The organism is Pseudomonas sp. DCA-1 (assembly GCF_046523955.1).
GTDB classification, from domain to species: domain Bacteria; phylum Pseudomonadota; class Gammaproteobacteria; order Pseudomonadales; family Pseudomonadaceae; genus Aquipseudomonas; species Aquipseudomonas putida_Y.
In genome coordinates this window covers 2,897,158-3,010,665 of sequence record NZ_CP169881.1, presented here as the reverse complement: position 1 = coordinate 3,010,665, position 113,508 = coordinate 2,897,158, and the positions used below count along the sequence as shown (strand labels likewise).

100 protein-coding genes, 18 pseudogenes and 1 riboswitch (2 of these 119 cut by a window edge) are annotated in these 113,508 nt (G+C 59.1%); of the genes and pseudogenes, 90 read left to right on the top strand and 28 right to left on the bottom strand.

What is annotated here, in order from left to right:
* Positions 1-366, bottom strand: a pseudogene (locus ACE4QZ_RS14225) (IS66 family transposase) (its annotated part extends 186 nt beyond the left edge of the window); the annotation flags it as partial.
* 6 nt (positions 367-372) lie between these two features.
* Here ACE4QZ_RS14225 and ACE4QZ_RS14220 point away from each other — a divergent pair.
* The 6 genes and pseudogenes from ACE4QZ_RS14220 (at position 373) to ACE4QZ_RS14195 (ending at position 6,053) form a co-directional block, all read left to right on the top strand.
* Positions 373-849, top strand: a complete 477-nt coding sequence (locus tag ACE4QZ_RS14220; RefSeq protein ID WP_223271158.1) for a TMEM199/VMA12 family vacuolar ATPase assembly factor — start codon at positions 373-375, stop codon at positions 847-849.
* 99 nt (positions 850-948) lie between these two features.
* On the top strand, positions 949-1,644 hold the full coding sequence (locus tag ACE4QZ_RS14215) for a hypothetical protein (protein WP_021785008.1): 696 nt from the start codon (positions 949-951) through the stop codon (positions 1,642-1,644).
* Positions 1,645-1,993: 349 nt separating this feature from the next.
* Positions 1,994-3,214, top strand: a pseudogene (locus ACE4QZ_RS14210) (RHS repeat domain-containing protein); the annotation flags it as partial.
* 158 nt (positions 3,215-3,372) lie between these two features.
* Positions 3,373-4,038, top strand: a complete 666-nt coding sequence (locus ACE4QZ_RS14205; RefSeq protein ID WP_021785012.1) for a hypothetical protein — start codon at positions 3,373-3,375, stop codon at positions 4,036-4,038.
* A gap of 289 nt (positions 4,039-4,327) precedes the next feature.
* Positions 4,328-5,215, top strand: a pseudogene (locus tag ACE4QZ_RS14200) (RHS repeat domain-containing protein); the annotation flags it as partial.
* A gap of 289 nt (positions 5,216-5,504) precedes the next feature.
* Positions 5,505-6,053 carry a hypothetical protein gene (locus ACE4QZ_RS14195; protein WP_021785014.1) on the top strand — a complete coding sequence of 183 codons (549 nt, stop codon included), beginning with the start codon at positions 5,505-5,507 and terminating at the stop codon, positions 6,051-6,053.
* A gap of 137 nt (positions 6,054-6,190) precedes the next feature.
* Here ACE4QZ_RS14195 and ACE4QZ_RS14190 read toward each other — a convergent pair.
* Positions 6,191-6,586: pseudogene (locus ACE4QZ_RS14190) on the bottom strand (IS66 family transposase zinc-finger binding domain-containing protein); the annotation flags it as partial.
* A 217-nt stretch (positions 6,587-6,803) separates the two neighbouring features.
* Here ACE4QZ_RS14190 and ACE4QZ_RS14185 point away from each other — a divergent pair.
* The 4 genes and pseudogenes from ACE4QZ_RS14185 to ACE4QZ_RS14170 all read left to right on the top strand — a co-directional run.
* Positions 6,804-7,532 carry a hypothetical protein gene (locus ACE4QZ_RS14185; protein ID WP_021785016.1) on the top strand — a complete coding sequence of 243 codons (729 nt, stop codon included), beginning with the start codon at positions 6,804-6,806 and terminating at the stop codon, positions 7,530-7,532.
* Between the two features lie 57 nt (positions 7,533-7,589).
* Positions 7,590-7,984: pseudogene (locus ACE4QZ_RS14180) on the top strand (type IV secretion protein Rhs); the annotation flags it as partial.
* A gap of 353 nt (positions 7,985-8,337) precedes the next feature.
* Complete coding sequence (locus ACE4QZ_RS14175) at positions 8,338-8,763, top strand: hypothetical protein (RefSeq protein WP_028697105.1); 426 nt, start codon at positions 8,338-8,340, stop codon at positions 8,761-8,763.
* 76 nt (positions 8,764-8,839) lie between these two features.
* Positions 8,840-9,022: pseudogene (locus ACE4QZ_RS14170) on the top strand (IS5/IS1182 family transposase); the annotation flags it as partial.
* A 257-nt stretch (positions 9,023-9,279) separates the two neighbouring features.
* Here ACE4QZ_RS14170 and ACE4QZ_RS14165 read toward each other — a convergent pair.
* The 3 genes and pseudogenes from ACE4QZ_RS14165 to ACE4QZ_RS14155 all read right to left on the bottom strand — a co-directional run.
* Positions 9,280-9,597 (bottom strand): hypothetical protein, encoded by a 318-nt coding sequence (locus ACE4QZ_RS14165; protein WP_021785021.1) that lies wholly within the window; start codon positions 9,595-9,597, stop codon positions 9,280-9,282.
* An 89-nt stretch (positions 9,598-9,686) separates the two neighbouring features.
* On the bottom strand, positions 9,687-9,983 hold the full coding sequence (locus ACE4QZ_RS14160) for an immunity protein Tsi6 family protein (protein WP_021785022.1): 297 nt from the start codon (positions 9,981-9,983) through the stop codon (positions 9,687-9,689).
* Positions 9,980-11,038 (bottom strand): annotated as a pseudogene (locus tag ACE4QZ_RS14155) (polymorphic toxin type 46 domain-containing protein); the annotation flags it as partial. The gene ACE4QZ_RS14160 and the pseudogene ACE4QZ_RS14155, both read right to left, overlap by 4 nt.
* A 442-nt stretch (positions 11,039-11,480) precedes the next feature.
* On the opposite strand from ACE4QZ_RS14155, the gene ACE4QZ_RS14150 reads away from it, so the two are divergent.
* The 4 genes and pseudogenes from ACE4QZ_RS14150 to ACE4QZ_RS14135 form a co-directional block, all read left to right on the top strand.
* Positions 11,481-12,200: a PAAR domain-containing protein gene (locus tag ACE4QZ_RS14150; protein ID WP_410480083.1), complete on the top strand. Its 720-nt coding sequence runs from the start codon at positions 11,481-11,483 to the stop codon at positions 12,198-12,200.
* A 12-nt stretch (positions 12,201-12,212) separates the two neighbouring features.
* On the top strand, positions 12,213-12,887 hold the full coding sequence (locus tag ACE4QZ_RS14145; RefSeq protein WP_028696994.1) for an SMI1/KNR4 family protein: 675 nt from the start codon (positions 12,213-12,215) through the stop codon (positions 12,885-12,887).
* Positions 12,888-13,076: 189 nt separating this feature from the next.
* Complete coding sequence (locus ACE4QZ_RS14140; protein WP_050439905.1) at positions 13,077-13,811, top strand: hypothetical protein; 735 nt, start codon at positions 13,077-13,079, stop codon at positions 13,809-13,811.
* Positions 13,812-13,934: 123 nt separating this feature from the next.
* Positions 13,935-14,316, top strand: a pseudogene (locus ACE4QZ_RS14135) (phage late control D family protein); the annotation flags it as partial.
* Here the strand turns inward: ACE4QZ_RS14135 and ACE4QZ_RS14130 are convergent.
* Positions 14,302-14,499, bottom strand: a pseudogene (locus ACE4QZ_RS14130) (transposase); the annotation flags it as partial. The pseudogenes ACE4QZ_RS14135 and ACE4QZ_RS14130 overlap by 15 nt on opposite strands.
* A 317-nt stretch (positions 14,500-14,816) precedes the next feature.
* On the opposite strand from ACE4QZ_RS14130, the pseudogene ACE4QZ_RS14125 reads away from it, so the two are divergent.
* The 28 genes and pseudogenes from ACE4QZ_RS14125 to ACE4QZ_RS13990 form a co-directional block, all read left to right on the top strand.
* Positions 14,817-15,545 (top strand): annotated as a pseudogene (locus ACE4QZ_RS14125) (type VI secretion system Vgr family protein); the annotation flags it as partial.
* A 74-nt stretch (positions 15,546-15,619) separates the two neighbouring features.
* On the top strand, positions 15,620-16,102 hold the full coding sequence (locus ACE4QZ_RS14120) for a hypothetical protein (RefSeq protein ID WP_021785030.1): 483 nt from the start codon (positions 15,620-15,622) through the stop codon (positions 16,100-16,102).
* Positions 16,103-16,334: 232 nt separating this feature from the next.
* Entirely contained in the window at positions 16,335-16,505 is a 171-nt protein-coding gene (locus ACE4QZ_RS14115; protein ID WP_021785031.1) for a hypothetical protein, read from the top strand.
* Positions 16,506-16,687: 182 nt separating this feature from the next.
* Positions 16,688-17,290, top strand: a complete 603-nt coding sequence (locus tag ACE4QZ_RS14110; RefSeq protein WP_050439906.1) for a suppressor of fused domain protein — start codon at positions 16,688-16,690, stop codon at positions 17,288-17,290.
* 164 nt (positions 17,291-17,454) lie between these two features.
* Positions 17,455-17,732 (top strand): annotated as a pseudogene (locus ACE4QZ_RS14105) (hypothetical protein); the annotation flags it as partial.
* A gap of 34 nt (positions 17,733-17,766) precedes the next feature.
* Positions 17,767-18,093, top strand: a pseudogene (locus ACE4QZ_RS14100) (RHS repeat domain-containing protein); the annotation flags it as partial.
* A 50-nt stretch (positions 18,094-18,143) separates the two neighbouring features.
* Positions 18,144-18,494 carry a hypothetical protein gene (locus tag ACE4QZ_RS14095; protein WP_021785035.1) on the top strand — a complete coding sequence of 117 codons (351 nt, stop codon included), beginning with the start codon at positions 18,144-18,146 and terminating at the stop codon, positions 18,492-18,494.
* Between the two features lie 140 nt (positions 18,495-18,634).
* The gene (locus tag ACE4QZ_RS14090; protein WP_021785036.1) at positions 18,635-18,898 is read left to right on the top strand and encodes a hypothetical protein; all 264 of its coding nucleotides are present in this window, start codon (positions 18,635-18,637) and stop codon (positions 18,896-18,898) included.
* A gap of 3 nt (positions 18,899-18,901) precedes the next feature.
* Positions 18,902-19,339 (top strand): NTF2 fold immunity protein, encoded by a 438-nt coding sequence (locus ACE4QZ_RS14085; protein WP_053870394.1) that lies wholly within the window; start codon positions 18,902-18,904, stop codon positions 19,337-19,339.
* Positions 19,340-19,477: pseudogene (locus ACE4QZ_RS14080) on the top strand (RHS repeat-associated core domain-containing protein); the annotation flags it as partial.
* 179 nt (positions 19,478-19,656) lie between these two features.
* Positions 19,657-20,211 (top strand): hypothetical protein, encoded by a 555-nt coding sequence (locus tag ACE4QZ_RS14075; protein WP_028696999.1) that lies wholly within the window; start codon positions 19,657-19,659, stop codon positions 20,209-20,211.
* A 95-nt stretch (positions 20,212-20,306) separates the two neighbouring features.
* Positions 20,307-20,672, top strand: a complete 366-nt coding sequence (locus tag ACE4QZ_RS14070; RefSeq protein WP_143514759.1) for a hypothetical protein — start codon at positions 20,307-20,309, stop codon at positions 20,670-20,672.
* Positions 20,673-21,083, top strand: a complete 411-nt coding sequence (locus ACE4QZ_RS14065; protein WP_021785039.1) for an immunity 22 family protein — start codon at positions 20,673-20,675, stop codon at positions 21,081-21,083.
* 224 nt (positions 21,084-21,307) lie between these two features.
* A pseudogene (locus ACE4QZ_RS14060) lies at positions 21,308-21,892 on the top strand (RHS domain-containing protein); the annotation flags it as partial.
* A gap of 400 nt (positions 21,893-22,292) precedes the next feature.
* Positions 22,293-22,724 (top strand): NTF2 fold immunity protein, encoded by a 432-nt coding sequence (locus tag ACE4QZ_RS14055; protein ID WP_223271128.1) that lies wholly within the window; start codon positions 22,293-22,295, stop codon positions 22,722-22,724.
* 118 nt (positions 22,725-22,842) lie between these two features.
* Positions 22,843-23,022, top strand: a pseudogene (locus tag ACE4QZ_RS14050) (hypothetical protein); the annotation flags it as partial.
* A gap of 37 nt (positions 23,023-23,059) precedes the next feature.
* Positions 23,060-23,590, top strand: a complete 531-nt coding sequence (locus ACE4QZ_RS14045) for a DUF4303 domain-containing protein (RefSeq protein ID WP_021785042.1) — start codon at positions 23,060-23,062, stop codon at positions 23,588-23,590.
* A gap of 115 nt (positions 23,591-23,705) precedes the next feature.
* Positions 23,706-23,924, top strand: a complete 219-nt coding sequence (locus tag ACE4QZ_RS14040) for a hypothetical protein (RefSeq protein WP_021785043.1) — start codon at positions 23,706-23,708, stop codon at positions 23,922-23,924.
* Positions 23,864-24,340, top strand: a pseudogene (locus tag ACE4QZ_RS14035) (RHS repeat-associated core domain-containing protein); the annotation flags it as partial. The gene ACE4QZ_RS14040 and the pseudogene ACE4QZ_RS14035, both read left to right, overlap by 61 nt.
* 57 nt (positions 24,341-24,397) lie before the next feature.
* On the top strand, positions 24,398-24,820 hold the full coding sequence (locus ACE4QZ_RS14030; protein WP_274150043.1) for a hypothetical protein: 423 nt from the start codon (positions 24,398-24,400) through the stop codon (positions 24,818-24,820).
* A gap of 142 nt (positions 24,821-24,962) precedes the next feature.
* Entirely contained in the window at positions 24,963-25,040 is a 78-nt protein-coding gene (locus tag ACE4QZ_RS14025) for a hypothetical protein (protein ID WP_410480458.1), read from the top strand.
* Complete coding sequence (locus tag ACE4QZ_RS14020) at positions 25,027-25,128, top strand: hypothetical protein (RefSeq protein ID WP_371321084.1); 102 nt, start codon at positions 25,027-25,029, stop codon at positions 25,126-25,128. Before ACE4QZ_RS14025 ends, ACE4QZ_RS14020 begins: the two co-directional genes overlap by 14 nt.
* Positions 25,121-25,504, top strand: a complete 384-nt coding sequence (locus ACE4QZ_RS14015) for a hypothetical protein (protein WP_021785046.1) — start codon at positions 25,121-25,123, stop codon at positions 25,502-25,504. The genes ACE4QZ_RS14020 and ACE4QZ_RS14015 overlap by 8 nt, the downstream gene beginning before the upstream one ends.
* A gap of 63 nt (positions 25,505-25,567) precedes the next feature.
* The gene (locus ACE4QZ_RS14010; protein WP_143514760.1) at positions 25,568-25,783 is read left to right on the top strand and encodes a hypothetical protein; all 216 of its coding nucleotides are present in this window, start codon (positions 25,568-25,570) and stop codon (positions 25,781-25,783) included.
* A gap of 441 nt (positions 25,784-26,224) precedes the next feature.
* On the top strand, positions 26,225-26,692 hold the full coding sequence (locus ACE4QZ_RS14005; protein ID WP_028697001.1) for an Imm26 family immunity protein: 468 nt from the start codon (positions 26,225-26,227) through the stop codon (positions 26,690-26,692).
* 513 nt (positions 26,693-27,205) lie between these two features.
* A complete protein-coding gene (locus ACE4QZ_RS14000) occupies positions 27,206-27,811 on the top strand; it encodes a hypothetical protein (RefSeq protein ID WP_021785049.1) in 606 nt (201 codons plus the stop codon).
* Positions 27,812-27,857: 46 nt separating this feature from the next.
* Positions 27,858-28,054, top strand: a pseudogene (locus ACE4QZ_RS13995) (hypothetical protein); the annotation flags it as partial.
* Positions 28,049-28,126 (top strand): annotated as a pseudogene (locus ACE4QZ_RS13990) (IclR family transcriptional regulator); the annotation flags it as partial. The pseudogenes ACE4QZ_RS13995 and ACE4QZ_RS13990, both read left to right, overlap by 6 nt.
* 246 nt (positions 28,127-28,372) lie before the next feature.
* Here ACE4QZ_RS13990 and ACE4QZ_RS13985 read toward each other — a convergent pair.
* Complete coding sequence (locus ACE4QZ_RS13985; protein WP_021785052.1) at positions 28,373-29,029, bottom strand: HAD family hydrolase; 657 nt, start codon at positions 29,027-29,029, stop codon at positions 28,373-28,375.
* A 91-nt stretch (positions 29,030-29,120) separates the two neighbouring features.
* Between ACE4QZ_RS13985 and lexA the strand changes: the two genes are divergently transcribed.
* Genes lexA through ACE4QZ_RS13965 form a run of 4 tightly spaced genes read left to right on the top strand, consistent with a single transcriptional unit; the run spans position 29,121 to position 34,860 of the window.
* On the top strand, positions 29,121-29,738 hold the full coding sequence (lexA, locus tag ACE4QZ_RS13980) for a transcriptional repressor LexA (RefSeq protein ID WP_021785053.1): 618 nt from the start codon (positions 29,121-29,123) through the stop codon (positions 29,736-29,738).
* A complete protein-coding gene (gene imuA / locus ACE4QZ_RS13975; protein WP_021785054.1) occupies positions 29,738-30,358 on the top strand; it encodes a translesion DNA synthesis-associated protein ImuA in 621 nt (206 codons plus the stop codon). Before lexA ends, imuA begins: the two co-directional genes overlap by 1 nt.
* A 6-nt stretch (positions 30,359-30,364) precedes the next feature.
* A complete protein-coding gene (locus ACE4QZ_RS13970; RefSeq protein WP_021785055.1) occupies positions 30,365-31,783 on the top strand; it encodes a Y-family DNA polymerase in 1,419 nt (472 codons plus the stop codon).
* Positions 31,780-34,860, top strand: coding sequence for an error-prone DNA polymerase (locus tag ACE4QZ_RS13965; RefSeq protein ID WP_021785056.1), 3,081 nt, complete (start codon positions 31,780-31,782; stop codon positions 34,858-34,860). The genes ACE4QZ_RS13970 and ACE4QZ_RS13965 overlap by 4 nt, the downstream gene beginning before the upstream one ends.
* A gap of 339 nt (positions 34,861-35,199) precedes the next feature.
* Here ACE4QZ_RS13965 and ACE4QZ_RS13960 read toward each other — a convergent pair whose 3' ends face one another.
* Positions 35,200-36,021: an aldo/keto reductase gene (locus tag ACE4QZ_RS13960; protein WP_021785057.1), complete on the bottom strand. Its 822-nt coding sequence runs from the start codon at positions 36,019-36,021 to the stop codon at positions 35,200-35,202.
* Positions 36,009-36,914, bottom strand: coding sequence for a LysR family transcriptional regulator (locus ACE4QZ_RS13955; protein WP_021785058.1), 906 nt, complete (start codon positions 36,912-36,914; stop codon positions 36,009-36,011). The genes ACE4QZ_RS13960 and ACE4QZ_RS13955 overlap by 13 nt, the downstream gene beginning before the upstream one ends.
* 140 nt (positions 36,915-37,054) lie before the next feature.
* Here ACE4QZ_RS13955 and ACE4QZ_RS13950 point away from each other — a divergent pair, with 140 nt between their 5' ends.
* From ACE4QZ_RS13950 to ACE4QZ_RS13910, 9 genes are all read left to right on the top strand, one after another.
* Positions 37,055-37,753, top strand: coding sequence for a CoA transferase subunit A (locus ACE4QZ_RS13950; RefSeq protein ID WP_020192902.1), 699 nt, complete (start codon positions 37,055-37,057; stop codon positions 37,751-37,753).
* 35 nt (positions 37,754-37,788) lie between these two features.
* Positions 37,789-38,445: a CoA transferase subunit B gene (locus ACE4QZ_RS13945; RefSeq protein ID WP_021785059.1), complete on the top strand. Its 657-nt coding sequence runs from the start codon at positions 37,789-37,791 to the stop codon at positions 38,443-38,445.
* 153 nt (positions 38,446-38,598) lie between these two features.
* Positions 38,599-40,017 carry a short-chain fatty acid transporter gene (locus ACE4QZ_RS13940; RefSeq protein ID WP_021785060.1) on the top strand — a complete coding sequence of 473 codons (1,419 nt, stop codon included), beginning with the start codon at positions 38,599-38,601 and terminating at the stop codon, positions 40,015-40,017.
* 76 nt (positions 40,018-40,093) lie between these two features.
* Positions 40,094-40,636: a helix-turn-helix domain-containing protein gene (locus ACE4QZ_RS13935; RefSeq protein WP_021785061.1), complete on the top strand. Its 543-nt coding sequence runs from the start codon at positions 40,094-40,096 to the stop codon at positions 40,634-40,636.
* A gap of 248 nt (positions 40,637-40,884) precedes the next feature.
* Complete coding sequence (gene eppA, locus ACE4QZ_RS13930) at positions 40,885-41,061, top strand: EPS-associated small membrane protein EppA (protein WP_021785062.1); 177 nt, start codon at positions 40,885-40,887, stop codon at positions 41,059-41,061.
* Between the two features lie 266 nt (positions 41,062-41,327).
* Positions 41,328-41,885, top strand: coding sequence for a polysaccharide biosynthesis/export family protein (locus tag ACE4QZ_RS13925; RefSeq protein WP_021785063.1), 558 nt, complete (start codon positions 41,328-41,330; stop codon positions 41,883-41,885).
* A gap of 25 nt (positions 41,886-41,910) precedes the next feature.
* On the top strand, positions 41,911-43,026 hold the full coding sequence (locus ACE4QZ_RS13920) for a hypothetical protein (RefSeq protein WP_021785064.1): 1,116 nt from the start codon (positions 41,911-41,913) through the stop codon (positions 43,024-43,026).
* 19 nt (positions 43,027-43,045) lie between these two features.
* A complete protein-coding gene (locus ACE4QZ_RS13915) occupies positions 43,046-44,608 on the top strand; it encodes a GumC family protein (protein ID WP_021785065.1) in 1,563 nt (520 codons plus the stop codon).
* Positions 44,609-44,619: 11 nt separating this feature from the next.
* Complete coding sequence (locus ACE4QZ_RS13910; RefSeq protein ID WP_021785066.1) at positions 44,620-45,426, top strand: CpsD/CapB family tyrosine-protein kinase; 807 nt, start codon at positions 44,620-44,622, stop codon at positions 45,424-45,426.
* Between the two features lie 68 nt (positions 45,427-45,494).
* Here the strand turns inward: ACE4QZ_RS13910 and galE are convergent, their stop codons facing one another.
* The 3 genes from galE to ACE4QZ_RS13895 form a co-directional block, all read right to left on the bottom strand.
* A complete protein-coding gene (gene galE, locus ACE4QZ_RS13905; RefSeq protein ID WP_021785067.1) occupies positions 45,495-46,460 on the bottom strand; it encodes a UDP-glucose 4-epimerase GalE in 966 nt (321 codons plus the stop codon).
* 105 nt (positions 46,461-46,565) lie between these two features.
* Complete coding sequence (locus tag ACE4QZ_RS13900; RefSeq protein WP_031322738.1) at positions 46,566-49,166, bottom strand: glycosyl hydrolase family 5; 2,601 nt, start codon at positions 49,164-49,166, stop codon at positions 46,566-46,568.
* A gap of 5 nt (positions 49,167-49,171) precedes the next feature.
* A complete protein-coding gene (locus ACE4QZ_RS13895; protein WP_021785069.1) occupies positions 49,172-50,698 on the bottom strand; it encodes an O-antigen ligase family protein in 1,527 nt (508 codons plus the stop codon).
* A 95-nt stretch (positions 50,699-50,793) separates the two neighbouring features.
* Here ACE4QZ_RS13895 and ACE4QZ_RS13890 point away from each other — a divergent pair, with 95 nt between their 5' ends.
* The 11 genes from ACE4QZ_RS13890 (at position 50,794) to ACE4QZ_RS13840 (ending at position 62,860) form a co-directional block, all read left to right on the top strand.
* On the top strand, positions 50,794-52,170 hold the full coding sequence (locus tag ACE4QZ_RS13890; RefSeq protein WP_021785070.1) for an oligosaccharide flippase family protein: 1,377 nt from the start codon (positions 50,794-50,796) through the stop codon (positions 52,168-52,170).
* A 236-nt stretch (positions 52,171-52,406) separates the two neighbouring features.
* Positions 52,407-53,873: a GMC oxidoreductase gene (locus ACE4QZ_RS13885; protein WP_021785072.1), complete on the top strand. Its 1,467-nt coding sequence runs from the start codon at positions 52,407-52,409 to the stop codon at positions 53,871-53,873.
* A gap of 103 nt (positions 53,874-53,976) precedes the next feature.
* Complete coding sequence (locus tag ACE4QZ_RS13880) at positions 53,977-54,585, top strand: acyltransferase (protein WP_028697450.1); 609 nt, start codon at positions 53,977-53,979, stop codon at positions 54,583-54,585.
* 1 nt (position 54,586) lies between these two features.
* Positions 54,587-55,543: a glycosyltransferase family 2 protein gene (locus ACE4QZ_RS13875; RefSeq protein ID WP_021785073.1), complete on the top strand. Its 957-nt coding sequence runs from the start codon at positions 54,587-54,589 to the stop codon at positions 55,541-55,543.
* An 8-nt stretch (positions 55,544-55,551) separates the two neighbouring features.
* On the top strand, positions 55,552-56,076 hold the full coding sequence (locus ACE4QZ_RS13870; protein WP_021785074.1) for a serine O-acetyltransferase: 525 nt from the start codon (positions 55,552-55,554) through the stop codon (positions 56,074-56,076).
* A 5-nt stretch (positions 56,077-56,081) separates the two neighbouring features.
* Positions 56,082-57,059, top strand: a complete 978-nt coding sequence (locus ACE4QZ_RS13865; RefSeq protein ID WP_021785075.1) for a glycosyltransferase family 2 protein — start codon at positions 56,082-56,084, stop codon at positions 57,057-57,059.
* A 9-nt stretch (positions 57,060-57,068) separates the two neighbouring features.
* Positions 57,069-58,073: a VirK/YbjX family protein gene (locus ACE4QZ_RS13860; RefSeq protein ID WP_028697449.1), complete on the top strand. Its 1,005-nt coding sequence runs from the start codon at positions 57,069-57,071 to the stop codon at positions 58,071-58,073.
* A gap of 49 nt (positions 58,074-58,122) precedes the next feature.
* On the top strand, positions 58,123-59,325 hold the full coding sequence (locus tag ACE4QZ_RS13855) for a glycosyltransferase (protein ID WP_021785077.1): 1,203 nt from the start codon (positions 58,123-58,125) through the stop codon (positions 59,323-59,325).
* Positions 59,322-60,509, top strand: coding sequence for a glycosyltransferase family 2 protein (locus tag ACE4QZ_RS13850; protein WP_021785078.1), 1,188 nt, complete (start codon positions 59,322-59,324; stop codon positions 60,507-60,509). The genes ACE4QZ_RS13855 and ACE4QZ_RS13850 overlap by 4 nt, the downstream gene beginning before the upstream one ends.
* Entirely contained in the window at positions 60,509-61,261 is a 753-nt protein-coding gene (locus tag ACE4QZ_RS13845; protein WP_021785079.1) for a WecB/TagA/CpsF family glycosyltransferase, read from the top strand. Before ACE4QZ_RS13850 ends, ACE4QZ_RS13845 begins: the two co-directional genes overlap by 1 nt.
* Positions 61,262-61,438: 177 nt before the next feature.
* On the top strand, positions 61,439-62,860 hold the full coding sequence (locus tag ACE4QZ_RS13840; RefSeq protein ID WP_021785080.1) for an undecaprenyl-phosphate glucose phosphotransferase: 1,422 nt from the start codon (positions 61,439-61,441) through the stop codon (positions 62,858-62,860).
* Between the two features lie 34 nt (positions 62,861-62,894).
* Here ACE4QZ_RS13840 and ACE4QZ_RS13835 read toward each other — a convergent pair whose 3' ends face one another.
* The gene (locus tag ACE4QZ_RS13835; protein WP_021785081.1) at positions 62,895-63,836 is read right to left on the bottom strand and encodes a LysR substrate-binding domain-containing protein; all 942 of its coding nucleotides are present in this window, start codon (positions 63,834-63,836) and stop codon (positions 62,895-62,897) included.
* 146 nt (positions 63,837-63,982) lie between these two features.
* Between ACE4QZ_RS13835 and ACE4QZ_RS13830 the strand changes: the two genes are divergently transcribed.
* On the top strand, positions 63,983-65,359 hold the full coding sequence (locus ACE4QZ_RS13830) for an L-serine ammonia-lyase (RefSeq protein WP_021785082.1): 1,377 nt from the start codon (positions 63,983-63,985) through the stop codon (positions 65,357-65,359).
* 87 nt (positions 65,360-65,446) lie between these two features.
* On the opposite strand, the gene ACE4QZ_RS13825 is transcribed toward ACE4QZ_RS13830, so the two are convergent.
* From ACE4QZ_RS13825 to ACE4QZ_RS13810, 4 genes are all read right to left on the bottom strand, one after another.
* A complete protein-coding gene (locus tag ACE4QZ_RS13825) occupies positions 65,447-66,124 on the bottom strand; it encodes a DUF3313 domain-containing protein (RefSeq protein WP_021785083.1) in 678 nt (225 codons plus the stop codon).
* Between the two features lie 150 nt (positions 66,125-66,274).
* A complete protein-coding gene (locus ACE4QZ_RS13820) occupies positions 66,275-67,570 on the bottom strand; it encodes an NAD(P)/FAD-dependent oxidoreductase (RefSeq protein WP_021785084.1) in 1,296 nt (431 codons plus the stop codon).
* Positions 67,571-67,583: 13 nt separating this feature from the next.
* Positions 67,584-68,672: a polyamine ABC transporter substrate-binding protein gene (locus ACE4QZ_RS13815; RefSeq protein WP_028697446.1), complete on the bottom strand. Its 1,089-nt coding sequence runs from the start codon at positions 68,670-68,672 to the stop codon at positions 67,584-67,586.
* A gap of 80 nt (positions 68,673-68,752) precedes the next feature.
* Complete coding sequence (locus ACE4QZ_RS13810; protein ID WP_021785086.1) at positions 68,753-70,111, bottom strand: glutamine synthetase family protein; 1,359 nt, start codon at positions 70,109-70,111, stop codon at positions 68,753-68,755.
* A gap of 183 nt (positions 70,112-70,294) precedes the next feature.
* On the opposite strand from ACE4QZ_RS13810, the gene ACE4QZ_RS13805 reads away from it, so the two are divergent.
* Positions 70,295-71,194, top strand: a complete 900-nt coding sequence (locus tag ACE4QZ_RS13805) for a helix-turn-helix domain-containing protein (RefSeq protein ID WP_021785087.1) — start codon at positions 70,295-70,297, stop codon at positions 71,192-71,194.
* A 186-nt stretch (positions 71,195-71,380) separates the two neighbouring features.
* Positions 71,381-73,291 (top strand): AAA family ATPase, encoded by a 1,911-nt coding sequence (locus tag ACE4QZ_RS13800; protein ID WP_021785088.1) that lies wholly within the window; start codon positions 71,381-71,383, stop codon positions 73,289-73,291.
* Between the two features lie 37 nt (positions 73,292-73,328).
* Here the strand turns inward: ACE4QZ_RS13800 and ACE4QZ_RS13795 are convergent, their stop codons facing one another.
* The gene (locus ACE4QZ_RS13795) at positions 73,329-74,714 is read right to left on the bottom strand and encodes an aldehyde dehydrogenase family protein (protein WP_028697445.1); all 1,386 of its coding nucleotides are present in this window, start codon (positions 74,712-74,714) and stop codon (positions 73,329-73,331) included.
* A 107-nt stretch (positions 74,715-74,821) separates the two neighbouring features.
* On the opposite strand from ACE4QZ_RS13795, the gene ptrR reads away from it, so the two are divergent.
* The 3 genes from ptrR to ACE4QZ_RS13780 all read left to right on the top strand — a co-directional run bounded on the left by ptrR (position 74,822) and on the right by ACE4QZ_RS13780 (position 77,033).
* Positions 74,822-75,688 carry a putrescine utilization regulator PtrR gene (gene ptrR, locus ACE4QZ_RS13790; RefSeq protein ID WP_028697444.1) on the top strand — a complete coding sequence of 289 codons (867 nt, stop codon included), beginning with the start codon at positions 74,822-74,824 and terminating at the stop codon, positions 75,686-75,688.
* A gap of 126 nt (positions 75,689-75,814) precedes the next feature.
* The gene (locus ACE4QZ_RS13785; protein WP_021785091.1) at positions 75,815-76,258 is read left to right on the top strand and encodes a hypothetical protein; all 444 of its coding nucleotides are present in this window, start codon (positions 75,815-75,817) and stop codon (positions 76,256-76,258) included.
* A 253-nt stretch (positions 76,259-76,511) separates the two neighbouring features.
* Positions 76,512-77,033 (top strand): acyloxyacyl hydrolase, encoded by a 522-nt coding sequence (locus ACE4QZ_RS13780; protein WP_021785092.1) that lies wholly within the window; start codon positions 76,512-76,514, stop codon positions 77,031-77,033.
* A 31-nt stretch (positions 77,034-77,064) separates the two neighbouring features.
* On the opposite strand, the gene ACE4QZ_RS13775 is transcribed toward ACE4QZ_RS13780, so the two are convergent.
* Together ACE4QZ_RS13775 and ACE4QZ_RS13770 are read right to left on the bottom strand one after the other, a co-directional pair.
* Positions 77,065-79,191, bottom strand: a complete 2,127-nt coding sequence (locus tag ACE4QZ_RS13775; protein WP_021785093.1) for a TonB-dependent siderophore receptor — start codon at positions 79,189-79,191, stop codon at positions 77,065-77,067.
* Between the two features lie 256 nt (positions 79,192-79,447).
* Entirely contained in the window at positions 79,448-80,338 is an 891-nt protein-coding gene (locus ACE4QZ_RS13770) for a universal stress protein (protein WP_021785094.1), read from the bottom strand.
* 125 nt (positions 80,339-80,463) lie between these two features.
* On the opposite strand from ACE4QZ_RS13770, the gene hisN reads away from it, so the two are divergent.
* The 14 genes from hisN to ACE4QZ_RS13700 all read left to right on the top strand — a co-directional run bounded on the left by hisN (position 80,464) and on the right by ACE4QZ_RS13700 (position 95,666).
* The gene (gene hisN, locus ACE4QZ_RS13765) at positions 80,464-81,255 is read left to right on the top strand and encodes a histidinol-phosphatase (protein WP_021785095.1); all 792 of its coding nucleotides are present in this window, start codon (positions 80,464-80,466) and stop codon (positions 81,253-81,255) included.
* A gap of 188 nt (positions 81,256-81,443) precedes the next feature.
* On the top strand, positions 81,444-82,175 hold the full coding sequence (locus ACE4QZ_RS13760) for a hypothetical protein (protein ID WP_021785096.1): 732 nt from the start codon (positions 81,444-81,446) through the stop codon (positions 82,173-82,175).
* A 299-nt stretch (positions 82,176-82,474) separates the two neighbouring features.
* Complete coding sequence (locus tag ACE4QZ_RS13755; protein ID WP_021785097.1) at positions 82,475-83,431, top strand: helix-turn-helix transcriptional regulator; 957 nt, start codon at positions 82,475-82,477, stop codon at positions 83,429-83,431.
* Between the two features lie 159 nt (positions 83,432-83,590).
* Entirely contained in the window at positions 83,591-84,949 is a 1,359-nt protein-coding gene (gene benA, locus ACE4QZ_RS13750; RefSeq protein ID WP_021785098.1) for a benzoate 1,2-dioxygenase large subunit, read from the top strand.
* The gene (gene benB, locus ACE4QZ_RS13745; RefSeq protein WP_004374327.1) at positions 84,946-85,431 is read left to right on the top strand and encodes a benzoate 1,2-dioxygenase small subunit; all 486 of its coding nucleotides are present in this window, start codon (positions 84,946-84,948) and stop codon (positions 85,429-85,431) included. Before benA ends, benB begins: the two co-directional genes overlap by 4 nt.
* A gap of 72 nt (positions 85,432-85,503) precedes the next feature.
* Positions 85,504-86,514 carry a benzoate 1,2-dioxygenase electron transfer component BenC gene (benC, locus tag ACE4QZ_RS13740; RefSeq protein ID WP_021785099.1) on the top strand — a complete coding sequence of 337 codons (1,011 nt, stop codon included), beginning with the start codon at positions 85,504-85,506 and terminating at the stop codon, positions 86,512-86,514.
* 194 nt (positions 86,515-86,708) lie between these two features.
* The gene (locus ACE4QZ_RS13735) at positions 86,709-87,470 is read left to right on the top strand and encodes a 1,6-dihydroxycyclohexa-2,4-diene-1-carboxylate dehydrogenase (RefSeq protein ID WP_021785100.1); all 762 of its coding nucleotides are present in this window, start codon (positions 86,709-86,711) and stop codon (positions 87,468-87,470) included.
* Between the two features lie 57 nt (positions 87,471-87,527).
* Positions 87,528-88,856 carry an MFS transporter gene (locus ACE4QZ_RS13730; protein ID WP_021785101.1) on the top strand — a complete coding sequence of 443 codons (1,329 nt, stop codon included), beginning with the start codon at positions 87,528-87,530 and terminating at the stop codon, positions 88,854-88,856.
* A 29-nt stretch (positions 88,857-88,885) separates the two neighbouring features.
* Positions 88,886-89,800 carry a catechol 1,2-dioxygenase gene (catA, locus tag ACE4QZ_RS13725; protein ID WP_021785102.1) on the top strand — a complete coding sequence of 305 codons (915 nt, stop codon included), beginning with the start codon at positions 88,886-88,888 and terminating at the stop codon, positions 89,798-89,800.
* A gap of 146 nt (positions 89,801-89,946) precedes the next feature.
* The gene (locus ACE4QZ_RS13720) at positions 89,947-91,146 is read left to right on the top strand and encodes a benzoate/H(+) symporter BenE family transporter (RefSeq protein WP_021785103.1); all 1,200 of its coding nucleotides are present in this window, start codon (positions 89,947-89,949) and stop codon (positions 91,144-91,146) included.
* Positions 91,147-91,200: 54 nt separating this feature from the next.
* Positions 91,201-92,451, top strand: coding sequence for an OprD family porin (locus tag ACE4QZ_RS13715; RefSeq protein ID WP_021785104.1), 1,251 nt, complete (start codon positions 91,201-91,203; stop codon positions 92,449-92,451).
* 74 nt (positions 92,452-92,525) lie between these two features.
* A complete protein-coding gene (locus ACE4QZ_RS13710; protein ID WP_021785105.1) occupies positions 92,526-93,605 on the top strand; it encodes a metal-dependent hydrolase in 1,080 nt (359 codons plus the stop codon).
* Positions 93,606-93,673: 68 nt separating this feature from the next.
* Positions 93,674-94,585 carry a LysR family transcriptional regulator gene (locus ACE4QZ_RS13705; RefSeq protein WP_004374343.1) on the top strand — a complete coding sequence of 304 codons (912 nt, stop codon included), beginning with the start codon at positions 93,674-93,676 and terminating at the stop codon, positions 94,583-94,585.
* A gap of 100 nt (positions 94,586-94,685) precedes the next feature.
* Positions 94,686-95,666, top strand: a complete 981-nt coding sequence (locus ACE4QZ_RS13700) for an LLM class flavin-dependent oxidoreductase (protein ID WP_004374344.1) — start codon at positions 94,686-94,688, stop codon at positions 95,664-95,666.
* A 42-nt stretch (positions 95,667-95,708) separates the two neighbouring features.
* Here the strand turns inward: ACE4QZ_RS13700 and ACE4QZ_RS13695 are convergent, their stop codons facing one another.
* The 4 genes from ACE4QZ_RS13695 to ACE4QZ_RS13680 form a co-directional block, all read right to left on the bottom strand.
* Entirely contained in the window at positions 95,709-96,806 is a 1,098-nt protein-coding gene (locus tag ACE4QZ_RS13695; RefSeq protein ID WP_004374351.1) for an alkene reductase, read from the bottom strand.
* A gap of 95 nt (positions 96,807-96,901) precedes the next feature.
* Entirely contained in the window at positions 96,902-97,912 is a 1,011-nt protein-coding gene (locus ACE4QZ_RS13690) for an aldo/keto reductase (protein WP_021785107.1), read from the bottom strand.
* Between the two features lie 72 nt (positions 97,913-97,984).
* The gene (locus ACE4QZ_RS13685; protein ID WP_021785108.1) at positions 97,985-99,505 is read right to left on the bottom strand and encodes an FAD-dependent oxidoreductase; all 1,521 of its coding nucleotides are present in this window, start codon (positions 99,503-99,505) and stop codon (positions 97,985-97,987) included.
* A gap of 175 nt (positions 99,506-99,680) precedes the next feature.
* Positions 99,681-101,009: an MFS transporter gene (locus tag ACE4QZ_RS13680; RefSeq protein WP_084850265.1), complete on the bottom strand. Its 1,329-nt coding sequence runs from the start codon at positions 101,007-101,009 to the stop codon at positions 99,681-99,683.
* A 163-nt stretch (positions 101,010-101,172) separates the two neighbouring features.
* Between ACE4QZ_RS13680 and ACE4QZ_RS13675 the strand changes: the two genes are divergently transcribed.
* Positions 101,173-102,270 carry a sugar diacid recognition domain-containing protein gene (locus ACE4QZ_RS13675; RefSeq protein ID WP_021785109.1) on the top strand — a complete coding sequence of 366 codons (1,098 nt, stop codon included), beginning with the start codon at positions 101,173-101,175 and terminating at the stop codon, positions 102,268-102,270.
* A 141-nt stretch (positions 102,271-102,411) separates the two neighbouring features.
* Positions 102,412-103,551 (top strand): glycerate kinase, encoded by a 1,140-nt coding sequence (locus ACE4QZ_RS13670; RefSeq protein ID WP_410480454.1) that lies wholly within the window; start codon positions 102,412-102,414, stop codon positions 103,549-103,551.
* A gap of 19 nt (positions 103,552-103,570) precedes the next feature.
* Here ACE4QZ_RS13670 and ACE4QZ_RS13665 read toward each other — a convergent pair whose 3' ends face one another.
* The gene (locus tag ACE4QZ_RS13665) at positions 103,571-104,470 is read right to left on the bottom strand and encodes a LysR substrate-binding domain-containing protein (protein ID WP_014756680.1); all 900 of its coding nucleotides are present in this window, start codon (positions 104,468-104,470) and stop codon (positions 103,571-103,573) included.
* Positions 104,471-104,597: 127 nt separating this feature from the next.
* Here ACE4QZ_RS13665 and ACE4QZ_RS13660 point away from each other — a divergent pair, with 127 nt between their 5' ends.
* Positions 104,598-105,638 carry an SMP-30/gluconolactonase/LRE family protein gene (locus tag ACE4QZ_RS13660; RefSeq protein ID WP_021785111.1) on the top strand — a complete coding sequence of 347 codons (1,041 nt, stop codon included), beginning with the start codon at positions 104,598-104,600 and terminating at the stop codon, positions 105,636-105,638.
* Positions 105,639-105,762: 124 nt separating this feature from the next.
* Here ACE4QZ_RS13660 and ACE4QZ_RS13655 read toward each other — a convergent pair whose 3' ends face one another.
* From ACE4QZ_RS13655 to ACE4QZ_RS13645, 3 genes are all read right to left on the bottom strand, one after another.
* Positions 105,763-108,078 carry a putative bifunctional diguanylate cyclase/phosphodiesterase gene (locus ACE4QZ_RS13655; RefSeq protein WP_021785112.1) on the bottom strand — a complete coding sequence of 772 codons (2,316 nt, stop codon included), beginning with the start codon at positions 108,076-108,078 and terminating at the stop codon, positions 105,763-105,765.
* A gap of 81 nt (positions 108,079-108,159) precedes the next feature.
* The gene (locus ACE4QZ_RS13650; RefSeq protein WP_021785113.1) at positions 108,160-109,143 is read right to left on the bottom strand and encodes an SCO family protein; all 984 of its coding nucleotides are present in this window, start codon (positions 109,141-109,143) and stop codon (positions 108,160-108,162) included.
* 56 nt (positions 109,144-109,199) lie between these two features.
* Positions 109,200-112,595, bottom strand: coding sequence for an Ig-like domain-containing protein (locus ACE4QZ_RS13645; protein WP_031322741.1), 3,396 nt, complete (start codon positions 112,593-112,595; stop codon positions 109,200-109,202).
* 250 nt (positions 112,596-112,845) lie between these two features.
* Positions 112,846-112,960, top strand: a riboswitch (TPP riboswitch).
* A gap of 78 nt (positions 112,961-113,038) precedes the next feature.
* Here ACE4QZ_RS13645 and ACE4QZ_RS13640 point away from each other — a divergent pair.
* Positions 113,039-113,508, top strand: partial view of a TenA family protein gene (locus ACE4QZ_RS13640; RefSeq protein ID WP_021785115.1) — the 5' portion only. Its footprint extends 178 nt past the window's final position; only the first 470 of its 648 coding nucleotides appear in the window; its start codon is at positions 113,039-113,041; its stop codon lies beyond the right edge, outside the window.

The window sequence follows — 113,508 nt, the reverse complement described above, 5'->3', positions numbered from 1 at the left end:
GAACAACCAGTTCTTTCTCCCGATGACAAACGGGCGGATCGCACGCTCAGCCGCGTTGTTGTCCATCGGCAAGTAGCCGTACTCGACGTAGCGTTCCAATTTGCTCCAGTTGCTGGCCAAGTAACCGATGGCCTTGCCCAAGGCATTCTGCGTCGTGACCTGAGGTTGCGTTTTCTCTACCCAGTTTTTCAGCTGAGTCAGCAATGGCAGGCTGCGCTTCATGCGGGCAACCTTACGATCTTCGTCGTCACTGTCCTTCAAGTCGCGCTCGGCGCCATAGAGCTTATTGATCAGGTTCAATGCGATGTCAGCGCGTCCTGTTTTGCCCTTGGGTTGTACTTTCTGCGCTTCGACGAACTTGCGGCGCAGCTGATGGCGTTTGGTGGGGCTCTGTTAGGAGGTGGCCTAGGCGCGAAAGGCGGAAAAGCATTTGACGCCCGATATGAGATCCGGTCTCATGGTTTCGGTTCTAACCTCGGGAATATTAAAGTTGTTAGACGGGCTGCACCTCCACCTACACCTAAGAAAGGAATATCTCCACAGCTTTGCCAGAAGTTGCGAGCGAAGACGCCCAGCAAAGAAATCCAGGCGATGGTGAATAAGGATGTTGTATTACCCATGAAGGATCCAGCGCTGCCGGGGCTGGAAGTTACAAAGCCGCTGCATGCTGATCATATCGTCCCGATGAAGACGATTACAGAAATGAAAAGATTTGATAAATTGACATTTGAACAGCAAGGCGAGATATTGAATTACAAGCCTAGTTTTCATGGGTTGAGTGAGACTGCTAATACCTCGCGCGGCGCTAAAACTTACTCAGAATGGGCTCAGTATAAAAAGGTGGAGTAGATGTTGTTCCTGGTTTCAGAAGTAGTATGATGGGGCGAGCGATGAAATTGGAAGTTGAGTTGCGAGAAATGATATCTGGTGTTTTGTAGGAGAAATTAAATGATTACTCTTGATAATATTTTGCAAGATCTCAGTGTTGAGTTTTCTGGTCGTAAGTTGTGCTTTGATCTCAAAGACATCCCTCAAGATGTCGTCTTGCCCGCTAGTTGGGAGGGTTTCGGGCTTGGTCTTGATCTTGCGCCTGTATATCCTGAAGGTTGGGATTCATTTTTAAATGAGTTTCCAACAACGCTCGCGCTGTTCAAGGACTGCCTGCTGGGCACCGTATTATTGATAGATGCTGAGATTGAAATGGTGTATGTCTTTCATGATGGCACCAGTTTCTACTATTATGTAGGGGGGAGGCCTGTGGAAAGGGCTGAGGCTGAGGAATTCAAGCACCTTCCCAGTAGGCTTCAAGATTTTTATCGTGAAGTGCATGATGGGTACACTTTCTTTCCAGCGCGCTCAATGGGGCCGCAATGCCTTAGTGACCAGTCACGTGTTTCCGACTTAGTTGATGAGGAGGACGACTCTTTTGCTGATAAGTGGATTACGGTATTCTCGAATGGCGCCGGAGACTATGTCGCGGTAGAAGCCGACAAGCAAGATGATACGGAAGGCTTGATATGGTGGCATGAAGATCCTGTGACTCCAGAAATGGGGATTGATATTTTTGAAATTATGGATGCATGGATGGCGATATTCCTAGAGGATACTAAGTCTCGTAATGAGTTGATGGTTAAATTTCATTGATTATTGTTAATTATGGCGATGCTGAGGTGTTGATTGGACTACTGGCTTCGCCCCGTTTTCAATGTGCTGTGATTTTTCTTGCTTGCCGAAGCCAGAGTTGACATTGGCTACGGCTCGAACAGAGAGTACCGTAAGGCCGCAGTCTGTTCGCGCGCGCCACCATGGGTCGCTTGATTATCAAGCTCAATCTGGAAACCCATTAGCAATTCACCTACGACGATGGCTTCGTGCTGTTGTTTTGAAATAAGGTTTAATTGGTTCGTTTTCTGTGTGGTTTTGTTTTTTAAAAATTAGTAGTGTGTAATCGCTTGGGGAGAGCTATCATTTTCTTGCAAGTTCTTAGTTTTTACGTCATCTGACTAACTTAACTAATGCGCTGAACAAGACCACCACGCTGGCGCGCAAGCCCGACGGCGAAGTGCAGCGCATCAGCCACCCGGACGGCACCACGGAAACCTTTACCTACAACGTCTACGGTCAGGTGCTCAGCCACACCGACGGCAAGGGCCAGACCACTCGCCTGATGCGCACGGCCCGAGCGCCATACGCTGTTCGAGCGTGATGCCATTGGTCGCCTGATCACCAAACTGAATAGCGACGCACAACAGCGATTCACCTATGACGACGGTGACCGTTTGCTGAGCATCGAGCGGCTACCGACCGGGATCGGCAAGCAGCTTGGGATCACGGAAGAAAAGATTGAATACACCTACGACCTGCTCGGCCGTCTGACCCAAGAAATCACCCCTGACAGCACGCTCGGCTACGAGTACGACCCACTCAGCAACCTGACCACGCTGACCCTGCCGGATGGGCGCAAGGTCAATCGCCTGTACTACGGCAGCGGCCACCTGCACCAGCTGAACCTGGATGGTCAGGTGATCAGCGACATGGAGCGCGATGACCTGCACCGTGAGGTGTACCGGACCCAGGGCAAGCTCACCAGTTGCTTCAGTTATGACGCCATGGGGCGCAAGGGCTGGCAGAAGCCAACGGCCAGTTGCGCAGCCGCGATACCGGTTCGCTGATCGGGAGCGAGGAATTCCGCTACGACCCGTGGGGAAACCTGATCGAGAAGCGCTCGGGGCACAGCAAGCTGCAGAGCTTTAGCTATGACTGCGAGAACCGGCTGGTGCGGGCGGAGACGGTGGTCGATGGCAAGTTGGAAAGCCGAGGCGAGTGCCGGTACGACAGTCTTGGGCGGCGGGTGGCCAAGCAGGCGGAAATCAACGGCGAACTCGAACAGAAGCGCTTCCTCTGGCACGGGCTGAGGATGCTGCGTGAGGAGACGCCTGCGAAGAGCATCTTGTACCTGTACGAGCCGGGTAGCTATGCGCCGTTGGCGCGGGCTGATCAGGTTGAAGGGGAAGGTCAGAAGGTCTATTACTTCCATACGGACCAGATTGGTACGCCGCTGGAGCTGACGGACAGTGACGGCAAAATCGTTTGGCAGGCGACATATCGTTCGTGGGGAGCGTTAGAGCAACTGGTTATCGGTGAGGTCGAGCAGAACCTTCGGTACCAGGGCCAGTACTTGGATGAAGAATCGACTTTGCACTACAATATCTGACACCAATGGAGGTAATAAGATTAATTCGTACGACCATGAGAGGGAAATGAGATCCGCAACTCGCCAGCAGTACTTTGAAAATAGCTTCAATGAAAAACATCAACTCTCGGTAGAAAAAATTAATGTCGAGCTCCATAGCCTGCTGAGGAGTTTTAACGATGGGGTGGTGGAATGCACCGAACCAAACTGAATTGATTATTGGCGATATTCCCTTGGATCGGATTGGGAATCTTTTGGAGGAGCTGCAGGAAATATATCTCGAATCTTTGGGGCGGCGGCCGACGATTGATGAGTTACAGTATATGATTGAATTGTCTCTCAAAATTAATGGTCCCGGCTTGTTTCACGAACTGCAAATCAGTTCAGCTAATCATGAGGATTTTCTAGTGCGCAAAGATAAAGCTGTCAAGTACTCTGCAGGTGATGTTGTTGCATTCAAGATTGATGAGAAGTTATATGGGTTTGCGAGGCTGATAAAGAAGATTGAATTAGGTTATGTATCTGAAATTTACTCTGAAACAGCTGCTTCGCCCAGCGAAGGTCTATCTGTGATAAATAAAATAAAAAAATTCCCGGCCATATTGGATACTTTTTCGTTATTGGAAATGGGGGAGGGGGAGTGGTGTGTAGTTGGTAATGCGAAAGGGGAAAATGATGAGAAAGTGGAACGGCTGAGATTTGTGTTCGGAACTGCTCCATATGACTTGAAAAGCATAGATGTTAATGAGAATGAGCAAAAAATATCGGAAGACGATTCTACAGGGTTGCCTCCATACGAGCAGATGGGAGATGAAGACGTCAAGGAGCTCTTTGAAGACGATTGATATTTGAAAAGTAGTATTGATGCGTGCGTAGTGATTATAGTGTTTTTTTGCTTGCTTGGCATATGCGGGTGAATATAGGGTGCATGAATTTTAAGTTTTAGTTTCTGTTGTGTTGATGCATCTGGCGCTTATTTTTAGATGCGGGAATAGTGATTTTTTGGCAGGGGCTTTTGGTTCCCAGCGAGCGATCTTTAACATCATTGAAGCAGAAGCGGGTGCCGACTTTGTTCATTCGCTTTTTAAAGGGATGCTTCGCTTCTCGGGCGAAATCGACAGCCGCTAGTGTTTCCACAACGTCTACGGTCAGGTACTCAGCCACACCGATGGCAAGGACCAGACCAACCGCCTGATGCGCACGGCCCGTGGCCTGCCGAGCAGCCGCCAGGATGCCAAGGGCCAGCGGGTTCGCTACGAGTACGACAAGGCCATTCGCCTGACCGCGCTGGTCAACGAAAACAACGCCACGTACAGCTTTGCCTACGACGTGTCGGACCGGCAGAGCGAAGAAGTGCGGGTGGATAACCTGACCCGGCGTTTCAGCTACAACGTCGGTGGCCATCTCACACGACTGGATGAGCTACGCGGCGAGATCAAATACGAATACGAAGCCAACGGCCAGTTGCGCAGTCGTGAGACCGGCTCGCTGATCGGCAGCGAGGAGTTCCGCTACGACCCGTGGGGCAACCTGATCGAGAAGCGCTCGAAGCACAGCAAGCTGCAGCACTTCGCCTATGACTGTGAGAACCGGCTGGTTAAAGCTGAAACGTATGTCGGTGACAGACTGGAGAGCACCGGGCAGTACCGGTATGACAGCCTGGGACGGCGGGTGGCCAAGGGGCTGAAATCAATGGTGAGGTCGAGCAGAAGCGCTTTCTCTGGCAAGGCATTGAGAATGCTGCGCGAGGAGACGCCTGGGCAGAGCATCCTGTACCAGTGCGAGCCGGGTCGCTATGCGCCGTTGGCGCGGGTTGATCAGGTTGAAGGGGAAGGGCAGAAGGTCTATTACTTCCGTACGGATCAGATTGGCACGCTGTTGGAGCTGACGGACAGTGACGGGAAGATCGTTTGGCAGGCGACGTACCGTTCTTGGGGTGAGATAGAGCTACTGAAGATCAATCAAGTTGAGCAGAATTTACGATTTCAGGGACAGTACTTAGACTCGGAAACCGCCCTCCATCAGGGGCGCGGCACTCAGCGGAAGATGTATTACGGTATAGGTATCATAATACATCTGGGTCCGATCAGGCCCCTAAACCGATATTTTTTGGCGACGGCCAAGCTGGCAAAAATATTGACAGGGGGCTCGAGCAGCGAGTTTTTTAAGATCGCGGTGGGCTTGCGGAAACCTCGAGCTTACTAAGCCCAGTCGGAGCCAAAAATCCCAATGCGGCCACCTATCTCGCAGCTGCAGATGAATATAAAGTGAAAGCCAGCGCGGCTAAAGTTATTAAAACAGGAGCTTATGGATGTTGAAAAGAGTGAGGTGGGTTGAGAATTCGGTTTTGGTCGTGAAGTTAGATGATGCTCTCTTTACCTTGGCCCAAATGAGAGTTAATGGGTTGATGGAGTTTTTTGATGTTTTTAGCGATAATGATGATTGGCGAGGTTGTGATCTGAATATTGCTGACTTGCTGTTTTGTATTTTTGTTGCAGAGAAGCGGCTAAAGTCTTTGTTTGTGAGGGTTCTCGAAGAAGGCGAGGTGGTAGTAAATCACCGCCCCATTCCTAGGCAAATGCTTTCTTTTGAATGGGTTGCCGAGGATACTTATACTGCTGACCTTATCGAGTTAACTGACCGATACTCGAGCGTTGGGGCACGGGTGATTAAATCAAATCTTTCTGTTGACGCTGATTTGGATGTTATCAATTCGCATGATTTTTGTGGTGTCTTTGGTGGGCCGGATAAGCTCAAAAATAGACTTAAATTTTTTCATGATGCAGGCGTTAATTGGGATGAGCAAAAAAAATTCATATACCCAAGCTTGGAGCGGCCTGAAAATTTCCCCGTGACTTAGTAAGCCCTATATCGGCAGATTGGATTCGAATATGGAAATCCCTGATATTTTTTTGAGCCGATTGCAGTTTTCAGAAGATGGTGCGTATTGCTTAGCTGACTTATCACCTATGTTGAATCGATTGGTGGCTGATTTGATTGAGGCGCCTCGTTACCATGTCGGCTCAGCACCGTCTCGAAGCGGTGCACTGGCAGACTATCGACGTGCTTGGTGGTCTGCAACATGGCCAGCACTCTGGGGCTGACCATGCTCTTTTCGATCTATTTGGCCGGCATGTCAGCGATGACTGGAGCGGTTTCGCAACCACGGCAGCCATAGACTTTGCGCACGTGTTTGAGCACACGAATCTGCATCGGCACGATATCGCGTTGTTCGCTGGTTTTCTCGCCAATCACGTGGTTGCGGCAACCACAGGCGCAAGTCAGCTCGTGCTCGGGCAAGTCATGAATGACTTCAATGTGTGGCAGGTCAGCCGACAGTGGTATGCGTTTGCCACGCTGCTTGGATGGCGTTACGACTTCTTCTTCGGCATCAAGTCGGCGAGGATGATCTCGGTATAACTATCGAGCATAATAAGTCGATGGTTTGATATTGGGGTGGGCAGGGGGAATTCAAATGGGGCTGTAAGAAATGGTTTTTGTAATAATATGAGTCTAAATTACACTCGGCTGAACAATTCAGAGGGTGCTAAGATGGGCGCTTCTAGGATTGGGTGTCGGCAAGATTTTGGGCCGAATTACGTATAGGGTGATGAATTATATGATATCGAAAAGTGACTTGCTTGAAGAGTACGACAGTGTAAAAGTACTTGCTGGAGATATATATTTTTTTCAAGACAAAATGCGGGATTATACCTATAATTATTGGTTGAGGTCTTCCGGGCTTCAAGATTTGATTGTGGTTTGTCAGGATGAGCTAGTCGATCAGCTAGCGATTGATGTTATAAGCTCCGTCTCGTCAAATTTAAATTTATTCGCCCCAACGGTATTTGAGCTCAAGGGCGTTACAGCGACCTTCACGCACGTAATGGTGGTTCCGCCCATCTACCATGGCTATTTGAAAGACGTGGAAGGTGTCGATAGAAAAAATCTTTTTTTATGTCTGCCAATTTATAGATGTGAGTTTTCTGGTTGCGAGTCAGTAGATGATTTTAGGGAGTTGCGTTTGCACTATATTCCGGTCCTGAACTGGCACAGGGAAAAGCATCCTAAAATGCGCGTCTATTTTGATAATCCCAGGACGGGCGGTGGGACTGACGAGGCTGGCGCCTATTTTCAGTGGTCAACCCTGCTTAGAGAGATTGGTAATATCAATGGCGTTTCAGACGGATTTATTGAGCTTACAAACTGGTCCGGACAAGTCGTAGAGGTTATTTCTTCTAGTGCAGATGTGTATGTTTTGATAAAGGATCGGCGGGACGAGCAGGTACTTTCGCTGGATGATCTAATTTTTAAGATTAGAGCTTTCGTGTTTGCCTGATTGTATTTTCTGTATCTGTTGATCTTAAGTCTACAGGGGGCCACGAACAAATTTCGCGAGCGCTATCAGGACTGCTCGGGCAAGAGCACGTACTACCGCTATGGCGAGCGCCAGCACTTGGTCTCGGTAACGGACGCGCTGAACCAGACCACCACGCTGGAGCGCAAGCCCGACGGTGAAGTGCTGCGCATCACCCGGATGGCGCCACGGAAACCTTCAGCTACAACGTCTACGGTCAGGTGCTCAGCCACACCGACGGCAAGGGCCAGACCACCCGCCTGATACGCACGGCCCGTGGCCTGCCGAGCAGCCGCCAGGATGCCAAGGGCCAGCGGGTTCGCTACGAGTACGACAAGGCCATTCGCCTGACCGCGCTGGTCAACGAAAACAAGGCCACGTGCAACTTTGCCTACGACGCTTCGGATCGGCTGAGCGAAGAAGTGCGGGTGGAATTGGACGATTTATTTCTCATGACCCCATAAGCTTGCTGGGTGGTGATAATTTATACATTTTCGCACCTAGTACCACTGGATGGATTGATCCTTGGGGGCTAAGCTGTCGGCCAGAGTATCTGGGCAGAACGCCGGGCAAATTTAACAGGACCGGCCGAAAGCTAATTGGAATGATAGAGGTGGATTCTTTGGAGCTAAGTCTAAGGAGGTTATGAAGTGGATGCTGGATCCGAAGAACTATGATCTAGAGCATTATTCGTACAACAGGTCGGCAGGTGCAAAATTGAATCAGTTTTACCGGTCGCCAGATAATATTGTTGGTCCGCACGAAAGTTTTCAGTATTAAGGTGCTTATGAAAGATCTGTCGGAAGTGAACTTGCAGCTGTCTCAAAGAATAGTAGTGGTTGTGGAGTCTGGAAATGAATTACAAGAGAAAGGAGATTATCAGGCTGCTTTAGAAAAGTACAAAGAATCGTGGAGTATGCTTCCTGACCCAAAAGAGCAGTTGGATCTTTCCCATTGGATCGAAAAATGCAATTCCGAGGTCTATTTAAAGCAGCAAGATTATGAAAGTGCGAAGATATGGGCGCTCAAGGCGATTGAGTCGAAACCACCTCGAGAAACGTCCAGTTTTATTATTCTTGGTGCATGTTTTCTCGGGTTGGGTGAGGAGAGACATGCATTTGACGAAATGAAAAAAGCTTTCGAAATGGGCGGCGAGAGAGCATTCAAGGGATTTGATAAAAAGTATCTCGCCTTCTGGTTGAAGGCCATATGATCCTGCAACTGCTGAGTTAGAAGTTTTGGATGGGGATGAGAAAACGCTGACGATTCAAGTGCAGCAAACTAACTGCAAAGCTCGGACACGTGCCAAGGTCGAGCATCCGGTTCGGGGGATCAAGCGCCATTTCGGTTTCGTGAAAGTGCGTTTTTGTGGGCTGATGAAAAACACGGCTCAGTTGACCACACTGTTCGCCGTGTCGAACCTGAGGATGGCTGGAAAACAGCTGATGGGTATGGGTGAACTGCGCGCTTAAAAGGGAAATCTGGGCGAAAAGCCTCTGAAAACATGACGCATTGAGCGCTTTTTCGATAGATAGCTCTGCGTGATGGGGAAATATCAACTTACCGCCCCGCACGGCAAGTTGATCGGCGCTTCCTTAGATGCGCTTTGTTTCTGCATGTTGATTATGTGCTTTCTGGTCAAGACGCTTAGATTAGGCACAATTGGCGCTCTGTGTCTGATTGATCAAATGGATTGAACTCATGAAAAGATGGCAAGGCTGCCCGCCCATCATCCCTGGGAGGGTTTCTCCCCCATGCGCGCCTTGAGCTTGTGCAGGGTAGGGGACTCGCCCCCGGACAGCTCGATACGAAACTCGGCGAAGGCGTGCTCGAGATCGGCATACTGCTGCAGCCCTTCTTCGGTGAACAGATAGCTTCCGGGGATGTCACGCCATTCCATCGGGGTGCGGATCCGCTGCTGCTTTGCCGCGTTCAACAAGAGCGTCAGTTCTACACTCAACTTCATGGCGGCCGGGTCGTGTGACTTCAGCCGGTCAATGATGACACGCAGCGCTATCGATTTTTGCCGGAGTGCGTAAATGTCCATCGTGGCTCAGCCTGCTGGGTGTAGGGTTTATAGCTTTCGTCAGTGACTGCGCTCGATGTTCAGTGGCGGGCCTGATCGAACGTCGGCAATCAATCGGGCAGTTGAATTTTGAGGCCACGAGCCGACTGGATGGCTACGTAATAGGCGTCTTTCAGTGCTCTGGCCAACTCGGGGTCATTTTCTTCGAATTCTTTCGAGGCAATGGCACCGATACTGAGTTGGTGGAGTTTCGATTTATCTTGCTCACGCCCTTCGAACACGGCTTTCACATAGTCAAGTTGGTTTAGTAGCATCCCATAAATGGGGTAAGCGGGACAGGCCTTGTTCCGCTGCGCGGTCATGTCGATAGCCTTCTGTACATAGCCGAGGGGGGTTGTGGGTTTCATAATGCACCTGGTGTTATCAGTTTGAAGAGCTCGCGTTGGCCAGAGGTGATCTGCCGAGCACCGCCAATGGCGTTATAGGGTGGGGAAGGAACGGACCAGGTATCCAGCACCGGTGCCGAGGTGCTCCTCAGCAGCGTGACCTTCTCAGTGCTCTGGTAGACGTTCCCGATCTTGAGCACGATGTTTTCCGTTTTGTAGATCTGGCCAAGCGGGTTGATCCCCAGTTGCCCTGGCACCACGTCAGGGGTAGGAGAGTACCACATGCCTTGCCGGCCGCCGGGCACCTGGAATTGCCAAAGTGTCTTGCTCCGGTTGACTGTTTCCGTGAAGACTGGTTGAGTGAAGTCCAAGCCGTTCATGTAGCTTCGTAGTCGGCAGGCTTAGAGCCCTGTGACTTGAAGAAGTTTACAGCAGTTTCCTGGTTGCCTCGTATGTTGATGTCCTGTGCCAAGTTACCCGTTCGAGCGAACTTCTTGTTCAGGTACTCCCTACGGGAAACTTCCATTAAGCCTGGCTTATCCGGTGCCTGAGCAATGGGTGGTCGATCGGGTAGTGGTCGCAATGGCTCCGGTTGCGCTTTTGCACGAGAGATCGGTGTGGCCTCTTTGGGCTGCAACTCCGGCTGCGCCAACAGCTTCTGCTCATTCTTCGCCAACCAGGCCGCCAGCTGCTTGTTGGAGATCTCGGCCTGCAGCCGAGCGCTCCGGGCGGCAACGCTTTCCATGCTGCTCATGACGCCGCCTTCAGCTGCCCCCGAGTAAGGTAGGTGACGATGGCTGTCAGTAACAGCAGCACCAACTGCTCCTGCCCGCGAGCAAGCTGGCGTGCAGCGCGCTCGACACGCTCCTGGGCCTGCGCCGCGGAACCGCCGCTCGGGTCCAGGCCAGCGGGCTTGAGGCCATCCTCGGCGAACCAGGCCTTGCTGAAGGGTCGACAGGCCGGCAGGACCTGATAAAAATACTCGGCGATGGCGGACAGCCCAGGCCCATGAGGATCAGGTTGCCGACCTGCAGGCCAATGCCGGCGCCAAAGGCGAACGCCCCGGCCACAGTCCCAAAGGCATGACGGCGGAGGAGCGTAGTGCTTTCGATACGTTGGTTGAAAGTCTTCAACTGCGCTATCTGCCCGCGAACGAGGGGATGCTGAACAGGCCGAATCAGCATGACTGCGGCTGCTGCGAGATTAGATGATCCAATCGAGCACTCCAGCGCTTTAGGTAGATTGCTTGCTGGCTTAGCAATTGGTGCAGGCGCGGCACTCATAGGTATTGCCGTTATCGGGACCGGCGGGCTTGCGGCTGTAGCGCTAGCCGCGATGGTTGGCGCGGGAGCAGCTACCGGCGCTGGATCGGTCAACTGATTGGTAGCCTATCTTTCGCTTGTAGTGAAACAGGGTAAATACGATCAGGCTCAAGTAACGTTTATATAAATGGAAGCCTGCTGCGAGGGCTCATCTGGATAATGCCGAGTATTCGGATCATCCAGGGGGGCTAAGATATTGGCCCAGGGTAGTGACTCGGTTTATATCAATGGTCAGCCTGCGGATCGAGTCGGTGACCGGACAGTTTGTGATGCAAAAATAAGTACTGGCTCCCCCAATGTGTGTATAGAAGGGGGAACAGCGACGACTGATGCAATTGCCCCGGAAGTTCCTGTTTGGCTTGAGCGTTCGGTGATGGCGTTGGGGCTGGCTAGCGCTTTTGCACTGGCAAGTCCAGTGTTGGTGATGGCGGGGTTGGCAGGTGGTATTGCGGGGCATTGGGCTGGCGGTGAGCTATTTGGTGAAGGCTCTGATGGCCAGAAACTGATGGCATTTGGTGGTGCTCTACTTGGGGGCGGTATTGGGGCCAAAGGTGGGAAAGCTTTCGATGCGCGATATGAGTTTAAGTCTCAGAGATTTGGCTCTAACCTTGATAACGTCAAGCTTGTAAAAAAACCGGTTCTCCTTGTTCCCATGAAGAAAATTACAGAAATGGAGATCTTTTCCCGGTTGACTTTCGAGGGTCAAGTAAAGGTGCTAAAGTACGAGCCGAACCTCCAAGGGTTGAGTGAAGTGGCAAATACGTCAAAAGGAGCAAAGTCTTTCACTGAGTGGGAGCTGTACAAGAAGGGGGGTATTTCTGTTGGTCCGGCGTTTCGTTCTGCCATGATAGATAAGGCCGCTAAATTGGAGCCGGAATTACAGCAGTATATCAATGGTTTGCTTTTGGGGTATTGAGGTGATATGAAGATGAATTGGTCTGATTCTTTAAGGCTGCGTATTACAGGCGAGCTAAAGGGTTATGATGTGTATTTTTCAGCTGACGATGTTCCTCTTGAAGTAGACTTTCCCAAGCAGTGGCTTGGGTTTGGTTTTCTCGATAGTGAAAAAAAACATATTCCTGTGGAGTGGGCTGATTTTTCTGAGTTTTTGCCTTGGGTAAGCGCGTGGCTCGACAAATGTGTGTTAGGAACTGTTTTGGCAGTGAGTGATAGGCCGTATCTCATGTATGTATATGGCGAGGGTGGTGATTTGTATTTCTATATGGGGGGGGCTCCGCTAGGCGTTGAAGGGTCAGATCTCGATAGTTATCCCTGCCTTCCTGCGAGCTTCAGGCAGTTCTATTCAAGGTTGCATAATGGCTTTGGGTTCTATATTGGTTGTACTATGGGGCCATCAAGGTTGGAAGATTTTGTTCCAATCAAGGATTTGTGCGATGAAGATTATCCGACGCTTCCTGATATGCTAGGAGTTTTTTCTAGCGGTGCTGGTGATTATTTGGCTTTAGGTGATGACCCATTCAAAGACGAGGCTTTTATCTGGTGGCATGAAAAGCCAGAAAGTCCCACAGAAGGAATCGATTTATGGAATGTGATGGACTCATGGATGTCAATTTTTTTGGAGAACTCTGACTCTAACGAGTGATGTTAGGTATGAATGTTTGCGATAAGATTGAATATAGGCAGTGCATGCCGTAAGCCAGCGAGCCCAGGGGAAGTGGCTTTGCGCGAAACTTTCAGGCTAGGTGATGATTCGAAGACTATTTCTCGACTAGCAGTTTTCAGTCGATTTCGTTTTTGCGACCTGATCGCCAGAGGGCATGAGGGCGAGACGATGAGTGAGGTTGGTATGTTCTCTAAAGGTGACTTATTGCAGTCCTTTGCTTGCGTGGATGAATACGCCGGTTGCTATTTTTTTCAGCACAAGCTTCCCAAAGTAGTTTATGAATATTGTTTGAAAAGTGCAGATAGGAGAGACCTGCTGGTTATATCTGAGGGCGTAAGTGACAGGGAGTTTTCTTTGGTGGTTGTTGAGCAGGCGCCTGAGTCCTTGAGCCAGGATAAGAGTATAATATTTGATATTGCTCCGAATAAGTATGAGTTTACTCATGTGTTGGTTGTGCCCAATAGTTATCACGGCAGCTTGAAAGGACGGCTGGAGGCTAAACGAGAGAACTTGCATCTTTGTATTCCTATACATCGGTGTGAGTTTTCGGGAGGCGAATCTGAGGGTGAATTTAAAGAAATGATTCAGCGTATGATTCCTGTCTTTCGTTGGAGTAGGAAGGTTTGTCCTAAAATTAAAGTGTATTTTGATAATCCAGGGACTGAAACCGGCACCGATGAGGCTGGCGTGTTGATGAAGTATCCTACACTATTATCGGAGATAGAGAATCTCGGTGGTGTGATTAATGGATTTATTGAGATTACAAACTATAAGGGCGAAGTGGTGGAAGTCCTGTCTCCAAAAAAAGAGGTGTTTACTCTAGTTCGTAACCGGAAAGATGAAGAAGTACTCACGTATTCTCAATTGGTCGAGGCTTTGAACGGTTTTGTTTTTGCTGGATGATGGGGTTTACTAGGCAGAAGTTACTGGGATTGGCGGTCTTTAAAATGCAAATTTTAGGTGACGACCGCTGGCTTTGAGGCGGTCGGATGTTTTACTTTCTATTTTAACACTGGCCCTGGCGAGATTGCCGAAGACTCCGGCGTACCGCTGAAGTCGATGCCGGGCCAGCACGTCAGTATCCGAATCGAGCTGGCCGAAGGTGGCGCTCAGTACATAACCGGCTACCTCACACGCTTTGCCAGCATCGGCAGCGACGGCGGCATGGCACGCTATTCCGCTAACCTCAACCCGTGGTTCTCGATGCTGAAGAACCGCGTCGACACGCGGATCTTCTAGGGCAACACGGTCGAGGAAGTGGTTACCGAGGTGTTCGCCCTGTGCCCGGCGTTCTCTCGTCACGAGTTCCGCCTGACCCGCCCTCAGAAGCGCTACACCTACGTCACTCCAGTACCGTGAAACCGACTTCAACTTCGTCCAGCGCCAGCTGGAGGAGCTTGCGAAGTTCGGCCTGCTGTTCGTCGTCTTGCTGACGCTGCTCTTGGGGCTTGCTGTAGACCTTGATCCAGGCGTAGAGGCTGTGCACGGACATGCCCAAGCGCTGGGCGACATCGGCGACAGGTTTACCTTTCTCGGTCACTTGCTTGACCGCTTCGATCTTTAATTCTTCGGGGTAACGCTGACGACTCATGGCACCTCCTATTTGGGCCTCATTATGAGGCTTGGAGGTGTCTATGAAACCAGGGGCGATTCAGGTTGATCCCCAGCAGCGTGTTGACAGGGTAGTTTTTGCCGGTGTTTCCTTTGGGCAGTTCTGCCTGCCCGGCATTCGGGAATGTGAACCAGGTCGCATCAAGTTCGATGCATGGTGGCACTTTTCCTGGAGCAGGCAGTCGCATGATCCCGTACAGCTTGCGCGACACGCGCGTCTGCAGGATACGCCCGCACCATCAGAGTTGTAGCTGAGCACCGCGTTAGCGTGCTGGCCGTGTTTTCAAGGAGATTCGCATGATCATGGACCTCGCCTCCGCGCTGCTGTCGCCGCAGAACCGCCTGTTCAAGGTCCACAACCTGGCCAATCCCGAGCAGCAACTGCTGCTAGAAACCTTCAAGGGCGTCGAGGGCCTGTCGCGGGCGTTCAACTACGAACTGCTGCTGGTCTGCGAAGACTCCGGCGTACCACTCAAATCCATGATGGGGCAGCACGTCAGCATCGAAATCGAGTTGTCCGAAGGCGACCCGCGCTACATCACCGGTTACCTCACACGCATCGCCAGCGACGGCGGCATGGCGCGCTACACCGCTACCCTCGACCCGTGGTTCTCGATGCTCGAGAACCGCTTCGACACGCGGATCTTCCAGGGCAACACGGTCGAGGAGGTGGTCACCGAAGTATTCGCCCTGTGCCCGGCGTTCTTCTGTCATGAGTTCCGCCTGACCCGCCCGCAGAAGCGCTATACCTACATCACCCAGTACCGCGAGACCGACTTCAACTTCGTCCAGCGACTGCTGGAGGAAGAGGGGATGTTCTACTACTTCGAGCACACCGCCGAAGGCCACACCATGATCATCTGCGATGACTCCAGCACGCTGGTGGATATCCCCGAGCAGCCGCAAATCCGCTTCCACAGCGCCTCGGTCACCGAGACCGCCGACTCCATCACCCAGGGGAGCGGCAACCGCCAACTGCAGTCCGGCAAGATGGCTACGCAGACCTTCGATTACCGCCAGCCCAGCATGGGAACATGAGGCTGTCGACCAGTTTAGGCATGTAGGGTCTGACTTGATTAGAGTAATTAAAGGAGTTGATTATGGTAATCACTAGCGGTTCATTGGCGGCGAATCTGGTTGGGTCGTCTGCTTATAGGGAGTTACTTGCGGAGCTAGTCGACGCTACAGGTATTGAGGTTGAGCCGGAATATGAAGAAGTATTCGCTCGTCTCGACTCTGCTAAGATTGTCAAGGCAAAGGTTGATATTGATGACTTGATGTCCATCTTGACAAATAAAATGGATCTTATAAAGCAGTATTCTCTTTCTAAGTTTCAAGCACTTTCAGATGAAGAGGATGAGGAAGAGTATCCCGTTGGTGCAGAGCCTTCTGGCGACGAAAGAAGTAAAACTCTTTCGATTGAGAAATATTCACAAGGTTTTTTGTTGACCAATCTTATTGAGTTTTCATTGGCGATGTCTGGTCGTGAATGTCTGCTGGTATATATTAAGTTGTGTAGAATCCCACATGCCAAAAAATATACTGATCAAATAATCAAGTTGACAGGTCTTGGGTGGCGCTGACTGTCGCTATGGTTGGTTTTGTTTGAATTCGCTAATGTTGTATTTTTGCGGGCGCCCGTAGCTCTTTAATAACATGTTAGGTAATATTTCGGGGCGAAAGCCCCGATGTCTCTATAAATCGTCAATTCAGAAATTGCGTCATTCATAGGAAGGGCGCCACCTCTTTGGCAGCACTGCCACAGGACTGCACCGAAGGTAGCCACTACCGCTGGGAAACCCTCAGCGGCACACGTTGTTCGAGCGCGATGCCATTGGCCGTTTGGTCGCCAAGATCAACAGCAATGCAACGCAGACATTTGCTTATGACGATGGCGACCGGTTGTTGAGTATCGAGCGGCAACCAACCGGGACTGGCAAGCAGCTCGGGATCACGGAAGAAAAGCTCGAGTACACTAATGAATAAAAGCGAACCTTGGGATATGGGCCATGAGCCAGGTTACGTGCATTGAAACATGTTAGAATCACCGAAGAACGAGGCCTTCCCAGGAAAGAGTTTCTTGACGAGTTCAATCAAGGCAGTCACTATGGGCAAGAGTTCCCTTTTTTTGGGGGGGAATTAAATCTGAACTCTATTTTGGTCCATACATGACTATTCCGAGCGAGCAGTGTAAGGCAGTAGCTAGGCACGCCCTGAAAATTTTTGGGGGCGAACTTAAGGTTCAAGCTTATTATGATGATTCTAAAAGTATTTCGGTAGATTTGCTTACTACGCTTGACTCTTTGCATGTGGGTGTTAAGTCTATAGGTACGATAGGGCTGTCAGAAGTTCCACTATTTAGAAGCAGTGGCGAGGAATTTCCTACTCGTATAGAGCTCTGTGCCGGGGCGTTGACTGAAGAGGTTTTCTGGGAAAATGCTTTGGCTTCTGCTGCTTTTTCCATTATAAAACTTCAAGGCTCGGTAATGCCAGGGGATGTGATCGTTGATGTTTTCAATGATTATATTAAATCGCCAAAAATGCCTCATGTTTATTTGACGGTCCCTTTTATGTGGAACGATGCTTACTTTCCGCAGCTTGAATTTGCTTCGCTTAAAGTGAATTGGTTGCAGTGTGTCGCCATTTATGAAGAAGAGCGTGCCTTCGTCGAAAAGTTCGGCGGAGATGCATTCGATGATTTATTGTCGGATCAAGAAATAAATACGCTTGATTATGATCGGTTGCCTGTTAATTTGACCCGATTTAAATGATTTTAAGCAGCGTAAGACTAGTAAGCTTGCTATGCGAGATATTGACTTCGACGCCTGGCATCAGCCGGGAAATCGGCATGCTTGGCCGCGCGCTTTACGAGTAGGGCAACATTGTTGGCTTGGATTTGGGCTCGCCTGGCAGTAAACGACTCAACGGCTAAGCTGGCCTGCGGGTCACCATTATCGACGCGACCTACAAGTCCAAGTACCTGTGGTGGAACGCCCTGGCCCAGGTGGAGCGATACCGGACTGCTCGGGCAAGAGCACGTATTACCGCTATGACGAGCGCCAGCAACTGGTCGCGGTAACGGACGCGCTGAACCAGACCGCCACGCTGGAGCGCAAGCCCGACGGCGAGGTGCAGCGCATTAGTCACCCGGACGGTATCCCGGAAACCTTCACCTACAACGTCTACGGTCGGGTACTCAGCCACACCGACGGCGTATCGCTACGATCCTTGGGGCAACCTGATCGAGCCGCCACTGGCGCAGGTCGATCAGGCTGAAGGGCAGGAGCAAAAGTTTTATTACTTCCATACCGATCAGATCGGTACGCCGCTCGAGCTGACCAATAGCGAGGGCGAGATCGTTTGGCAGGCGACTTATCAGTCTTGGGGAACGATTGAGCAGCTGGCGGTCAATGAAGTCGAGCAGAATCTGAGGTTTTAGTGGCAATACTTTGACGACGAGACCGGGCTGCACTACAACACGGTTCGGTAATACGATCCTGAGGTGGGGCGGTTTTTATCACAGGACCCGATTAGATTATTTGGAGGAAATAATCTTTACCAGTACGCGCCTAATATCTCTTAATAAATCCATGTGCCCAGAAGTGCACTGATAAGGAGTAAGGTATGACGCCGGATAAAAAATTTGTGTTTGCTGTGTTTGATGAGTTGTTTGGGAGTAACTTCGAGAGGTATAAGACGTCTCTAAGTAAACCAGTGAATGATGATGTGGACCCTTATGCGAGGGCGAGAAATTCTTTGGCTGTTTTGAGTGATGCTCAGAGGGCCGATGTGTTTGATTTTTTTAAAATTATTATCGCAGATAGTGCTTCGGTGGTGTTGGGTGCTCTCGACGGGGTGCACTTTCCAAATGATTTAGAGGGGGAGTTTGTTGTTACCTGTGATGGGGAGGAGATCCAAGGTGATTTTATGGATATTTTTATTGAGAAGGCTCAAGAAGAAAATATTTACGGCTAAATTTTTGAGCGATTTCCTCTTTTTCTAGCCTGTGTGAGCACTTTGCGGTACGTCTCTGCTTAGGTCGAGCTTCCCGCGACTGTTCGGGTAAATCACGGTCTAACACAACTAGCGTCAGCATCTGGTGGCGGGACCGATGGGTGGATAACCTGCCCCGGCGTTTCAGCTACAACGAGGGCGGGCATCTGACCTGCGTTGATGAAATCGGTTATGGCGCAAATGGCGAGCAGCCGCTACGCGAGACGCTGTTCGAGCGCGATGCGGTTGGTCGACTGATTGCCGAGCTCAACCGCGGTTTGTTTAGAGATTTTGAAAAACAAATTGCAAAAGATGTGTTGGAAACTGGGCCAGCGGGACAAGGCCCACTAAGGCTCTCTATAATGTTTTTAAAAAGGGTGATCTAGTTGATGGAGAAATATTTAGCAACTAACTTGCGTGGTGGCTTTCGAGATGCGTTGTTAGGTTTTATGGCCGCCATGTGCGAGTGGGAGACGTTGGGCTACAAAAAAAGTTTGGAAGCTTTTTCGGACGATTCATTAGGAGAAGCCCTTGATCGAAGCATGAAAAGTGATCTTTTGAAAATTTTTAAAAAATATGTCGTAGACGAAGGTCGCAACTATGATCGCGTGGAAAATATAGTGTGTGGCAGATATCCTGAATATGATTTAGTTAATGATGAGGTTGAGGTGTGTGAGAGCAATGGAAGTACAGTGTCTGTTATTATCAGGAAGAAAACAGGGCTGTGTGCTTCCTTTAGGTTAACTTTTATCATGGACGGTGAGACATGCAAGGTCAGCAGGCGAGATCTGCAAAATGGGGAGAAGTGGCAGAGAACTTATGTTTAGTGGGGTGTGATAGCGTATCTGACTGTCGGCGAGGTGGAACAGAACCTTCGATTCCAGGGCCAGTACTTGGATAACGAAACGGAACTGCGCTATAACAAGTTTGGCTACTACGATCCGAAAGTCGGTAGATACATAAGTTGTCCAATCATGCAGCAATGCGGGCAGGGGAAGTGAATATTCATACACGAATACGGCAAAAAACGACTGGTCCAAAGCGGATTACCAAAAGGCTATCCACGGAGTCATGGTTGATGAGAGAAAGGGTCTGTGCGCAGGTTAAACGATGCTGAATAAAGGTTCTGTTAGAGGGTCAGATTGTGGCTAAAAACTTTATACTTTCCATTTCAGATGATTATCCTGAGAGTTATTGGCTGGAGATAAAGATGTTGTCAGGTGAAGAATCTGGGGTTTTTAAAGATGGCGTGGCTGTTAGCAAGGATATAAAAGTCTGCTTCGAGGGATCAAAAAGGGTCAGTGTCTCCAAACTACTGAGCTATGATTTTTTTTACAGTGATGGGCCCAATTTGATTTCGCCACGGCTCTACGAATTAATGAAGGCAGAAAATATTTCTGGTGTTCAGTTTGTGAATGCGAATCTACTGATAGGTGAGGTTTCCTATGCTGGTTACAAAGTGTTAAATGTGACTGATAAGTCTCCAGTTTTTAACTTGAAAGAGTCCGTTAGCGAACCCTTGTTTAGCTATCTTCCAGATGGTCCTAGATGGTTCAGCAAGATAGTTTTGGATGATGAGACAATACTTTCTAGTGATGTCGTTAGGGCTGAAGAGGAAAGCCCCGTAATTGTGGTGACTGCTCGCGTCAAGTCTATTTTTGAAAATGCCTCGGTTCGCGGAGTGCAGTTTAAGGATTAGATATCTTGTCTTCGAGTTTTTCGAGAACTACTTTCTGCACAAATTTTGTTGTAAGCGTTTGGTGGCATAATCTTTAACGGTGAAGGATGGTTTTGATGGCGGGGTTTAATAGCGCTTCAGTTCAAGATATTGTTGATAATAAAAGCTGTAGAAATTGCCCTTCGGAACCAGGAGGTAAACATGGAACGTTTCCTGTCTCTATAGCGTCGAAGGCAAAAGAATTTGGTTTTACCGCTAAAGAAATTAAGGGGGCGACGGCGCCGACTAGATATGTTACTTTTGTTGGTGTGACAGACAAACATGGTAGTCCTGTACCGGACGACCTGCACCATGATAGTAGAGCGGGAAGGCTGCTCCATAATAATTTAATTAAAGAATTGAATGGCGTGCAAAGCAAGGCCCAAGCGCTTAGCGTAATCGATCCAGATCACAGCAAGTCCATGAAGCCAGGAGCATGCTAAATGAATTCTTATGATATTGAGCGGTATGAAAAAATTCATGTTTGGGTGGGTGTAAATTTCTCTTCGGAGGATGACTACCTAAAGTATTTCGAGTTGGACTATTCTGTGGATTTGGATGATCCGGCATACAAGGTTTGTGGGTTTTGCAGAGATATTGGTGTGAGATGGTATGACGAGGATTTCATCGGGATCATCCCAAGGAAAGCGGAGGAGGTGAGTTTAGATGAAATCTTGATTGAATCTGCGGTTGACTCCAGTTGTATTGAGGATTTAAAGGCAGAGTGCTTGAGGCTTGGTGTTGCTAAGGCTAATGCAATTTTTTGGTACTCCGATGGCGGTACGAATATTTCCAAGCCCCTAAAGTCGAATTATAATGGTTTGAAGTATGTGGGATTATATGAAGGTGAATGATAAGCTCGACATAGGTGCCGAGGTGCCGAGGTGCCGAGGTGCCTGGGGTTGGCGTTCTGTGTCAGCATTTTTAGTGTTCGGATCTGATTTTGGATGTGCAGGTGTGTGTTATTGATTTAAAACCTCTGTTGCAGATATTAAGATGCTAAAGATGTAATCTTTAATAACTAATGGGTTAGTTGACTCTGCCGCGGTATAGGTAGAGGCAATGTTTTTCTTCTACTGCATATGACCGTGAGAATCGGCTGGTTAAAGCTGAAATGTATGTCAGTGGCAGACTGGAGGGCACCGGGCGGTACCGGTATGACAGCCTGGGACGGCGGGTGGCCAAGCGGGCTGAAATCAATGGTGAGGTTGAGCAGAAGCGCTTTCTCTGGCAAGGCATTGCGAATGCTGCACGCAGAGACGCCTGGGCAGAACACCTGTACCTGTACGAGCCGGGTAGCTATGGCCGTTGGCGCGGGTTGATCAGGCTGAAGGGTAAGAACAGAAGGTCTATTACTTCCATACGGATCAGATTGGTACGCCGTTGGAGTTGACGGACAGCAACGGCAAGATCGTTTGGCAGGCAACGTATCGGTCTTGGGGCGCGATAGAAACTTTGTCGATCAAACAGGTCAGACCAGAATCTGAGTTAACCAAGGCAGTACAATGAGGATGAATCCTGACTACATTATAATACCTTTCGGGACTATGACCCCGAGGTGGCGCTATTCATTACGCAAGATCCAATAGGCTTACTAGGTAGTTCAGACCTTTACAATAATGCGCCCAGTTCCTCGGGCTGGCTTGACCCATTAGGTTCGTGTGTCAGGACTAATGGTGTGACAGGGCCGGCAGGTCAACGCCTAAAAGCAACCGCAATCATCACTTTAAACGATGTGAATCAAGGTGGTGGAGCAACTAACGCCACGTCCAGAGCGTGGGCTCGAATGATGTGGAACTCTGATGATGATACAGTGCATTTAATTGGCAGGCTTTTAGATGGGGGAGTGGTAATGACGGCGTGCACCCTCTGTTAAAGGGGGCTAATCGTAGCCAATCTAAAGTATTTGAAGCGCAAATTGCTAATGTCATTAAGAAAAAATGGCGTTGTGGATGTAGAGCTAAACTTCGTGTATGGTAATGGTGGCAAGCGATCGACTTTCATAACCTATGACGCACATCGTCAAGGTGAGAATATCCTTGAAGGTGTTTTAGGGAATTAACATGACCAAGGAAAATGTAGTGATGACCCCTCCTGGTGAACTGATAGCTTTCATGAGGGAAATGAACTGCTGGGAGATTGAGTTTTTTGATCAGCGTAAAAAAAATCTGGCTCAGGGAGTAGAAGATCTTGAGCTAAAAGATAAATACGCAAGAAAGCTTGAAGAAATACTTGATAGATATTCAGTCAAGGATAAATTTAACTACGGGCGCCTCATGGATCTTGGGTGCACTAAGCCTGCCACTTATGATCCTGCGACTGATGAGTTAGAGCTTCTGGGTGGTGATGAAAAAATGCTGACAGTTCAAGTGCAGCAAACTAAAGGTGCTGAAACGTGCTCCAAGATGTATTTAGTGTCTAAAGGTGGCTACTGGAAAATAAAGAAAAAAGAAGTTTTAAGCTTTGATGATAGATGGCGTCGTTCTCCGCTGTAAGGATTCGTGCTTTTGGTTTGAAAGAAGTTTTAATTGGTTTGTTTGTTATGTGGTTTCGTTTATGTAATCGCCTGGGGAGAGCTATCATCTTCTTGCAAATTCTTATTTTGTATGTGATCTGACTAGCGTAACTAATGCGCGTAATCAGACCACCCACGCTGGAGCGCAAGCCCGACGGCGAAGTGCAGCGCATCAGCCACCCGGACGACACCACGGAAACCTCTACCTGCAGCGTCTACAGAGTCGCTACGAGTACGACAGGGCCATTCGCCTGACCGCGTTGTTCAACGAGAACAATTGGTTGTCGATGATGTCGAACTGAACAGGAGAGTGCAATGAATTGGCAGGCATTAGAGAGCACGGCTTTAACCTTGGTGACAAAAGCTCTGCAAGATTTGAGTGTGGAACATCCGGATGAGCAGTTCTACGCTTGCGCGCTTTATACGGATAGTAGCGCTATGACCATGGCGGTTGCGGTTAATTCCGTTGAGGCACTCGAGGAGAAACTTAAGGGGGAAGGTGAAGAAGAGCGTGAAGAGTTGATGCCCTACTATAAGTGGGCTTCTTCAGAATGGAAATACGAGGGGTGGAAGGGGGAGTATTTCAAAGATATTTGTAAGGACCTGAGAGAGGCAAGTGCCCGAAGCGATATCTTACGTTTTAAAGAAAGGCTGCTCTCGCTCATGGTTAATGTTTTAAGCTCTCTGCGTAGGGAAGGTTTCTTTTCATCCTTTAAGATTCAGGAGCCGATGCTATTTGTCACTGTTACGGATGATGATGGTGCAGAAGAGCTTGAAAATAAAACAGCTGAACTGCTCAACTATTCGGAAGAATATAACTATTTTATCAGAAGATTTGATGGGTGAGCGCTGTTGCTGGGGCGCTTAATGGCGGGCGGGCTACACAAAATCGCGAGCATAGTATCGGGCATCAACATTCGGCTTTGTATTTGGTGAGAGCGCTCACGGCCGGCTGAGCGCGGTGATCAACCGCAACGGCGACCCCGTGCGCAGCTTCAGCAACGCCGAGGGCCTGATGGCGACCCACAACGCCCTGGACCTGGGCTGGCATTATCGCTGGGAAACCCAAGGCGGAAATGCCGAGCGGCCGGAGCTCCACACGCTGTGCGAGCGTGGAACCTGCCGGATGGGCGCAAGGTCAATCAGCCGTACTATGGCAGCGGTCACTTGCACCAGCTGAACCTGGATGGGCAGGTGACCAGTGACATGGAGCGCGACGACCTGCACCGGGAGGTGTACCTGTCCGAGCCGGGTAGCTATGCGCCGTTGGCGCGGGTTGATCAGGTTGAAGGGGGAAGGGCAGAAGGTCTATTACTTCCATACGGACCAGGTTGGTACGCCGCTGGAACTGACGGACAGAGACGGCACAATCGTTAAGGGCAGTATTTTGATAGTGAAATCAATCTTAACTATAATACTCTTCTTTATTATGGTCCTGAAACTGAGATGTTCATTACTTAGGAACCAATTGGGCTTGAAGGCGGTAGTAATTTTTATAAATATGGGCCGGAACCCACTGGGTGTGTTGATCCGCTAGGGCTGGTAAGCTGCAGGAAAGCCTTGCTGCCGCGCGCCATGACAGATTTGAGGGTTTAAAATGCTGGATTTTCAAAACCTGATTGATGAAATTGGGCGTGCGAACTTTTTTCTAAGATGGGGGAGGTGGCTGATAAATTTGAAAATGTTATATATATAGAGAGCGTGTTTAAGGTCTTTGTTGAACCGGTAGAGGCTGAATTTCTTGGTGCTTATGAAGACCTTGAGTGGTTACCGACCACTCCCACTCAAGATGATCCGTTCAAGTTTTTTCCGAAGCCGCCTAAGGATTTGCTTGATCTTAGGCTTGGAGTAAGTAAAGCTGTACTGAAGTCGGTAAGGAATGTCCCCAAAGATAAGTTCTTGTCGGGTGCGCATGACTTTAGTGTGGCTGCTAGAAACGCGGCTTGTTTTGCGTTTCGCCAGTATGTCTCTGAGTGCTACTATGGGGAAGACAGTGTCTGGTTGAGGGTGGTTGAGTTATATTGTTCTGGCAGATGGCCCGTTGGATATTCAAAGGATAAATTGATTGTTATCTAGATTGGTTTTTGGAGCGGGCGTTTGTAATGGGGGCTTTAGGGTGCTGGTGTTGGGGTGGGGAACGTTTTCAATAGATACATCCAAGTGTCTATGTTGACCCGCTGGGCTTTCATTTGGATCCGGCAAGGGAACACATAATGCGATTGCAACTTTGTACGACAGCAGCGGCAATGTGAAAGGCGACTGGTGTTTGGCAACGTGGAAATATGACGCCAGATGAGGCAGCAGTAGGGGTTTCAAAGAACACCCTCGCTACTCATGCAGTATCTGGTTCTGGGGCGGTTAGGGATGTAGGGTTCTATGAATAATTTCGTCGCGTCAAGCATCGAGTGCTATGAAGAAAACGATGTTTTAGTGGTTGCCATTGGTGAGGGCGGTGTTGATCCTGTAAATTATCTGATAATGACTCGCTTAGATGATGAAGATAATTTGAGTGTTGATGATGGTATTGGGTTGCAAGTTTCGGGCGTAACCTATGAAATGGCGGGCGCTATAAAAAAATTAGTCTTGGAGGAAAGTGGTCTTAGGGTTGAGGTCAAGCCGCCGTTCATTGATAGCTTGGGTGGTTCAAGCATCCTTGTGAAATTTGATGAAGGAGTTTTAGAGCTGGCAGGGCGGATTTCTTCCTTGCGAGAAGCGTTGCAGGAACTTTTTAATGGTAGCGCAGTTAAGTTGGTTGTTTAGAATGGTTTGTCTTATGTGTTGAGCAACTAAATAGCGGTAAAATTTTGCTGTTAGGAGGTGGTCGTGATTCCTGATAAATTTAAGGATTTGCTTGGGATTTTAAAATCTAAGCTTGATATGGGGCTTTCTGAAAGTACAGGCATGCAGCGCATAACAAGCGAAGAAGTAAAATGGTCTAAGGGGCCAAGCCTTTCTATATTGCCTTATGGGTTGGAACTGGCTGGGGTGACTCCGTCTCCCATGCTAAGCGCTGAGCCAAAGAATAAAAAATTGCTTTAAGTTCTATTATTCTGAGCAGCATGGCCTTTATAAGTCTGATATATATGGTGTGAACTCTACAGCAATAGAGACTGAGATATATCAGGTGGAGGGGCAGTCGACCTATTCAGTCCGCTTTGACGATGAAGGAAAGGCTATTAGGGCGTCTGGGGTCATATTTGAGAATCGAGTCCCAGATATATCATGCCGCCTGGAGGACGATGGTGAATATTGGTGCTATGAATATAGGTGTGAAGCAGCACGGATAGTATCAATGCTTGCTTATGCAAGCAATAGTGCTCCTGGTACAGAAATATTCATTGAGCGAGATGGCGAAAGCGTGGTTGGCTTGTATTTTTACGACAAAAATTCAAAAGTGCACCTTTACAAAGTCTAGCTGTCGAATTTATGCGTGATTGTTTGTTGTGTCTCAGGTGTAGAAGTGCCATGAAGAGGTTGCGGATGACGTCGCTTAAGGTTTATGAGTGGGAAGAAAGAATAAAAACAAGTTATAAAAAAATAAAAAGCGGGGATATATTTTGCTTCGCATTAGGCTCCAAAAAATATGGGGTTGGTCGCATTATGACCCCAAATAGCCTTGGCCATGTAGTGGAGATTTTTGACAAGGTTCTTACTGTTCCTGTGGTTGATTCAGTTTCTTTCGAGCGCTTGGGTGACCCTGTCATATTAGATTCTTATTCGCTTTTTGATCGTAAGGCTGAGGGTGACTGGAGAATTGTTGCTTACGAATCGGATTATAGGCCGTCAAATCAAGAGTCGGTGAGGTATGTGTACGGCGTGGCTGATAATGTGAGGCTTGTTGATATTTTTGATAATGAGACCTCTTTGACGGGAAGTAAGCGTGACTACCCGTCCTATTCCCCTATGGGCGACAAAGACGTGAAAGAAATGTTTCGGTATTTTGGCTGAAAATTTAAGTTAATCTTTAATGGTGTGTTTTCTTCTGACTCTGCTGCCTTTAAGTGGGCCCAGCAAAAGCGTTTAATTAAGTCTGTTGAGGGCGCCGTTGTAGGCTTTGTACGAAAATAGATTCTCCAGAATTTCCCTAATGGTATTTTCGAATGAATAATACTAAGCAACAAGTGCCATCCCGGTTGTTCGCTTGAATTGAACAGCGGTAAACTCTCCAACTGCCTCGGCGTTAACGTCGCTGCTGGTAGTCTATGCTTACGATTCGATCCATCGTCGTCACCAGTACGACCCGACGGATAATCGCAACCTCAACTACTTGTAATACGGCTGCGGGCATCTGCACCAGTTGAACCTGGGTGAACATCGTCCTACCCAATCATGCAAGCATTCACACCAATGCTTATAAGTAGATCGTCTGGACGATATAAATAAGAGTGGTGACTTCTTGAGCGTGTTGGATATGATCGATTCTGAAATTGCCCATGGAATATATTCTGGATTGGACAAAGCATGAATAACTTGAAAGATCTTGAAGGAAAATATTTAGAGATTGAATCTCGAGCAGAGGAGGTCCTGTCTTCTTGTTTGTCTGAGGCTTTATCCAGAGCGAGAAAAATAGTGATAAGCAAGGGGGCGTTATATAACGTCAGCCCATATGAGATCGAGCGGGCGGGCTTTAAGAAAGGGAAAGTTTTAAAAAAAATTCCAGTTCATATTAAAAATACTCATCTGTATCATTTGGATGAGTATGACAAGGTGATCTTTGTTGAGATTTATGGGCAGTCTGAAAATATCATCAATAAGGAGTTCTATCGCTATAGTGGCGGATGTATTGAGCGGATCTGTTTTGCCAGTAGCGGAAAGCTCAGGAATGTTTCGACTTCATTGCTTGAAGAGGGCGCGGTGGTGAAAAGCATGAATTGGGGCCAGTACGGATGTAGTGAGTCAAATTATGTCTACGTTGATTCTCGCCTAGAAAAAATACATGTTCGGCAAAAAGAGCATGTTGAATCTGTATTTAGTGACTTCGACGTGAATTTCAAATATGAGTCCGGCGAGTTGGTGAGTATAATAAATGTCTTTCCTAATGGTTATGAAGAACAGCGATTTCCTTGATATAAATGCAAGGCCCAGACCTCACAGTTGCAGTGTACTTCGCGTGAGCAGCCGCCAGAACGCCAAGGGCCAGCGGCTTCGCTACGAGTACGACAAGGCCTTGCGCCTGGCCGCACTGGTCAACGAGAACAACGCCACGTACAGCCTTGCCTACGACGCTTCGACCAGCTGAGCGAAGAAGTGCCGGTGGATAACCTGACCCGGCGTTTCAGTTTCAACGTCGGTGGACATCTCGCGCGGCTGTGTGCGCGACGCCTGTTCGGTGACCGCCAGTTGCGTTTCAAGCGACGCCTGGTGGAAAGCGCAGCGCCTTTGGATCAGGCGCCGGTGGAGGGGGTGTCGAGCTTGCACCTGAGCAGCTTGGCGACCACTGTGAGTGAAGTGCAGCGGGCCTTGGCACCATGAGTGCTTCTGCACGGGCCTTTTAACAGCACGAGGCTGCTCCAGACATGGCCACTCTTGGCGCTCGGCAGGGGGGCGAGAGGTACGACCTGGAGTTCGTGTTTGTGTCGAGACCGGGCGCCGCCCCTGCGGCACTCAGTCTCAAACACATCCCACATCTCAAGCCATACGCTCGATCAGCGCCCACAACGCCGCATCATTGAAATCATCGACAACCAGCCTGGCTCCCGCTGCCAGCAACCGCTCCGGCGTCTGCGTCGTGGCCACGCCCACGGTAAAGATCCCCGCGCTACTGGCCGCGGCCGTCCCCGGCAATGAGTCCTCGAAGGCCAGCGCTTGCCCGGCCTCGGCACCCAGCCGCTGCAGGCCGGTGAGGTAGGGCAGCGGGTCAGGTTTGGGCCGTGCCAGCTCTTCGGCCACCAGCACATGTTCAAAGTGCTGGCCAAGGCCCATGGCGTTCAGCATGTGCTCGGCGTTCAGCCGCGGTGCGTTGGTCACCACACACATGCCGATGTCATGGGCCTGGGCATGCTCCAGCAGGCGCAACAGGCCCGGCATCGGTTCAAGCGACGGCGACATTGCGCGGAACAGCGCTTCCTTGCGGTCGGCCAACGCCTGGCACTGTTCGACACTGGCGCCGCTGAACAGCTCGGCGAACAGCTCGCCGTTGGCGCGGCCGCTGACCTGGGCATCGAACTGCGCCTGGCTCAGCTCGCGGCCATCGTGTTCACGCAGCAGTTGGCGAAAGGCCTGCAGGTGCAGGGTGTCAGTGTCGGTGAGGGTACCGTCAAGGTCGAACAGCAGGGCGGTCAGCATGGGATATCCAGATGAAAAAACACAAGCCAAGGGATCATAACCAAAGCTGACGACGAAGGGGGCTGTTCAGCGTGCTCCGAAAAGAGTACAAATGTGCTCCATGGACACTCTTACCCCCAAACGCCGCGCCATTTTCGAATTCATCCGTGAGCGCATTGCCGAGCATGGTCAGCCGCCGAGCCTGGCGGATATCGCCACGCGCTTCGGTTTTGCCTCGCGCAGCGTTGCACGCAAGCACATCACCGCCCTGTGCCAGGCCGGTTACATCGATGTCACGCCAAACCAGGCCCGGGGCATACGCCTGGCCGAACCACTGCGTCGACCAGAAATCCTCGAAGTACCCGTGCTGGGCCAGGTGGCGGCAGGTGCCCCCATCGGCCCGGACCTGGACATCCACGAGCAGTTGCTGCTCGACCCCAGCCTGTTCCGCCGTACCCCCGACTACCTGCTGAAGGTGCGGGGCGACTCGATGATCGGCGACGGCATCTTTGACGGTGACCTGGTCGGCATCCTGCAACAGGCCGACGCCCGCGACGGGCAAATCGTGGTTGCGCGCCTGGACGGCGAAGTGACCATCAAGCGCCTGCAACGCCAAGGCGGCACTTACCGGCTGTTGCCACGCAACCCAGCCTATGCGCCGATCGATGTGCAGCCCGAACAGGACTTTTTCATCGAAGGCGTGTTTTGCGGCTTGCTGAGGCGTGACTGATGGGCGCCGTGGTCGACCTCGACAGGCTGCTGGAACAGCGCCGGGTATGGCGCGGCCGGCAGGCCCAGGCGCGACCGCTCGGGCTGCAGCCCACCGGCCATGCGGCACTCGACGAACGTTTGCCGGAAGGTGGCTGGCCAGCGGCAGCACTGAGCGAGCTGTTGCTGGCCAACCCCGGCTGTGGCGAATTGCAGTTGCTGTGGCCAACCCTCGCCCGGCTGAGCGCAGAAGCCAGCAGAGTGGTGCTGGTGGCTCCACCTTTCATCCCCTATGCACCGGCCTGGCAGGCAGCGGGGGTGGACCTGCGCTGGCTGGTACAGGTGGATGCCGAGCCTGCCGATGCCCTGTGGGCTGCAGAGCAGTGCCTGCGCTCGGGCAGTTGCGCGGCGGTGCTGTGCTGGCCGGAGCGTGCCGATGACCGCGCCCTGCGGCGCTTGCAGGTAGCGGCCGAAACCGGGCAGGCACTGGCGTTCGCCTGCAGGCCGCAGCAGGCGTCGCACAACCCTTCACCCGCAGCGCTGCGCATTGCAGTCGACACACGCCCGGCGCAATGGCGCGTGCTGAAAAGCCGGGGTGGCATGCCTCCAGCGCTGCCTATTCCCTGCCCGGGGCGGGGCTGATGCACCATGCTCTGGGCCTGCATCCTGCTCCCGCAGCTTGCGCTGGACACCGTCCTGCGTGAGCGTGACGACCCTGACACGCCTTTGGTGCTGATTGGCGGGCCGACCCAGCGTCGCCTGTTGCAGGCAGTCAATCCGGCGGCCGCTGCACTGGGCCTGCGGGCCGGGCAAACCCTGACCGCAGCGCGTGCCTTGGCTGATGGCTTCACCTGTGTCGAAGCCGACCCCAAACGCATCGATCAGGTGCAGCAGCTGTTGGCGGCCTGGGCCTACCGCTTCAGCGCCCAGGTCAGCCTGCATTACCCACGGGCGCTGCTGCTGGAAGTGGGTTCCAGCCTGCAACTATTCGGGCCCTGGCCCTTGTTCGAGGCGCGTCTGCGTCAGGAGCTGGCAGAACTGGGCCTGCGTCAACGCATTGTCCTGGCCAGCAACCCGGTGGCTGCTCGCATGCTCGCCAATGGCCACGATGGCCTGGCCGTGGGCGATGTCGACGCCACCCGAGCGGCGCTGCTTGGCATGCCCATCACGCGCGTCGGCCTGCCGGCAGAGGCGGCCGAAGCGTTTGCCCGCATGGGCTTGCACCAGCTGGGCCAGGTTTTGGCCTTGCCGCGCGATACCTTGGCCAGGCGCTTTGCGGCCCAGGTGCAGCTGCACCTCGATCAGTTGCTCGGCCTGCGCAACCTGGGGCTGGATTTCTACCAGCCACCGGACCGTTTCGAAACCCGGCTGGAACTCAACTTCGACGTCGAGTCGCACCAGGCGCTGTTGTTCCCGCTGCGGCGCATGCTCAACGACCTTGCTGCCTTTCTGGCCGGGCGAGACTGTGGCGTGCAGCGCTTCTGCCTGCATCTGGAGCACGCCGAGGGGCCGGATACCCTGCTCAAGGTGGGCCTGCTGGCGGCGGAACGCGATGCTGCGATGCTGTTCGAGCTGGCCCGCGCGCGCCTTGAGCCGCTGCGCATACCCGCACCGGTGCGCAACCTGCGGCTGGTTGCCGAAGACTTGCCACCCTTCGTGCCACAGCATCAGGCGTTGTTCGACCCGCGGGCGCAACAGGCGCAACCCTGGGCGCAGTTGCGTGAGCGGCTGCGCGCCCGCCTGGGGGATGAGGCCGTCAAGGGGCTTGGCGCAGCAGCCGATCACCGCCCCGAATGCGCCTGGCACTTGGTAGAGCAGGGTGCCCAAGGCAACATGCCGGTTGCACCGGGCAGCCGCCCGGGCTGGCTGTTGTCGGCACCGATCGCGCTGGATGACGCCGCCTACCAGGTGCAGGGCTACGCCGAACGTATCGAATCAGGTTGGTGGGATGGCGGCGATGTGCGGCGCGACTACTACCGCATCGAAACCCGTGACGGCTTGCGCGGCTGGGCCTACCGCGACCTGAGCCAGGCTGGCCCGCTTTGGCTGCAGGGTTGGTTCGCATGAACACCCCGGGTTATGCCGAACTGCATTGCCTTTCCAACTTCAGCTTCCAGCGCGGTGCATCGAGCGCCGACGAGCTGTTCCGGCGTGCGCGCGAGCAGGGCTACCAGGCGTTGGCGATCACTGACGAATGCACGCTGGCCGGTATCGTGCGCGCCTGGCAGGCAGCCAAGGTGCACCAGTTGCGGCTGATCGTTGGCAGCGAGGTGCAACTGTGCGACGGGCCCAAGCTGGTGCTGCTGGTCGAGAACCTGACCGGCTACCAGAACCTGTGCGCCCTGATCACCCGTGCCCGCCGGCGGGCAGAGAAGGGTGCGTACCAGCTGTTTCGTGAGGACCTGTTGCTGCACCACCAAGGCCTGCTGGCCCTGTGGGTGGCCGCTGACAGTGGCGATACCGCTACCGGCGCGTGGCTGCGCAGTGTGTTCGCTGAGCGCCTGTGGCTGGCCGTGCACCTGCACCGGGGCAGTGACGATGCCATGCGCCTGCAACGGTTGCAGGCGCTGGCGGCTGATGTAGGCATTCGCACCGTGGCCTGTGGCGACGTGCACATGCACGTGCGTGGCCGCCGTGCCTTGCAGGACTGCATGACCGCCATCCGCCAGCATTGCCAGGTGAGCGAGGCCGGGCGCTTTCTGTTTGCCAATGGTGAACGGCACCTGCGCAGCCAGGCGCAACTGGCCGAGCTGTATCCGCTCGACCTGCTGGCCGAGACCCTGGTCATTGCCCGGCGCTGCCAGTTTGACCTGAGCGAACTGAGCTACCAGTACCCACGCGAACTGGTGCCCGAGGGGCATACCCCGGCAAGCTGGCTGCGCGAATTGTGCGAGCAAGGCATGCCGCTGCGCTGGCCAGGCGGGCCAAGTGGCAAAGTGCGGGATGTGCTTGCCAAGGAACTGGGGCTGATCGAAGAGCTGGGCTACGAAAGTTACTTCCTGACAGTGCACGACATTGTCGCCTTCGCCCGCAGCCAGCGCATCCTATGCCAGGGCCGGGGGTCGGCAGCCAACTCGGTGGTGTGCTTCGTGCTGGGCATCACCGAGCTTGACCCCATGAAACACCACCTGCTGTTCGAGCGCTTCCTGTCGCGCGAGCGCAACGAGCCGCCGGACATCGACGTGGACTTCGAACACGACCGGCGCGAGGAGGTGATCCAGTATGTGTTCCGTCGCTATGGCCGGCACCGGGCGGCGCTCACTGCGGTAGTCAACACCTACCATGCCGCCGGTGCGGTGCGGGATGTGGCGCGGGTGCTGGGGCTACCCGCCGACCAGGTGGATGCCCTGGCCAAATGTTGTGGCCGCTGGAGCGATCGCATACCCGATGACCAGCGCCTGGCCGAAGCCGGTTTCGAAGCGGGCAGCCCTTCGTTGCGGCGGGTGCTGGTGCTGGCCGGCGAACTGATCGGCTTCCCTCGGCACCTGTCACAGCACCCGGGCGGTTTTGTCATCTCCCAGCAACCGCTCGACCAGCTGGTGCCGGTGGAGAATGCCGCGATGCCGGAGCGCACGGTGATCCAGTGGGACAAGGATGACCTGGACATGGTCGGCCTGCTCAAGGTCGACGTACTGGCGTTGGGCATGCTCAGCGCCTTGCGCCGCTGCTTCGACCTGCTGCAACACCACCGTGGCCGGCACCTGACCCTGGCGACCATCCCCAGCGAAGACCCGGCCACCTACGCCATGATCAGCCGTGCCGAGACCATGGGCGTGTTCCAGATCGAGTCACGCGCGCAAATGGCCATGTTGCCGCGGCTGCAGCCCCAAAAGTTCTACGACCTGGTCATCGAGGTCGCCATCGTCCGCCCCGGGCCGATTCAGGGTGACATGGTGCACCCGTACCTGCGCCGGCGCTTGAAGCAGGAGCCGGTGACGTATCCGTCGCCGCAACTGAAGGAAGTGTTCGAACGTACCTTGGGCGTGCCGCTGTTCCAGGAGCAGGTGATGGAACTGGCGATGGTCGCGGCCGACTATACCCCGGGCGAGGCTGACCAGTTGCGCCGCAGCATGGCAGCCTGGAAGCGCCACGGCGGGCTGGAACCGCACCGCGAACGGCTGGTGCAGGGCATGTTGCGCAATGGTTACACGCTGGCGTTTGCCGAGCGCATCTTCGAGCAGATCAAGGGGTTTGGCAGCTATGGCTTCCCTGAGTCGCATGCGGCCAGCTTTGCCTTGCTGTGCTATGCCAGCAGTTGGTTGAAGTGCCATGAGCCGGCGATTTTCACCTGTGCGTTGGTCAACAGTTGGCCGATGGGCTTCTACAGCCCTGATCAGCTGCTGCAAGAGGCTCGCCGCCAAGGTATCGAGGTTCGGCCGGTTGATGTCTGCCACAGCGACTGGGACTGCACCCTGGAGCCTGATGCTGAAGGCACCCTGGCCATTCGCATGGGGCTGCGGCTGGTGCGTGGCCTGGCCGAAGCCGATGCCAGGCGCGTGCAGCAGGCGAGGGCGCAGCGGCCGTGGCGCAACGTCGAAGACCTATGCCTGCGCGCCGGCCTGGACGCTCGGGCCCGTGCCCGCCTGGCTGATGGCGGGGCGCTGCGCGCTTTGGCCAGCGATCGGCATCAGGCGCGCTGGCAGGTGGCGGCGGTGCAGCCGCAGCTGCCGTTGTTCGCCGATGTGCAGGCCTTGCCTGAAGAACCGGTGCAATTGCCCGTGCCAACCGTGGGCGAGGACCTGATGGCCGATTATCAAACCCTCGGCACTACGCTTGGCCCACATCCACTGGTCCTGTTGCGCGCTCGTCTGAGGGCCCTGGGGTGTCGCAGCTCCAGTGAATTACAGGGTGTGGAGCATGGCGACAACATTGCCGTGGCCGGGCTGGTGGTGGGCCGGCAACGGCCTCAAACCGCCAGCGGTGTGACCTTCGTTACCCTGGAGGACGAGCATGGCATGGTCAACGTGGTGGTGTGGCGTGCGCTGGCCGAACGGCAGCGGCGGGCGCTGGTGGGTTCGCAGTTGCTCAAGGTCAGTGGGCGGCTGGAGCAGGAGAATGGGGTGCGGCACCTGATTGCTCGGCGGTTGGAGGATGTGAGTCCGCTGCTGCAAGGGCTGGATGTGCGCAGCCGGGATTTCCACTGAAACCCCAACGTTCGGTACTTGCACAGTTCCCTGTGGTAGCGGGCGAGCCCGAGCAGCAGCCACCGCGTTGCAGGGCACCGGCCTTGCCGGTGTTCGCGGGCATGCCCGCTCCCACAAAGGTCGCGTCTTGGGCCAGATTGCGCTTGGCGAACGGCAGCGGCGGGCGGTGGTGACGCAGTTGCTCAAGGCTTGCTCAACGCTCGGTACTTGCGCGGTCTCCTGTGGGAGCGGGCGAGCCCGCGAAGCAGCCACCGCGTTGCATGGCACCGGCCTTGCCGGTGTTCGCGGGCATGCCCGCGCCCACAGAGGCTATCTACTGGTCCAGCTTGTGCTCGCCGGTTACACCATCGCCAACCGTTGCTTGTGCGTCGGTGCAGGGAACGCCTTATCGATCGCCCGCAGGTCTTCGCTGGTCAAGGTCAGCGCTCCCGCTGCTGCATTGAGCCGCACGTGCTCGGGCGCCACCGCCTTGGGGATGGCGATCACGCCGTCATCGCGGGTCACCCAGGCCAGGCTGACCTGGGCCGGTGTGGCGCCATGACGCTCTGCGATTTCCGCCAGTACCGGGTGCTGCAACAAGCGCCCGGCCTGAGCCAGCGGGCAGTAGGCCATGGTCGGCAAGCCACGTTTTTCGCACCACGGTAGCAAGTCGAATTCGATGCCACGCTGGGCCGGGTTGTACAACACCTGGTTGGTTGCACAATCAGGGTTGTGCAGTTCGCGCAAGTCGTCGACATCGAAGTTGGACACGCCCCAACGCTTGATCTTGCCTTGCTCGCGCAAGCGCTCGAAGCCTTCGACGGTTTCCTCCAGCGGGTGCTGACCACGCCAGTGCAGCAGGTACAGGTCGATGCAGTCGGTGTCCAGCCGGGTGAGGCTGCGTTCGCAGGCAGCCGTCATGCCGCGCAGGCTGGCATTGTGCGGGTAGACCTTGCTGACCAGAAATACCTGGTCGCGGCGCCCGGCAATGGCTTGACCTACGACCTCTTCTGCCCCCCCTTCGGCATACATCTCGGCGGTGTCGATCAGGTTCAGGCCCAGCTCGATGCCCTGTTGCAGCGCCGCGACTTCGGCAGCCTTGCGACCTGGGTCTTCGCCCATGTACCAAGTGCCTTGGCCGATGGCTGGAACACTCGTGCCTGCCAGATTTACGTATCGCATGTCACCTCCGGGATCCGGGTATTGGAAAGAAGCACCTCAAGCAGTGCTTGCGCTGCAGTGGAAAGCTTGTGCTCGCTGAGGGCAATCACGCCGATGCGCCGCTCGACAGTGGGCTCGACCAAGGTGACGCAGCGGGCACCCAGTTCCTGCATCTGGTTGATGCACAGCGCCGGCACGGCACTGACCCCCAGGCCGCTGGCAACCATGCGGCCGATGGTCGTCAGCTGGTGGCTTTCGAACGCGACTGCCAGCTTGCCGTGGCGGGCCGCCACATTCTGCTCCATCAGCAGGCGCACTGCCGAAGGGCGCTGCAGGGCCACGAAATCTTCGGCCATCAGCTGTGCCCAGCTGACCTGGGGCAGCAGTGCCAAGGGTGAGTCGGCGGCCACTACCGCAACGAAGCGGTCCATGTACAACGGATGGAAGTCCAGCCCATCGATGTTATCCGGCTCGAAGCCGATGCCCAGTTCGACGCGACGATGGCGTACCAGTTCCTGTACCTGTTCGTTGATCACGTCGTGCACCGTGACGTTGACCTTGGGGTAGCGCTGGCGAAACACCTTGAGTGAGTGGGGCAACAGGTTGCCGGCAAAAGCCGGCATGGCCGCCACCGACACACGGCCCAATTGCAGGGTAAAGCGCTGGCGCAGCATCTCTTCGGTGTCGTCCCAGTCGGCCAGCAGGCGGCGTGCCAGCGGCAGCAGCACTTCGCCTTCGGCAGTCAGGCTGACGCTGCGCGTGGTGCGGCTGAGCAGGGCGCCGCCGAGGTTTTCTTCCAGCGCCTTGATGGTCAGGCTCAGTGCCGGTTGCGAAACGTGCAGGTGTTCACCGGCCTGGGCAAAGCTCTGGTACTTGGCCACGGCGACAAAGGCGCGCAGTTGTTTGACGTTCATGTCGGGCCTGTCGTTTGTTTTGTAAAAATTATCAATCGATGACGAAAACAAAATTAACAAATCAGTCGCTTGCGGTGAAGATGTCTGCACACGCTCACCGACAGCCTCGTCGGTTAAACAACTACAAAAGGCGGATCAGCATGGCCGGACTGGACAAGCGCGTTGCAACCTATGAACAGGCCCTCGAAGGCCTGAGCGACAACATGACGGTACTGGCCGGTGGTTTCGGCCTGTGCGGCATCCCGGAAAACCTTATCAGCGAAATCAAGCGGCGTGGCGTCAAGGGCCTGACCGTGGTTTCCAACAACTGCGGTGTCGACGGTTTTGGTCTGGGCGTGCTGCTGGAAGATCGGCAAATTCGCAAGATGATCGCCTCCTACGTGGGCGAAAACGCCGAGTTCGAACGCCAGTTGCTCAGTGGCGAGCTGGAAGTGGAACTGACCCCACAGGGCACCCTTGCCGAGAAAATGCGCGCAGGTGGTGCCGGCATCCCGGCGTTCTACACCGCTACCGGCTATGGCACCCCGGTTGCCGACGGCAAGGAAGTTCGCGAGTTCAAGGGCCGCAAGTACATCCTGGAAGAATCCATCACCGGTGACTTCGCCATTGTCAAGGGCTGGAAGGCCGACCACTACGGCAACGTGGTTTACCGCAACACTGCGCAAAACTTCAACCCGCTGGCGGCCACCGCCGGCAAGATCACCGTGGTCGAAGTGGAAGAAATCGTCGAGCCCGGCGTGCTGCTGCCAAGCGAAATCCACACCCCGGGCATCTACGTGGACCGTGTCATCGTCGGCACCTTCGAAAAGCGTATCGAAAAGCGCACCGTCAAGGCCTGAGCGCCATCCAACAGAACAACAAAGAGATCCTGACCATGGCACTGACCCGCGAACAGATGGCGCAACGCGTTGCTCGTGAACTGAAGGACGGTTACTACGTCAATCTGGGCATCGGCATCCCCACTTTGGTGGCCAACTATGTACCCGCCGACATGGATGTGATGCTGCAATCGGAAAACGGCCTGCTCGGCATGGGCGAGTTCCCGACCGAAAGCACCCTCGATGCCGACATGATCAACGCCGGCAAGCAAACTGTCACCGCCCGCCGCGGCGCCTCGATCTTCGATTCGGCACAATCGTTCGCCATGATCCGTGGCGGCCACGTCGACCTGACTGTACTGGGCGCTTTCGAGGTGGACGTGCAGGGCAACATCGCCTCGTGGATGATTCCGGGCAAGCTGGTCAAGGGCATGGGTGGGGCCATGGACCTGGTGGCCGGCGCCGAGAACATCATCGTCACCATGACCCACGCCTCCAAGGACGGCGAGTCCAAGTTGCTGCCGCAGTGCAGCCTGCCGCTGACCGGTGCTGGCTGCATCCGCAAGGTGTTGACCGACCTGGCCTACCTGGAAATCGAAGACGGCGCCTTCATCCTGCGCGAGACCGCACCTGGGGTCAGCGTCGAGGAAATTATCGAGAAAACCGCCGGCAAGCTGATCGTGCCGGATGATGTGAAGGAAATGACCTTCTAAGGCATGACGTGATCTCACCCTGTGGGAACGGGCTTACCCGCGAATGCGTCGGTACATAGACCGCCGCATTCGCGGGTAAGCCCGTTCCCACAGGTTTTTTGCGTTGCCTGGCAATACCGCTTCATCTCATAAAACCAATAAAAGGAATTCACCGTGGCCGCTGAAATTCAAGACAGCCGCTCCGCGCGCTTTGCCTTGCGCTGCTCCAACTGGGCTGAACGCTGGTTCCCCGACTCCTGGGTGTTCGCCGCGTTGGCGGTACTGCTGGTGTGTATTGGCGCACTGGCCATGGGCGCCAAACCGACCGACACCGCCAAGGCTTTTGGCGACGGTTTCTGGAGCCTGATACCGTTCACCATGCAGATGGCCTTCGTGGTCATCGGCGGTTATGTGGTGGCCAGCTCGCCGCCCGCCGCGAGGCTGATCGATCGCCTGGCGCGCATCCCCGGCAATGGGCGCTCGGCAGTGTGCTGGGTAGCACTGATCTCGATGCTGGCCTCCTTGCTCAACTGGGGGCTGTCGCTGGTGTTTGGAGGCTTGTTGGTACGCGCCCTGGCGAGGCGTACCGACCTGAAGATGGATTACCGCGCAGCGGGTGCGGCGGCTTATCTGGGCCTGGGTGCGGTGTGGGCGCTGGGCCTGTCATCCTCGGCGGCGCAGTTGCAGGCCAACCCGGCCAGCCTGCCACCTTCAATCCTGTCGATAACCGGGGTGATTCCGTTTACCGAAACCATCTTTCTCTGGCAGTCCGGCGTGATGCTGGCGGCGCTGGTGGTGGTCTCGCTGGTGATCGCCTACGCCACCGCGCCGGGCCCGAACAGCGCACGTAGCGCCGAAGACTGCGGTGTCGACCCCAGCTTCACAGCGCCACCCGCCACGCAACGCACGCGCCCGGGGGAGTGGCTGGAACACAGCCCGATCCTGATCCTGCTGTTGGTGGCCTTGGCTGCTGGCTGGCTCTATCAGGAGTTTGCGACAAAACCCGCGATTACCGCCATCTCGGGGCTCAACACCTACAACCTGTTGTTCATCATGCTCGGTGCTTTGCTGCACTGGCGCCCACGCAGCTTCCTTGACGCGGTGGCGCGTGCGGTACCGACCACCACCGGTGTGCTGATCCAGTTCCCGCTGTATGGTTCGATCGCCGCCATCCTCACCCAGGTGAAGGGAGTCGATGAACAGACGCTGGCCCACCATATTTCACTGTTCTTCACCCAGATTGCCACCCACGACACGTATGCCGTGCTGATGGGCGTGTATTCCGCGGTGCTGGGCTTCTTCATCCCTTCAGGCGGTGGCAAGTGGATCATCGAAGCCCCTTACGTGATGCTGGTGGCCAACGACCTGCAGTACCACCTGGGGTGGGCGGTGCAGATCTACAACGCGGCCGAAGCCTTGCCGAACCTGATCAACCCGTTCTACATGCTACCGCTGCTGGGCGTGCTGGGGCTCAAGGCGCGCGACCTGATCGGGTTCTCGTTCGTGCAATTGCTGGTGCATGTGCCGTTGGTGCTGGTGTTGCTGTGGGCGTTGGGTACAACGCTGCAGTACGTACCGCCAGTGATGCCTTGATTCAAGGCCTCTGCAGGCTTGGCGTCAGCTATTAGACGCGTATCATGGCTGCCTCAGCCTGGGAAACCCGCGTCACATGTCTATCCGATTGAAACTGCTGCGTAAGAAACTGGGGATGACCCTGGAAATGCTGGCCGAAAAGACTGGCATGACCAAAAGCTACCTGTCCAAGGTCGAGCGGGGCCTCAACACGCCCTCGATCGCTGCGGCGCTGAAACTGGCGAGGGCGCTGAACGTCAATGTCGAAGAGCTGTTCGCCGAAGAACAGGCCGGGCAGAGCCGCTACAGCCTGGTGCGCCATACCGAGCGCCAGGCCTTGGTTGGCGATGGACAAGGGCCGGGGTACGCGGCCCTCACCAGTCAGGTTGGCCAGCGCAGCCTGCTGCCGTTTCTGATCCAGCCGCCGTCCGAGTTCAGCGACCCCACGTTCAAGGAACACCAGGGCGAAGAGTTCCTGTTTGTTCACGCAGGCCAGGTGGAAGTGGATTTCATGAGCGAGCGGGTAATGCTGGAGCAGGGCGACGCCCTGCATTTCAATGCCCAGACGCCGCACCGGCTGCGCTCGGTAGGTGTTACTCCAGCGCAATTACTGGTCGTGGTTCACCACGCGGACGAATGAATACGTGGGGGGGCAGGTATGCCCCCGCGTATTCTCAGCTGTGAAACGCCAGATTCATCGCAGCAGCCCTCCCTTGCATAATCTGCATGTCGTTTTTTTGACGAAAGCACCCATCGCCCATTGAATTTTATTATGGTGTCGGATCATTGACGTAGTGTCATTGTGCCCATAAGCTCAAATCAACAACGAAACAACCCCGCAACACCGCGCCAATAACTAATTGATTTTCCTGTTTTTAGGAGGGGAGTATGCGCTCGACTCTGATAATCAAATCGATGTTCTTGCTGGTGATGCTAAGTGGTGCTGCCCGTGCGGCAGATTCGTATATCAATCAGAACAGTATCATTCCTGTTTCAACTGCAGGCTGGTTCTTTGCCTTTGCTGTCGTCGGTTTTGTTGCTGTTGCCAACCGCAGAAAGATCTGAACCGGACACCTTGTACCCGAAGTGACTGCCCATTGCCGAGAGGCCACAGGCATGGCTTGTGAATTCTCCAACCGTTGCTATATTCCCAGTAGCCCGTAAGGGCCAACGTTTACAGAACGTTGCAGCCCACGTCTACAGCGTCAAGGTAAGGGCCTCCAGGAAGGTCGAGGCCATCGCGGCAGCTGTGCGCCGTGAAGCGGAGCGAGAGTTGGTGTGTTGTTCTCATTCAGTGCTCTTTGTCGGGCCATTTGGCCGGAGGGACCCTCATGGTGCGTTCAATATTTGCCGCTTTGTGCATGCTGACGGTGGGGTCCGGCGCCGCTAACGCCGACCAGAGCGGTGCTCCCTACCTGCTTAGCCCCGGCGATGTGGTGATGGTTTCGGTGTGGCAGGAAGACAGCCTGCGTCAAGAAGCCACCGTACTGCCCGATGGCAGTATTACCTTCCCCCTGGCCGGGCGCATCAATGTTGCCGGGCTGGACGTGACGGCAGTCGAAAAGCAGGTCGCTGCCAAACTCGAAAAATTCCTCCCCGACCCTAACGTCAGCGTTGTCGTCAAAAGCATTGCCGGCAATATGGTCTATGTCCAAGGCAAAGTGATCAAGCCCGGGCCTGTGCAAATGGCAGGCCCCACTGCGGTATTGCAGGCGCTGAGCATGTCAGGTGGCCTGGACAAGTTTGCTGACGAAAGCGAAATCAAGGTGGTCCGCGGCACGGGTGCTTCCCAAAAGATCCTGCCCGTGCGATATAAGGACCTGGTGTCTGGCCGGGACATGTCCACCAACATCCAACTCCAGGCTGGCGATACGCTGGTCGTTCCTTGATCTTGCCTTTTAATAAGAACATTTAATGCCTCTTCTTAGAACAACTCGCATTGCAACGGCAATCTTGGTCTTGCCGTTTACGGACGCGGTACTGGCGGCAAATTGGCAGTCTACGGTGGTGGTACCGACATCCGTCGAATACGACAGCAACCCATTGCTGCTGACCTCGGGGGAAAAGGGCATAACGCGCACGATCATCGCGCCGGATTACACCCTGATCGGCACTTTTGACCGTGACGAATTGAGGTTGGGGCTTGGCATGCATGTGCTGCGCTCGTCCGATACGGATATCGTCGATGACCGTGAAGATCCTGATATCAGCCTGGGCTGGCAGCGCACCACCGAGCGGGGGCGTTTCGGCCTGGTGGCGCGCTACAACGAGAGCTCGACGTTGTCGGGGACAGTACTGGATACCGGGGTGATTACCACCGACGGTACGCAGAAGCTTTACACCTTGACTGGCAACTGGAGCCAGGCGGTGACCGAGCGCAGTACCTTGAGCAACGAAACCACCTACAACCGTGCCCGTTACGACATCAGCACGCTGACGGGCTACGACGAACTGGCGAACGTCTTTACCTGGACTTACGCCTGGAACGAGCGGGCTGATCTGTATACCCGTTTTGGTGCCCGGCGCTATGAGCCCGAACAGGACCTTACCGCGACCGCTTCCAACAGCTACACCCCGGCAGTCGGCGTCAAATACCAGCTTGCCGAAGGCTTTAGCGCCGATGCCCATATTGGCGTCAACCAAGTGTCAGGTGACGGCGGCGGCCGACGCGGGGAGGGTGGGGTTGCGTTGCTGTACACCGGCCCGCGTGCCGATGCCAGCCTCACAGCCGAACGCAGCACGGTGGCCAGTGCCGAAGGCGGCTTCGCCGAGCTGGACCAGGTGCGGGGTGTGTGGAGCTATGCGTTGACCGAGTTGTCCCGGGTGGGCGCGGACGCCGCGTGGCAAGACAGCAAAGGGCAGTCGCCCAACACGCTGCAGACTTACAGCGTATGGGCCAGCCGCCAGTTTTCGCCTTACTGGGACCTGCGCCTGTCGCTGATGTACAAAGAACGGCAGCAGGACCATGTACCGGATGCGACCGCTACGATCGTTGGTTTGACGTTGACGTACAGGTACCCCGACATCTGAACTTCAGGCAGGTGGCCCTATGAAGTCTGACTACGAGCTCTCCCTCAGAGATTACATCGCCATTATCAAGGACAGGGCCCTGGTGTTAGGGGTGAGTGCCGCAGTCATTCTCGCCGCGACCGTGGCCGTCGCGTTGATGGTGCCGCCGATCTACCAGTCGACCGGCACCATTCTGGTGGAGTCGCAGCAGATTTCACCGGAGCTGGTGTCGACCAACACCACCACTTTTGCCGATGAGCGCATCGAGGTGATCCGCCAACGGGTGATGACCCGCGAAAACCTGCTGCGCATCATCGGCAAGTACGACCTGTTCGCCGACAAGCGCTTCAGCGAAAGCGACAAGATCGACCAGATGCGCAACGCGATCGTGGTCCAAACCCTTACCACCTACGTGCGTGGACGTGGTGAAGCGACCGTGGCGTTCACTGTGTCGTTCGAGCACAAGCAGGCACAAGTGGCCAAGGAAGTCGCCGACGAACTGGTGACGCTGTTCCTCAACGAAAACCTCAAGCAGCGCACCGAGCGGGCCAACGAAACCACCGAATTCCTCACCCAGGAAGCCAACAAGCTGGGCGCCGAGCTGGCCAGCCTGGAAAACCAGTTGGCCGATTTCAAGCAGGCCCACGCCAATGCCTTGCCCGAGCACCAGACCCTGCGCATGAACATGCTGTCGCGTGCGGAGCTGGAATTCCGTGAGGTCGACCGTGACTACAAGGCTGCCCAGGAAGAGCTGCGCTACCTGGAGCTGGAACTGTCTGCGGCCAATGCAGGCCTTGCCACCAAGGCTGCCGAAGGCACCCGATCAACCCGTGCCGACCAGCCCGAGGACCTGCCAAGCCTGAAAGCCGAATACGCCCGGCTGCTGACCCGCTACAAGGACGCCCACCCGGATGTAGTGGCGATCAAACGCAAGATCCAGGCGCTCGAAGCCAGTGGTGGTCGCACTGCGGCAGCGTCCACGGTCAGCCTCGACGTGGCCCGTGTCCGTGCCAAGATGAGCGCTGCCCAGGTGCGTATCGCCTCGCTGGCAGAGCAAAAGCGCGAGCTGACCCGGAAAATGGAAGGGTACGAGGCCGAGATCCTCGAGGCGCCGCAGGTCGAGCGTGGCCTGGTGACCTTGATGCGTGACCACGACAACGCGCGCAAGAAATACGAAGAGATTCGTGCCAAGGAAATGGGCGCAAAAATTACCGAAAGCCTCGAGCAGGAAAACAAGGCTGAACGCTTTGTGCTGCTGGAGCCTCCGCTGTTGCCCGAGAAGCCGATCAAGCCCAACCGCAAGAAAATCGCCGCGCTGGGCCTGGTGCTGGCGCCAGCTGGTGGCGGTGCGCTGGTGATGCTGCTGGAAATGCTCAATCAGCGCGTGCGCGGCGTTGGCGCCCTGGAAAGCCTGCTGGGCAAACGGGTGCTGGTGGCACTGCCCTATATCGATACCCGAGCCGACGTGGCCCGACGCAAGCGCTGGCGCAATCGCCTGATCCTGGCGGCACTGGCGCTGGCAGCTATCATGATAGGGCTGGTGCACGTGTTCTACATGCCACTGGATGTGCTGTTGTACAAAGTCATGTCTCGGTTTGTATAGGGAAAGCAGTGATGGACAGGATCAAGCCGGCTGTTGGCAACAATATTCATCAGGTTACCCCAGGTACTCCCCAGGCACTGTCTCCCGCCCCCGGTACGGCGCTGGCAGAAGTGCCGGGTCAGTTCGATTACGTGAACACCAAGGTGGTACCGCTGCGTGCAGACCACCTGGAGCGCAACCGCATCGTCGCGTACAACAAGAACTCCAACATGAACGGGCCGATCGACCTGTTGCGTACGCAGGTGCTTAGGGCCATGGACGAGAACGGCTGGCGTACCTTGGCCATCACCTCGCCAACGCCTGAAGCGGGCAAGACAATGCTGGCGATCAACCTGGCCATGAGTATTGCCCACCACACCACCAAGACTGCGTTGCTGGTGGACTTCGACCTGCGCCGGCCCAAGGTCGGCAGTTACCTGGGGCTGCCCATGGAGCAGGCACTGAACGAGTTTCTGACGGACAAGGCCGAGCTGCAGGACTGCCTGGTCAACCCGACCTTGCCGCGCTTTGTGGTGCTGCCGACGCGGGTACCCGTCCCCCTGTCGACCGAGATGCTGTCCTCGCCCAAGGTGAACAACCTGATTGGCGAGTTGCGCAACCGCTACGAGTCGCGCATCTGCATTTTCGATTTGCCACCGCTGCTCAGCTCGGACGATGCAATCACCGTGATGCCCAAGTTTGATTGTGTATTGCTGGTGGTGGCCAACGGGATGAACAACAAAAAGGAAATCGAGGATTGCCTGCATCACCTGGCCACGGTGAACCTGATCGGGACTGTGTTGAACAAGGCTGACGAACAGCCGCGGACCTATTACTGATACTGAGCCTTCTGGCCGTCCGCCTGTAGGTGCAGCCTTTTGCTGCGCCTACAGGGAGCGAAACCAACTCAGCGCTCCCAGGGATACTGCAACTCCCACTGCCACGCATGCCGCACAATCTCCTCCAGCGAAGCGAACGCCGGGCGCCAGCCCAGCACCTGGATGGCTTTGCTCGCATCCGCCACCAGCCGTGGCGGGTCGCCCGCGCGGCGCGGTGCGTCAAGGGTACTGATCTGCCGCCCGGTCACTGCCCGGGCCGTATCGATCACCTGCTGCACCGAAAAGCCCAGGCCATTGCCCAGGTTGAACGCGGCACGTTCGCCACCGGCCCGTAAATAATCCACCGCCAGCGCATGGGCCGCCGCCAGGTCTGCCACATGCACGTAGTCGCGTATGCAGGTGCCATCCGGTGTGTCGTAGTCACGACCGAACACTGTCACCGCCTCGCGCCGACCCGATGCAGCCTGCAGGATCAAGGGGATCAGATGGGTTTCCGGGTCATGACGTTCCCCGAGCTGACCTTCTGGGTCAGCGCCCGCGGCATTGAAATAGCGCAGGCATACCGACTTCAAACCATAGGCCCGGTCAAAGTCCTCAAGAATCTGCTCGACCATCCATTTGCTCAACCCGTACGGGTTGATCGGTACCTTGGTGTGCGCTTCATCGATCGGCACGTACTGTGGGTTGCCATATACGGCGGCACTCGAAGAAAACACCAGGTGCCTGATGCCGGCATTGACCATGGCCTGCAGCAGGGCAAGGGTGGCTGCGACATTGTTCTGGTAGTACTTGCCAGGCGCGGTGACCGACTCGCCCACTTGAATGAACGAGGCGAAGTGAAACACTGCATCGAAGCGACAAACGCCAAACAGCACGTCCAGCGCGGCTTCGTCGGCGATATCGAGCCTGGCCCACTGGATGCCGGGGCCAGGTGAGACCAAGTCCGCCACCAGCACGTCATGGCCGGCGGCGAGCAGGTGCTTGACCATGTGTGAGCCAATGTAGCCCGCACCACCCACAACCAGATATTTCATCCCCACCTCCTGGAATCTGCTGTTTACAGACGCAGTGAACACTCCCTGACACGTGCAGGTGGGATGATCATCTACAGGTGACCTGAGCGTAGATGGCCCTATGCTCTATTTCAAGAATAGCCAGTTGGACATGTAGGTGCCGTCGAAGGTAATGGTGTATTGCCCATCCTTGTAGGCCACCGGCAGCGGTTTCAGCTGCGCCTGTGCATCGCGGGCGAACAGTTTCAGGCCGGCAGGTGCCTTGATGTTCAGGCTGCCTTCAAGGGGCTCGACATTGAACGGCGTCTTGTCATCGGCCTTGGGCATCGCACGGGTGCCCAGAGACAGAAGAAGTTCGCGCGACTGGCCCAGTGGCTTACCGTCCAGGCTCTGGACCACCACGCTGGCGTAAGGCGTTTTCGTTTGTATCTGAATGGCACCCAGGTTGATCGGACGGCCACCCAGCCAGCCACTGGCGGCCTGGGTCAATGGCGTGTCGATGGTGTAGATGCCTTGTTGCCAATTGCGCCTGAGCTCGCCTGTATCGGTCACCGACTCGGTGGCATCGGCGGCCAGCAGCGCTTGCCCCGGGTCGTGCAGCACCTGCGCGCCTGCCGGGATGGTCGCGGGTTTTAGCCAGGGCAATTCCGGCGTGTGTGGCAGGGCGATCTGCAGCTGGCCCTTTTCCATGGCCGTGCGCAGCAGCGGTGAGTTACGCGGGGTGATTTCCTGGTTGTACAGAGTGGCAGGTGTCGGTGCGAACACGTAGCGAGTGGTGGCGGGCTTCACGTCGGCACGGCGATAGAGCAGGGCAGCGGCGGGCAGGGTGGCGATCATCGCCGGGTCGTTGTACGCGTGCCAGTTGTCCGCTGTGCGCCAACCCGGGTTGAACGCCTGTTGGCTGTAGGCATATTGCAGCATGGCGTCCCAGCCTTGGTGGCTGGCGGTGCCGGCGATGTAAATCGGCAGCGAGTGACGGTCCGGCAGCGGGAAGGGCTCGGCGTTCCACTCGGTGACAGTCAGCGGTTTGCCGACGACCTGGGCGGCAGCAATCCAGTCGATCATGCCGTCGCTGGTCAGCGGGTTCTTTTCCAGTTGGCCTGCGTCGCCGTAGCTGTGGGCGTCGATGACATCGCCAACGCTCAGTGCCGGAAGCGCGCTAAGCCCATTGCCGCCCCAGGTACTGGTGGTAGCAATGGGCACTTTCACGCCCACGCTGCGCAGGTGGGCGATCATGCCGGCATTGAAGCGCTGTTCCAGCTCGTTGAGCAACAGCTTCGACGGCCCATGCTCCCAGGCACGCCAGGTAAGGTCGACGGGTAGGTCAAACTGTTTGGCAAAGGCCTTGGCTGCGGCCATGTAGCGCGCACTGTGGCGCGGTACATCCTTGTTTGGCATCAGGGCGTTGCCGTAATGCTGGGTCAGGTCATTCTCGTTGGTGATCAGCACGGCGGCGATGGCCGGGTCGTCCTTGTAGGCCAGGCCCGTGTATTCGTTCACATGGGTCAGGTACTGCTCGGCGAAGCGTTTCATCGCTTGCTGGATACTGTCGTTCACGTAGGCGTAACCCTTCAGGTCGACGCGACCGTCCTTCTCGGGAAGCTCCTTGAAGTCTTCGATGTTGTCGTTGGCGGTGAACGCACGCTGCACATGCATGTCCAGCCAGATGTAGATGCCTTCGTCCTTGAGTGACTTGATCCACAGGTCGAGCTTGCGCAGCGATTCGGCGCTGAGCTGCTGGGTATCATGCACCAAGGTGCCGTCGCCAAAGACGTTGGGGCTGACCCAGGGCGAGTCGTGGTGATGCAGACGCACCAGGTTGAAGCCCAGCGCCGAAAGGCGTCTGGCCTGCAGGCGAATTTCTTCGTCAGGGGTTTTGAACAACGAGTAGGCCGACAGGTTGGTGCCCCAGAAGCGCACTGGAGTGTTGTCGGCGAACATCAACTGGTCGCCGACCGCCTTCACGAAGCCACGCTTGCCGGCGGGTTTCTCCGCTGCGTTGAGGAACGACAGGTCCACCGGCGAGGTGCGCCAGTCCAGTTGGTCATCAGGCCAGCTGGCGGGGTCTGCCAGGCCGAAGCGCTCGCTGGGGGTAGGGCCGAGTTCGATGTCGCCGGTCACGTTGAGCACGGCCTTGAGCTGCCGGCGGCCGGCGCTGATCGGGTCCTTGTAGAGGAATGCACGCAGCTCGGACGGGTTGCCGCGCTCGAAATAGACCTTGGCCAGTGGCGGGTCGAAGCGCATTTCGATGCGTCGCCCCTGGTCGGCCTTGCCCCAGGTCCAGCCGCGGTTGTCGGGCAGCAACTGCGGGGCGCCCATGTCGCCGGCGATTTGCGCCGGGTCGAACTGGAACACCAGGCCGCCACCCATGACACCGCTCTGGCGGCTGTGGGCGTCGAGGTCGAAGGCCCAGCTCAGGGTTTGCGCCTGTTCCTTGCGGATGTCAGCTTGCAGGTCGAAGTCCAGCTCCTTGTTCTTGCCCCGCAGCGTGTAGTGGTAAGGGCCATTGACCTTGAAGTCGGTATAGAAACCGGTCCAGCTCCAGTTGGCAGCCCAGAAATCGAATTTGGCCTTCATGACCGGGCCGCCGCCGTGTGTCACGGTAGGCAAGCCATTTTGCTCATCGACACTGACCTGCCAGTCTGAAGCCCAGCTGGCCAGCGGCAGCAGGGCCAGGCCGGCAATGGCCGAAAAGCGCACGTAATGACGCAGGGACAGCCTATTCATGAACATTACCTGGGTTGTAGGTCGGGTTCTGCCAGTTCCATCACCTGGCTGTTGTGCAGCCGGCGAACCATCTGGATGTAGGCCACGCCCAGACCTGCGATAGACCAGTACACCACCGGGATGAAGGTGATGCTGCTGACTGTGAAGATGATGACCAGAATGCCGATCAGCGTTGCCAGCAACACCCGGCCGAGCTGTCGTCGCTCATCATCCTTGTCGGCAAAACTGAGCATGGCCCTGCGGATACCCACCACCACCACGGCAAAGAACGCCACGAACAGGCCTAGCCCGACCAGGCCGGCCCGCAGCGCCAGGTTGATGTAGGTGTTGACGATGTCGATGATGCCTTCGCCCTGGATCATCGACTGCATTTCGGGTGTGTTGCGGAAGTCGAAAGAACCGAACAATGGGTTGCGCTGGATGACGATCCAGGAATTGTCCATCAGCCGCTCGCGGTAGGTGATGTTCTCTTTCTCGAGGTTGCCGATGAACGGCAGCAGGTCCAGCACCTTGTCGCCACCAGGCACGACGGTCAGCAAGGGCAACGCCAGCATGCCAGCCGCCCCCAGCAGTGCCAGGCGCTTGACGGCGCCTTTGCCCAGGGCAATGAACACCACCACGATGACCACGGCGCCGATCCACGGGCCGCGTGACAATGGCGCGAACAGCCCGGCGGCCAGCAGCAGGGCGCCCATGGCCCTGTGCAGCGGGCGTTGCACATAGCCTTGCACGAACAGGAACAGGCCGATGGCCACGCTCATCACGTAACCCAGCACAATCGCCTGGCCGGTGGTGACGCTCGCCCGCAGCGCACCACCGCGGCTCAGGTAGCCGGACATGCTCCATGGCACGCCCATGGCGTCGACCAGGGCGCTGTATAGCAGCCAGTGGCGTACATACTCGGCCACAGCGATCAGCGCCATGACGAAAGAGACAAGAACGAAGGCCAGCAGGGTGTCCTTGAAGTCGCTGATCTGACGCAGGCCACGGCTGGCCACGTAGTACGGCAGGAGTACGTCGACATACAGGTAAAGCGCCTGGCGCAGCGTGTCGGTAGGGGTGGTTTCGCGCAAATAGAGCACGCTCAGCAGTAGCAGGCCGGCGGCCAGCAACTTATCGGCCCAGGTGCGGCCAAAGCGAAGGGTGTCACCTTGCCGGCGCAGGTGCAGCGCAGCCGGCAACAGCACGCACAGGCTCAGCAGGCGAATATGGTTCAGGTCGACCAGGTAATTGACCACGCCAAACCCGGGCACCTGGACCGACGCTGGCGGGATCAGGAACAGCAGCATGTAGAACAGCGCCATGGGGTTGTGCTCGCGGCGCCCGGCCAGCAAAAGGACGACCGCACCCACACCCAGATACAGCCAGAAACTGTGCGAGAGAAAAGCCAGCAGGGTCAGCAGGAACCACAGATTACGCCGGCGCTTGTAGTCGCTGAGCGGAATCAGGTCGGTGGCAGGCCGCCGCGCCATCACGAAGACCACGCTCGCCAAAAACAGGATGACGATCAACGCTCGAAAATGTTCAGGCATCGGCTATGTACACCTTTCCTTCGGTGGGCAACGGCTAGCATCGTGGCTAATTGAAACTATAGTGACTTTTAGCCAATCAGTCAGAGATTGAAGTCATGCCGTCGATTGATGTGTCAGCCGCCGCGAGCCTGCGCAAGCGGGCCCTGAGAGCCGGGTCGTGGAACCTGGTCTCGCAGGTGGCTTCACAGGTGATGCGCCTGGGCGGCAATCTGATCATGGCCCGCTTGCTGCTGCCGGAAATGTTCGGGGTGATGGTCATTGCCACCACTGTTTCGATACTGCTGCATTTGCTTTCCGATGTCGGCCTGCGCCAGAACATCATCCAGAGCCACCGTGGTGACGATCCGGACTTTCTCAATACCGCCTGGACCGTGCAGATCATCCGCGGTTTCCTGCTGTTTGCGCTTACTCTGCTGCTGGCCCTGGGGGCTTGGTTGGCGCAACTGGCCGAGCTGTGGCCGGCAGACTCAACCTATGCCGCACCCATACTGCCGATGGTGCTGGCGGTGACCGGCCTGTCTGCGGCCATCTGGGGGTTCCAGTCCACCAAGATAGATGTGGCGGTACGAACTTTCCAACAAAAGCGCGTGGTGCTGGTCGACCTTGCCTCGCAGGTGGCCGGCCTGGTGGTGATGCTGGTGCTGGGCTTGCTGACCCATTCGATCTGGGCGCTAGTGTTATCAGGCCTGGTTTCGGCGGTGGTCTGGACAGTGCTGGGGCATACCGCCCTGCAGGGGCCCACCAACCACCTGCGCTGGGACCGTTCGGCGCTGACCGAGCTGATTGTGTTTGGCCGCTGGATCCTGCTGTCGTCGATGGTTGGTGTGCTGGCGATGTACGGCGACCGTATGTGGTTTGGCGCCAGCATGTCGGCGGCGCAACTGGGTGTGTATTCGATCGCCGTGCTGATCCTGGGTGCGGTGCAGACCGCGCTCATGAAAATTGTCGGCGCGGTGGCATTGCCTGCCTTCAGTGAAGCGGCCCGGGCCGACGACAAGCAGCGCCTGAAAGCGTTGTATTTCCGCTTTCGGCTGCTGGTCGACCTGCTGGTTCTGTTCATTTGTGGCGGGTTCCTGACCGCCAGCCCATTGCTGATTGGCTGGATGTATGACGATCGCTACCGCGAAGCAGGGCCGATGCTGGCGATTCTCTCGCTATCGTTCATCGTATTGCGCTATACCTTGGCTCATCAGGTGTGGATTGCCTTGGGCCTGACCAAGTACCAGGCCATGGACAACATCATTCGCCTGGTCTCGTTATGGGGACTATTGCCGCTGTTACTGGCGCTTGGCGGGGTGGAGTGGGCTATCTGGGGGGTCGCCCTGCATGCTTTGCCAACGCTGGTGCTGGTTGTGTATGTGAATTGCAAACTGGATATCTTCAGCCTCAAACGTGAGCTGGTGGTACTGCCGATGTTGCTGGTCGGGGCGCTGTGCGGGGCACTGCTGACGGCCTTCTTCAACTGGCTGTAACGCAGTTTGCCAGGTGTAACTTTCATGGCTACAGGTCACGGGATCATGGAGAAGCTCACTTTTTGTACTGCGCAGTTGGGTCGTAGAGGTTTTCTCCAGAGCTGTGTCTTGCTCGGCGTGGGGGGCGCAGTATTCGGCGCCTCGGCGGCCGTTGCTGGCAAGACGGCCGAAAAGCCCGGGTTCGTGATAATCAATGGTTGGGTATTGCCGTCCCGTTACTTCCGGAACGCGTCAGCATGATCAAGGACTTTCAGCAGCAGAAGGCGCTGCGCGACCACTACGATTTCTGCATCATCGGCGCCGGCCCGGCGGGTATAACCCTGGGCTTGCGCCTGGCTGCTGCTGGCTGGAGCGTAATGATCGCCGAAGGTGGGGGGCGCGAATATGCGTCGTACTCGCAAGACTTGTACGCGTGCTCATCCACCGGCCTGGAGCTGTATGCCGAGGAATCCCGCCTGCGTTACCTGGGGGGCACCTCCAATCACTGGGCTGGCCGGTGTCGGCCATTCACTCCTTCGGATTTTGCCGTCGCCCCGCAAGGCGACTTGCCGGGTTGGCCAATTCCCTATTCGGAGATCGAAGGCTTTCTACCGGCAGCGATGGAGATTGTCGATCTGGCGCCTGGCGCGGATTTTCGCGCGATGAATTCCAGTCTCGATGGCGGTGACTTCGAGGCGGACCGCTTTCTCCTCAGCACGCCGACACGCTTTGCACAAAAGTACGCAACAGCACTGGAGCAGACCCCAGGCCTAGACGTATTCATCCACTGTAATTGCGTTGACCTGGAGTTCGACAAGGCTTCCGGCCGCCTGGCTGCGGTGGTGTTGTCCGACTATCAACGCAATCGTCAGCGCTTGGTAGCAAGCAACTTCATTCTGGCCACGGGTGCCATCGAGAATGCCCGGCAGTTGCTGAACAGCGAGTCCCTGGTGGCCGCAGGTGTGGTGAGCAAGGAAGGGCTGGTGGGCGGGGGGTTCATGGAGCACCTGAACATCGAAATGGGCACTTTCATCCTAAAGTCCGGGCAGGACCCGGAGCCGCGCCAGTACTACACCACCGATGCTTTCATCGACGAGTACAAGGCCGGTAAAGGCAATGTCACCGCTGTTTTACTGGCCGATGTGCAAACCTACGGCCGCACTGCCGAGGTCAAGTATTTTCTCGAGAGCCTGGCCTGCGACATGGGGTTTGCCAGCAAGGTCGCCTTCGTTGCCAAGTTCAGCTGCCCCGGTGACGGCGTGCTCAGCACCATGATCGAGCAGTTCCCCAACCTGCACAGCCGCATTTCGCTGCTGGACGAGAAGGATGCATTGGGCGTGGCCAAGGTCAATGTCAATTGGGTGCTTAGTGCCGATGACCGGCACACCATCAAGTGCATTGGCAGCGAACTGGCCAAGCAGTTCGCTGACATGGGGCTGGGGTTCGTCAAGCTCAACGATTTCGTCTACGACACCTCGATTCCGCTGAAAATGGCACCCCATGCCCATCACATGGGTACCACGCGTATGGCCGCCTCGCCGCAGTTCGGTGTAGTCGATGCCAATTGCAAGGTGTTCGGTACCGAAAACCTGTATGTCGCCGGCAGCAGCATTTTTGCCAAGGGCGGCGCCTCCAACCCGACCATGCCGCTGTTGCAGTTTGCCTTGCGGCTGGCCGACCACCTCGATAACAAGATGAAAGCGGCCAGCAGCGCCGCAGCGTGATGCAGGTTGTACACGGGTGAGAGCGATGCGGTCAGCACCTAGAAGAACGAGACCGGAACGCCTCAGGACACTCCAGATTGTTCAGATCGCGAGGCCAGGCAGTATGAAGGGATGGATACGCAAGGCAGTGGCGCACTACGCCCATGCAACCGGGCGAGGGGGCAAATTCTACAGGAGGTTCTGCAACCCCTCTGGTCTTGAATGGGGGGCCTATCTGGCCCGATGGGGCAACTTTCACTCGGTCGGCAGCAATTTCTTCGTCAATACAGGCTGCAAGTTTCTCGACCCGTCGCTGGTACGTATCGGCAACAGCGTGGGCTTGTCCGACTGCACGTTGATCGGTCATGACGGGGTGGTACTGCTGATCGAGCATCGCTATGGCAAGCACCTGGATTCGGTCGGTTTCATCGACATCAAGGACAACTGCTTCATCGGCCATGGTGCGATCGTGATGCCTCGCGTGACCATCGGGCCTGAATCCATCGTGGCCGCAGGGGCGGTGGTGACCAAGGACGTGCCGCCAGGCACCGTCTATGGTGGCAACCCGGCCGTGTTCATCTGTACCACCGAGCAGTTGATCCAACGGGTCGAGGCACGTTGCGAAGCTTACCCTTGGATCGACCTGGTGAAACAGCGCAACGGGGCCTACGACCCGGAAGTTGAACCGCTGTTGATGGCGCAAAGACGCCAGTATTTCTTCGGGGACAGCTAAAATGGCTAGCAAACCTGTGGATGTCATGGTGGTGAACTTCAATACCGCTGGACTGCTGCAGCCAATGTTCGATGCACTGCGCCGGGCCGACAGCGAGCGGCTGGCCAGTTACCTGGTGGTGGACAATGCCTCGCGCGATGACTCGGTGCAGCGCATGGCCCAGGTGTGCCCCGAGGCACTGCTGCTGAGCAACAAGCAGAACGTGGGTTTCGGCCGGGCCAACAACCAGTTGTTGGCGCACCTCAAGGGCAAGTACGCCTTGCTGCTCAATACCGATGCCTTCGTTGCCGCCGACTCTCTGCAAAAAACACTCGACTACATGGAGGCCCACCCAGAGTGCGGCGTACTGGGGGTGCGCCTGGAGGGGCGCGATGGTGACCTGCAGCCCAGTTGCCGCTACTTCCCCACGCCGCTCAATGTGTTCGTCGGGCGTACCGGGCTGGGGCGGTTCTTCCCAGGGCTGAAGATGGTCGACGAAATGAACTGGGACCACGCCTCGGTGCGCGAGTGTGACTGGTTGCCTGGCTGCTTCTACCTGGTGCGCCGCGAAGTGCTCGACAAGGTGGGGTTGTTCGACCCGCGCTACTTCCTTTATTACGAAGAGGTGGACCACTGCAAGCGGGTGAAGGAAGCGGGCTGGAAAGTGGTGTTTTACCCGCATACCACGGTGGTGCATATCGGTGGCGAAAGCTCCAAGTCGGTGGCGGAACTGGAGGCTGCCAGCCGGCAGATCTCGTCCTACCAGATCGAAAGCGAGTTGCTGTACTTCCGCAAGCATCATGGCGTGACGGGGCTGGCCCTGCACATGCTGCTGGTCACGCTGGGCGACCTGGTGCTGGCACTCAAGGCGCTGTTGAAACGACGCGGCTGGGGCGCCATTCAGGCCTGCTGGCGTCATTGCCGGGCAACCTGGTCATTGCTGTTCAAGACCCGGTACGCCAGCCAACCAACAAGGTAGGTGGAGCCATGTTCGAGAATATTCGCGCCGACCTGAGGGCCCATGGCGGGGACTGGGGCGCCCAGGGCTTCTGGGTATTGCTGGTGTACCGCTTTGGCCGCTGGCGTTATACGTTGCGCCCGGCACTGTTGCGCAAACTGTGTTCGCTCATCTACAAGGTGCTGTTCAAATTCGTCCAGATCATCACCGGTATCGAACTGCCTTGCGAGGTGGTGATCGGGCGCAACTTCGTCATCGATCATTTCGGCGGCATTGTTGTCAGCGGTTATGCCCGCTTCGGCGATGACTGCCGTATCCGCAACGGCGTGGTGGTGGGCCTGAAGAATGTCGACGAGCCGATTGCCCCGGTGTTCGGCAATAACGTCGACATCGGCACCGGGGCCAAGGTGCTGGGCAGTATTCGCATCGGCAACAACGTGATCATCGGCGCCAATGCCGTCGTGCTGGTAGATGTACCTGACAACTCACTGGCAGTGGGGGTGCCGGCCATCATCAAGGCCCGGCAAGCGGCCGCCACGGCATCGGTCGAGTGAGGCCTATGGCAACGGTGATCGGCGTGGTGGTGATCGGCCGCAATGAAGGCCAGCGTCTCGAGCGCTGCCTTTGTTCGCTGGCGCACGGGGCGGACAAAGTCATGTACGTCGACTCGGGTTCCACCGATGGTTCGCTGCAGTTGGCCGCCAACCTTGGCGTGGACGTGCTGGCGCTGGACATGGGTATCCCGTTCACCGCCGCACGCGCCCGCAATGAAGGTTTTGCCGCCTTGCAGCGCCTGTTGCCATCGATGCAACTGGTACAGTTCGTCGATGGCGACTGCGAGGTGAATGCCACCTGGCTGGCCACTGCGCAGGCTTTTCTTGAGCAGCACCCCGCCGTGGCAGTGGTGTGTGGTCGCCGGCGTGAGCGCTTCCCGCAGCGTTCGGTGTACAACTTGCTGTGCGACCTGGAGTGGGATACCCCGGTCGGTGAGGCCAAGGCCTGTGGCGGCGATGCACTGATGCGGGCTGACGCCTTTGCTGCTGTGGGTGGCTTCCGCCCTGACCTGATAGCCGGAGAAGAGCCCGAACTGTGCGTGCGTTTACGGGCCAACGGCTGGAAAGTCTGGCGACTGGCTGCCGAGATGACCCTGCACGATGCCGGCATGACCCGTTTCAGCCAATGGTGGCGGCGTAGCCTGCGCGCTGGGCATGCCTATGCCGAGGGCGCCTACCTGCATGGCCAGCCACCCGAGCGGCATTGGCTGCGTGAGTCACGTCGGGCCTGGTTGTGGGGCCTGGGCATACCCTTGGTGATCGCGCTGGCCTGCCTGCTGCTGGGCGGCTGGGGCTTGCTCTTGCTGTTGATCTACCCATTGCAGGCCTTGCGCCTGGCTCGCCGCGGCAGCAAGTCGACGCGCGAGAACTGGCTGCAGGCTGTGTTTCTGGTGTTGGGCAAATTCCCGGAAATGCTCGGCCAGCTGAAGTTCCTGCGCCACCGCCTTGCGGCTGGCAAATCGGCTTTGATCGAGTACAAGTGAGAAAAACCCATGATGCTCGGCACCCTCGTGAAAAGCGTGTTTACCTTGCAACCGGGTTACTCGTTGCGGGCGATGCACAACAAGTACAAGTTGGCACGGCAGATCGCCAGGCAGTGGCCTGAGCTGAACGGGTTCATGCAGCGCATGACGGCGGCGCTGGGCCCGCATGGTTTGCAGCGGCTGGGTGTGGATTGTATCGGTGTCGTGCAATGGCCTTACATCAGCCGATGCTGGGAGGCGCCACAGCGTCTGGATGTGGTGGCTTCACACTTTGAACGGGTGGCTGGGCAGTTCCCGGCGTTGCTGCTGCTGGGACGCGACGAAAACCTGAGGCTGTGTGACCTGTCCAGCCATTCGCCGGGCTGCTGCCTGGTTCTGGATCGGCCAATCTGGTTCAAGCGCGAAGGCGAGCTGGTGTTGAACCTGTTCCAGGCCGACCTGCGTGTGGCATCCCTGGCCTTCACCCTGGGCCGCAGCCAGGGTGAGACCTGCCTGTTCATCGGTGCGGTGCAGGGCATCCACAAAGGTATCGACAGCGAAACCTCGCTGGCCATCTACCGTGACCTGACCAAGGACTTCGAAGGGCTGCGGCCACGCAGCCTGTTGCTCGAAGCGTTGAAATGCCTGGGCAGAACCCTGGGTGTAACGCAACTGTATGCCGTCAGCGACGCCTGCCGGCACCATCGCCATCCCTATTTTGGCAACGACAAGGGCCAGGACCTGGCGGCCAACTACGACGTTATCTGGCAAGAACACGGCGCCATAGCGTCTGACCGTGAGGATTTTTTTACCCTCCCGTTAGCGCCGGCACAACGGGCGGAAGCCGACATCCCGGCCAAAAAACGGGCGATGTACCGCCGCCGCCAGGCATTGCTTGACGATGTTTTCACCCGTTTGCAGGCAGCATTGCCAAGCAGCAATCACAACCTTGGACTACAAGGAAAACAGGGGGATGCATTTGCTGTGAGTGCATCGGCAGTAGACGGACCGCCCGTAGTCGACAGCCTGAAGTGAAGGTTGCCAGGGAAGGTTGGTCATCAAGCGGGTTTGGATCTGGATTCGTATGCGCATTGCTTACTTCATCAATCAGTACCCGAAAGTCAGCCACAGTTTCATCCGTCGCGAAATTCTGGCGCTGGAGCGTCAGGGGGTTGAGGTACAACGTATAGCCCTGCGTGGGTGGGACGCCGAGGTGCAGGATGCCGAGGACGCAACCGAACGGGGCAAGACCCGCTACGTATTGCAAGGTGGGCTCAAGGGGCTATTCGCACCGACGTGGCAGGTACTGCGTACGCAGCCGCGGCGGTTTTTCCAGGCGCTGTGGCTGGCCATGCGCCTTGGTCTGCGGGCCGACCGTGCCTGGCCCTATCATCTGGTCTACCTGGCCGAGGCCTGCCAAGTGCTGCAGTGGTTGCTGGCAGGGGATGCGACCCATGTGCACGCGCATTTCGGCACCAACTCTACTGAGGTGGTCATGCTGGCCAACGTCCTGGGCGGGCCGGCATACAGCTTTACCGTGCACGGCCCCGAAGAATTCGACAAACCACAGTTTCTGCATCTGGGTGAGAAGGTGCGGCGCGCCGCCTTTGTCGCGGCGGTGAGCTCGTACGGGCGCAGCCAGCTGTACCGTTGGGTGGCGCACGAGCACTGGGGCAAGGTGAAGGTGGTGCATTGTGGCCTGGAGCGTGGGTTTCATGAGGTGGCGCCGGTCAATGTGCCGCCGGCGCCACGGCTGGTGTGTGTCGGGCGCCTGTGCGAGCAGAAGGGCCAGCTGCTGTTGCTGGAAGCGGCGCGCTGTCTCGCTGCCCAATCGATCGCCTTCGAGCTGGTGCTGGCGGGTGACGGTGAAATGCGCGAGCAAATCGAGGCCTTGATTGCCCGGCACGGCTTGCAGCAGCAAGTGCATATCACCGGCTGGATCAGCAGTGCGCAGGTACGCAAGGAAATTCTGGCCGCCCGCGCGCTGGTGCTACCCAGTTTTGCCGAGGGCTTGCCAGTGGTCATCATGGAGGCCATGGCCTTGCGCAGGCCAGTGCTGACCACCTATGTAGCGGGTATCCCCGAGCTGGTGCGGCCTGGCGAGAACGGCTGGCTGTTCCCTGCCGGTGCCGTTGACGAGCTGGCAACAGCCATGGCCGACTGCCTGGCGCAACCGACCGAGGCACTGCAGCACATGGGCGAGGTGGCCTACCAGCGTGTAGTGCAACGGCATGACATCGACACCGAGGCGGCCAGGCTGGCCGGCTATTTCAAGGCATACGCATGATAAGTGTATTGGGTTGGTTACTGGGCCTGTTGGCGATCATCGTCCTGGTACCGGTGTTGGTCCTGGTGCTGCAAGTGTTGTTGGCGTGCCTGCCAGCGCGGGCGAGGCCCAACGGCATTGGTGAGCGCCCGCGAGTGGCGGTGTTGGTGCCCGCCCACGATGAGGCGTTGGTCATTCGTGCGATGCTGGCCAGCGTTACGCCGCAACTGCTGGACGGCGATCGCTTGCTGGTAGTGGCGGACAACTGCTCTGACGACACGGCCCAGTTGGCACACGAGGCTGGTGCCGAAGTGGTAGAGCGCCACGATACGCGGTTGCGCGGCAAAGGGTATGCATTGGACTTCGGCGTGCGCCACCTGGCTCAACGACCGCCCGAGGTTGTAATTGTGGTGGATGCCGACTGTCAGGTAGGCGAAGGGGCGATTGACTGCCTGGCGCGCCGCTGCCACGAACTTGCCCGCCCGGTACAGTCGCTGTACCTGATGCGTGCACCTGCAGGTGCCGGGTTGAAGGTGCAGGTTGCCGAGTTTGCCTGGCGGGTCAAGAACCTGGTGCGGCCGCGCGGTTGGGCGCGCTTGGGCCTGCCATGCCAGCTGATGGGCGCGGGCATGGCGTTCGCCTGGAACGATCTGAGCCTGATCAACCTGGCCAATGGTCATCTGGTCGAGGATGTGAAGCTGGGCTTGGACCTTTGCCAGCAGGGTAAGCCTCCTGCTTTCTGCCCCGAGGCACTTGTCACTAGCCAGTTCCCGCTCAGCGAGCAGGGCCTCAACAGCCAGCGCACCCGCTGGGAGCATGGCCATCTGGGCTTGATGCTCGCCGATGCACCCAAACGGGCGATGGCTGCAATCACCCAGCGCAATGCTAGCCTGGCGGCCTTGACCCTGGACTTGCTGGTGCCACCCCTGGCGTTGCTGGTGCTGGCCTTGCTCGGGCTTAATCTGGTGACCTGGCTGGCGTACCTGCTGTTCGGCCTGGCGGTGCCCGCGCGGCTCGCCTTTACCGGTTTGGCCTTGCTGGCCTTTGCCGTGGTGTTGGCCTGGGCGCGCTTCTGTCGTGAAGTGATACCGTTCTCGGTGTTGCTGTACGCGCCGTTTTACGCGGCCAGGAAGATTCCCTTGTACCTGAGCTTCCTGATCAAGCGCCAGGTTGAATGGGTGCGTTCAAAACGGGATGACGACTGATGGCTCAGTGGCAGAATCGCTGGAAGCGCGTGATCGACCAGATGGAAGTGATCGCTGACGCCGCCGCAGTGCAGCACCTGCTCGATCGCCTGGCTACACCGGATACGGGCACCGTGCTGGGCTTCGTCAATGCCCATGCCATGAACCTGGTGGTGCGCGATGGTGGCTACTGCCAGGCACTGTCGGCCGCAGATGTGCTGCTGCGCGATGGTGCCGGCATGGCGATCCTGTATCGCGGTCTGGGCCTGGAACCCGGGCTCAACATGAATGGCACTGACTTCATTCCCAGGCTCATGGCTACTTACCGAGGGCGTAAAGTCGCCTTCTGGGGCACCCGGCAACCCTACCTGGACCAGGCCGCGCAGCGCTGTAAAGCCGAGTTCGGCATTGTGCCAGTGTCCGTTCACGATGGCTTTGCCAGCGTAGAAACCTACTTACAATTGGTCCGCAGGGAGCAACCCGAGCTGATTGTACTGGGCATGGGCATGCCCAAGCAGGAAGCGGTGGCGGCAAAATTGGCAGCCATTGGCGGGCCATGCCTGATCGTGTGCGGAGGGGCGATCCTGGACTTTCTCGGCGGCAAGGTCAGCCGTGCCCCCGAATGGCTGCGGCGTTTGGGGGGCGAATGGCTGTACCGCCTGCTGCGCGAGCCCAAGCGCCTGTTCATGCGTTATGTGGTGGGCAATCCGCTATTCCTGTTGCGCACCCTGCTGTACCGGCGGTCAGCGGTTTCGGCCAGGCGGGCCCTATGAACGGCCAAAAATTGCAAAAGCGGTGATTCCGGGTACGCCAGCAGCGGGTGGCTGCTACAGTGATATCAATCGCTTGAGGGCGCCACGCGCCTGCTGCACGGTTTTTGCTTAAGTCTGTTTTCAAGGCTTGCTGTTTGATGGAAGGCACTTGCTACGCTCATCTTGATGAGGTCTGAAATGGTTTTCGAACCCAGAAGCAGTCGTTCCTTACTCCAGAGAAGAAGCAGTGTCAGTAACGCCATCCAGGCCGGCCTCGATGGTGTTGCCGTCACCGGTATTGCCTGGTACCTGATCTACGACCAGTTCGGCTACATCACATCCGATTACGTGATCATGCTGCTGTTGCTGATTGGTGCACTGGCAGTCATTTATGATCATTACGCGATCTACCGCACCAACGTCGGGTTGTCGATCAAGGCGTTCCGCCTGTTCAAGGCCTGGTCGGCAACATTTTGCTTCCTGGTGGTCATGGCGTTCCTGACCGAACAGAGCGAAACCTATTCACGGCTATTGGTGGTGCAACTGTTCGTCATTGGTTATGTCGCCCAGTTATTCTTGCATTTTGCCGTGCGCGAACTGCAAAAACGCTTTAGCGCGCATTCGCGCCTGGACAATGCCCTGATCATCGGCAACGGTGACCTGGCCAACTTCCTGTATCAGAAAATCAGCAACAACCCGTGGTTTGGCGAGCGGGTGCTGGGCTGCGTGCTGCTCGACAAAGGCGATGGGCTGGGGGGGGAGAGTGCCGAGGGCAAGCAGCGCCTGCCAGTGCTGGGGCATATTGGCGACCTCGACGAGCTGGTGGCCCAACACGGCATTCGTACGGTGTACCTGGTGACGCCACTAGGTGGCTCCGAGGTCATCAACGACGTGTATTTCAAGTTGCTCGACAAGTGCATTGCGGTGAACTGGGTACCGGATATCTTCTCGTTGCGCCTGATCAACCACAGCGTGCGGGAAATTGCCGGCATTCCGGTGCTGACCTTGTCGGAGACACCCTTGACGGGCATGAGCCTGTTCTTGAAAAACCTTGAGGACCGGGTGCTGGCCGCGTTGATTTTGCTGTTTGCATCACCTGTATTGCTGGCTGTTGCGCTGGCCATCAAGATCGATAGCCGCGGGCCGGTGTTCTTCCGCCAGGAACGTACCGGCTGGACAGGCGAATCGTTCCGTATCTGGAAGTTTCGCAGTATGCATGTTCACCAACCGGAAGAGGGCGTGGTCAAACAGGCGCAGAAGAATGACCCACGGCTGACCCGGGTCGGTGCCTTTATCCGGCGTACAAGCCTTGATGAACTGCCACAATTGTTCAACGTGCTGACCGGTGAAATGTCCCTGGTAGGGCCGCGGCCACACGCCCTGCAACATGACACCTTGTATTCGCAGGATATCGTTGACTACTTTGCCCGCCACAATATCAAGCCAGGCATGACAGGTTTGGCGCAGGTGCGCGGGTTCAGGGGGGAAACCAAGGATATCGAGCAAATGATCCAGCGGGTCGACTCGGACATCGAGTACATCAACAACTGGTCGTTGTGGCTGGACTTTGTGATTCTGGTGCGCACGCTTAATGCCTTTACGGGTAAGCAGGCTTATTGAGCAACGCACGCCCGCATCGACCGTGTACCGCCAGTCAGTCCTTGTTCAACGGATGCAATGCCCTGAACCCCCGCGCTTCTTCCACCAGCCAGTCATGCACCGCCCGCGCACCCGGCTGGTTCAAGCCGCCTGGCGGGTAATGCACCACATAACGCTTGTGGTTGGCGATCGGTACACCAAAGGGCACGATCAGTGCGCCGCGCTCCAGTTCGTCATTGAGCAGCGTGCGCCGGGCAATGGCCACGCCGATCCCGGCAATCGCCGCCTCGATGGTCAGGTGGTTGCGGTTGAAAGTGTGCCCGCGCCGCACATCCAGGCCGGCGGCGCCGATGCCTTCCAGGTAAAACTCCCACTCGGCATATTCCGAACTGCCACGCCAGGCGGTGATGTCATGCAGCAACGGGTAGTGCACCAGATCGCTTGGCCCGTGCAGGGGTGGGCGCCCACGCAGCAGGGCAGGTGAGCACACCGGGAAGATCTGCTCGTCCAGTAGCGGCGTCGAGAGCATGCCTGGGTAGCTGCCATCGTTCAGGTCGATGGCCAGGTCGAAGTCGCCCGGCGTCAGCGCCTGGGCACTGTCTTCAGCCACCAGGCGCAACTCGATGTCCGGGTAGCGTTGTTGAAAACGCGGCAAGCGCGGCGTGAGCCATTTAGCCAGGAACGAGGGGATCGAACGCACACGCAACGTGCCGCGGATTTCCCCTGCGTCCAGCCGCAGCAGCTCGGCCTCGATACTGCCATAGGCCTCGGCCACCGTCTGAGCCAGGCGTTGCCCCTCGGCGCTCAGCTCCACGCCGCGCGCCCGGCGCAGGAACAGCCGGTAGCCCAGGCGCTCTTCCAGCTGGCGCATCTGCTGGCTGACCGCGCCCGGGGTGATGTGCAGCTCTTCGGCACAGCGGGTGAAGGACAAGTGCCGGGCTGCGCAGGCAAATACGTGTAGCCAGACGAACATCTGACCATTGAGTTGTCGTCGCATCGTTTAGTACCACTAAAGCCTTGCTTAGAAAGTTTCGTTGGTCATCCGTGAGCCAGGGCGTCAGTATCGCGCAAAATCGCAATAACGCTCAATTTCTTCAGACAACCCTACCTTGGATGCATGTCAGGGTAGGGTCAGGCATTAGCATGGCTATCAGTGTTTTCGACCTTTTCAAAATTGGCATCGGGCCTTCCAGCTCCCACACCGTCGGCCCGATGCGGGCGGCGGCTACCTTTGCCCAGGCCCTGCGTGAGCAGGGGCTGCTGGCGCGGGTAACACGTGTGGAAGTGCGGCTGTATGGCTCGCTGTCGGCTACCGGGGTTGGCCATGCCACCGACCGCGCGTGCCTGCTAGGCTTGATGGGCCAGTGGCCAGACCGTATCGACCCGGCCACTATCGAGTCGCGCATTGGCCAGGTGCTGCAGGAACACTGCCTGATGCTCGACGGTAGCCATCCGCTGGCCTTCGACTATGGCCGTGACATGCTGCTGCTCGACGAGAGCCTGCCTTATCACCCCAATGCCATGAGCCTGGAAGCCATCGACGGGCAGCACAGCCTGTTGAGCCAGACCTATTTTTCGGTGGGTGGCGGATTCATCGTCGAGCAAGTCGAAATCGATGCGCCGGCAAGCGAAACGAATGCCGTGATGCTGCCTTATGAATTCGACAGTGGTGCCCAACTGCTGGCCTTGTGCAAAGCCCACAACCTGAGCGTGGCGCAACTGATGATGGCCAACGAATGCGCCTGGCGCCCGGAGGCCGAGGTGCGCGAAGGCTTGCTGCGCATCTGGGCAGCCATGCGTGAGTGCGTAGCGAACGGCCTGCGCAACGAGGGCGTTCTACCGGGTGGCTTGCAGGTCAAGCGCCGCGCCGCGCGGTTGCACCGCAGCCTGCAGGAGTTGGGCAAGCCCAACGTGATCGGCTCAACCCTCAGCGCCATGGAGTGGGTGAACCTGTTCGCCTTGGCGGTCAATGAGGAGAACGCCGCGGGCGGGCGCATGGTTACCGCGCCCACCAACGGTGCCGCTGGCATTATCCCGGCTGTACTGCATTACTACATGAAGTTCAACCCGACCGTTTGCGATGCCGATGTCGTCGATTTCCTGCTGGCGGCTGCGGCGGTCGGTATTTTGTGCAAGAAAAATGCGTCGATCTCGGGGGCTGAGGTAGGCTGCCAGGGCGAGGTGGGTTCGGCCTGCTCGATGGCTGCCGCCGGCTTGGCCCAGGTGCTGGGGGCGACGCCACCGCAGCTGGAAAACGCGGCCGAGATTGCCCTGGAGCACAACCTCGGGCTCACTTGCGACCCCGTGGGTGGCCTGGTGCAGGTGCCCTGCATCGAGCGCAATGCAATTGCTGCGGTGAAAGCGATCAATGCCGTGCAGATGGCGCTGCGGGGGGATGGCGAGCACTTCATTTCGCTCGATCGGGTGATCCGCACCATGCGTGATACCGGGGCGGACATGCATACCAATTACAAGGAAACCTCGCGCGGCGGTTTGGCGGTCGCTTTTGTCGAGTGCTGATGTTAAACGCGATCAACTGGAGCGGCCTTGTGACTCGATGGGCCGCTCCTTCACCAGATCGCGTTGACCTGATGGGTCAGCGCTGACTCATCGGCCTTTCTGCTTCGCTGCCAGGAAGCTCGCACGCATGTCCTTGGCCCAGCCATCGAGCACCGGCTTGACGTCATTCAAGGTCAGCTTCTGCGTGTCGTTCTCCAGTTCCTGGCCCGCGCCCTTGCGGACCACCTGGGCCAGCACCTTCTGGCTGGCACCGTCCAGAAACGCTGCCTCCACACCGACATCCACGTCCTGGTCACGTCCACCCATGGCGGTATTCACACCTGCCGCAATTAGCGCGATAGGGATCACCTCGTAAGGCTTGAGGCCCTCGTTACTTGTGGACACTGCCGTGATCGCCGGGCGTACCACTATCACGCCCGGGCCAGGCCCCTTGGCCAGAGGCATCACGCTGCTCATTTCCCGGCGCAGGGCCTCGTTGAAGTAGCGGGTGATTTCCTGCAGCGTCTGCTGCGAGATAACCGCTGTGGGCTGCGGCTTGGGGTAGAACTGGCTTGGCTCGACGAATACCTGGCTGTACTGGTTGATATTGACCTTAGGATCGATCCAGCGCATCACCGGGTCACCCGAAGGGCTCTTGGCTTCTTGCAGCCGGCTGTAGTCTTTGAGGAAGCCGGAGTAATCCTTGGGGTCCACGCGGTTGCTGGAGCAGGCGGCCACGGCAAGCAGCGCGGCGCACAACAGGGTAATGCGAGGCAATGATTTCATGATGAAAAGGCATCCATGAGAGGTCGGCCTCAACAACGCTAGCAGGTACGAGGCGCTTGGCCAGTGGACGGGGCAATCCTCTTTGAAAAGTACAGAATGCGTGACCGGGACGTGCTCGCCCTGAGTGGCGCTGCAAACGTTGTTGCCCACTCAACCCAGGGCCTCACGCAAGCGGTACCACAACATGCCCAGTGCCAGCAGGGGTGAGCGCAGGGCCTTGCCGCCGGGGAAGGTCAGGTGCGGCACGGCACTGAACACATCCAGGCCCTGGCTATGGCCGAGGGCGATGCTTTCGGCCAGCAGTTTCGCCGTCCAGTGCGTCACGTTCAGCCCGTGCCCGGAATAGCCTTGGGCGTAATACACGTTGGGGTGCTGGCCAAGGCGCCCGACCTGGGGGAAACGGTTGGCGGTGATGCCGATCATGCCACCCCACTGGTAGTCGATGCGCACGTTGGCCAGTTGCGGGAACACCTTCAATACCTTCGGCCGCATGTACGCGCCGATGTCTTTAGGGTCACGCCCGGAATAGTGGCAGGCGCCACCGAACAGCAGGCGGCGGTCTGCAGTGAGACGGTAGTAGTCCAGGCCGACCTTCTGGTCGCACAGCGCCATGTTCTGCGGGATCAGGCTGCTGGCCAGCGCTTCGGGCAAGGGTTCGGTGGCCACCACATAGCTGCCGGCCGGGAGCACCTTGCCACTCAGGCGCGGCTCCAGTTCATCGAGGTGAGCGTTGCAGCCCAGCACCAGGCTGCTTGCACGCACCTTGCCGCGCGCCGTGTACAGCGTCAGCCTGGGCCCGTGCTCAATACGCAGCACCGGGCTTTGTTCGAAAATGCGCACGCCCAGGCTGTGGGCCGCGCGGGCTTCGCCCTGGACCAGATCCAGCGGGTGCAGGTGGCCCGAGCCCATGTCTACCAGGCCGCCAGCGTACTGGTCGCTGGCGACGATCTCGTTCAACTGCCCGGCGCCGACCAGGCGTGTTTCGTGGCGATAGCCCAGGGCGGCCAGGTCGTCCTGTTCATCCTTGAAGGCGGCGAACTGCGCCTCGGTGTTGGCCAGTTCGCAGAAGCCCCAGCGCAGATCGCAGGCAATGCCGTAGCGGGCGATACGGTCGGCCACCAGTTCCACTGAATCGATGCCGGCCTGTTTCAGGTAGCGCACACCTTCCTGGCCGACATGCCGGGCAAAGCCGCTGACATCATGGCCGATGCCGCGAATCAGTTGGCCGCCATTGCGCCCACTGGCGCCCCAGCCGATGCGACGGGCTTCCAGCAGCACCACCGAGAGGCCGCGCTCGGCCAGCTCCAGGGCGGTATTGACCCCGGTCAGCCCGCCGCCGATCACGCAAACGTCGGCCGTCAGTTCACTGTCCAGGCTGGGGTAGGGTGCCGCGTCGCGCGCTGTAGCGGCGTAGTACGAGGCGGTGTGTTGGGTATTGAAAGACATGAGCGTTCTCGACTCAGCGGTTGGATTTGATCTTGCTCCAGGAGCGGGTCATGACGCGCATGATTTTCGGGCTCGGGGTGCTGGAGATGTACAGCTTGTCCAGCACCTCCTGCGGTGGGTAGATCTCGGGGTTGTTCACCAGCGATGCATCCATGTAGGCCTTGGCGTCAGGGTTGGCATTGGCATAGCCGACCGTGGCGCTGACCTTGGCAATCACTTTGGGGTCGAGCAGGTAGTTGATGAACGCCAGGGCCTGCTCGGGGTTGTTGGCGTCCTTGGGGATGGCCAGCAGGTCGAACCACAGGTTGCTGCCTTCCTTGGGAATGCTGTAGGCGACCTTCACGCCGTTTTTCGCCTCTACGGCGCGGTTGGCGGCCTGGAACACGTCGCCAGAGTAGCCGAACGCTACGCAGACATTACCGTTCGCCAGGTCTGAAACGTACTTGGAGGAGTGGAAGTAGGTGATATAGGGGCGCAGTTCGAGCAGGCGGGCCTCAGCCTTGGCGTAATCGCCCGGTTTTTCGCTGCGCGGGTCCAGGCCCAGGTAGTTGAGCACGGCCGGGAACAGCTCGTCGGGTGAGTCCATGAATGCCACGCCGCACTGCTTGAGCTTTTTCAGGTTCTCGGGCTCGAACAGCACTGCCCACGAGTCGATATGGTCCACACCCAGTGCCGCCTTGACCTTGTCGACGTTGTAGCCGATGCCATTGGTGCCCCAGAGGTAAGGCACGGCGTACTGGTTGCCGGGGTCGTTCTGTTCAAGTTGTTTGAGCAGTTTGGGGTCCAGGTGCTGCCAGTTCGGCAGCTTGCTGCGGTCCAGCGGCAGGAAGGCCCCGGCCTGGGCCTGGCGGGCGAGGAAGTGGTTGGACGGTACCACCACGTCATAACCCGTGCGCCCGGCCAACAGCTTGCCTTCAAGGGTTTCGTTGGAGTCGAACACGTCATAGACCACCTTGATTCCGCTGCTGGCCTGGAAATCGGCCAGAGTGGTGTCACCGATGTAGTCGGTCCAGTTGTACACACTGACCGTGGGTGCGGCCTGGGTGGTGGTGGCGAACAGCAGGGTGAATGCAGCGGGGATCAGGGCTTGCAGATGACGCATGGGAACACCTCGTTGGTCTTGTTCTTCGAGTTCGGAGCAGGGTTGCCTGTGCATGGGGTGCAAAGCACCCCCGCGGTGGATCAGACACTCAGCATCAGGAATTCACGCTCCCACGAGCTGATGACGCGCTTGTAGTTCTCGTGTTCGGCGCGCTTGACCGCCACGTAGCCCTGGACGAATTGCTTGCCCAGGTACTGCTGCACGGTTTCGCAGTCTTCCATGTGCTGCAGCGCATCTTCGATGGTGATCGGCAGGCGCAGGTTGCGTCGTTCATAGGCACGGCCCTGCACTGCTGCGCTAGGGTCGATCTGCTCGACCATGCCCAGGTAGCCGCACAGCAGGCTGGCAGCGATGGCCAGGTACGGGTTGGCATCGGCGCCCGGCAGGCGGTTTTCCACCCGCATCGCCTCTGGGCTGGACGTAGGCACGCGCAAGCCGGCGGTGCGGTTTTCTACACCCCACTCGACGTTGACCGGTGCCGAAGTATCCGGCAGGAAGCGGCGGAACGAGTTGACGTTGGGCGCGAACATCGGCAGCAGCTTGGGGATGTACTTCTGCAAGCCGCCGATGTGATGCAGGAACAGCGGGCTCATGCTGCCGTCTTCGTTGGCGAAGATCGGTTTGCCCGTAGCGATGTCGACCACGCTCTGGTGCAGGTGCATGGCACTGCCGGGTTCGTCGGTGATCGGCTTGGCCATGAACGTGGCGGCCACGTTGTGTTTGAGCGCTGCCTCGCGCATGGTGCGCTTGAACACGGTGATCTGGTCGGCAAGGTCCAGCGCGTCGCCGTGGCGGAAGTTGATCTCCATCTGCGCCGGGCCGTCTTCGTGGATCAGCGTATCCAGGTCCAGCCCCTGGATCTCGCACCAGTCGTAGACGTCTTCGAACAGCGGGTCGAATTCGTTGGCGGCATCGATCGAGAACGACTGTCGGCCACTTTCAGCACGGCCGGAACGCCCCAGTGGCACCTGCAGTGGCAAGTCCGGGTCTTCGCAGCGCTTGGTCAGGTAGAACTCCATCTCGGGCGCGACGATCGGCTGCCAGCCCTTGTCGGCGTACAGCTTGAGCACCTTCTTCAGCACGTTGCGTGGCGAAAGCTCGATAGGGTTGCCTTGCTTGTCGAAGGTGTCGTGGATCACGATCGCGGTTGGCTCGATCGCCCACGGGATCTGGTAAACGGCAGTGGGGTCAGGGCGGCAGACCATGTCGATGTCGGCGGCGTCGAGCAGGTTGTAATAGATGTCATCATCGACGTAGTCGCCGGTGACTGTCTGCAGCAGCACGCTTTCTGGCAGGCGCATGCCTCGCTCATGGAGGAACTTGGCGGTGGGCGCAATCTTGCCGCGGGCGATGCCGGTCAAGTCGCTGATCACGCATTCGACTTCGGTGATCCGGTGTTCTTTCAGCCAGGTGGACAGCTGATCGAAGGGGGCGTTCATACAGACCTCTTGGTTGGGTTTTAGTGGGGGAGCGTGGGCGCTTGCGAAAACCGTTGAACAGTTGCGAAGGCGTTACGCTTCCCAGGTGACGCGCTGCAGACTATCTTGGGCGCAGCCCCCCGGGGCAATCTATCCACTTTCTTCAGTATCGAATGCACCAAAAGAGTGCATACAGGACGATGTGTGACAACCGCCAATGCGTTGAAGGTCCAGGCTTTCCACACCACTGACGTCACCGAGCAAGTGCGCGCCACCCCTGGCTGGCAGCAGCAGTACCGGCAGATGTCGCCCGGGTACTTCAGCGGTGAGCTGCGCTGCCTTGGGCTGGATGGCGTGGAGGTGTACGAAGAGCGCCTGAACACCCGGGTGGAACAGTTTTTCCGCGCGCCAAGCGGCGCGTTGGCGTTTTGCTTCGACCGCAGTGAGAACAGCCTGTACCTGCTGAACGAACAAAGCCGCAATATCTGGATTACGCCAGAGAACTACCACGAAGTGGCGGTCGTGTTCGACCAGGCGTTCCTGGCCCGCCATGGGCTAGACCCGCAGCGTCTGGAAGGGTTGTTCATGGTGCCATTGGGTAGCGGCCAGAATGCGCTGTTCGGCAGCTGGCTCAGCGCCACCTTGACCCGGTTGGGCGAGGAGGGTTGCCCGTCGCAAGGGCAGGCCCTGGCTGAGCAGTTGCTGGAGGACTGTCTGTTCATTCTCGACAACGCCAGTCAGCGTTTACAGGGCGTGGCCTTGGGGCGGCGGGACGAGGAAAGGGCGATCATGCACCGGGTCAGCGAATGGGCGGCCGACTGCCCGGAAGAGACGCTGAACCTGCTTGAGCTGGCAGACGTGGCTGGGGTTTCCCTGCGCCAGTTGCAGCAAGCGTTCAAGGCGTTTACCGGCATGCCGCCGGCGCACTGGCTGCGCCTGCGCCGGCTCAACGGTGCGCGGCGTGATCTGTTGCGCGGTGGCGGCGTGACCGTGGCCGAGGTGGCGATGCGCTGGTCTTTCTGGCATTTAGGAAGGTTTTCAGAGAGTTACCGGCAGTTATTCAAGGAGTTTCCCAGTGAAACATTGAAGCGCTGCAGGGTTTGAGGTGGAGGCGGGGCTGCCGGCCTCTTCGCGGGCTCGCCCGCTCCCACAGCACCAGCATGGTTTCGTGAATCGCACGTTGCCTAGGGCGCGGGCGGTTCCGCGAAGCGGCCAGCCCAGGCAACACTGAACCCAGCATTCCACGCCAAAAGTTGCTATCGTGCCGCCCTGATTTCACCCGAGGTGCCGATGTTCTACCTGCCTTTGTCCAGCGACCAGGCTGACCGCCTCGCCAGCGCGGCTGTAACCGAATTCTTCACCACTGCCAGTGTGCTCGATGCCGCCGCCGTGCTGTTCGTGCAAAACCTGCCACGTCAGCCTGCCATCGCCTCGGCCGACGCGCAGGAGCGTCGTTTCGCCGAAATCGTGCGCATCGCCAACCAAGTCGAAGGTGTCGCCCCCGGGCGCTTCCAGGGCCAGGTAGCGCAGCACTTCGATCGCGAAGCATTCGCCATGGGCCTGGGCATGCTGGGCGAAAATGGCATTGCACTGCTGTCGGCCGAAGTGGAGTACCAGGCGGACGAGTTGCTGGATGACGAAGGCCAGTGGAACTTCCAGTTCGCCGACCGCTACCGCCAACGGGCCACGCCGCTGCACCCGGTGTACCTGCCATCGCTGGCCAGCGACTTGATGCTCAGCGACCAGCAAAACCGCCTGCTGCGTGAATTCCTCAGTGGCGTCGACGAGTCTGTGGCTGTGCAAGGTTTCGCCGGCACCGGCAAGACCTTCCTGATTCACCAGTTCGCCCGGCTGCTGGAGCCGCAGCGCACATTGCTGCTGGCCTTGACCGAAGGGCAGTTGCGCGCACTGCAGGCGCGGGTCAAGGACGCTGCCGCCTATACCGCGCTGACCTTCGGCCAACTGGCTGACGAACTGCTCAACCGCGACCTCACCAGCAACGGCTGGCGACTGCGCGATCCGTATCGCACCAAGCTGTCCTGGCGCCCCCAGGAAGCGCAAGTGGTGCGCTGGTTGGCCATCCCTGATATCGGCCCGCTCGCAGCGCGTGACGTGGTTGCCTTGTGCATCCGCGCCGTGCGCACGTTCTGCCACAGTGCCGATACCCAGCTTCAACTGCACCACTTGCCCTGGGCCGGGCCTGGCACCTCGCCGCTGGATCAGGAGGTGCTGCTGGAAAAGGCGCGCCTGTACTGGCAAGAGCTGATTCGCCCGTCGGCGCGGGACATTCAGCTGCCGGTGCGTGACTACCACCGGGTCAAGCTGCTGTCGCTGACCGAACATGTGATCGACAGCCGTTACACCCATGTCATCGTCGACGAGGCCCACGAGTTGTCGGCACCGATGCTGGCGGTACTCGATCGCAGTCCGCAGTCGATCATTACCCTGGGTGACGAACTGCAAAACCTCAACGGCCTCAGCCCGCACCATGGCAGCTTCATCCGCCAACGCTGCATTGACCACTCACTGCGCGCCGGGCCGGCAATGGACAATGTGCTCAACCCGCTGATCCAGGCGCACCCGGCCACGATCCAGGCAGCCTTCAGTGGCAATGCCGAGCACTACACCCGGGTCAGCTTCTTCGACACGGTGATGGTGCCGGAACAGCCCACGGCGCTTATCGTCGATGATGAATGGGGCCTGTTTGGCTGGTTCCAGCGCCTGACGCATCAGGGGGTGCCGTTCTTGTTGCTGAAAAGCGCTCGCAAGGACTTTGAACTGTTCGTCGAGGACTGCATCGAGCTGTACCGCTACGGCACGCGGCCGCGCCACCCGATGCTGTTCCGCTATGCCAGCTGGCAGGCGCTGGAGCAGGACAAGGGCGATGACAAAGCGTTCGTCGCCGTGGCCAACATGCTGCGCAAGGGCTATACGCCGGAGCACTTTGCCAAGGCCAAGAGCCGTTACCGCTGGGACAAGGCGCCGAAGTTGTTCCTGGGGCGTGTACGGGATGTGAAGAACATGGAGTTTGCCCGGGTGATGGTGTCGCCGGAACTGATGGTAGCGCCACAGGTGGCGGGTAACCGCAATGAACGGGCGCGTATGCTGGCGGGGTTGTATACCGCCTGTTCGCGGGCAAGGCATGAATTGATCGTGCCGGGGGGGATGCTGGACTGGGTCAAGGACCAGGTTCGGGATTGAAGCGCCTGGGGCTGCAAAGCAGCCCCAGGGTCATGAATCAGTTACGGTCCAGCCACACCGTCTGGGCATTGGTGAACTCGCGCACCCCAAAGTGCGACAGCTCACGGCCGAAACCGCTCTTCTTCACGCCACCAAACGCCACGCGGGGGTCGGAAGCGCAGTAGCCGTTGATGAACACGCCACCGGTATCCAGTGCAGCGGTCATGCGTTCGGCCAGCGCATAGTCGGCTGTGTAGATGGTCGAGGCCAGGCCGAACTCGCTGTCGTTGGCCAGTTCCACGGCATGGTCGGCATCGCGTGCAGTGATGATCGCCGCGACAGGGCCGAACAGCTCCTGCTTGAACGCGGTCATGTCCGGGGTGACATTGGCAAACACGGTCGGCGCGTAGAAGTTGGCCACGCCTTCGACCTTGTTGCCGCCCAGCAGCAACGTGGCGCCTTCGGCCAACGTCGCCTGAACCTGGTCGTCCAACTCGTCGCGCAGGTCGTAGCGGGCCATCGGGCCAATATAGGTGTCGTCCTCCAGCGGGTTGCCGACTTTCAGCTGGCGAGTGGCTTCAACGAACTTGTGGGTGAACGCGTCGACGATGCTGGCTTCCACGATCAGGCGCTTGGCGGCGGCGCACACCTGGCCGGTATTCTGGTAGCGGCCTATCACCGCAGCCTGGACGGCGGCATCCAGGTCGGCGTCGGCCAGGACGATGAACGGGTCAGAGCCACCCAGCTCCAACACGCACTTCTTCAGCGCGGCACCGGCCTGTGCACCAATCGCCATGCCTGCACGCACGCTGCCGGTCAGGGTCACGGCGGCGATGCGCGGATCGTTGATGGCGCGGGTGACGCCATCCGGGGTCACGTTCAACACTTCGAACACGCCTTCCGGCAGGCCGGCATCCTTGAACAGCTCACCCATCAGGTAGGCGCTGCCCATCACGTTCGGTGCGTGCTTGAGCACGTAGGTGTTACCCGCCAGAATCGCCGGCACGGCACCGCGCAGCACCTGCCAGACCGGGAAGTTCCACGGCATCACCGCCAGGATCGGGCCTAGCGGGCGGTATTCGATACGGGCTTTTTCGACCTGGGTCGGCTCGGCGGCGAGCATGGCCGGGCCGTGCTCGGCGTACCAGCGGCACAGGCCCACACACTTGCTGACTTCACCGCGAGCCTGGGCGATCGGCTTGCCAATTTCGCGGCTGATCATGTGCGCGAAAGCTTCAGCCTTGGCTTCGAGGGTGCCGGCCAGGGCCAGCAGGTACTCGCTGCGCTGACCCAGCGACACCTGGCGCCACTGGCGGTAGCCGACCTTGGCACGTTGCAGCGCCGCTTCCAGTGCGGCGTCGGTGTCGAACGGGTAGGCGCCGATCTGCTCGCCGCTGTACGGGTCGAGGGAGATGGCGTGGGTCAGGCTGCTGATCGCGCTCATGGCGGGACACTCTCGTTGTTGTTAATCAATGAGGCCAGACTAGTGGGCTATGGCTTTAATGAAAACTGAATAATAATGAGCGAAACATTCACGTTTGGAGAATGCCTGTGGACCTGGTGCAACTGGAGATCTTCAAGGCCGTGGCAGAGCAGGGCAGCATCAGCGCCGCCGCGCAGCACATCCATCGGGTGCCGTCGAACCTGACCACGCGCATCAAGCAACTGGAGGAGGACTTGGGTGTAGAGCTGTTCATTCGCGAGAAGAGCCGCCTGCGCCTGTCGCCTGCGGGTTGGAACTTCCTCGAATATACCCGGCGCATCCTCGACCTGGTCCATGAGGCGCGGCTGACCGTGGCGGGTGAAGACCCGCAGGGCACCTTTGCCCTCGGATCGCTGGAAAGCACGGCGGCGGTGCGCATCCCGGCGCTGCTGGCCGCCTATAACCAACGCTACCCCAAGGTTGACCTTGACCTGTCCACCGGGCCCTCCGGGACCATGCTCGAAGGCGTGCTGTCTGGCCGCCTGGTGGCCGCGTTCGTCGACGGCCCGGTGCTGCACCCGACGCTGGAGGGCATACCGGTGTTCGAGGAAGAGATGATGGTCATTGCGCCGCTCAACCATACACCGGTAACCCGCGCCCAGGACGTGAACGGTGAAAGCATCTACGCCTTCCGCGCCAACTGTTCATACCGCCATCACTTCGAAAACTGGTTCGTAAAAGACCAGGCGGTACCGGGCAAGATCCACGAAATGGAGTCGTACCACGGCATGTTGGCATGCGTCAGCGCTGGCGCCGGCCTGGCCATGCTGCCGCGCAGCATGCTCGACAATATGCCCGGGTGCAGCACCGTCAGCGCCTGGCCAATGTCGGAGGACTTCCGTTACCTGAAAACCTGGCTGGTATGGCGACGGGGTACAGTCTCGCGCAGTTTGAGCATGTTCGTGAAATTGCTTGAAGAAGGTCGTGCAAGCTGATGTTTTCGCTCGATAACCTGATTATCTGAAGTGAATTCATCTACATGACCGGGTATCAGCACGAACACCCCTTCGCTGGGAGGATCAAATAACAGGTAAGCCATCCTCGAAAAGGAGGGTCGTACCATGCGTAACCATCACTATGCGCTCGGCGCTGCCTTGCTGATTACCCTGGCCTTGCCATGGACGCTGGCCGCTGCCGCCGACCTCAATGCCCCCATCGACATGCAGGCCGTGCAGTTGCAACCGCAAGAACAGAATGGCGTGCGCTACCTGCAGGGCGGTATCGGCCAGGACGAGGCCAATGCCCTGCGCAAGACCGCGGGTTATGACCTGCACGTAGAGCTTTCGACCGGTCCGGAAGGCAAGTTCCAGAGCGGGGCTTCGGTCGATATCCAGAATGCCCAGGGCCAGCCCGTACTCAGCGTCAGCGATGCCGGGCCACTGCTGTATGTGCAACTGCCTCCCGGCAAATACAAGGTCATTGGCAATGCCCAAGGTCAGTCGGTGCAGCAGTGGGCGGCCGTGACGGGCAAGGCCCCCACGACCGTTAACCTTAATTGGCGTTGATGAAGAGACGGGGAGGAGTACGGATGTACTCCTCCCTTGGTTAAGATCACGTCTCGCGAATTCCTGTGCCCGGCAGGCACATCTTTACCGAGTGTTTTAGTCAATAGTGGCAATACACTTCCAACTTTCTGATTATCTGGACAATAATCAGAAAAGTATTACTTCGCATGACCGGTCTGGATGCACCGGTCAGCGCATAACGTCGAGGGGCCCAAGCCCCCGCTTGCCGTGTAGACCATCAGGAGAGTCGTAGATGAAAACCCGTCTAGCAGCTTCGCTGGCCGTTGCAGTGCTGGCCTTTGCCGGGGCCGATCTGGTCCAGGCTGCGCAGATATCAGGCGCCGTGGGCGCAACTAGCCAAGGTGACATGACCTACCGTATCGGCATGTCGTTCGACTGGGACAAGAAATGGCTGGAAAGCAGCACCGGCCATGTGAGCGGGTACTGGGATGCGGCCTACACCTATTGGGAAGGTGGCGATGCCAGTGGTGCGCATTCGCTGTCGTTCAGCCCGGTGTTCACGTATGAGTTCAGCGGCTTTACCTACACGCCTTACATCGAGGCAGGTATTGGCCTGGCAGCGTTTTCAAAGACCGACGTAGGGGACCAGCGCCTGGGGTCGTCGGTCAACTTCGAAGACCGCATCGGCTTTGGCCTGAAGTTGCCGGGAGAACAGAAGGTAGGCATCCGTGCCATGCATTACTCCAACGCCGGGATAAAGCAGCCAAACGACGGCATCGAGTCGTACTCGCTGTTCTACAGCACAGCTTTCTGAAATTACGGGGCCGCTGCGCGGCCCCGGCAATTCAGAAGGTATAGGAAACACCGGCCTGCACCGTGCGCGGTGCGCCGGGGTATACGTAGCTGTTGAACGCCCCTTCGTCATACCCCTTGTTGAACACGTTTTTCACGTCCAGATTCAACCGCACATGCTCGTTGACCTTGTAGAAGCTCAACAGGTCGACCACGCTGTAGCGTTCCATCGTGTAAGTGGCTGCCGATGTCTGCCCCGCACGGTCGTCGACATACTTCACGCCTACGCCCAGGCCAAGGCCTTTGGCCAGGCCATCCTGGAACTCGTAGGTGTTCAGCAGGCTGAAGGTGTTGCGCGGGATATTGGCCAGGCGCGTTCCCTTGGGCAGGGTAGTGTCCTTGGTGACTTCGGCGTCCACGTAGGCATAGCCACCGATCACGCGCCATTCGGGGGTGAGGTTGCCGGCGATGTTGATGTCCAGGCCACGGCTGCGCACCTCGCCGGCCGCGATCTTGTAAGTACCAGTAAGGTCGCTCGGGTCGTTGGCCAGTACGTTTTCCTTGACGATGTGGTAGATCGCCGCGTCGACACTCAACTGGCGGTCGAGTGACTCCCATTTCACACCCAGCTCGTAGGACTTGCCTTTCTCTGGGTCGAAACCGCCGCCACTGGCCGGCGTGCCCGTATTAGGCTTGAACGAACGTGCGGTATTGGCGTAGACCGCCAGGGTATCGGTCAGGTCGTAGATCAAGCCAAGGCGGGGTGTAACGCCGTTTTCGCCCTTGCTGAAATCGCCGGCATTGTTCAGCTTGTTGTCATAGTCATGCTCGAAACGCTCGAAGCGCACACCCGCCAGCGCCTTCAATCGCTCGGTCAGCGCTACCTGGTCCTGAATGAAGAACGCCCACGTCTGCAGGTTTTCCTTGTCCCAGGTGGTGGTGCGGTCCAGTGCCGGGCGCGGCTGGCCCAGTACCGGGTTGTAGATGTCGATCGGGTAGGCTGCCGAGGAACGCTGGATGATCGAGTTGTAGTCGTAGTTCTCGTATTCGACACCGGTCAGCAAAGTGTGGCTGAGCGTACCGGTATCGAAATGCCCGGTCAGGTTCAATTGCCAGTCACGGTCGGTCCATTCCAGCTTGCGGTAGTTGAAGTTCCGCTGCAGGGTGCGGCCGTCTGGCAGTAAATTGCTCCCCTCGACTGCATTACCCTTGAGCGAACCATCAAGGAACTGGAACCCGCCTGCCAAAGTCCAGTCGTCATTGAGCAGGTGCTCGAAACGCAGCTGCGCCATGTTGTTGTCGTTATGCAGCAGGTTGTCGCTGCCTTTTTCCCAGATATAGGTATCGCGCGAGGCGCTGCCGGTCTGGGTGGGGTAGCGGGTCAGGCCGCGATCGAGGGGGTGGTTGTTGCGCATGAAATCGCCTTCGAAGGTGATCTTCGTGGCGTCATTGACCTGCCAGCTGATGACCGGGGCGACATCGTAGCGTTCGCTTTCGACATCGTCGCGGAAGCTGTCGCCACCTTCACCCAGTATGTTCAGGCGGTAGGCCAGCGAGCCGTCCTGGCTCAGCGGCCCGGTGGCATCGAGGGTGGCACGGTGCATGCCCTGGTCGTCGAACTGGCTGCCAAGGGTAACCTTGGACTCGGGCAACGGCTGCTTGCTGACCACGTTGAACGTACCGCCAGGGTCGCCACGGCCGTACAGGCTGCTGGCCGGGCCACGGATGACCTCCAGGCGCTCGACGGTGTTGGCATCCGGGGCATTGGGGTAGCCGCGGTTGATCGGAAAGCCGTTGCGGTAGAACTCACCGGTCGTGAAGCCACGCACGGTGAAGGTTGTCAGGCCCTGGCCGCCGAAGTTGTTGGCGCGGCCGACACCACCGGCGTAGTCCAGGCCGTCCTGCAGGCGCGTGGCGCCCGTGTCTACCAACACATCCTTGGGCACCACGCTGACCGATTGCGGGGTTTCGTGCAGCGCCGTGTCGGTGCGGGTGGCACTGGCCGAGCGGCTGGCCTTGTAACCTTCGACCGGGCCGTCCGCACGCTCACTGTCGGCAGTACTGGTGATGCTCAGGGCCTGGAGTTCGATCTGGGCAGGGTCGCTGAGCGGTTCAGGCTCGGCAAAGGCCAGCGGGGAGACAGCATGAAGCACACAAAGCGAAACGAACGTGCGGCGCATCGACGGTACGATCCTTGATTAGGGCGCTGAGGGGCTAGGTCGGTAAATGCCGCGAACATACTACGAATCATTATCAAATGCATTCATTTTTAGTGGCACTGGTGTACCAGAAACCAACGCAGATAACGCGTCAGTGACAACAGTGCCTGCAGGAACTGCGGAGGGGCCGACAGGTTATAAGCTGCTCCGTGGCTGGAAGTGCCTCTTCACATGTACAAGGTTATTCCTGCCCGGCCCCAAGGCAGGCTGCTGAAGCTCAGCGAACAGCCTTGATCGCCAACACATTGCACAGCGGGTGTTCCAGCACATGCGCTGTTGTCCCGCCCAGGAATGTCTGCATGGCGTCATGGCGATGACTGCCCATGACTATTACGTCCACTCGGTTGTGGCCGACGAACTGGGCAATGGCCCTGATCGCGGCCCCTTCGAGGAAGTGCCGGCGCTCCAGCGGAATTTGGTGGTGGTCGCCCAGGCGGTTGAACGCCGCCCGCTGCGCGGTTCGCACGCTGCCATCGAAGCCGGGCATGGTGACCGTACCGGCGCCGAAGTCGGCGATGTGGGTCTTGGCCGCGTCGCACACATGCAGCAGGTGCAGCTCGGCGTTGCACTGCAGGGCCAGGTCATGGGCGCAGTGGATGACCTGCTCGTCCAGGTGTTCGCCAGCGCCGTGGCTGTTCAGGTCCACTGCGGCGGCGATCTGCCGTGGCAGGGGCAGGCGAATGTCACTGACCAGGTGTACGGCGACCGGGCTGTCCTTGAGCAACTGCCAGTCCAGCGGCGTTACCAGCAGGCGTTTGAGTACGGGTTCGTGCTGTACGTCCTTGACCAGCAGGTCGCAGCCCAGCCGTTCGACCCGTTCCAGTACGCTGCCCAGCGGGTCGCGGGTCAACAACAGCTCGGTGGACACGTCCACGCCGGCATCGCTCAGTTGTTCCGCCTCATCCGCCAGCCATTGGCGGTTGTCGCTGAGCAGCCGCTCACGCTCACGACCATCGCTCATCAAGCCAAAGGTGTCGACGTCGTCGACGAACACATTGATATCCAGCAGGGCACCACTGGATTCCGCCAACGCCGCCGCGCGTTGCAGCGCAGGCGTATGACGCATTTGCGGGCCCAGCATGACGAACAGACGTTTGAACTGGCTCATCGCACACCTCCACGTGTGGCAGCCCCCCGGTAACCTGATCATGTTCAGTCTAGACTGCCGCAGCGTACACCGGGGCGATGTGTCGGGTATGATGCGTGCCCCATCATTGTCACGAGGCCCGTCCCATGTCCCTGAGTGCTGAACAGATCGTTGAGTATCGCGCCTTTGCCGAGCAAATGGCCGATGCTGCCGCTGCAGCGATCGCGCCGTACTTCCGCGCCAGCCTGGAAGTCGAGGACAAGGGCGGGCGTCTGTACGACCCGGTGACCGTGGCCGACAAGGCCGCCGAAGACGCCATGCGTGAGCTGATCCAGGCGCGTTATCCCGAACATGGCATTCTCGGTGAAGAGGCCGGTGTTGCAGTGGGCAGCAGTCCGCTGACCTGGGTGCTCGACCCGATCGACGGCACCCGGGCGTTCATTACCGGCTTGCCACTGTGGGGCACCTTGATTGCCCTGAATGACGGCACCCGCCCCGTGCTGGGCGTGATGAACCAGCCGTTCACCGGCGAACGTTTCGTGGGTACCCCGGCAGGCGCCTGGCGCAGTGGCACGCCCCTGAAGACGCGTGCCTGCGCCAGCCTGTCTGCCGCCACACTGATGTGCACCACGCCGGAAATGTTCGACACCGCCGAGCGCAAGGCGGCATTCGAAGCGGTCGCCAGCAAGGCGCGGTTGATGCGTTATGGCGGTGATTGCTATGCCTACTGCATGCTGGCCTCGGGCTTTGTCGACGTGATTGTCGAAGCGAGCCTTCAGCCGTATGACGTACAGGCGCTGATGCCGATCATCGAAGGGGCGGGTGGCGTGATCACGGCCTGGGATGGCAGCTCGGCGCAGAATGGCGGGTGTGTGGTGGCCTGCGGTGACCCGGCGCTGCATGCGCAGGTGGTGGAGATGTTGCGCCACGCCATGTGATCCGGGTTCGTCGCTCCTAGCCTCTCGCGGGCGAGTCCCTTCTTGTGGGAGCGGGTTCACCCGCGAAGAGGCCGCCACAGGTTTTTTCCATTCTCTCCAGCCACCGCACTTTTTCCCATTTTCGGGCTCTATGCTTGGCCAGGCCGCGCTGACTCCCGGCGCAGCCGCCGAATATCGACCCGGTGCCGATGGTTGCAAGCTACTCGAATTTCCTCCCCCGCCTGCTACTGACAGGTGCCCTGGCATGCCTGTGCGCCTGTACTCAGCAGCAAGGCCGTGACATCGTCGGCCAGTTCAGCGACGGCAAACCCAGCGAGCTGTTTCAAACCAGCGTCGACCGCCTGGCCACGCTGTCGATGCGCGACAACTTGCAAAGCCTGTACCTGCTGATGAACAAGCTGTACCTGCGCAACCCCAACCAGTGGAAGGTGTCTGGCTACCTTGATGCCGCCACCGCCGAGCGACAGATCCGCATTGCCATCGAACAACGCCGGCCGCTGCCACAACTGGGCAACCGCCGTGACCTGGCGGCATTGAGCTACGCCCTGAGCCCGGAGTTTCGCGGGGACCGGGTCGGCGCCTTCATCTACGCCATTGGCAGCATGCTGATCACCGCGCATGGCGGGCGTACCGAGTTCTACATGACCGATACCATCGACCCCCTGTTCATCAACAACGCTGCGCGCAATATCGAGAAGGCGACATGGATGCTCAGTCAGCGGCAAGATGCCAACGGGGTGCTGTTGCTGTTCTCGAACGAGATCTCGGAGGAGGGCAGCAACCTGAGTTTTGCCGTTGAGTTCGGCAAGATCGTCGCGCGGCTGGACTTGCTGGCCGAGTTGCTGGATGAGCGTTATCGGCGCATAGGCTTGAACTACGCGCAGAGCCTGTTGCTGATGAACTTCCTGCCGGTGCAGTGAATGACGGTCGTTGCAGGAGCGCTTGGTCCGCCGCCATGTGCAGGCCACGCGAGTACCGCAAGATACTGTTCGATTAACGAACAAGCATGACGCCGGACCTGTCCGCTATCCGCCCAGCCAATCCCATCGTTGCATTGCCCAACCCCCGCCTTTTTGCTGTAGTGTCCCCGTTTGCCGGCTGTCGCCTGCCCCTGCGACACGCAGCCAGCCCGATAGAATGACCGTGATGACCGCAACCACAGCCGACAAGACGGTAGGGCGCGGCGACCAGAACAATAACGATACCGAGTGCCTTGCCTATGGAAAGCCGCCTGCTGAGCGAGCGCAGTAGCGTGTTTCACCACGCCGACCCTTACGCTGTGTCCGATTATGTGAACCAGCATGTAGGCCAGCATTGCATCGGTCTGTCCCGTACCACCCACCCCCAGGCCAGCCTCAGCCATCGCAAGTTCGCCGAGCTCGACCTGTGCCGTATCAGCTATGGCGGCAGTGTTCGCGTGACGTCGCCCGCGCTGGAAACCATCTACCACCTGCAAGTCTTGCTCAATGGCAACTGCCTGTGGCGCGGGCACAAGCGCGAGCAGCACCTGGTACCGGGCGAGCTGCTGCTGATCAACCCAGACGACCCGGTTGACCTGACTTACTCGGAAGACTGCGAGAAGTTCATCCTCAAGGTGCCAACCCAGCTGCTGGATTCGATCTGCGATGAACAGCGCTGGCAGCGGCCTGATGGGGGCGTGCGGTTCTTGCGCAATCATTACCGGCTGGATGAGCTGGATGGCTTCGTGAACCTGCTGGCCATGGTTTGCCATGAGGCGGAAGTGGGCGATTCACTGCCCAGGGTGCAGGGCCATTACAGCCAGATTGTCGCCAGCAAGCTGCTGACCCTGATGAGCACCAATATTCGCCGTGAGAGCCTCAGCTCACCGGGTGCAAGCCTGGAGCGGATCATCGACTACATCGACCGCAACCTGAAGTTCGAACTGACAGCGGAGGCGCTGGCGGAGCAGGCGTGCATGAGCCTGCGCTCATTGTATGCGCTGTTCGACCGGCACCTGCAGACCACACCCAAGCAGTACGTGCGACAACGCAAGCTGGAACAGGTGCATGCCTGCCTGGGCGATGCCAGTTGTTCGGTACGTAGCGTGACCGAACTGGCCATGGATTATGGCTTCCTCCACCTCGGGCGCTTTTCCGAGGTGTATCGGCAGCAGTTTGGCGAGTTGCCGTCCGAAACCTTGCGCAACCGGCGTTAAGCCGTATAGGTCTCTCGCGGGTACGCCCGCGAAGAGGCGCTTGAACCTGTCACCTCAACCTGCACAAAACGGATAGCACCCCGCACAAACCGGATATTGCGACCCAATCCCAGCCTCTAACCTGACCAGGTCTAAACAATAACAAGGGAGACCCTGGCCATGTCCCTGGGATTCGACTACCTCAATGCCTTGCTCGAGGACGACCGTGAAAAGGGCATCTACCGCTGCAAGCGCGAGATGTTCACCGACCCACGGCTGTTCGACCTGGAGATGAAACACATCTTCGAGGGCAACTGGATCTACCTGGCCCACGAAAGCCAGATCCCCGAGAAGAATGACTTCTTCACCCTGACCATGGGGCGCCAGCCGATTTTCATCGCGCGCAACAAGGACGGTGAGCTCAATGCCTTCCTCAACGCCTGCAGCCACCGCGGTGCCATGCTGTGCCGGCACAAGCGCGGCAACCGTTCCAGCTATACCTGCCCGTTCCACGGCTGGACGTTCAACAACAGCGGCAAACTGCTGAAGGTGAAAGACCCCAGCAACGCCGGCTACCCCGACAGCTTCAACTGCGACGGCTCCCACGACCTGACCAAGGTGGCACGCTTCGAGTCGTACCGGGGTTTTTTGTTCGGCAGCCTGAACGCCGATGTGAAGCCGCTGGTCGAGCACCTTGGCGAGTCGGCGAAGATCATCGACATGATCGTCGATCAGTCGCCTGAAGGCCTGGAAGTGCTGCGCGGTGCCAGCTCGTACATTTACGAAGGCAACTGGAAGCTCACCGCCGAAAACGGCGCTGACGGCTACCACGTAAGCTCCGTGCACTGGAACTACGCTGCCACCCAGAACCAGCGCAAGCAGCGCGAGGCGGGTGACGAGATCAAGACCATGAGTGCTGGCGCCTGGGCCAAGCAGGGCGGCGGTTTCTATTCCTTCGACCACGGCCACCTGCTGCTGTGGACCCGTTGGGCCAACCCGGAAGACCGCCCGGCCTATGAACGCCGCGACCAATTGGCTGCCGACTTCGGCCAGGCGCGCGCCGACTGGATGATCGAAAATTCGCGCAACCTGTGCCTGTACCCCAACGTGTACCTGATGGATCAGTTCAGCTCGCAGATCCGCGTTGCCCGTCCGATTTCGGTGAACAAGACCGAAATCACCATCTACTGCATCGCGCCGAAAGGCGAGAGCGCCGATGCCCGTGCAAAGCGTATTCGCCAGTACGAAGACTTCTTCAACGTCAGCGGCATGGCCACCCCGGACGACCTGGAAGAATTCCGCTCGTGCCAGACCGGCTACGGCGGCGGTACCGGCTGGAACGACATGTCTCGCGGCGCCAAACACTGGGTCGAAGGTGCCGATGAGGCGGCCAAGGAGATTGAACTCGAACCCCTGCTGTCGGGCGTGCGCACCGAGGACGAAGGCCTGTTCGTGCTGCAGCACAAGTACTGGCAGGACACCATGATCCAGGCCCTCAAGGACGAACAGCAGCTGATCCCCGTGGAGGCCGTGCAATGAGCCTGTATGAAACCGTGCGCGACTTCCTGTACCGCGAAGCGCGCTACCTGGACGATGCCCAGTGGGACCAGTGGCTGGAACTGTACGCCAGCGATGCCAGCTTCTGGATGCCGAGCTGGGACGATGACGACACCCTCACCGAAGACCCGCAAAGCGAAATCTCGCTGATCTGGTACGGCAACCGTGGCGGCCTGGAAGACCGCGTGTTCCGCATCAAGACCGAGCGCTCCAGTGCGACCGTGCCCGACACCCGCACCTCGCACAACATCAGCAACATCGAGATCGTCGAGCAGGGCGAGGGTAGCTGCCAGGTGCGCTTCAACTGGCACACTCTCAGCTTCCGCTACAAGACCACCGACAGTTACTTCGGCACCAGCTTCTACACCCTCGACCTGCGCGGCGAGCAGCCGCTGATCAAGGCCAAGAAGGTGGTGCTGAAGAACGACTACGTCCGCCAGGTCATCGACATCTACCACATCTGATACAGGGTTTTGCGAGCATTGCCCGGTGCGTCTTGTGACGCGCCGTGGCCCGGCTCGCCCGCGAGGTGCAACATGAGCTACCAGATCGCACTGAATTTCGAAGACGGGGTTACCCGATTCATTGAAGCCACCGGTCAAGAAACCGTGGCCGACGCCGCTTACCGCCAAGGCATAAACATTCCGCTGGACTGCCGTGACGGCGCTTGCGGGACCTGTAAGTGCAAGGCTGAGTCCGGTCGTTATGACCTTGGCGACAACTTCATCGAAGACGCCTTGAGCGAAGACGAAATCGCCGAAGGCTACGTGCTGACGTGCCAGATGCGCGCCGAAAGCGACTGCGTCATCCGCATCCCGGCTTCGTCGCAGTTGTGCAAGACCGAGCAGGCCAGTTTCGAGGCCGCCATCAGCGATGTCCGCCAGCTGTCGGTCAGCACCATTGCCCTGTCGATCAAGGGCGAGGCCCTGAGCCGTCTGGCCTTCCTGCCGGGGCAGTACGTCAACCTCAAGGTGCCGGGCAGCGAGCAGAGCCGGGCCTATTCGTTCAGCTCGCTGCAGAAGGACGGCGAAGTCAGCTTCCTGATCCGCAACGTACCGGGTGGGCTGATGAGCAGCTTCCTGACCAACCTTGCCAAGGCTGGCGACAGCCTGACCCTGGCCGGGCCGTTGGGCAGCTTTTACCTGCGGCCGATCCAGCGCCCGCTGTTGCTGCTGGCCGGTGGTACCGGGCTGGCGCCGTTCACTGCGATGCTGGAGAAGATCGCCGAGCAGGGCAGTGAGCATCCGCTGCACCTGATCTACGGCGTGACCAACGACTTCGACCTGGTCGAACTCGACCGTCTGCAAGCGCTGGCGGCACGTATCCCCAACTTCACCTACAGCGCCTGCGTCGCCAACCCGGACAGCCAGTACCCGCAGAAGGGCTATGTCACCCAGCACATCGAGCCACGCCACCTCAATGACGGCGATGTGGACGTATACCTGTGCGGGCCGCCACCCATGGTGGAAGCGGTCAGCCAGTACGTGCGCGAGCAGGGCATTACCCCGGCCAACTTCTACTACGAGAAGTTTGCGGCTGCGGCCTGACAGCCCCCTCTGATTCAAAGCAATACGCCGACCCTGTGGGAGCGGGCGAGCCCGCGAAGCAGGTTGCGCGGTGGATGGCACGGGCTTCGCCCGTGTTCGCGGGCAAGCCCGCTTCCACAGTGATCGCGCAGCCTTTCAGGCTTTGAGCAAGACAGTTGCAGCCGCAGGGTCTCTCGCGAACTGGAGATTTGCATATGAACAACAGATTCCAAGGCAAGGTCGCCCTGGTCACCGGTGCTGCACAAGGCATCGGCCGTGGCGTGTGCTGGCGGCTGAAGGCCGAAGGTGCGCAAGTGGTGGCCGTAGACCGTTCCGAACTGGTCCACGAGCTGGCGGGTGAAGGCATGCTTACCCTCACCGCCGACCTGGAGCAACACACCGACTGCGCCCGGGTCATGGCCAGCGCGGTGGAAGCCTTTGGGCGCCTCGACATTCTGGTCAACAACGTAGGTGGGACCATTTGGGCCAAGCCCTTCGAGCACTACGATGTCGAGCAGATCGAGGCCGAAGTGCGCCGTTCGCTGTTCCCGACACTGTGGTGCTGCCATGCCGCGCTGCCCTACATGCTTGAACGTGGCAGCGGCGTCATCGTCAACGTTTCTTCCATCGCCACCCGTGGCGTCAACCGTGTGCCCTATGGCGCGGCCAAAGGCGGCGTCAATGCGCTCACCGCCTGCCTGGCCTTCGAAACGGCTGGCCGTGGGATCCGTGTAAACGCCACCGCGCCCGGCGGCACCGAAGCGCCACCCCGGCGGGTACCGCGCAACAGTGCAGCGCAAACCGAGCAGGAAAAGCACTGGTACCAGCAGATCGTCGACCAGACCCTCGACAGCAGTCTGATGCACCGCTACGGCAGTATCGACGAGCAGGTGGGGGCCATTCTGTTCCTCGCGTCCGACGAAGCCTCGTACATCACCGGCGTGACCCTGCCGGTAGGGGGCGGCGATCTCGGCTGAACTGCAACCTCAAGGCAAAAGCTTTCTTTCACAACAAAAACAAGAGCGACAGATGCCATGCGAACCCTTGACGTACACCCGATCATCGACAATGCGCGCTTTACCTCGTTTCACTGGATGGTCATGGCCTGGTGCGGCCTGCTGCTGATTTTCGACGGCTATGACCTGTTCATCTACGGTGTGGTACTGCCGGTCATCATGAAAGAGTGGGGGCTGACCCCGTTGCAGGCCGGTGCACTGGGCAGCTATGCGCTGTTCGGCATGATGTTCGGCGCCTTGGCCTTTGGCAGCCTGGCCGACCGTATCGGGCGCAAGAAGGGCATTGCCATCTGTTTCGCCTTGTTTTCGGGGGCGACTATCCTCAACGGCTTTGCCAGCAGCCCGAGCGAGTTTGGCATCTACCGCTTCATCGCCGGCCTGGGCTGTGGCGGCCTGATGCCCAACGCCGTGGCACTGATGAACGAATACGCGCCCAAGCGCCTGCGCAGCACGCTGGTGGCGATCATGTTCAGTGGCTATTCGCTAGGCGGCATGCTTTCGGCAGGTGTCGGCATTTTCATGCTGCCGCGTTTTGGCTGGGAATCGATGTTCTTTGCCGCCGCTGTGCCACTGCTGCTGTTACCGGTGATTCTTTACTACCTGCCTGAATCCATCGGCTTCCTGGTGCGCCAAGGCCGTATCGAGGAAGCACGCACGCTACTCAAGCGGCTGGACCCGGACTGCGATGTCCAGGCCGATGATGTGCTTCAGGCGGCCGACCGCAAAGGCAGCAGCGCTTCGGTGCTGGAACTGTTCCGCAATGGCCTGGCGATTCGCACCCTGGCGCTGTGGGTTGCGTTCTTCTGCTGCCTGCTGATGGTCTACGCCCTGAGCTCCTGGCTGCCCAAGCTGATGGCCAACGCCGGCTACAGCCTGGGCTCAAGCCTGTCATTCCTGCTGGCACTGAACTTTGGCGGCATGGCCGGGGCAATCCTCGGCGGCTGGCTGGGCGACCGCTACAACCTGGTCAAGGTGAAGGTGGCGTTCTTCATTGCCGCCGCACTGTCGATCAGCCTGCTGGGGGTGAACAGCCCGATGCCGGTGCTGTACCTGCTGATCTTCATTGCCGGCGCCACCACCATTGGTACGCAGATCCTGCTGTATGCAGGCGCTGCGCAGATGTACGGCCTGTCGGTGCGCTCTACCGGTCTGGGCTGGGCCTCGGGCATCGGCCGTAATGGCGCCATCGTCGGCCCGCTGCTGGGCGGTGCGTTGATGGGCATCAACTTGCCACTGCAACTCAATTTCATTGCCTTTGCCATCCCTGGCGCCATCGCCGCGCTGGCCATGGCCGTGCACCTGGCCAGTGGTCGGCGCCACGCCCAGGCCCTGGCGGCGCAGGCCTGAACCGAACAGAACAAGACGAGGTAACCCCCATGACCGTGAACATTTCCCATACTGCCGAGATACAGCAGTTCTTCGAGGAGGCCGCAGGCTTTGGTAATGCGGCCGGCAACCCACGCCTCAAACGCATCGTGCAGCGCCTGCTGCAGGACACCGCGCGGCTGATCGAAGACCTGGACATCAGCGAAGACGAGTTCTGGCACGCCGTCGACTACCTCAACCGCCTGGGCGGTCGCGGCGAGGCCGGGCTGCTGGTGGCGGGGCTGGGCCTCGAACACTTCCTTGACCTGCTGCAGGATGCCAAGGACCACGAGGCAGGGCGGGTTGGCGGTACTCCACGCACCATCGAAGGCCCGTTGTACGTGGCTGGCGCACCGATTGCCCAAGGTGAAGTGCGCATGGACGACGGCAGCGAGGAGGGCGTCGCCACGGTGATGTTCCTGGAAGGCCAGGTGCTGGACCCGCACGGACACCCGCTACCGGGTGCCACGGTCGACCTGTGGCATGCCAACACCCGCGGTACCTATTCGTTCTTCGACCAAAGCCAGTCGGCGTACAACCTGCGTCGGCGCATCGTTACCGATGCCCAGGGGCGCTACCGCGCGCGCTCCATCGTGCCATCGGGCTATGGCTGCGACCCGCAGGGGCCAACCCAGGAATGCCTGGACCTGCTGGGCCGTCATGGCCAGCGCCCGGCGCATGTGCACTTCTTTATATCGGCGCCAGGGTACCGGCACCTGACCACGCAGATAAACCTGTCGGGGGACAAGTACCTGTGGGATGACTTTGCCTATGCCACACGGGACGGGCTGGTCGGGGAGGTGGTGTTCGTCGAAGGGCCGGAGGGTCGGCATGCCGAGCTGAAGTTCGACTTCCAGTTGCAGCAGGCCCAGGGCGGTGCCGATGAGCAGCGCAGCGGGCGGCCGCGGGCTTTGCAGGAGGCCTGATCCACCGAGTGGGCTGTTTCGCGGGCTTGCCCGCTCCCACAACGACTACACAGGCTTCACCTGTGGGAGCGGGCATGCCCGCGAAGCAGCCAACACCCAAACAAGAGCCCGCCACAAAGGCCGGCCGCTGCCTTGCGAGACGCTTCATGAAAACGCTGATCAAAGACTGCTCTGTATCGGCCATTGTCGCCGGCTGCATTGCCACCACGATCTCCTACGCCGGCCCGTTGGTGATCATTTTCCACGCCGCCGAAGCGGCCGGCCTGTCGCACCAGCAGTTGTCGTCCTGGGTTTGGGCCGTGTCCATGGGCAGTGCCGTACTCGGTGCGCTGCTCAGCCTGCGCTACCGCGTGCCGGTAGTGATCGCCTGGTCGATCCCGGGGTCGGCGCTGTTGGTCACCGCCTTGCCGCAACTGGGCCTGGCGCAGGCCGTGGGCGCCTACCTGGTGGCCAACCTGGTCCTGCTGCTGATCGGCATCAGCGGGGCCTTCGACCGCATCATCGCGCGCCTGCCGGGTTCTATCGCTGCCGGTATGCAGGCCGGGATCCTGTTCAGTTTTGGCATCGAGGTGTTCCGCGCCTTGCCGGTGCAACCGCTGCTGGTACTGGCGATGTTCGTCACCTACGTGCTGATGCGTCGGGTGCAGCCGCGCTATGCCGTGGCTGCGGTGCTGGGCGTGGGCATGCTGGTGACCGTGGCCAGCGGTACGTTGCGCAGCGAAGTACTGGTGCTGGAACTGGCCTCACCCCAGTGGATCACCCCCCAGTTCAGCCTGTCGGCGGTATTCAGTCTGGCGCTGCCGATGGTGCTGGTGGCGCTGACCGGGCAATTCATGCCGGGTATGGCGGTACTGCGCAACGCTGGCTACGTCACGCCGGCCAGCCCGCTGATCAGCGCCAGTGCCCTGGCTGGGGCGCTACTGGCGCCGTTCGGTTGCCACGGGCTGAACCTGGCGGCGGTTACCGCCAGCCTGTGCACCGGCCAGGAAGCCCATGAAAACCCCCAACGGCGTTATGTGGCAGCGGTGGCTGGCAGTGTGTTGTATCTGCTGCTGGGCATTGCCGGGGCCACCTTGATGTCGCTGTTCGCCGCCTTTCCCGCCGTACTGATCGCGGCCTTGGCCGGTTTGGCCCTGTATGGCGCCATCAGCGAAGCCTTGGTCCGCAGTCTGGCAGAACCGGCCGAGCGCGACGCCGGGCTGTTCACCTTCCTGGTCACCGCTTCGGGGGTGGCTTTCCTGGGCCTGTCGGCAGCGTTCTGGGGGCTGCTGTTCGGCCTGCTGGCGCACGCGCTGCTGAGGCTGCGCCAACCACGTGCCCGGGAGGTGCTGCGCCGTACCCCATGAACTGCCGTGTTTCCAACGCTTTACCCATAAAAACAAGATCAAGAGAGCTTCGGAATGAACCACACCCCTTGCGTTGCCCTGGGCCTGACATTGCTCAGCCAGCCACTGCTGGCTGCCGAAGGCGGCTTCTTCGAGGATTCGAAGGCCACCCTGAGTGCCCGTAACTACTACTTCAGCCGCGATTTCTCCGACATTGTCGGGGCCAACAAACAGTCCAAGGCCGAGGAGTGGGCCCAGGGTTTCATCCTCGACTTCAAAAGTGGCTACACCCCGGGCCCGGTCGGCTTTGGCGTGGACGCCCTGGGGTTGCTGGGGATCAAGCTGGACAGCAGTCCAGACCGCGCCAATACCGGCCTGTTGCCGGTGCATGGCGACGGCCGTGCTGCCGATGAGTACAGCCGCCTGGCGCCGACCTTCAAGGCCCGGATATCAAAAACCGAACTGCGTGCAGGTGAACTGCAACCGAACCTGCCGGTGCTGACCTTCAGTGATATTCGCCTGTTGCCACCCACCTATCAGGGCGTGAGTTTGAGTTCGTCGGAAATCGACGGGCTGACCGTGCAGGCCGGGCACTTGAAAAGCACCCACCTGCGCAACGAAGGCGGCGACGGCAAGATGAACGCGATGCTTGGCCATGTGCCGATGCGGCAGGCCGAAAGCGACGCGTTCAACTATGTGGGTGGGGACTATGCGTTCAATGCCAACCAGAGCAGCCTCAGCCTTTGGTACGGTCAGCTGGAGGACATCTACCAACAAGGCTTCGTTGGCCTGAAGCACAGCAAACCCGTCGGGGACTGGGTACTCAGCGCCAACCTGGGTTATTTCACCGCGCGTGAGCAAGGCGATGCGCTGCTGGGCAACATCGACAACCAGGCGTTCTTCTCGCTGTTCACTGCCCGGCACGGCGGGCACAGCTTCCATGCCGGCTACCAGGGCATTTATGGCGATAGCCCGTTCCCACGGGTATTCGCCAACATCTCGCCGCTGGGCAACGAAGTGCCGACCTATGAGTTTGCCTACACCGACGAACGCTCGTACCAGGTGCGTTACGACTACAACTTCGCCGCCATGGGCGTGCCGGGCCTGACAGCGACCGTGCGCTACATAACCGGTAACAATGTCGATACCGGGCTGGGTTACGAGGGGCGTGATCGCGAGCGTGATCTGGATATCGGCTATGCGGTGCAGAGCGGGGCACTGAAAGGGTTGGGGATTCGGGTGAGGAATGCCATGGCGCGCTCCAACTACCGCAGTGATATCGACGAGAACCGCCTGACGCTGGTGTACACCTGGCAGCTGTTCTGAGCCATTCAGGAGAATTGCGCATCAGGGGTGTATGGGGGTAGCGTGCGGAAACGACTCTTTCAGGAATCCCCACCTTGGACTCCATCACCCAAGCCGTACTTGGCGCGGCGCTGCAAGGGACCGTGCTCGGGCGCATCCAGGGCCGACGCTCGCTGCTGTACGGTGCAGCACTGGGCACGCTGCCGGACCTGGATGTGATCATTCGCTATGCCGACCCGGTGTCGCAGATGACTTATCATCGCGGCTTCTCCCACTCGTTGTTCGTGCTCACCGGCCTGGCCTTGCTGTTGGCCTGGCTGGTCAACAAGCGCTGGCCCGGAAAGGGGTATACCTTGCCCAGGCTTTTTTTGGCGTTCTGGCTGGTATTGGTAACCCATCCGGTGCTCGACGCCTTCACGGTTTACGGCACGCAGTTGTTCTGGCCTTTGCACACCACCCCTGAAAGCTGGGCGGCGGTGTTCATTATCGACCCGGTCTACACCGTGCCGCTGCTGGCTGCGGTGGTCTTCACCCTCATGAAGGGCGTGACCCGCAGGGCTACCCGCCTGCTGACCATGGCCCTGGTGTTCAGTACCTGCTACCTGGGTTTCGGCCTGGCGGGGCGCATGGCTGCCGAGCAGCGTTTCCAGTCGGCACTGGACCAGCAAGGTATCGTCGTGAGCGAGGTGCGTGCCGTGCCGATGGCATTCAACAGCCTGGTCTGGCGGGTGTTGGCCAAGACCCCGGATGGTGATTATTACGAAGGCATCAGCAGCGTGCTCGACCAGCAACCCCCCGAAATGCAACGCTTGTCGCGCAATCTGGAACTGGCGCAAGCACTGAACAATGACCCTTTGCACCAGCGCTTGCGCTGGTTCACCGATGACTGGCTGCGTTATGACCAGATTGGCGACGCACTGGTGGTCACCGACCTGCGCATGGGTATCCCGGGGAATTACACCTTCCGTTTCAACATGGCTCAGCGCGATCATCAAGGGCAGTGGATGGTCGGTGTACCTTCGCCGTGGCGAGGCAGCGGGCCTGGCTCGCTGTTCAACGCTCAAGAGCTGATGCTTATCTGGCGACGCATTGTCGACCAGCAGCCGCCACTGCCGCTGGCTAACTGGACCGATCGCTACCTCGGGCAGACGGAAGCTGCAAGGCAGCCCCACTAGATCAGGAACCTTGCATTGCCTGAAATCGCACCCATCTATGGCGGTTCGATCAGCGTCAGGAAAACACCATGGAACCCAACCGCTTCGGCGACATCGCCGCTTTCGTCAGCGCCGCGAAGGCCGGCAGCTTCACAGCTGCGGCTGCCAGCCTGGGCCTGACGCGTTCAGCGGTGGGCAAGAGCATCGCCCGCCTGGAAGCCCGCATGGCGGTGCGCCTGCTCAACCGCACTACGCGCAAGCTGAGCCTGACCGATGAAGGCCTGGTGGCGTTCGAGCGCTGGCGGCAGATTCTGGATGACCTGGACGAGGTCGAAAGCACCATGGCCCTGCGCCGCGGCAAGCCCACTGGCACCCTGCGCCTGACCGCACCGCTGTCGCTCGGGCAGCGCCATGTATTGCCTATCCTCGACCAGTACCTCAAGCAATGGCCCGAACTGCGGGCGGATATCCGCTTCACCGACCGTTTCGTTGATCTGGTCGAAGAGGGCGTGGACGTGGCCGTGCGCATCGGTGCACCTAAGGAAGACTCGCAATTGCTGACGCGCACCGTCGCCTGGCAGCAGTTCGTGACCTGTGCATCGCCTGCGTATCTGGAGAAGCGCGGTGTGCCGCAGATGCCCGGCGACCTCTATGGCCATGACAAGATTGCCTTCCTGGCCGGCGAGAAGGCCATGCCCTGGCGCTTTCACACAGAAGCGGGGCTGCACCTGTGCGAAGATCCCGGGCGGCTGAACATCGACAGTTCCGAGGCCATGCTTGACGGCGCCCGGGCCGGTTTCGGTCTGATTCACCTGCCTACCTATATCACCGGTGACGACCTGCGCGCTGGCAATCTGGTGGAGGTACTGCACGCCTACCGCCCCCCGGCAGACCCCATTCGCATCGTCTACCCAAGCAAGCGCCACCTGTCCCCTCGGGTACGCGGCTTCATCGACTTGTTGGTGGCCAGCTGGGAGCCGGGCGTGCCTTGGGAATACTGATTGGGGAATGCCAGGCCCCTATGCCGGGCCTGAAACTGGGTTTATCGCTGGCGGCGCAGCATGGAAACTGGCAGCCATTGATAATCCCTCTGGAGACCCCATGACTGCACTGTCCGTACTGGATCTGGTCATGATCGGCGAAGGCAAGACCTTCGCCGATGCGATCGAAGAATCCCGCCAGCTGGCGCGGCATGTCGAGCAACAGCACTACAGCCGCTACTGGATCGCCGAGCACCATGACATGCCGGGCATTGGCTCGGCTGCCACTTCGCTGGTGATCAACGAAATCGCCAATGCCACCCGACACATTCGTGTTGGGGCTGGCGGCATCATGCTGCCCAACCATGCGCCGTTGGTGGTGGCCGAACAGTTTGGCACCCTCGATACATTGCACCCGGGCCGTATCGACCTGGGCCTGGGCCGTGCGCCAGGCACGTCCGGGCCGACCGTGCGTGCATTGCGCGGCGCCGCGCCAGAGCGAGATTTCAGCCAGGACATTGCCGAGCTGCGTGATTACCTGGCGGACAACGGCAAACGCCGGGTGCGCGGCGTACCGGGTGCGCACGATGTGCCGGTGTGGATCCTCGGTTCCAGCCTGTTCGGTGCTGACCTGGCGGCGAAGCTGGGCCTGCCTTATGCCTTCGCCTCGCACTTTGCCCCGCGTTACCTGCTGCAGGCCATTGCCCATTACCGCGCCAACTTCCAGCCTTCCGCGCAACTGGCCAAACCGTATGTGATGGTTGGCATGAACCTGTTCGCCGCTGCCAGCGATGCTGAGGCGGACTACCTGGCCAGCTCCCACCGCAAGTGGATGCTGGACCTGCATGTCGGGCGCTTTGGCTTGCTGCCCAAGCCGCAAGAGGGTTACATCGAACGCTTGCCGGACCACGAGCGCGCCGTGCTCGAGCAGGTGATGGCCTGCACCGTAGCCGGAGGGCCTGAACGGGTGAGGGAAGGGCTGCGCTCGCTGATTGAGCAGACCGGGGCGGACGAGCTGATGATCGACTGCCGCATCCATGACCCGCTGGCGCGGCAGCGGTCACATGCCTATGCAGCGCAGGCGTTGGCTGAACTGGGCTGACACGAAAAAAAACGGGCGCCCGCAAGAGCGCCCGTTTTTGCATCAAGCCTGCTTCAGGAACGGATAATCCGTATACCCTTCAGGCCCATTGGCATAATCGAACTTCGCCCGGTGCTCATTCAACGGCGCTTGCAGCCGCAGACGCTCCACCAGGTCGGGGTTGGCAATGTAGGCGCGCCCGAACGCCACGGCATCGATCAAACCCCGCCCGATGAGGTCTTCGCCTTTCTCGGCGGTATAGGCACCGGCCGCAATGATCACCCCGGGGTAGGCGGCGCGAATGGCCTGGCGGAACTCGTCACGCAGTGGCTTGCCGCCGGCCCAGTCCGGCTCGGACAGGTGCAGGTAGGCGAGGTTGCGCTTGGCCAGTTCGCGGATCAGGTACAGGCCGGCGGCCTCCTGGTCTTCGCCATTGTCCACACCATTGAAACCACCCAACGGGAACACACGAATACCGACCCGGTCGGCGCTCCAGTTGGCAATGGCCGCGTCCACCGCCTCCAGCACAATGCGCGCACGGTTTTCAACGCTGCCGCCGTAGCGGTCTTCGCGCTGGTTGGCACTGGGGGTGAGGAACTGGTGCAGCAGGTAACCGTGGGCGGCGTGCAACTCGATGAAGTCGAAGCCGGCTTCACAGGCGTTGATCGCGGCCTGGCCAAAGTCGGCGACGATGCCAGCGATCTCCGCTTCGCTGAGTGCCCGGGGTGCGGAGGTTTCCACGCGCGTCAGGTTGCCTTGCGCATCACGCAGGGTGGTGCGTGCGTCCGCCGGCAGCGCCGAAGGGGCCACGGGGGCCTCGCCGCCAGGTTGCAGCGAGGTATGCGACACCCGCCCGGTGTGCCACACCTGCACGGCGCTGTGGCCGCCATCGGCATGGATGCCTTGGTTGATGTGCTTCCAGGCAGCGATCTGTTCGGCGCTGTGAATGCCGGGCGAGCCAGAATAGCCCTTGGCCTGGAAGGAGATTTGCGTGGCTTCAGTGATAATCAGGCCAGCACTGGCGCGCTGACGGTAGTACTCGGCCATCAGCGCGGTGGGTACATCACCCGGCTCCAGGCTGCGCAGGCGGGTGAGGGGGGCCATGAATACACGGTTGGGCAGGGTGAGGGGGCCGATTTGCAGCGGTTGCAAGAGTTTCATTGCAGCTCCAGAGGTGGAAAACCAATGGTGCGCACGATACCGAGGTGATTGGGGAAAGGGGGGACCGGGAGCCCGGCTCAGGGCTCCCCAATGCGTCAGCTGCGCGCCAGCCGCCCACTCACATAATGCGCCACGTCATTGAAGCCCGGCGTGGACGCATGCCCTGGCGTCACCAACGAATCGATGAACGCCTCATCCTCCGCGGTAATCTTCACCGCCAATGCGCCGCCATAGGTATCCCACTGTTCCTCGGTCCGCGGCCCGACAATCGCCGAACTGACCCATTGGTTATTCAACACCCAGGCAATGGCGAATTCGACAATACCCACCCCCTTGGCCTCTGCGTACGTCTGAATCTGCCGGGCAATGGTCAGCGACTCCTGGCGCCACTCCACTTCCATGATGCGTTTGTCCTGCCGCCCTGCGCGGCTGCCGGCGTCCGGCACCGCGCCCGGCGCATACTTGCCGCTGAGCACGCCCCGGGCCAGCGGGCTGAAGGGTACGACGCCCAGACCATGGGCGGCGGCGGCCGTGAGCTGTTCGGGCTCGGCCTGGCGGTTGACGATGTTGTACAGCGGCTGGCTGACTACCGGCCTGGGCACACCAAGGCGCTCGGCAACATGGCAGACCTCGGCAATGCGCCAACCACGGAAATTGGACACCCCCCAGTAGCGGATCTTGCCCTGGCGCAACAAGTCGCCAATGGCCTGCACGGTCTCCTCCAGCGGTACCTTGTGGTCTTCGCGGTGCAGGTAATAGATGTCCAGATAGTCCATGCCCATGCGGGTCAGTGTGGCATCCACGGCATTGAAGATGTGCTTGCGCGACAACCCGCTGCGGTTGGGCAGGCCGTCGGCCGGGCCGAAGCCGACCTTGCTGGCGATGACCCAGTCATGGCGATGGCGCGCCACGGCTTCACCGACGATTTCTTCCGAGCGCCCGGCGTTGTAAACGTCGGCGGTGTCGATGAAGTTGATGCCTTGGTCCCAGGCCTTGTCGATGATGCGCAGGGCATCCTCGGTACGGGTCTGCTCGCCGAACATCATGCTGCCCAGGGTAAGGGCGGAAACCTGCAGGCCACTGTGGCCGAGGGGGCGGTAGATCATGCGCGTGGGTCCTTATGCAGTCAGCTGACCTGCCTGTTTTACACACAACCTGGATGCATTGAAAGGCACCCCTTAGCCAATGAGCGCCAAAGCTTCCTGCAGGCTCAATGGGCGCTTCAGGCGTTGCGACAGCGTCGCCATGGCATCGGAGTAACCCTTGGCGATAACGGCCTCGACGCGTTCATCCACACACTGCAGGGCAACAAAATCGCCGTTTTCCGGCTCACCGACGAATTCGATCCGGTTCCAGTCCCTGGCATGGCCTAGCACTTCATAGGTACGGCCATGCTGGTAGGTCCAGAAAAACGGTACATCGGCATAACGGCGTTGTTCGCCAAGCATGTTGGCGGCGGCGATAACCCCGTGTTGCTGAGCCAGGCGCCAGTGCTCGATGCGCACCGGGCGCCCCGTGAGCGGGAAGGTGGCAATGTCACCTGCGGCCCACAAACCGTCAGCTGCGCGCATTTCAGCGTCGACCCTCACCGATTTGTCTTCGCCAAGCGGCACCCCTTGAAGGAAAGCGGTGGCGGGTTTTACCCCGGTGCCGAACAGCACCAAGGGGGTCTGCAGCCGTTCACCATTGGCCAGTTGCACCACTTCGACCTTGTCCAGGCCTTCGATCCGCTCGACCTCGGTGGGGCCGTGGAAGGTGATGCCTTTTCGTTCATGCAGCGCGCGAATGCAGCGCCCAATACGCTCGCCCAACTGTCGAGCCAGAGGGACTTCGTGGCGCGAGACCACGTGCACCTGCACGCCATACTTGCGCAATGCCGAGGCTGCCTCCAGGCCGATGAAGCCGTCACCGACGATGACCACCGGTTGGCCAGGCTCGGCTGCGTCGAGCAACTGTGCAGCATCTTCCAGTGAGCGGAGGGTGAACACCCCGGGCAGGTCGGCACCGGGAATGTCTGGGCGCAGTGCTTGACCGCCGGTTGCCAGCAGGCAGGCGTCGTAATCGATCTGCTGACCATCGGCGAGGGTGACCTGGCGCTTCTGGCTGTTCAAGGTGCGCACCTTGCCGTGCTTGCGCTGCAGTTGGCCCTTGCGCAGGGCGTCGGCTTCGAGCAGCGCGGGGACCTCATCGGGCGGCATCTGCCCGGCAATCACGAATTTGCTCAGTGCTGTGCGATCGTAGGCCGGCTGGCGCTCCTGATCGATCCATACCAGCCTGCCCGCGAAGCCATGAGCCAGCAGGGTGGCGACGGCGGCGCTGCCGGCGGCACCGGCGCCGACCACCACGAAACAGCGGGCATCGCTGTGCCTGGGCGGTTCGCTTGCCGGCAGGGGCTGGTCATCGACCCAGACTTCATCGCCCTTGATCCACGCCTTGTAGCGGCGCAGGTCGGCGAGTGCAGGCGGCTCACAAACCACGCCATCGTCAACGGCGAACGCAGCTTTGTGCCAAGGGCAGACCAGCAAACCCCCGCAAACCACGCCTTCATCAAGGGGGGCGCCTGCGTGGGGGCAGTTGCCCTGGTAGGCGTGTACCTGATCGCCCTGGCGGATGAGGATGAGTTCTTCGTTGCCGGCCTGGACGCGCAGGGGGCGGTGCTCGTCGAGCTGGGCCAAGCGGGCCACGGCGTACTGGGTCATGGGGCTTCTCCAAAGGGGCCTTTGGAACCATTTGACGCCTGGGGCGGGAAGGGGATGCGTTGAGCTGACGATCGGTGGCGGGTGTGGATTTGGTGCGGCTTGGGTGGGCCTCATTGCAGGCTTGCCCGCGCCCACAGGCTTGAAACTTGTGGGCGTGGGCAAGCCTGCGAATGCCTCAACTCACCCGTGCAGTACTCAGCGAACCCGCTCGCGTTACACGCAAGGCCACCAGGCTACCCAATACGATCAACGCCGCGAGCGAATACAGTGCGGCATCGGTTGAACCGGTCTGGTCCTTGATGAACCCGACCAGGTACGGGCTGAGAAACCCCGCCATCTGGCCTACCGAGTTGATGATCGCCAGACCTGCCACGGCGGCTCCGGCACTGAGCAGCGCAGTCGGCATTGGCCAGAACATCGGCATACCGGTAAGCGCGCCCATGGTGGCGATCGACAAGCCAAGAATGGCAATGCTCGGGTTGCCGGCGAAGTTCACCGCAATCAGCAGGCCGACGGCGCCCATCAGCATTGGCACCACCAGGTGCCAGCGGCGCTCGTTGCGCAGGTCGGCCGAGCGCCCGCAAAGAATCATGAACACACCTGCCAGCAGGTACGGGATGGCGCTGAGCCAGCCGATCAGCAGCGGGTTGTCGAAGCCCATGCTCTTGATGATCGAGGGTAGCCAGAAGTTGATCGCGTATACGCCGCTCTGGATGCAGAAGTAGACAAAGCCGAAGGTCCAGATCAGCGGGTTGGTCAACACGGCCAGCACGCTGTCGCTGGTGGTGCTCGGTTTGCTTGCAGCATCGGCCTGCAGGTCGGCAGCGATCAGCTGACGTTCAGCCGGGCTCAGCCAGGCGGCTTTCTGGTAGCCGTCACTGAGCAGGAACACCGCCAGTACGCCCAAGGCCACGGTCGGCAGGCCCTGGATCAGGAACATCCACTGCCAGCCGGCCAGGCCGTGCTGGCCGGCGGCGAAATGTTCGAGGATCCAGCCGGAGAACGGCCCGCCAAGCAGGCCCGATACCGGGATCGCCGACATGAAAAGGGCCATGATGCGGCCGCGCCGGGCCGCCGGGAACCAGCGCGAGAGGTACAGCACCACACCCGGGAAGAAGCCGGCTTCGGCAGCGCCGGTGAGCAGGCGCAGGGTGTAGAACTCGGTAGGGGTGGTGACGAACAGCAGGCAGGTGGACAGGCTGCCCCAGGCGATCATCATTAGCGCGATCCAGCGCCGTGGGCCGAAGCGATTGAGGGCCAGGTTGCTTGGCAGGCCACACAGTACATAGCCGATGAAGAAGATGCCGGCGCCAAGGCCGTACACCGTTTCGCTGAATTTAAGGGCGTCGAGCATCTGCAGCTTGGCAAAGCCGACGTTGACGCGGTCCAGGTAGTTGAACAGGTAGCAGATGAAAATGAACGGAATCAGCCGCAAGGTGATGCGCCGGTACAGCGCGTTGCGGGTGGTGTCCGTGCCTTGGTCAGGGGCGGGGCTGTGTGCCATGATCGGGTTCTCTGTTGTTATGGTTTTCGCCGCGTCGCCTGTTCCGGCGCTCGCCCTGACGAGTCTCGGGGACTGCGGCTAGCCTGTCTTTGTGCTTTTGCACAGCGCTTGGCCCAGGCTGCTGTGCCCGAGCCCAAAAGCCAAACACCTAAAGGACCCCGCAATGTTCGAACTCGACCATGACCTGGCGCAGGATATCGTTGACCGGGCAATGGCCATCTTGCCTTGCAACGTCAATGTCATGGACAGCCAAGGGTTGATCCTGGGCAGTGGTGAGCCTGAGCGCATCAACACCCGTCACGAGGGAGCGCAGCTGGTCTTGGCCAATGGCCGGATCGTCGAGCTGGATACCGACGCGGCCAAGTGCCTGAAGGGCGTGCAGCCCGGTGTGAACCTGCCATTGATGCTCGATGGGCGGCTGATGGGCGTGTTGGGCCTGACCGGCGACCCGCAGCAGGTGCGCACCTATGGCGAGCTGGTGCGCATGACCGCCGAAATGCTGCTGGCCCAACGCAATTTACAGGCTGACCAGCAATGGCGAAGGCAGCGCTGTGACGACCTGCTGGCGCTATTGCTCGGCGGCAGCGGTAACGCCCCGCGCTTGCTGGACGAAGCCCGTCAGTTGGGCTTGAAACCTCAGCTGGCGCGGATACCGTGCCTGTTCGAGATTACTTCGGGGCCTCCTGCCGAGGCGCTGGCCGCATGGTTGATGAGCCGTTATCCGGATAGCTGGTGCGTCAGCCCGGCCCGCCAGTCGTTGCTGTGGTGCCGCCCGGCAGGCGTGGCACTGGATGAACTGCGCCTGCTGGAACGCCTGCAACGCCACGGCTGGGACATTGAGCGACTGGCCCTGGGCAGTGAAGCGCAGAGCCTGGAGCAGTTACGCCGTGGTTACCGCCGGGTGCGTGACTTGCTGGCCTATGGCCGCGAAGTATTGCCCCGCGAACGATTGCTCAGCCTGCAGCGCTACCGGCTGCCGGCGCTGCTGTGGCGCCACCGTAACGACGATGCGCTGGACGAGCTGCTGGAGCCGTTGCAGCGCATCCGCGCCAAGGACAGCAGTGGCCAGTTACTCACCACCCTGCGCGCCTGGTGTGCACATGACGGCCAAAGCCAGTCCTGTGCCGATGCCCTGGGCATCCACCGCAACAGCCTGCGCTATCGACTGGAGCGAATAGCCGAGCTGGGTGACGTCGACCCGCTGCGCCTGGAAGGGATGCTTAGCTTGTATCTGGGGTTGCAGCTGTTGCCAGCTGACTGAAGTATTCACTTGCCGGCGATTGGGCCAGAACAGGCAAAAAGGCATCTGCCCAAACAACCCGGCCGGCGTTTTGTGCATTTGACCGAGGCCACCTGGGCAGCCACCTGTCAGCATGCCGCTCATCAGGACAGGAGAAACCCCATGAAAATCGTGATTGCCCCCGACTCGTTCAAGGACAGCCTCGACGCTGCCGGTGTCGCCCGCGCCATCGCTGCGGGCCTGAGCGAAGCGTGGCCCGAGGCTGAACTGGTCGAGTGCCCAATGGCCGACGGTGGCGAAGGCACCATGGAGACGATCCTGGCCGCCAGCCAGGGTGAACTGCGCCGCCAGGCCGTGCGCGGGCCATTGGGGCAGCACGTCGAGGCCGGGGGGGGCTGGTTGCCGCAAAGTCGCACCGCAATCATCGAAATGGCCCAGGCCAGTGGCTTGCAACGGGTGCCAACCGGCCAGCGCGATGCTTGCCGCAGCAGCACCTGGGGGACCGGTGAGCTGATTGCCGCAGCCCTCGACGCCGGCGCTCAGCGTGTGGTGCTGGCCATCGGTGGCAGCGCCACCAACGATGCCGGCAGTGGCATGTTGCGAGCGCTTGGCCTGCGCCTGCTGGATGCTGACGGGCAAGCGCTGGAAGAGGGCGGCCTGGCCTTGGCCAAGCTGGCCCGTATCGACGCCAGCGGTCTCGACCCGCGCCTGGCCGGGGTGCAGTTTGAAGTCGCGGCGGATGTCGACAACCCATTGTGTGGCGCCAACGGCGCATCGGCGATCTTCGGCCCGCAGAAAGGTGCCAACCCGCAGCAAGTGGAGGCGCTGGACCACGCGCTGAATCATTTTGCCGACCATTGTGCGCTGCTGTTGGGCGCGGATGTGCGCGATTACCCTGGTTGTGGTGCGGCCGGTGGCATGGGCTTCGCTGCCCGGGCATTCATGGACGCGCAGTTCCGCCCTGGGGTGGAAGTCGTGGCTGAGCTGGCTGGCCTTGACGCCCTGGCACAAGGGGCAGATCTGGTGGTGACGGGCGAGGGGCGTTTCGATGCCCAGACACTGCGCGGCAAGACGCCGATGGGGGTGGCGCGGGTTGCCAAGCGCCATGGCGTGCCGGTGGTGGTACTGGCCGGGACCTTGGGGGAGGGGTATCAGCAGTTGTATGCCCATGGGGTCGACGCTGCATTTGCACTGGCCAATGGACCGATGAGCCTTGAGCAGGCGTGTGCAAATGCTGCCGAGCTGTTGCAGGCCAGGGCTTGTGATATCGGTCGGCTGTGGCGCTGCGCGAAGCGAGGCTGAACACCCTGTAGAAATGGCCTTATTGTTGTGTCTCGAACATGGCAATGAAGTTGGCCAGCGCTGGCGAAGCATTCTGGGCGTTCCATTTCATGTACAGCCCAAGCCCTGGGGGTGGCTGGTCATCGATAGGGCGGATGGGGCAAAACTGCACGCGTTCGCGCGGGGTTGAGCGGACGAAGGACGCCGGCACCAGGGCCACGCCAAAGCCGCAGGCCACCAGACCCAGCAGGGTGTGGATCTGCGCCGCCTCCTGCACGACCTTGGGGTAGAACCCGGCCGATTCGCACAACGCAACCAACTGTGCGTGGTAGCCGCCGCCCAGCGCTTGCGGGGTGAACACGAAGTCCTCATCGGCAAATTCGCGCAAGTCGACGGCCTCGTGCCGCGCCTTGGGATGGCTGGCGGGCAGCGCCATGACGATCTGCTCGTCAAGCAGCAAGCGTGCCTCCAGGGTGCCGGCCGGCAGTGGTAGCCTGCGCATGAAGCCGATATCCGCCTCACCGGCCAGCAAGGCCTTGGCCTGGGAGGCGGATGGCATCTCGCGGATGGTCAGCTGCACGTTCGGATAAGTCTCCCGAAAGCGGCGCAAGCGGTTGAGCAGCGAGTCGTAATAGGCGATGGAAATGGCCGTGATGGTCAATTTGCCGCTGACCCCCGCCGAAACGCTGCGCGCGTACTCGATCCCTTGTTCCAGTTCAGCAAGCGTGCGGTAGGCGGTGTCGAGAAACGCTGCACCCGCTGCGGTCAGGCGCACCCCGCGCTTGTTGCGCAGAAGCAGGCCGAAGCCGAGCTTTTCCTCAAGCCGGTTGATCGCCTGGCTCAGCGGCGGTTGCGCCATGTGCAGGCGCTGGGCGGCCTTGTGAAAGTGCAGCTCTTCGGCCACGGCGATGAACTGCCTGAGCAAACGTGTTTCGATCATCCAGCATTCCTGCAGCGCGGCGACTCAGCGGTGATATCCATGGGATATCAAAGTTGCATGCTTTTAATATTAAGTCATTGATTTTTTTGTTGATATCGTAAGAAAGGAGAATTGAAGGTAGCCAGAAATGCCCGTTACTCACCTGGCCGGTGCGCTGTGCCATCCCACTGATTGCACCTTGCGCACCAGCATTAGCCAGCACATCGCCACGCGCTTCAACGAATACAGCAGTGTCAGCTACCCTCGGGACCTCGGCCGTGTGCAGGTGACCGAGCGCTGGCGCCGCATCAAGGAATGCAATTACGTGCCGGTCAAAGTGGCCAACACGCGCGCGGACCTTGGTGAAAGCCTGGTCTGGGATGAACGCAGTGGCGTGCTGTACTTTGTCGATATCTCTGGCGGGCGCATCAACGGCCTGACACCCGATGGCGAAGTCGATTGCCTTTACGAGTCTGCCGCGCGTATTGGCGCCCTGGCGCTGACCGACCGGGGTAACCTGATTTTCACCGAGGATGCCAGCGTGGCCATCTTCGATGTGCCAACACGCAAGGTCAGCCAGCATTCGGCATCGGTCCATCCGCGCTCGACCTACCGCTTCAACGACGGCGCCTGCGACCCGCAGGGACGCTTCGTCACCGGCCTGATGGACGAGGCCCCCAGTGGCAATACCGGGGCGCTTTTTCGCTTTGACTGGCAATTGAGCGACCAGGTGATCCACGATGACCTGGCCTTGCCCACCGGCCTTGCCTGGTCGCAGGACGGCCACACGGTGTACTTCGTCGATTCGGCGGCGCGTGCGATCTACCGCGCCGAGTACCTCATCGAAGGCCGGCTGGGCGCTGTTACGCTGTTTGCCGAAACCCCCGCCGAACTGGGGCGGCCGGATGGCCTGGCGCTGGACCGCGAAGGCGGGCTGTGGGTGTGCCAGTACCATGGCAGTTGCCTGCTGCGCTACGACCGCCACGGGCACCTGACCGACCAGGTGTTGATGCCAGTACCGTGCCCCACCAGCTGCTGCTTTGGCGGGCCCGGGATGAACACCTTGTACATCAGCACCGCGCGTTACGACATGACGCCAGAAGACCTGCACCATTATCCGGACGCTGGCGACCTGTATGCCATCCGCCCGGAAACGGGTGGCGTTGCCAGGCACAGCTTCAAGGAATAAGCGGTTGCACCTGACTGGCCGGTAGCACGGCCAGTTCGCCAAAGCGTCGCGCCGAGTCGATGTAGCGCAGCGCCGACTTGGCGTCTTTCCAGCCCGTATAGCACCGGTAAACCCGCCGTGGCGCTCAGTACACGCATGCCTTGTCCTCGACGCCGTTGAAAGGCGGGTAGTGGCACAGCTGCGCCGGCGACAGAGGCCGGCTGAAGTGGTAGCCCTGGGCGATATCGCATCCGGCCAGCTTCAGGTACACCACCTGTTCACGGGTTTCCACACCCTCGGCCACCACTTGCAGGCCCAGGCGCTTGGCCAGGATGATGGTGGAGGACACGATAGGGCTGTCGTCATGGCTGTTGGACAGCGCCGCGATCAGCGAGCGGTCGATCTTCAGCTTGCTCAACGGTAGCGAATGCAGGTGGGCAAAACCGGCGTAGCCACGGCCGAAATCGTCCAGGCTGATGCCCAGGCCCGCCCCGCGCAAGGCATGCAGATGCGTAACCGCCATGCCTTCAGGGTCGAGGATGGTGGTTTCTGTAATTTCCAGCTCCAGCCGCTGTGGTGCGATCCCGTGATGCTGCAACTTGCGCAGCAGCCGGGCAGCGAAGTCAGCCTGACGCAGCTGCAATGCGGAGACATTGACCGCCAGACGTGTTTCCCGACCAGAAGTATCCCAGCTCGACAAGGCTTCACAGGCCAGCCGTAGTACCTCCCAACCCAGTTCGACAATGAAGCCACTGCGCTCGGCCAGGTCGATGAAGCGGTCCGGGTATAGCAGGCCGAACTCGGGGTGGTCCCAGCGCACCAGCGCCTCGTAGCCGAGCACCTGATGGGTGTCGAGGCGAATCTGTGGCTGGTAGTGCAGCACGAACTGGCGTTCGGCCAAGGCGCTGCCGAACGCCTGTTCAAGGGTGAACGCCTGGATATCGGCCAGGTTCAGCGAGGGGTCGAAAAAGCGATACTGCGCGCGCCCTGCCTGCTTGGCTGAGTACATTGCCGCATCGGCACTGCGTATCAGGCTGTCGATGTCCTGGCCGTCGCGCGGGCAGATGCTCACCCCTACGCTGGGGCTGGTGTTGACCTCTTGGCCATCCAGGGCGTAGGTGGCTGACAGTTTCTGCACCAGTTCGTGGACCCAGGCGTTGATCTGCTCCTCGCTGCGCTCGCCGGCCAACAACACCACGAACTCGTCGCCGCCAAAACGCGAAGCCTCATCGCCCGGCTCCAGCAGGCGCTGGATACGCCCGGCCACAGCCTGTAGCAGCAGGTCACCAATCTTGTGCCCGAGCGAGTCGTTGATAGACTTGAAGCGGTCCATGTCGATGAACAGGATCGCCATCAGTCGGCGCTTGCCACGTTGCCGAGTCAACGCCTGGCTGGCCACCTCGACGAACTGGCGGCGGTTGTGCAGGCCGCTGAGGTGGTCGGTGGCGGCGGCGTGGCTGCTGCGCCGGTGTTCGTCCTCCAGGCGCACGATCAGCTGCTGATTGACCTGCTGGGCATGTTCCAGCGCGTCGAAGGCCTCCTGGCGCTTGCGCAGCAGGCGCAAGGTCCATAGCAGGCTGGCCAGGATCATCAGGGTCATGCTCAGGTTCAACCAGAATTGCCGGGAATAGGCCTGCGTCCAGGGTGCGAGGATTTCTGCCTGGCGCTGGCTGACCACCACGCTGAAGCCTCGCTCGGGTACACGGCGGTACAGGCTTTGGTAGGCATCACCCGCTACGTATTGGGTCAGCCTGCCCGCTTCGCTGTCGAATGCCGGCAGCGGGGGCTGCAATAGGTCGCCGGCAATCGCCACGCCGCGGGTATCGACGCGCAGCCGCTCCAGGCCGTCATCCTGCAGCAGACGCACCAGGCCACTGTTGCCCAGGTCGATATGTTGAAACAGCTCCGCCAGGTAGCCGATGTCCAGTTGCACCACCAGAATGGTGTCCATTTCCTGGCCGGTCGAGTTGGTCAACGGCAGCAGGAAGGTCAGGTGCCTGGTGGGCAGGGCCGAGGTTTGGCCAAGGGGCTGAATGCTGGGCAGGAAAGGTTTGAAACCGTAGCGGTCAATGTGCCGCTGCAGCTGGCGCAACCAGTCTGCCGGCAACTCGGCGGCCTCATCGGTATGGTTGGCCGACAGCAGCCGGCCTTGTCGGTCGTACAGGCTCGTGCGCTTGAACACCGGGTCTGCGGCCAGGCTGAAGTTGCCCTTGCGCAGCCCTTTCATATCGTCCTGGGTAACACGGCCCACCGCCTGGGCGCGGTCGACAAGCTGTCGCAGGCTTTCGCCCACGATGTTGGCCAGGTTCAGGTGCTCGGTGGCTTTGGCCAACAGTGCATCCTGGCGAGCGGCGGCTTTTTGCGTGACGTGCAGCCCCCAGAGAAAGGCCAGGGTCGCTGCACAGAGCATCAGGATCAGCACTCGCAGAAGGCTGGAGGAGGAAAGCGAACGGCGAATCACTGCTGATGGTTCCCGACCCTGGGTGATGCTCGAAAAATACGACAGCGAGATGACAGTCTGATGAATGATGGCTAATCGCCTTTAGGGGGTTCCCCTATTTGCCACCGGTGTCTGCAGGCGTGCCGTTTCTTCTTCGAGGTAGCTTATCAATGCGCTGACTTCGGCATCGCCCAAGCGCATGTTGGGCATGGCCAGGCGGTTGTATTGCTCGAACAGCAGCATGGCCAGGGGGTCTTTCTCGGCCAGCATCTGGTCGGGCGCTTTCAGCCAGCGGGTCAGCCAGTTTGCGTCACGCTGACGGGTCACGCCCAGCAGGTCGGGGCCGATGCCTGGCGGGCCTGGCTCGGTATTGCCCACGGTGTGGCAGGACGAGCAACGGGTGCGGAAGATCTGCTCGCCGCTGCTGGGTGCACGCATCTGCGGCGCTTGAGCGTAGTCATTGGTCATGGCGCTGGCCTGCTTCCAGTTGTGCAAGCTGTTGCCGAGGCGGTCGGCGAGGATGTACGGGCTTTCGAAAGGCGAGGCTTTCATCCAGCGGCCGGTGGCCTGGTTGCCGATAATGAGGCTCAGGTTGTGGTCTTTGGAGCGGCCGTTTTCCAGGCCATCGATCCACAGCCCCAGGCTGCGGCGTAGTTGCTCGATATCGTCAGGTTCGCCGGTCAGCAAGGTCCAGCCTGGGCCGATGCCGAACTTTTCGGCATAGCGCTTGAGGGTGGCGGGGGTATCGTTATAGGGGTCGATGCTGATGGAGTAGAGGAAGATATCCTTGCCGACCCGGCCACCGAGGATTTTCTGTACCTGGCGTAGGCGTGCGGTTTCCACTGGGCAGGAATCGGAGCAGCCGGTAAAGATGAAGTTGATGGCAACCACCTTGTCCTTGATAAGGTCGTCGAAGAAATGCACTTTTTCGCCATCCTGGGTGAGCAGGGGGATGTTGGGGAAGTAGTTGGCTCCCCAGGGAGTGGCAGCTGCTTCGGCCACCTTTTGTTGGGGGGGCAGTGGCCAGAACGGAATGCTGGCGGCGAACAACGCAAGTACCAGCAGGAAACGCCATGAGCCGGGCATGATGCGGTCCTCGTGGGTTGGCTGAGCGGGGCCGCATGGCGGCCCCCGCTTTGCACTCACTTGTATTTGACTGGCGCTGTCACCGTCTGGCCCAGTGCCGATTTCACCGTGACCGTTGCTGGCGTGGCAGGGCCAAAGCCGGTGGTGGTCACCGCTACCCGCCAACGGGCCCCCGAAGTCGTGGCAGTCAGCGTCGCGTTCCCCAGGCTTACCGGACCACCGGTGGTTGCTGCAGTCACGCTGATGCTGTTGCCCGTGGCCACCGTAGTAGTCCCCTGCACATCCCAGGTGAAACGGTTGCCGCTGCGTTCCTGCACCGTGGCACTGGTGACCTTGAGTTCGTCGGCCGCCGCTGCTGCGGTTACGGCGATGCTGACCGTGGCCGGGGCCAGCGACTCGGCACCCTTGGTATCACGCGCCGTGTAATTGAAGCTGGCCGTGAATGGCGTGGCGACCACAGCGGGCGGGCTGTACGTTACGGCGGTACCGTCGGTGCTGACGGCACCCTGGCCGGAGTCCGGCTGGCTGAGGCCGGTTACCGTGAGCGGTACATTGCCGTCCGGGTCGCTGTCGTTGGCCAGCACGTTCAGGGTGATCGGCGTGCCAGCCGTCGTTGCGGCACTGTCATTGGCCGCGACGGGTGGTTTGTTGGCCGGGTCGTCATTGTCGTCGTGGGTTTTGGTGCGGAACGTTGGCAGGCCTACCGAGGCCATGTAATGCACACCATCCCATCCCGGCAGCGGGGTCGGCATCACCTGGAACTGCCCTGGGTGCTCAATATCCCAGCGCAGCAGCATCGAAGAGTCCTCGTGCTGTGTGTTGTGGCAGTGCTCCATGTAGGTGCCAGCAAACTCGCGGAAGCGGATGGCCATTTCCACCTCGATGGACGAATCAGTATCCGGCCCGATTCGGTACACATCCTTGCGCGCCCATTTTTCCCATTCTGGTGGGGCCTTGCCGTCGCGGCTAAGAATCACGCCTTCCTCGAAGTGCACGTGTACCGGGTGGCTCCAGCCATTGCCGCCGTTGACGATTTTCCACACTTCCAGGGTGCCGTCGCCGCTGAAACCAGCGTCGGTGGACTGGTTGGCCAGTTGCGGTGCTGCACTGATGCGGCGTGGGTCCATGCTGTAGCCAAAGCCGCCGTCGGTCTTGATGGTCCACGGGGTGGTGTCCGTACCGTCGGAGCGGCCAAAGATGAACTCGCGGTGGCGGGCATCCTTGAGCTTGGCCTGGTCGGCTGCGGCATCGCGGTCAATTGGCAGGGGCAGCATTTTCAGGCCTGCAGCCTTGCCTGGCTTGGCCGGCTCATAGGCTACCGGGTCCATGCTCAGGTCCTGGCCGGTGTACGGTTGCACCCACAGTTGCAGAAACTTGCCGACAGCCGGGTCGCCGTTGTCCCACTGCGGGCCTTTGCTGGTCTGCTTGATTACCGCCTTGTATTTTTCCGACAGCACGTCGGCCAACGGGATAGCTTGCTTCGGACCTTTGCCGGAGTCGTGCTCCATCAGGTTGACGAAGTACAGCTTGTCGCCTGCCTTGATGCCATTCCTGGCGAAGTTGATGATGATGTCGTAGCGCTCGGCAATGCCCTGCAGTGGCAGGATGCCGTTGTTGTCTTGCAGGTTGCCGTCACCATTGAGGTCCATCGTGCCGTCGAATGGCACCGCGTGTTCCATGATGTTGCCGTCGTTGGCGATCATGTGGAACGGCACCCGCGCATACGACACGTTGGAGCCGGACGGGCCTTTGAACTCACCACTGTTACCGGCAATTTCCCGCACCACGGCGAACTTGAAGTAGCGTGAAACCGAACCGTTGAGGATACGAAAACGGTAACTGCGCGCACGCACCTTGAGCCTGGGCTGGTACTGCCAGTTGACCAGGATCTGGTCACCGAGGAAGCCGTCAGTGTTGAACGGGTTGAACCACAGCTGGCCGTTTGCATCCCAGGCCTTGTCGGCTATTACCAGGTTGACGTCATAGTCACGGTTACCCCAGGGCATGCCCGAACCGCTTGGGAAACGCAGGTTGACACCGTCCTGCAGGGCCTCGTTGCCGCGGTCCAGGGCGCTGTAGTAGTTCATCATCACGGCGTTGCCTTTGTAGACGTTCTGCGCTGTGAAATCCATCATGTGGTCGTGGAACCAGTGGGTACTCATGGTTTCGCGCCAGTCGCCACGAATCTTGATACTGCCGTTCTCGCAGGTTTTCAGGCCCGGTGTGCCATCGTTGACGAACAAGGTTTCACCCGGCGAGCAGGGGAAAGCTGCTCGCGGGTCCTGGGCACGGGTGTTGATGGTGTCGTAGCCGGCCAGCTGCACCGGCCAGCGGTAGTCGTAGTACTGGCCGGGGAAGAAGTACGCGTTGGCAAAGCCGTCGCTTTCGGCCGGGGAGTGGCCGTTGTGCTCGTGGGTCGAGATGGTATGCAGGCCAAAGCCGCCGTTGGCCGACGGGTCAATCGGCAGGGCGTTGTAATGGCGCATCAGGATTGGCTGGCCGTAGCGCACCATCAGCAGCTTGGGCGGGAAAGTGCCGTCGAAGGTCCACAACGATTTGTGGTTTTGCAGCGGCATGTTCGGGTGGAAGCGTATGTCGATACCCTTGGTGGTGCCCAGCGTGGTCGGAATGTCGGAGGTCTGGTAGTACAGGCCGCCCGGGGCAAATTCACCGACGGCATAGTTGTGCAGTTGCTTGCGGTCGCGCAGGCCGAGGTTGATGCGCGCACCGGCCTGGGCGGTCTTGAACGCTGCCTGCGGGTAAAACTCGTTCCAGCGCTGGTGCGACCAGCCTTTTCCTGGTGGCCGGCCTTCAGCGGGCGAGCCGACCGGCTGGCGGTTGAGGAACATCTCGATCTGCGCCTTCCATGGGTTGCGGTCCAGCACGTTGGCGTACTGGGTCGGGAACGGGTACAGGCCGGGCTGCTTGAGGAACGCTTCCAGTGCGCTGCCACTGGGGCCGCTGCGTGCCACCACGTTGGGGTCTTGCGCGGGGGCCGCGCCGAGGGTGGGGACCGGGAAGGTCAGATCGGGCGCCGGCGTGGTCGGGTCGAGCTTCTCTGGCCCGAATTCTTCGAACAGCAACAGTTGCTGGGTGAATGGTTGCGCACCGAACAACGGGCTGGGTTTGCCGTTGGTAGGGTACTTGTCCGACGTTTGCAGGGCAGGCGGCAGCACGTTGTCGGTGCGTACCGTGCTGCGGTCGCCATACACGCCATCGGTCAGCTCCAACGAGCCTTCGTTGGCCTCCGGCAAGGTGTTCAGCTCAAGCAAGGCAGGGGTCGGGTCGTCCGGTTGGTCGGTGTAGGCCGACGGGTCGGTCGGCGGTGGCATGCTGTTGTCGTCGAGGGGGGATGCCATGGCCGTGATCAACCCGAGGCTGATCATCAGCGCAGTGACGGAGGACAGATGGAACGCGCGCCTGGACGCGTGGCTCATGGCGGATGTTTTCATTGGCTTAAGCCTCTTTTGCGGCCTTACGGCCTTAAGCCATCAATGGCGTTTTGCCCGTTAAATGGCCATCAGCAACAGCTATGCCAACAGATATTTCAGTAATGCTTTGACATACAAAACCTTGCAGCGCCTGGCGTGCACTAAATGATGGCGCGTCAAGAATGGGGACAGATGCCCATTAGCGGGTCACCATTGCCCACAGTTTGGGGAGCTGGACTAGTGACAGACGTGGCGCCCTCGGGTATACCTGAGCGCCACCAAGGGGAGCCCGGCAATGGGCTGAGAAACCGCTGAACGCTACAGCGCGGTGACCCTTCGAACCTGATCCGGATCATGCCGGCGAAGGGATGGGGCTTGTAACCTGCCTTTTTGCCGGCCTCACTGCGAGGCCAGTCCATGTCAATTGCCACGGTCTCGCTGTCACCCTCATCAAGGACAGCAACATGACCGAACGTTTCAGCCAGTCCCTGCGCCGCCAGTGCGAGCCGACCTGGTCGGCGGCCGTTGGCCACCGTTTCGTGACCCGATTGTGCGACGGCAGCCTGCCTGACCCGATCATGGTCGACTACCTGGTCCAGGACCACCGTTTCCTCGACAGCTTCCTGACCCTGCTGGGCGCGGCCATTGCCACCGCTGATACGTTTGAAGCCCGCCTGCGCTTCGGCCGCTTTGCCGGGATGATCTCCAGTGACGAGAACACCTATTTCCTGCGTGCCTTCGAGGCCCTGGGTGTCAGCCCGGCGCAACGCAGTGAACCGGCCGATACCGCGCCTACCGCAGGTTTCAAGGCGATCATGCGCGAAGCGGCAGCCACCCGTTCCTACGCAGCGGCACTGGCGGTGCTGAACGTCGCCGAAGGGCTGTATCTGGACTGGGCGCTCAAGGCGCCAAAACCGATGCCGGACAACTTCGT

Bases quoted from the DNA above. Each gene is read 5' to 3' on its own strand.
- ACE4QZ_RS13685 (WP_021785108.1), bottom strand. From the start codon at position 99,505: ATGACCCAGTACGCCGTGGCCCGCTTGGCCCAGCTCGACGAGCACCGC.
- galE (WP_021785067.1), bottom strand. From the start codon at position 46,460: ATGAAATATCTGGTTGTGGGTGGTGCGGGCTACATTGGCTCACACATG.
- eppA (WP_021785062.1), top strand. From the start codon at position 40,885: ATGCGCTCGACTCTGATAATCAAATCGATGTTCTTGCTGGTGATGCTA.
- ACE4QZ_RS13830 (WP_021785082.1), top strand. From the start codon at position 63,983: ATGGCTATCAGTGTTTTCGACCTTTTCAAAATTGGCATCGGGCCTTCC.
- ACE4QZ_RS13715 (WP_021785104.1), top strand. From the start codon at position 91,201: ATGAACCACACCCCTTGCGTTGCCCTGGGCCTGACATTGCTCAGCCAG.
- imuA (WP_021785054.1), top strand. From the start codon at position 29,738: ATGGGCGCCGTGGTCGACCTCGACAGGCTGCTGGAACAGCGCCGGGTA.
- ACE4QZ_RS13965 (WP_021785056.1), top strand. From the start codon at position 31,780: ATGAACACCCCGGGTTATGCCGAACTGCATTGCCTTTCCAACTTCAGC.
- benB (WP_004374327.1), top strand. From the start codon at position 84,946: ATGAGCCTGTATGAAACCGTGCGCGACTTCCTGTACCGCGAAGCGCGC.
- ACE4QZ_RS14205 (WP_021785012.1), top strand. From the start codon at position 3,373: ATGGGGTGGTGGAATGCACCGAACCAAACTGAATTGATTATTGGCGAT.
- ACE4QZ_RS14030 (WP_274150043.1), top strand. From the start codon at position 24,398: ATGGGGGAGGTGGCTGATAAATTTGAAAATGTTATATATATAGAGAGC.
- ACE4QZ_RS14015 (WP_021785046.1), top strand. From the start codon at position 25,121: ATGAATAATTTCGTCGCGTCAAGCATCGAGTGCTATGAAGAAAACGAT.
- ACE4QZ_RS14055 (WP_223271128.1), top strand. From the start codon at position 22,293: ATGACCAAGGAAAATGTAGTGATGACCCCTCCTGGTGAACTGATAGCT.
- ACE4QZ_RS13660 (WP_021785111.1), top strand. From the start codon at position 104,598: ATGCCCGTTACTCACCTGGCCGGTGCGCTGTGCCATCCCACTGATTGC.
- ACE4QZ_RS13700 (WP_004374344.1), top strand. From the start codon at position 94,686: ATGACTGCACTGTCCGTACTGGATCTGGTCATGATCGGCGAAGGCAAG.
- benA (WP_021785098.1), top strand. From the start codon at position 83,591: ATGTCCCTGGGATTCGACTACCTCAATGCCTTGCTCGAGGACGACCGT.
- ACE4QZ_RS13950 (WP_020192902.1), top strand. From the start codon at position 37,055: ATGGCCGGACTGGACAAGCGCGTTGCAACCTATGAACAGGCCCTCGAA.
- ACE4QZ_RS13730 (WP_021785101.1), top strand. From the start codon at position 87,528: ATGCGAACCCTTGACGTACACCCGATCATCGACAATGCGCGCTTTACC.
- ACE4QZ_RS13770 (WP_021785094.1), bottom strand. From the start codon at position 80,338: ATGAGCCAGTTCAAACGTCTGTTCGTCATGCTGGGCCCGCAAATGCGT.
- ACE4QZ_RS13840 (WP_021785080.1), top strand. From the start codon at position 61,439: ATGGTTTTCGAACCCAGAAGCAGTCGTTCCTTACTCCAGAGAAGAAGC.
- ACE4QZ_RS13955 (WP_021785058.1), bottom strand. From the start codon at position 36,914: ATGAACGTCAAACAACTGCGCGCCTTTGTCGCCGTGGCCAAGTACCAG.
- ACE4QZ_RS13785 (WP_021785091.1), top strand. From the start codon at position 75,815: ATGCGTAACCATCACTATGCGCTCGGCGCTGCCTTGCTGATTACCCTG.
- ACE4QZ_RS14110 (WP_050439906.1), top strand. From the start codon at position 16,688: ATGACTATTCCGAGCGAGCAGTGTAAGGCAGTAGCTAGGCACGCCCTG.
- ACE4QZ_RS14000 (WP_021785049.1), top strand. From the start codon at position 27,206: ATGAATAACTTGAAAGATCTTGAAGGAAAATATTTAGAGATTGAATCT.
- ACE4QZ_RS13880 (WP_028697450.1), top strand. From the start codon at position 53,977: ATGAAGGGATGGATACGCAAGGCAGTGGCGCACTACGCCCATGCAACC.
- ACE4QZ_RS13695 (WP_004374351.1), bottom strand. From the start codon at position 96,806: ATGAAACTCTTGCAACCGCTGCAAATCGGCCCCCTCACCCTGCCCAAC.
- ACE4QZ_RS13900 (WP_031322738.1), bottom strand. From the start codon at position 49,166: ATGAATAGGCTGTCCCTGCGTCATTACGTGCGCTTTTCGGCCATTGCC.
- catA (WP_021785102.1), top strand. From the start codon at position 88,886: ATGACCGTGAACATTTCCCATACTGCCGAGATACAGCAGTTCTTCGAG.
- ACE4QZ_RS13780 (WP_021785092.1), top strand. From the start codon at position 76,512: ATGAAAACCCGTCTAGCAGCTTCGCTGGCCGTTGCAGTGCTGGCCTTT.
- ACE4QZ_RS13735 (WP_021785100.1), top strand. From the start codon at position 86,709: ATGAACAACAGATTCCAAGGCAAGGTCGCCCTGGTCACCGGTGCTGCA.
- ACE4QZ_RS14165 (WP_021785021.1), bottom strand. From the start codon at position 9,597: ATGGACATTTACGCACTCCGGCAAAAATCGATAGCGCTGCGTGTCATC.
- ACE4QZ_RS13825 (WP_021785083.1), bottom strand. From the start codon at position 66,124: ATGAAATCATTGCCTCGCATTACCCTGTTGTGCGCCGCGCTGCTTGCC.
- hisN (WP_021785095.1), top strand. From the start codon at position 80,464: ATGTCCCTGAGTGCTGAACAGATCGTTGAGTATCGCGCCTTTGCCGAG.
- ACE4QZ_RS13820 (WP_021785084.1), bottom strand. From the start codon at position 67,570: ATGTCTTTCAATACCCAACACACCGCCTCGTACTACGCCGCTACAGCG.
- ACE4QZ_RS13650 (WP_021785113.1), bottom strand. From the start codon at position 109,143: ATGCCCGGCTCATGGCGTTTCCTGCTGGTACTTGCGTTGTTCGCCGCC.
- ACE4QZ_RS14215 (WP_021785008.1), top strand. From the start codon at position 949: ATGATTACTCTTGATAATATTTTGCAAGATCTCAGTGTTGAGTTTTCT.
- ACE4QZ_RS13675 (WP_021785109.1), top strand. From the start codon at position 101,173: ATGTTCGAACTCGACCATGACCTGGCGCAGGATATCGTTGACCGGGCA.
- ACE4QZ_RS13815 (WP_028697446.1), bottom strand. From the start codon at position 68,672: ATGCGTCATCTGCAAGCCCTGATCCCCGCTGCATTCACCCTGCTGTTC.
- ACE4QZ_RS14195 (WP_021785014.1), top strand. From the start codon at position 5,505: ATGTTGAAAAGAGTGAGGTGGGTTGAGAATTCGGTTTTGGTCGTGAAG.
- ACE4QZ_RS13795 (WP_028697445.1), bottom strand. From the start codon at position 74,714: ATGAGCGCGATCAGCAGCCTGACCCACGCCATCTCCCTCGACCCGTAC.
- ACE4QZ_RS13915 (WP_021785065.1), top strand. From the start codon at position 43,046: ATGAAGTCTGACTACGAGCTCTCCCTCAGAGATTACATCGCCATTATC.
- ACE4QZ_RS14220 (WP_223271158.1), top strand. From the start codon at position 373: ATGGCGTTTGGTGGGGCTCTGTTAGGAGGTGGCCTAGGCGCGAAAGGC.
- ACE4QZ_RS13720 (WP_021785103.1), top strand. From the start codon at position 89,947: ATGAAAACGCTGATCAAAGACTGCTCTGTATCGGCCATTGTCGCCGGC.
- ACE4QZ_RS14160 (WP_021785022.1), bottom strand. From the start codon at position 9,983: ATGAAACCCACAACCCCCCTCGGCTATGTACAGAAGGCTATCGACATG.
- ACE4QZ_RS14020 (WP_371321084.1), top strand. From the start codon at position 25,027: ATGACGCCAGATGAGGCAGCAGTAGGGGTTTCAAAGAACACCCTCGCT.
- ACE4QZ_RS13850 (WP_021785078.1), top strand. From the start codon at position 59,322: ATGATAAGTGTATTGGGTTGGTTACTGGGCCTGTTGGCGATCATCGTC.
- ACE4QZ_RS14140 (WP_050439905.1), top strand. From the start codon at position 13,077: ATGAGTGAGGTTGGTATGTTCTCTAAAGGTGACTTATTGCAGTCCTTT.
- ACE4QZ_RS14065 (WP_021785039.1), top strand. From the start codon at position 20,673: ATGAATTCTTATGATATTGAGCGGTATGAAAAAATTCATGTTTGGGTG.
- ACE4QZ_RS13670 (WP_410480454.1), top strand. From the start codon at position 102,412: ATGAAAATCGTGATTGCCCCCGACTCGTTCAAGGACAGCCTCGACGCT.
- benC (WP_021785099.1), top strand. From the start codon at position 85,504: ATGAGCTACCAGATCGCACTGAATTTCGAAGACGGGGTTACCCGATTC.
- ACE4QZ_RS13875 (WP_021785073.1), top strand. From the start codon at position 54,587: ATGGCTAGCAAACCTGTGGATGTCATGGTGGTGAACTTCAATACCGCT.
- ACE4QZ_RS13680 (WP_084850265.1), bottom strand. From the start codon at position 101,009: ATGGCACACAGCCCCGCCCCTGACCAAGGCACGGACACCACCCGCAAC.
- ACE4QZ_RS13870 (WP_021785074.1), top strand. From the start codon at position 55,552: ATGTTCGAGAATATTCGCGCCGACCTGAGGGCCCATGGCGGGGACTGG.
- ACE4QZ_RS13925 (WP_021785063.1), top strand. From the start codon at position 41,328: ATGGTGCGTTCAATATTTGCCGCTTTGTGCATGCTGACGGTGGGGTCC.
- ACE4QZ_RS13810 (WP_021785086.1), bottom strand. From the start codon at position 70,111: ATGAACGCCCCCTTCGATCAGCTGTCCACCTGGCTGAAAGAACACCGG.
- ACE4QZ_RS14095 (WP_021785035.1), top strand. From the start codon at position 18,144: ATGACGCCGGATAAAAAATTTGTGTTTGCTGTGTTTGATGAGTTGTTT.
- ACE4QZ_RS13835 (WP_021785081.1), bottom strand. From the start codon at position 63,836: ATGCGACGACAACTCAATGGTCAGATGTTCGTCTGGCTACACGTATTT.
- ACE4QZ_RS13890 (WP_021785070.1), top strand. From the start codon at position 50,794: ATGCCGTCGATTGATGTGTCAGCCGCCGCGAGCCTGCGCAAGCGGGCC.
- ACE4QZ_RS13760 (WP_021785096.1), top strand. From the start codon at position 81,444: ATGGTTGCAAGCTACTCGAATTTCCTCCCCCGCCTGCTACTGACAGGT.
- ACE4QZ_RS13690 (WP_021785107.1), bottom strand. From the start codon at position 97,912: ATGATCTACCGCCCCCTCGGCCACAGTGGCCTGCAGGTTTCCGCCCTT.
- ACE4QZ_RS13705 (WP_004374343.1), top strand. From the start codon at position 93,674: ATGGAACCCAACCGCTTCGGCGACATCGCCGCTTTCGTCAGCGCCGCG.
- ACE4QZ_RS13800 (WP_021785088.1), top strand. From the start codon at position 71,381: ATGTTCTACCTGCCTTTGTCCAGCGACCAGGCTGACCGCCTCGCCAGC.
- ACE4QZ_RS14070 (WP_143514759.1), top strand. From the start codon at position 20,307: ATGGCGGGGTTTAATAGCGCTTCAGTTCAAGATATTGTTGATAATAAA.
- ACE4QZ_RS14085 (WP_053870394.1), top strand. From the start codon at position 18,902: ATGGAGAAATATTTAGCAACTAACTTGCGTGGTGGCTTTCGAGATGCG.
- ACE4QZ_RS14185 (WP_021785016.1), top strand. From the start codon at position 6,804: ATGAATTATATGATATCGAAAAGTGACTTGCTTGAAGAGTACGACAGT.
- ACE4QZ_RS14045 (WP_021785042.1), top strand. From the start codon at position 23,060: ATGAATTGGCAGGCATTAGAGAGCACGGCTTTAACCTTGGTGACAAAA.
- ACE4QZ_RS13860 (WP_028697449.1), top strand. From the start codon at position 57,069: ATGATGCTCGGCACCCTCGTGAAAAGCGTGTTTACCTTGCAACCGGGT.
- ACE4QZ_RS13645 (WP_031322741.1), bottom strand. From the start codon at position 112,595: ATGAAAACATCCGCCATGAGCCACGCGTCCAGGCGCGCGTTCCATCTG.
- ACE4QZ_RS13945 (WP_021785059.1), top strand. From the start codon at position 37,789: ATGGCACTGACCCGCGAACAGATGGCGCAACGCGTTGCTCGTGAACTG.
- ACE4QZ_RS13960 (WP_021785057.1), bottom strand. From the start codon at position 36,021: ATGCGATACGTAAATCTGGCAGGCACGAGTGTTCCAGCCATCGGCCAA.
- ACE4QZ_RS14005 (WP_028697001.1), top strand. From the start codon at position 26,225: ATGACGTCGCTTAAGGTTTATGAGTGGGAAGAAAGAATAAAAACAAGT.
- ACE4QZ_RS13895 (WP_021785069.1), bottom strand. From the start codon at position 50,698: ATGCCTGAACATTTTCGAGCGTTGATCGTCATCCTGTTTTTGGCGAGC.
- ACE4QZ_RS13845 (WP_021785079.1), top strand. From the start codon at position 60,509: ATGGCTCAGTGGCAGAATCGCTGGAAGCGCGTGATCGACCAGATGGAA.
- ACE4QZ_RS13775 (WP_021785093.1), bottom strand. From the start codon at position 79,191: ATGCGCCGCACGTTCGTTTCGCTTTGTGTGCTTCATGCTGTCTCCCCG.
- ACE4QZ_RS13865 (WP_021785075.1), top strand. From the start codon at position 56,082: ATGGCAACGGTGATCGGCGTGGTGGTGATCGGCCGCAATGAAGGCCAG.
- ACE4QZ_RS14120 (WP_021785030.1), top strand. From the start codon at position 15,620: ATGGTAATCACTAGCGGTTCATTGGCGGCGAATCTGGTTGGGTCGTCT.
- ACE4QZ_RS13910 (WP_021785066.1), top strand. From the start codon at position 44,620: ATGGACAGGATCAAGCCGGCTGTTGGCAACAATATTCATCAGGTTACC.
- ACE4QZ_RS13920 (WP_021785064.1), top strand. From the start codon at position 41,911: ATGCCTCTTCTTAGAACAACTCGCATTGCAACGGCAATCTTGGTCTTG.
- ACE4QZ_RS14145 (WP_028696994.1), top strand. From the start codon at position 12,213: ATGAATTGGTCTGATTCTTTAAGGCTGCGTATTACAGGCGAGCTAAAG.
- ACE4QZ_RS13855 (WP_021785077.1), top strand. From the start codon at position 58,123: ATGCGCATTGCTTACTTCATCAATCAGTACCCGAAAGTCAGCCACAGT.
- ACE4QZ_RS13970 (WP_021785055.1), top strand. From the start codon at position 30,365: ATGCTCTGGGCCTGCATCCTGCTCCCGCAGCTTGCGCTGGACACCGTC.
- lexA (WP_021785053.1), top strand. From the start codon at position 29,121: ATGTGCTCCATGGACACTCTTACCCCCAAACGCCGCGCCATTTTCGAA.
- ACE4QZ_RS14175 (WP_028697105.1), top strand. From the start codon at position 8,338: ATGAAAGATCTGTCGGAAGTGAACTTGCAGCTGTCTCAAAGAATAGTA.
- ACE4QZ_RS13985 (WP_021785052.1), bottom strand. From the start codon at position 29,029: ATGCTGACCGCCCTGCTGTTCGACCTTGACGGTACCCTCACCGACACT.
- ACE4QZ_RS13665 (WP_014756680.1), bottom strand. From the start codon at position 104,470: ATGATCGAAACACGTTTGCTCAGGCAGTTCATCGCCGTGGCCGAAGAG.
- ACE4QZ_RS13755 (WP_021785097.1), top strand. From the start codon at position 82,475: ATGGAAAGCCGCCTGCTGAGCGAGCGCAGTAGCGTGTTTCACCACGCC.
- ACE4QZ_RS13935 (WP_021785061.1), top strand. From the start codon at position 40,094: ATGTCTATCCGATTGAAACTGCTGCGTAAGAAACTGGGGATGACCCTG.
- ACE4QZ_RS13885 (WP_021785072.1), top strand. From the start codon at position 52,407: ATGATCAAGGACTTTCAGCAGCAGAAGGCGCTGCGCGACCACTACGAT.